The following is a 115,343-nucleotide window of genomic DNA, read 5'->3' on the forward strand; positions in this document are numbered from 1 at the left end:
GCCGAGCTCGCCGACCGGGTGGCCACCATGTACGCCGGCCGGATCATCGAGACCGGCAGCGTGCGAGACATCTTCTCCAACGCACGCCATCCCTACACGGCGGGCTTGATCAACGCGGTGCCGCCGGTCACCGGGGAGCTGCCGACGCTGGCGTCGATTCCGGGTTCGCCGCCCTCGTTGGCGTCGTTGCCGGCCGGCTGCGCATTTCGAGATCGTTGCAGATTCGCCGAAGAGCAGTGCGCGAAGACCGATCCGGTGCTGGACTTGATCGAGCAGCGTCCCGAAGGAATGCAGCACAGCGCGGCGTGCCTGCGCTGGCAAGAGGTTCACAGCAAGCGAGAGGTGGTGGGGGCCGATGTCTGAGGCCGAGGCGAGCCAGAAATCGGGCCAGCCGCTGATGCAGCTGGACAATGTCTCGCAGATCTTCCACACCCGCAAGGGGGATCGGCCCGCGGTCCGCGATGTCAACCTCACCGTGAACGCGGGCGAGGTGCTCTGCCTGGTCGGTGAGTCCGGCTGCGGCAAGACCACCAGCGCCCGGATGGCCGCGGGCCTGAACAAGCCGTCAAATGGCCGGGTTTCCTACCAGGGCAAGGACATCTGGGAGCTGGACAAGGCGGAGTTCGCCTCGTACCGGACGTCGGTCCAGTATGTCCACCAGGATCCGTACGCCTCGCTCAACCCGATCCGCAGCGTGTTCAAGACGCTGGCCGCGCCGCTGCGCCGGCACGGACTGGTGAAGAACGCTCGTGAGGCGTGGGATCGGTCGGCCGAGCTGCTGCGCCGGGTGGACCTGACGCCGCCGGAAAGTTATCTGAACAAGTTCCCGCACCAGATGTCGGGCGGCCAGCGGCAGCGGGTCGCGGTGGCCCGAGCGCTGGCTCTTGATCCGAAGTTGATCATCGCCGACGAGTCCACCTCGATGCTGGACGTGTCCATCCGGGTCGGCATGCTCAACATGTTGGGTCGGCTGCGTGATGATCTTGGTGTCGGTTTCCTGTTCATCACCCACGACCTGGCGATCGCCAAGTACTTCGGCTGGCACGGCCGGACCGCGGTGATGTATCTCGGCCGGGTGGTGGAGTACGGGCCGACGCCGGACGTGATCAACAACCCGAAACACCCGTACACCAAGGCGTTGTTGAATGCGGTGCCGGAGCCAGATCCGGACCTTGCGGCCAAGAAGCTGCCGGGCGGGGGACTGCGAAGTGCGGACATCCCGAGTCTGGCCGCCTTGCCTAACGGCTGCACCTTCCATCCGCGCTGTCCGCTGTTCGAGGAAGGCCTGTGCGATGTCACCGGTCCGGAACTGACCTTGATCGAACCGCGACGCGAGGTCGCCTGCCATGTGGTGGCTCGGGACGCGCTGGAGCGTGATCTTGGTTCGGGCGGGATCGTCAGGGCCGACCCGCCGAAGCCGACCGCGTCGCTTAGCGGAGCGGAGTAGTAGTGATTCAGATCGTGACACGCGTGGCGCTCAGCGTGGGAGCCTTCCTGATGCTGGCGTCATGCCTGTTGCTGCTCGCCGTCAAGCCGGGGACGAGCGAGTTCGTCATCACCATCATCAACTTGATCATGGGAGCGACCATGATCGCCATTGGGGTGTTTGCGGCGCGGCTGGTAACACGTCGGGCATCCTCTGAGGAGGAGCAGTGAGCGAACCACGGGGATTGTCCCGCCGAAATCTCTTGCAGGTGGTCGGTATGTCCACCCTCGGAGTGGCGGGCGTGACGGCTGCGGCAGGCTGTTCGCCGGCCAAGCCGACGTCGTCGACCTCACCGGGAGCATCGGGGGGCGGGGGAAAGAAGGGCGGGGACTTCCACGGCGGTTGGCCCTATCTGCCTTCACCGCAGGGCAACTACAACCTGGTCGGTTCGCCGTACGTGCCGGTGCCGAACGCGATCCTGTTCGGCGGCCCGTACGGCGACCTGATCGCACCGCCGAGTGCCTACTACCACTGGAAGGAGCAGACCTGGGAGTTCTTCCTGGCCGACTCCTACGACCTGGACAAGTCCACCAACACGTACACGGTCAAGATCAAGTCCGGGCTGAAGTGGAGCGACGGCTCGGCCCTGTCCAGCAAGGACTACCTGACCACGTTCTGGTGCCAGTGGGCGATGAACTCGCCGCTGTGGTCCTACATCGACAAGATCGACGCGCCGGACGACACCACCTTCACCATGCGGATGAACTCGCCGGCGATGGTGGTCGAGCGGTACCTGCTGCGCAGTAACATCCTGCCGACCTCGGTGTACGGCGACTTCGCCGATCGGGCCAAGACGATCCAGGGCAGCGGGAAGGACCAGTCCTCGACCGAAGGCGCCAAGCTGAACAGCGACGTGGTCAAGTTCACCCCGAAGGAGTACGTGGCCAGCGGCCCGTACAACATCGACTACAAGACGATCAACAACACCCAGCTGACGATGGTCAAGAACCCGACCGGGTTCAACGCCAACACGGTCAACTTCGACACCCTGTTGATCTACAACGGCGAGACTCCTGTCGTCACTCCGCTGGTGCTGAGCAAGGACGTCGACTACGCCACCCACGGCTTCCCGGTCGCCTCGGAGAAGCAGTTCCAGTCCATCGGGTACGACATCCTGCGGCCGCCGACCTACTCGGGCCCGGCGCTCTACATGAACTTCGACAAGGTACCGGAGTTCCTGAAGGACGAGAAGGTCCGGCAGGCGCTGAACTATGCCTTCGACCACAAGCAGAACGGCACTGTGGCGCTGGGCGAGTCGGGTGTCGCGCCGACACTGTTCACCGGCTTCTCCGACAACCTGGCCGACGCCTGGCTGGATCCCGCCTACAAGAGCAAGTTGATCCAGTACAGCTTCAATCAGGACAAGGCCGCCACGCTGCTGGAGCAGGCCGGCTGGAAACGCAGCGGCGGTGCCTGGAAGCTGCCGGACGGCAAGGCCGCGAGCTATCAGTTGTTGTATCCGTCCGACTTCGCCGACTGGAGTGCGGCGGCCAAGGACCTGCAGCAGCAGCTGACGAAGTTCGGCATCAAGATCAGCCTGCACGGCGTGGTGTCCACTCAGCAGCCGATCGACGTGGACAAGGGCAACTTCCAACTCGCCATCCAGGGTTGGGGCAACTCGACTCAGCCGTATCCGTACTTCTCTTACGTACAAGCGTTCCTGACGCACAACTACCCGATCGCGAAGAACAACGGCGGCAAGGGGATCGACTTCCCGTTGCAGACCACCGCTCCGGGCTTCGGCAAGATCGACATCCAGAAGATGATCAACGCCTCCGGCAGCGGCATCGACGAAGCGGCCCTGAAGGCCAACATCGGCAAGCTGGCCCAGGTCTTCAACTCGCTGTTGCCGATCATCCCGCTCTTCGAGCGGCACGGAAACTCGCCGGCCCTGAACGGCAAGCGGGTCAAGCAATTCCCGACCAACAGCGATCCGATCACTCAGAACTCCTTGTACGCGGACAACGAGGTCGTTCTGTGGATCCTGAACGGCAAGCTCCAGCCGGTGTGATCGTCGGTTAGGGGGACAGCGGGAGGCGGTGCTCTCCGGCTTCGGTCGGAGGGCACCGCTGTGTCGGGCCCTGTCCGGGGCCGGACGAGAAGTCACCGGACCGACGCTAGTTGCGAAAGCCAGCACCAACAGCGTCATCCTGTGTCAAGATCAACTTGTGCCGGAGAAGACCGGCGTACGGAAAGAATCCGCAAGCTCGATTCAGCACTTTCAACTTAGATCATGGTGGGACGGGCGCTCTCCAGATTCCGGGGAGGCCGGCCATGGCCGGCAGCGTCGTCGTCCACCGGGGAAATCCAGGAGGATCAGTGAGTGAACCCCAAGGCTTGTCTCGCCGCGGATTGCTGCAACTGGTGGGCATGTCGACGCTGGGCGTCGCGGGCGTAACAGCAGCAGCCGGTTGCGCACCGGCCAAGGTCGACCAGTCGTCGGACAACAAGTCCGGCGCACCCGCAGGCAAGGGCGGCGAGTACCACGGCGTCTACCCCTATCTGCCGCCGCCACAGGGCAACTTCAACGCCGTCGGCAAGCCGTACGTCGGGGCGCCGAACACGATCATGATCGGCAACCCGTACGGCGATCTGCTGCTGCCGCCCAGTGGCTACTACCACTGGAAGGAGCAGACCTGGGAGCTGTTCCTGGCCGAGTCGTACCAGTTGGACAAGGCCACCAACACGTACACGGTCAAGATCAAGCCGAATCTCAAGTGGAGCGACGGAAAGCCGCTGACCAGCAAGGATTACGTGACCACCTTCTGGTGTCAGTACGCGATCAACTCGCCGCTGTGGTCCTACATCGACGAGATCGATGCGCCGGACGACAGCACCTTCACGATGAAGATGAACCAGCCCGCCATGGTGGTCGAGCGCTACCTGTTGCGCAGCAACATCATCTCCACGGCCGTCTACGGCGACTTCGCCGACCGGGCCAAGCAGGCACACGACAACGGCGGCACCGAGTCGGCCGAGTTCACCAAGCTCAACGACGAGTTGATCAAGTTCTCGCCGGACAAGTTCGTGGTCAGCGGCCCGTACGACATCGACTACAAGACCATCAACAACACCCAGTTGACGTTCGTCAAGAACCCGAGCGGCTTCAACGCCAACACGGTCAACTTCGACACCTTGCTGATCTACAACGGCGAGACGCCGACCGCGACCCCGCTGGTGCTCAGCAAGGACGTCGACTACGCCACTCACGGCTTCCCGGTGGCATCGGAGAAGCAGTTCGAGAGCATCGGCTACAAGATCCTGCGGCCGCCGACGTACGGCGGTCCGGCCCTGTTCATGTCGTACGACAAGGTGCCGGAGTTCAAGGACTACAAGGTCCGGCAGGCTCTCATCCAGGCCTTCGATCATTCCCAGAACGGCACCGTGGCGCTGGGCGAGTCGGGTGTCGCGCCGGAGCTCTACGCAGGCTTCTCCGACAACCTGGCCGACGCGTGGATGGAGGACGACGCCAAGAGCAAGCTGACCAAGTACACCTTCGACCAGGACAAGGCAGCGTCCGGGCTGGAAGGAGCCGGCTGGAAGCGCAGCGGCAATGCCTGGAAACTGCCGAATGGGAAGGCAGCGAACTACCAGCTGCTCTACCCGTCGGACTACGCGGACTGGAGCGCAGCGGCGAAGGACATCGCTCAGCAGCTGACGAAGTTCGGGATCAAGATCACCTTGCATGGCGTGGTCTCGACCCAACAGCCGATCGACGTCGACAAGGGCAACTTCCAGCTGGCCTTGCAGGGTTGGGGAAACTCGAGCCACCCGTATCCGTACTTCTCCTTCGTGGCGGCGTTCCTGACGCACAACTACCCGATTGCGAAGAACAACGGCGGCAAGGGCATGGACTTCCCGCTGAAGACCACGGTCCCGGGGATGGGCACCGTCGACATCCAGAAGTTGATCGACGCATCCGGTGCCGGGATCGACGAAGCCGCGCTGAAGAAGAACATCGGCCAACTGGCGCAGGTGTTCAACACCCTGTTGCCGATCATCCCGATGTACGAACGGCACGGCAACACGCCCACCCTGAACGGCAAGCGGGTCAAGCAGTTCCCGACCGAGGACGACCCGATCACCCAGAACTCGCCCTACGGCGACAACGAGGTGTCGTTGTGGATCATGAACGGCAAGCTGCAGCCGGTGTGATCGATCAGCCGCAACCAGCACCACGACATGCCCCGCGACCAAGATCGCGGGGCATCGTCGTGCGCGGCAGACCAGGAGCCTGCGCACCCATAGACGCGTCCGGGTGGACCGAACCTCCTGCGATCCGAGCTGCCGGTGGTTCAGGGCCCTTCGTCGCGCCCACGGCCCCTGCGGGCCCGCATTCCCAAGACAGCTGAGTGGGTACCAGTTGTCCGGACTCCAGGAGCTTGCGCACCCATAGATGCGTCCGGGTGGACCGAACCTCCTGAAATCCCGAGGACTGAGGGCGGTCGGCGCCCCTCCGAAACCTGACGATCCCTAGCGCCACCCTCGACCCGACCGTGATCATCGAACCGGCCAGCCAGAGCAAGGATGCGGGATGAGGGTCCCGGGCTTGTCGAAGGACCGAAACGCGACCCCCAGGGTCCTGAGCCTGTCGAAGGACCCGGAATCGCCCCGTTCGGTAGCTGCTGGTGCCGTTGGACGGTCCCTCCCGAGGTGGCCGTGGAGAAATCTGCCGGCCGGATGGACCTACGCCGGGAAGCGGCGGGTCGCCGCGGCAACGATCGGTTGAGCGGCAGGGGTGCCGGAGCCGTCGCGGCGGCCGGTGGCTTCTGGCAGGTCGATCGGGGCGCCGCTGTCGGCGGCGGCGATTGCGGGGGTCGGTCCGGCCCAGGCGAACAGCAGAGTGCTCTCGCCCTTCAGGAACCGGTGGCACCGCACGCCGCCGGTCGCCCGGCCCTTGCCCGGGTATTCGGCGTACGGGGTGACCTTGATCGTGCCCGCGTCGGTTCCCGGTAGCGCGTCGCCACTGCCGGCCACGGTGACCACGATCGCCTCGCCATGCGGAACGACACCGAAGAACGCGACGCTCTGGCCGGCACCGAGCTTGATGCCGGCGATGCCGCCGCCGGACCTGCCCTGCGGACGTACCGCTGAAGCAGGGAAGTGCAGCAGTTGGGCATCGTCGGAGATGAACGTCAGCTCGACGTTCTCATCGGTCAACTCCACCGCCCCGACCACCTCGTCGCCGTCGTCCAGCCGGATGATCTCCCAGACGTCCTTGTTCAGCAACTCCGGATTCGCGCGCTTGACGATGCCGCGCCTGGTACCCAGAGCGATCGTGCCGGCATCCTCGCCGAGGCGACTCAGCGCGAGGATCCGTTCACCAGGCTCGGCCGCCGAGATCAACTCGGTGACGTGCGCTCCACCCTGCAGGTTGGGCGCGTTGGCGGTGACCGGGACGGTGGGCAGATCGAGCGCGTTGCCGCGGATCAGCCTACCGGCGTTGGTGATCAGGCCGTAGTCGCCGCGGGCGGTGGTGCGGATCGCCGAGATGATCACGTCGTGGTTGCTACGACCGCCGTCGGTGGGCAGCGGATCGGCGTTCTCGGTGCGGGCCAGCAGGCCGGCGGAGGAGAGCAGCACCCAACACGGATCGTCCGGAACCTCAAGCGGGGTAGCAGTTGCGGTCGCGGTGACACCACTGGACGACAGCAGAATGGTCCGCCGCGGGGTCCCGAACTGCTTGGCCACCTCGGCCAACTCGTTGCCGACCAGCAGCCGAAGTTGATCATCGTTCTCGATGATCTCGTTCAGCTCGGCGATGGTGTTCTGCAGCTCCTCGCGTTCGGCTTCCAATTCGATCTTGGAATACTTGGTCAACCGGCGCAGCTGCATGTCCAGGATGTAGTTGGCTTGCGTCTCGGTCAGCTCGAACACCTCGATCAACCGGGTCCGCGCAGCCGCCGCGTCGTCCGATCCGCGGATGATCGCGATCACGTCGTCGATGTCCACGATCGCGATCAACAGACCCTCGACCAGATGCAGCCGCTCGACCGCCTTGTCCCGGTCATAGGTCGTACGACGCAGCACGACGTCCAGCCGATGCCGCAGGTAGACCTCCAGCATTTCCTTCAGCGGAAGGGTTCTGGGCTGTTCGTCGACCAGGGCGACCGCGTTGATCGCGAACGAGTCCTCCAGCTTGGTCTGCCGGTAGAGCTGCTCCAGCAGGGCGTCCGGGTTGAAGCCGTTCTTCACCTCGATCACCAGCCGGGTGCCGTTGGCCAGGTCGGTGAGGTCCTTCAGGTCGGCGATACCCTGCAGTTTCTTCGAGCCGACCAGGGCCTTCACCTGCTCGATGATCTTCTCCGGGCCGACGTTGTACGGCAGTTCGGTGATCACGATGCCCTTGCGGCGTGGGCTGACCTGCTCGATCCGCGCGGTCGCCCGGATCTTGAACGAACCCTTACCCGTCTCGTACGCGTCCCGGATGCCGTCCAGCCCGATGATCTTTCCGCCGGTGGGCAGATCCGGCCCGGGGATGAAGCGCATCAGCGTGTCCAGGGTGGCGTCGGGATGCTTCAGCAGATGGCGCAGCGCCTGCACCACCTCGACCAGGTTGTGCGGCGCGCAGTTGGTCGCCATCCCGACCGCGATCCCGTTGGTGCCGTTGACCAGCAGGTTGGGATAGGCAGCGGGCAGGACGATCGGCTCGGTCTCCTTGCCGTCGTAGTTGGCCTTGAAGTCGACGGTGTCCTTGTCCAGCCCGTCGGTCATCGCCAACGCTGCCGGGGCCATCCGGCACTCGGTGTAACGCATCGCGGCCGGGCCGGCGTCCAGCGAACCGAAGTTGCCGTGGCCGTCGACCATCGGCAGCCGCATCGTCCACGGCTGAGCCATCCGCACCAGTGCGTCGTAGATCGCCCCGTCGCCGTGCGGGTGCAGCACACCCATCACCTGGCCGACCACCCGGGCACACTTCACGTGCGGCCGATTCGGCAGCACCCCCATGTCCCGCATGGAGTAGAGAATCCGCCGCTGCACCGGCTTCAGCCCGTCCCGGGCGTCGGGCAGCGCCCGGGCATAGATCACCGAGTACGCGTACTCCAGGAAGCTCGTCTCCATCTCCGACGAGACGTCCATGTCGACGATCCGCTCGACGAAATCGTCCGCCGGCGGCGTCTTGGTCCTGCGTGCAGCCATCTGTTGCCAACTCCCTCAGCTCAGTGCGAGGCGATTGTCCCTCACCAAGGTACGAATGCCGAGCGGGGCTCGCCGGGCACAGCCGGCTCGGATCCTCCCGCTCAGGAGGTGGGGGCCCGTTTGGCGATCTTCTTGCGCAGGTGGCGCCGGTGCTGAAGCTCCTGGTCGTAGAGGATGCCGAAGGTGAAGCCGTTGCGGCCGGGGATGCCGCCGAGATCGCGGAGCAGGATCGAGGCCAGTCGGCTGTCCTGGTAGTCGCCGAGTTGATCTTGAAGCCGCTTGCGGCGGGCGATCGTACGATCCGCAGCCGAACCGAACACGGATGCGCTCGCCTCGACCGCGTACCGGTGTCGCTTCGCCGCCTTGCGAGCGGAGTGAATCAACGCGTCGGTCTCCGGATCGTCGGCGTTGATCGCGTCGGCGGCATGCCGCAGCCGCCGATCCAGCCGATACCCGGCTCGCTTGACGTACTTCTTGATCTTGGTCGCGGGCTTGTCGGCACGCGCGGTCCAGGCCGGCTGATCCTTCCACTTCTCCAACTGCTGCAGCAGCTCCGCGTAGCGTTCGTCATGCAGCGCATCCCGCAACGCGGCCAATGCGATCCGTCGCCGGAACAGCAACTGATCGGCCAGTTCCTGGGCTGCCTGATGCAGCACAAGATCATCTTCCATCCGGTCCACTGCAGCGGTCAACCGTTCGCCCAGCACGTCCAGGTCACGTACGGCGCCCAGCCGCAGACCGAACCAGCGCAGCTCGTCGGACAAGCTTTCTGCCTGCTCTGCAAGGAAGAAGTCGTCGAAGACGCGCAAGGTGCTGCGTAGCCGCCGGCAGCCCACCCGGGCCTGATGGATCCGTTCCGCGGGCAACTCGCGGGCCCGATCGGCGTCGAAGGCGCGCTGCAGTTCGGCGCTGATCGTCAGCACGGTGACGCACTGGTCCGCGAGATAGGGACCGAGCACGTCCGCAGCTGTCGTCGTCTGCTGGTGCTTGCTCACCGGATCGTCCTCAGTCGAAATCGCCGGCGTAGAACTCGAACTCGGCCCGGCCGACATGGGTTTCCTCCGCGTGCCGCAACTCGACTCGGCGGATCTTGCCACTGATCGTTTTCGGCAACTCGCCGAATTCGAGGATCCGGATCCGCTTGTAGGGGGCGAGATGTTCGCGGGTGTAGGCGAAGATCGACTTCGCCGTCTCCGCGTCGGGCTGATGGCCGCCGGCCAAGATCACGAACGCCTTCGGCACCGCGAGCCGGACCGGATCGGGATGCGGGATCACTGCTGCCTCGGCCACCGCCGGATGTTCGATCAACACTGACTCCAACTCGAACGGGCTGATCCGATAGTCGCTGGCCTTGAACACGTCGTCGGAGCGGCCGACGTAGGTCAGGTAGCCGTCATCGTCGATGCTGACCACATCGCCGGTGTGATAGACGTCGCCGGCGAAGGCGTGCTCGTTCTTCCGATCGTCGAACACGTCGGCCCGATCCTTGTAGCCGGTCATCAGCGCCAGCGGCCGCGGATCCAGCTCCAAGCACAACTCGCCCTCGTCCGTGCGGTTCTCGCCGGTGGCCGGATCGACCAGCCGGACCCGGTACCCCGGCAGCGGCCGGCCCATCGAACCGGGCTTCAAGCCAACCCCCGGCGGATTCCCTACCTGGGCGGAGGTCTCGGTCTGCCCGTACCCGTCCCGGATGGTCAGTCCCCACGCCTTCTTGACCTGCTCGATCACCTCCGGGTTGAGCGGCTCACCGGCCGAGAACGCTTCCCTGATTGAGGTCTTGGCCGATCCGAGGTCGGCCTGGATCAGCATCCGCCACACCGTCGGCGGGGCGCAGAAGGTGCTCACCCCGGTGCTCTCCAGCACCCGCAGCAGACCGTCGGCGGCGAACCGCTGATAGTTGTAGACCAAGATCGTCGACCCCGCCAGCCACGGAGCGAAGAAGCTGCTCCAGGCATGTTTGGCCCAGCCGGGCGAGCTGATGTTGAGGTGAACGTCGCCGGGTCGCAACCCCATCCAGTACATCGTGCTCAGATGCCCGATCGGGTACGAGGTCTGGGTGTGCTCGACCAGCTTCGGCAACGCGGTGGTGCCGGAGGTGAAGTACAGCAGCATCGGGTCGTCGGCCTTGCTGACACCGGGGAAGTGCCGGTCGGCGTCGGGATCGACTACGACCTCGGCGTAATCGTGCCAGCCGTCGGGCACCGGGCTGCCGGAACCGGAACCGTCCACCGCCACCCGGCCGTGCTCGACCTGCAACTCGGCGAATTTGGCGTGGTCGGCGACGTCGGCAATCAGCAACCTGGCCTCGCCACGGTCGACGCGGTCGGCCAGGTCCTTGGCCGCCAACTGCGGTGTGGCCGGGATGATCACCGCGCCGATCCGGATCGCGGCCAGCATGATCTCCCACAGCGGCACGCAATTTCCCAACACCAGCAGGATCCGATCGCCACGGCGTACCCCCAGACCGGCCAGCCACTGCGCGGCCGCCACCGAACGATCCCGCAACTCGGCGAAGCTGAGCTTGGCCTCCCGGCCAACGCCGCCCGCCTCGTCGGCGTCGATCACCCACAGCGCGGTCTGCTCGGGGCTCTCCTCGGCCAGCCCGTCGAACCAGTCGGCGGCGAAGTTGAACAGCTGCAGCTGGGGCCAACTGAAACCGGCGTACGCAGTCTGGTAGTCGCTGCGATGCAGCAACAGGAAGTCTCGTGCTGCGCGGACCTGCGGATGAGTCGGCATGGCCGCACGCTATCGCAACGGCACCGGCCTCGTACCGGGTCAGGAGTCGTCGATGTCGACCCAGTCCAAGGTGCGTTGAACGGCCTTCTGCCAGCCTGCGTACCCGGCACTGCGCTGTTCGTCGGAGGTCTGCGGGTTCCACCGCCTGCTCTCGTGCCAGTTCTGCCGCAACTCCTCGGGATCGCTCCAGAAACCGACCGCCAGGCCGGCCGCATAGGCGGCGCCCAGCGCCGTGGTCTCGGCGATCTGCGGCTTGCTCACCTCGACCCCGAGCACGTCGGCCTGGATCTGCATGCACAGCTCGTTGGCGGTGATCCCGCCGTCCACCTTGAGCACGTCGATCTTGCTGCCGGAGTCCTTCTCCATCGCGTCGGCCACATCCTTGCTCTGATAGCAGATCGCCTCCAGCGCGGCTCGGGCCAGATGTCCGCCGGTGTTGTAGCGCGACATCCCGACGATCACGCCGCGGGCGTCGGATCGCCAGTACGGCGCGAACAGTCCGGAGAACGCCGGTACGAAGTACAAGCCGCCGTTGTCGGTCACCGTGCGGGCCAGCACCTCGCTGTCGTCGGCGTCGGTGATGATCTTGAGCTGGTCGCGCAGCCACTGGATCGCCGAGCCGGTGACCGCGATCGAACCCTCCAACGCGAACACCGGATCCTGATCACCGAACTGGTAGCAAACCGTGGTCAGCAAGCCGTTCTCGGAGCGGACCAGCTCGGTGCCGGTGTTCATCAACAGGAAGTTTCCGGTCCCGTAGGTGTTCTTCGCCTCGCCGGCGGACAGACAGACCTGACCGACCATGGCGGCTTGTTGATCACCGAGCGTGCCGGCCAGCGACACCTCGCCCTGCAGGGGTCCGCGCTTGAGGGTCTTGCCGTACAGGTTGGGATCGGAAGAGGGTCGGATCTCGGGCAGCATCTGCCGGGGGATGTCGAAGAAGCCGAGCAGCTCGTCGTCCCAGTCCAGCGTCTCCAGATTCATCAGCATGGTGCGGCCGGCGTTGGTGACGTCGGTGATGTGTACGCCGCCGTCGGTGCCGCCGGTCAGATTCCACAGCAGCCAGCAGTCGGTGGTGCCGAAGAGCGCGTCGCCCTTCTCGGCGGCCTCCCGGACGCCGGAGACGTTCTCGAAGATCCACTGGATCTTGCCCGCGGAGAAGTAGGTCGCCGGCGGGATGCCGGCCTTGCGGCGGATCACATCACCTCGCCCGTCGCGTTCCAGCGCGGCGGCGATCTTGTCGGTCCGGGTGTCCTGCCAGACGATCGCGTTGTAGTAGGGCCGGCCGGTGCGCTTGTTCCAGATCACCGTGGTCTCGCGCTGGTTGGTGATCCCGAGCGCGGCCAGATCGCCGGCTTCCAGGTCGAGCTTGTTCATCGCGGTCTGGATCACCGAGGAGGTGCGGTCCAGGATCTCCACCGGGTTGTGCTCCACCCAGCCGGGCTTGGGCATGATCTGGGAGTGTTCCAGCTGGTGCTTGCCGATCTCCGCGCCGTCATGATCGAAAACCATGAATCGGCTGCTGGTGGTGCCCTGGTCGATCGCCGCGACGTAGTCGGCCATGCCTCGTCTCCCTTGATCAGATCCGCCGATTGGTTCGGTCTCTGTGATCGGCACGCCGATCCCCGGATGATCATGCCAGCACCGACCGGCCGGGCGATGCTGTGCGGCGGAGACAGCACAAGAATCCTGCTCCAGTGGCGTCCTGACCCGCAGATCCGGCCGGCTGGACCCGACTGGCGCAGGATCCTTGTAATCCTGGCCGCTCCGAGTCGACCACGCGGATCAACTGCGCAGGGCGAGTGCGCGGCGGATGCATTCGATCAACCAGTCGGGGTCGTCGATCAGGTGCGCCCAGGTGAAGTTCAGAACCAGGTATCCGGCGAGCTCGAGTTCGTTGCGCCGACGGCGATCGTTGTTGAACACGTCCCGATCACTGTGGAAGGCGTAACTGTCGAACTCGACAATTACTCGTTGCCTGCCGAACAGCAGGTCGGCGCGATAACGCCGGCCGGACCGGAGTCGGATCTGTCGGTTGGCCGTCCAACCCGTGATCCCGCGATTGCGCAGCAGCCGATGCAGGCGACGCTCGGCGGCCGACCACGGGTCGTCGCGCGAATCGCGAAGCACCCTCATGCGCTGCTGGTTGCCAGGTCGACCCGGGGTGGCTCGGAACGCGGCCCACAGCTCATCCAAGCTGATTCCCGCCCGGAGGGCAGCGTCGATCGCGTCCGCATCCTCGGCGGCCAGGTCGACGGCTGTCATGGCCGGCGAAGTGACCGCCACGGTCGCGATCCGCATGGCGAGTTCCGGCGGGATCTCACGGCGTTCGGTCCGGTATCGACCGCGACACGCCGCGGGACGACGTGGGGCTGCGAAGGTCAGCCGGGACACCGGCGCCTTCGGCCAGAAGGTAAGTGCCGCCGCGGCCCAGCCGGTGAGCACAGCGTCCGGTCCCAGCCACAGGGACCCGGCCAGGACGGCAAGCTCCAGGTCGTCCTCGGCGCTGGGGACCGTCAGGATTCCCGGCAGCGGCGAAGCGAGGTGCCCGCGCCGGCGGAGGTAGTCGAGCCGATAGCGCAGCTCTGGATGATCGGCTCGGCGAATCGCGCCGCCGGCAGCTTTCAGAAGTTGGTCAATGTCTTGTGTCCACACAGAGAGTTTGTGACTTTTGGTGCCGAGGTGATCAGGGGCTGTGGATACGGGCTGCGAGGTGGGTCGCCAGGGTTGTGGACAACCGATCGGCACCGCCGGTGTGGGACGAGGATGACAAGAGTGCTGCACCAGTGATGCTGTCCTGCTCGGTTCCGGGCAGCTGAGCGGCACTGGTGCAGGATTCTTGTCATCGCCAGGTCCGGTGAAACGACGGCACGCATATACCGTGTGGGCGTGGACCAAGATCTGCATGTTGAGCACGCATCCTGCTGCGCTCCCAGCGGGCGAGGCATGGCCATCAGTGCCGCGCGTCCGGCCGACGGCGCCGCGGCGCCTTCTTCAGCGGCGACATCGGACGCGTACTCGAGATCCCTCGAGCCGGACCTGGGGGAGCGGATCTCCTTGCCCGGCGGGGATTTCCTGATGGGGACCGAGGACGCCGAGGGGTTTCCCGACGACGCCGAGGGGCCGATCCGCCGGGTCCACGTGGACGGCTTCCGCATCGGCGCGACTGCGGTAACCAACGATCAGTTCGCTCGGTTCATCGCGGCCACCGGTCACCGGACCGAGGCGCAGAGCTTCGGCTGGAGCTTCGTGTTCGCCGGTTTCCTGTCGGCGGCGGTCCGCAAGATCAGCCCGCGACCGGAGGTGACGCCGTGGTGGTGCGCGGTCGAGGGCGCCAGCTGGGATCATCCCGAAGGCCCCGGCTCCGACCTCGCCGGCCGCGGCGACCATCCCGTTGTCCATGTCTCCTGGAACGACGCGGTCGCCTACTGCACCTGGGCCGGCGGCCGGCTGCCCACCGAGGCCGAGTGGGAGTACGCCGCCCGCGGCGGCCTGGAGCAGGCGCGCTACCCGTGGGGCGACGACCTCACCCCGGACGGGCGGCATCTGTGCAACATCTGGCAGGGACGCTTCCCGATCCACAACAACGCCGACGACGGCTATCGCGGCACCGCATCGGTCCGCAGCTTCCCGGCCAACGGCTACGGCCTGTACGAGGTGGTCGGCAACGTCTGGGAGTGGACCGCCGACCACTGGGGCACCGACCATGATCAAGAACCGGCCCCGGACCGGCCGATCGTGAACCCGACCGGTCCCGATCACGGACCACAGCGGGTGATGCGCGGCGGTTCGTACCTCTGCCACAAGTCCTACTGCAACCGCTACCGGGTCGCCGCCCGCAGCCGCAACGAGCCCAACAGCGGCGGCGGCAACAACGGCTTCCGCTGCGTCTGGCCGTCCTGATCACCCGACCTCACCGACTTGTCAGCAGGAGAGGGCGCCATAGCGCGTCCTGCCGCTGACAACTCGGCATGGGCGGCGAAGATCACAGCGGACGCACGGACGCGGCCGAGGGTGCGCCGTAACCGGCTGCGTACGATGTGCGCGTGCCCGTCGAGCGCAGTGCGAACCCACCCGGCTACCCGGCCGAATGGGAGGCGGATGTCGTTCTCAGCGACGGCGGTCTGGCCCGGCTGCGGCCGATCAGACCCGACGACGCGGACCTGCTGGTCGACTTCTACGCCCGGGTCTCCGACGAGTCCAAATACCTCCGCTTCTTCGCCCCGTACCCCCGGCTGAGCGACCGCGACGTCGAACGTTTCACCACCGTCGACTACGTCGACCGGGTCGCCTTCATCCTGACCGTCGGGGAGAAGATGATCGCCGTCGGCCGCTACGAGCGGCTGGAGGACGATCGGGCCGAGGTCGCCTTCTTGGTTGAGGATTCCCAGCAGGGCAGGGGAATCGGCCAGCTGCTGCTGGAGCATCTGGCCGAGGCCGCCCGAGAGCGCGGCATCACCGGCTTCGTCGCCGACGTGCTGCCGGAGAACGAGCGGATGGCCCAGGTGTTCGCCGAGGCCGGCTATCAGGTCTCCCGCGCGTACGAGGACGGCGTGCTCAGCGTCGAATTCCCGATCCTGCCCTCCGACACCTCGGTGGGGGTGATGGAACGCCGCGAGCACCGGGCCGAGGGCGCCTCGATCCGGCGGATGCTGAACCCCGAACGGGTGGTGGTGCTCGGTGCCGGCGCCAAGGTGCAGACCATCGTGACGGCCATGTTGTCCGGCGGTTTTCGGGGCGAGCTGGTCGCGGTCAGCACCGACCACACTGCGGTCGCCGGCGTCCCGACCAGCCCGACCCTGGCCACCGTCGACGGGCGCATCGACCTGGTCCTCGCCTCGATCCCGCGCGACGATCTGGGCGCCGCGGTGATCGACGCGGCGCACAAGGGCGCGCACGCGATGGTGGTGCTGACCGGTGCCGACATCGGCATCAACGACAGTCATCGGGTGGTCAGTCTGGCCAGGGCGTACGGGATCCGGGCGCTCGGGCCGGACGCGCTCGGTCTGATCAACACCGCCACCGACGTGGCGTTGACCGCGATCCCCGGCCCGGTGCCGCGCCCCGGATCGGTCGGCCTGTTCTGCCAGTCGGCGGCGACCGGGGTGGCGATGCTGGCACCGGCGATCCGGCGGCACCTGGGCATCTCCTCCTTCATCTCCACCGGCGAATACGCCGACGTCAGCGGCAACGACGTGATGCAGTACTGGGAGGACGACGACGACACCCGGGTCTGCCTGATGTCCCTGGACACCCTGGGCAACCCGCGCAAGTTCACCCGGGTCATCCGCCGGTTGGCCCGCCGCAAGCCGGTGGTGGTCTACTCTCCCGGTCGGGCCCGGCGGACCTCGTACGCCTCCGGTGAGAGCACGCCGGCCGGTCAGAAGAGCCTCGCCCACGCACCCGAGGCGGCAGTGGACGCGTTGTTCCGGCAGTCCGGGGTGATCGTGGTCGGCCGGCGCGACGAGATGATCGGCATCGCCCAGGTCGCCGGCCGGCAGCCGCTGCCGGCGGGGCCGCGGACCCGGCTGATCACCAACTCCGAGACGCTGGCCCACCAGCTCGCCCAGACGGTCATCTCCAGCGGTCTGCTGCTGGCCGGCGAACCGTGGGTGCTGCCGCCGAGTCAGCAGCCGGAGGCGATCGCCGAACTCGCCCGGAACGCGCTCGCCGACGACTCCTGCGACGCCGTACTGTGCGCGGTGGTCGGGGTGTTCGGCGCGGACCCGCAGGAGGCGCGCTGGCGGCTGGAGGAGCTGGCCGCGACCTCGACCAAGCCACTGCTGGCCGGATTCCTCGACTTCACCGACGTGGAGGACGCCGACGAGGCGGAGGAACCCGACATCGGCCAGTCGCTGCCGATCTTCGACGCGCCGGTGGATGCGATCCGGGCGCTGGCCGCGGTCAGCGCCTACGCCCATTGGCGCGAACGCGATCCGGGCGCAGTGCCGATGCTGCAGGGGATCGACCCGGCCGCCGCCAAGCGGGTGATCAACAAGGCGCTTGCCGACGCTCCGGACGGCCGGCGGCTGACCGACGACGAGGCAGCCGACCTGCTGGCCGCGTACGGGATCGGACTGGTGCGGCAGCGCCGGGTCAACACCCTGAGCGAGGCGATGGAGGCCGGCGCCGGGTACGGCTGGAACGTGGTGTTGAAGGCCACCGCCGAGAAGGTACGAGGCCGGCCCGACCTGGCCAGCGTGTTCCGCAACCTGGACGGTCCGGATGCGATGAAACGGGCCTGGTCCGACCTCACCGAGCTGGTCGCCGAACTGGGCCCGGAGCCGCAAGCGCCCGGAATGGAAACCGCCGGCACGGATGAGCTGGCCGCGGCGGCGCCGGTGGTGCAGCCGATGGTGGCACCGGGGGTCCCGCTGCGGGTGACCAGCCGGGAGGATGCGGCGTTCGGCCCGATCGTCGAACTCGGGCTGGCCGGCATCGCCAGTGACCTGCTCGGCGACACAGCCTTCCGGGTGCCGCCGTTGACCACGGTCGACGCCGCGGCGATGGTGCGGGATCTGCGCGCCGCGCCGACCCTGTTCGGCCGCGGCGGCAGCCCGGGTGTGGACACCTCGAAGGTGGAGGAGTTGCTGCACCGGGTGTCGCAGCTCGCCGACGAGTTGCCCCAGCTGGCGTACCTGCTGCTGACTCCGTGCATCGCCACCCGGGCCGGCTTGTCGGTGCTGGGCGCCAGGATCGAGATCGCGCCGATCGGGGAGCATCGCGACCCGCTGGCCCGGGTGCTGTAATCGGGCCTGTGGATGGGGCGGCCGACCGTACTCACCCGGCGTGCAAGGATGTGCCCATGCAGGCATCGACCACCATCCGGCAGGAGCTGCGCGCCGACATCGTGTCGTGCGGTTACTATCCCGACCTGGTCGAGGACGGGGTGCTGCTGGCCGCCGGTGACGAGCCGATCCTCAACTTCGCGGTGCACCACGAACCCACCTTCGACCGGGACGAGATCCACCGCCATCTGACCGTGTTGCTGCTGACCGGGAGCCGGCTGATCGTCGGGCACACGGATGATCATCTGGCCGAGGGCGGCGGCAACCAGACCTACGCGTCCTCGTCGACCGAATCGGTGTCGATCGGCAAGCTCTCCAGCGTGGTTCTGACCCGGGTGGTCGCCGACCCTGAGCGCTACCAGTCGCAGACCTCGCCGGTGTACGAGACCTGGCTGTCGATCGGCTGGGGGGCGATGCGGCGGGTCGACCTGGAGCCGGCCAGCTGTGGCGACCCGAACTGCGAAGCCGATCACGGCTACACCGGAAACCTGGTCGCCGACGATCTGACCATCCGGATGAGCAGCGCCGCCGACGGCGCGGAGCGGGTGGGCCGGCTGATCCGGTTCGCCACCGATCTGCAGCGGGCGGCCGGGCTGTGACCGTCACCCGTGACAGCGCGCCTCCGGGAGCGTACGGCGGATCGGTGCGGCGGCTGCCGGAGATGATCCGGCCCTCGTACCAGCGGTCAACCCTGGCCGACCTGCTGCCCAGCATCGGCGCCCAGCTGGGCGTACGGGGGTGCGACGACATCCTGCAGCTGCCGCCGGCCGACCGTTACGTGGTGGTGCTGGTCGACGGGCTCGGCTGGCATCTGCTGCGTCGCGCGGTCCGCAACGCGGAGTACCTGACCAGCCTGCTCGGCGACGCCCGGCCGATCACTTCCGGGGTGCCGAGCACCACGGTGACCAGCCTGACCAGTCTGGGCACCGGGCTGACGCCTGGCGAGCACGGGATGGCCGGTTACACCTCCCGGGTGCCTGAGCTGGACAAGGTGCTCAACGCCCTCTACTGGGACGTGCCGATCAGCCCCGAGCGGTATCAGCCGCGGCCGACCCTGTTCGACCGGGCCGCCGAAGCCGGAGTCCGAGTGAGCTCGGTGTCACCGGCCCATTTCGCCGGCAGTGGGCTGACCCGGGCCGCCCAGCGCGGCGCTGAATTCGTCGGCTACCCGCCGGCAGCCGATGATCATGAACGCGCCGAACTGGTCACCCGGGCCGCGATGCAGGGTGAGCGCAGCCTGGTCTACGCGTACGAACGTGATCTTGATCATTGCGGCCACTCGCGTGGTTGCGAATCGCCGGACTGGTTGGACGTGCTGACCCAGATCGACCGCAGGCTTGGGATGTTGCGTGATCAACTTCCCGATGAGGTGCGGATGATCATCACCGGTGATCATGGAATGATCGACATCCCGCGGGACCTGAGGATCATCGCCGAGGACGAGTCGGAACTGCTCGTCGGGGTGGACGCCATCGCCGGCGAGGCGCGGTTCCGGCAGCTTTACGTCGACCGGGACAACCCGCACTTGGTGGCCGCTCGATGGGCGGACCTGCTGGGCGACCGGGCCTGGGTCCGCACCCGCGGCGACGCCATCGACGACGGTTGGTTCGGCCCCGTCGACGACCGGGTGATCGAACGCTTCGGCCACGTCCTGGTGGCGATGCGCGACGACTGGGCGGTGATGACCCGGACCCAGCCGCGCGAATCGTCGCTGATCGGGATGCACGGGTCGCTCACCCCCGCCGAGATGACCGTCCCGCTGCTCGTCGACTGACCCGCGTCCCCCTGCTCCCGCACCCGTTATCGCCGGGCACCCCATCAGCCGCGCGCAAGAACTGCTCCCGCACCCGTTATTTCGGATGCGGCGGTCGATCTTGCGCGCGGCTGTGCCTGGTGGCCCGGGAGAGTGGGGCGGTCAGACGTGCGGGCGGAACGGGTTGTCGGCCCAGGGGCCGTCGATCACAGGGCGGTCGCCCTTGAAGCGCATGCGGGACAGCCAGACCAACCGGCCGCCGGGCTCACCACTCGGCTGCCAGGCGTGGTAGACGTACCACCAGTGCGCACCGACCTTGATCGGCATCCCGTGGCCGGGACCCTTGGCGACGTCGTTGGTGACCAACAGCGGCTCGTCGGACGGCTTCGTCCACGGCCCGGTGAGCCGCCGCGCGGTCGCCCAGCAGACCCGGTAGGTCTCGTTCCAGTACTCGCCGGTGGAGTAGAGGCAGTAATACCGTCCCTTGTTGATGAAGACCGACGGGCCCTCGATCGTGTAGGTCTCGTACGGCTGATCCATGCCGATGATTCGCTGCGGCTCACCGACCAACTCCAGGCCGTCGTCGCTGAGCCGTTGCAGATAGATGTACGAGGTCTGGTTGATCGCGTTGCCGTCGTTCTTCCACAGCAGCCACAAGTCACCGTTGTGATCACGGAACGGTGAGCAGTCGATGCTGCCGCCCTCGTCACTCTGACCCACCAGCGGCGTGGTCCGATTGTCGACGAACGGTCCGACCGGGCTGTCGGACACGGCCACCGACACCGCCTGCTGCGCCAGGTCGGCCCGGCGGGCGGTGTAGTAGCAGTGGTAGCGGTTGCCGATCTTGATCACTTCCGGCGCCCAGTGCCGGCCGGACACGCACCATGGCGCGATCGCCGGCATGCCGTCGCCGACCAGCGTCCAGTTGATCAAGTCCGGTGAGGTCAGCACCGGCAGCCGCTGCGCTCCGTTGGTCGAATACAGGTAGAACGTGCCGTCGTCGGCCAACACCGCCGGGTCGGGATGGCTCGTCGGTTCGACCGGGTTGTGATAGCCCGCTTGCCCAGTGGCCTCGGCGGAGGCGCTGCCGATCGCCGTCAACGCGGCAGCACCTCCGGTCGCAGCCAGCAGGCGACGACGGCTGATCGAACCGACGGATCGGTTCTGCGGATTCTCGGGCATGCTTCTCCTTTGAAGATCATTTGGCCTTCGATCCCTGTGTGCACAGGAAATCAGCGCGACGCCTTGTACGCCGCGTACAGCTCCTCGGCGATCTTGTCGCCGCCGGACTTCTTCCACTTCTGCACGGCCGGCGCCCAGGCCGAGACCGGCTTGCGACCCTGGATGATGTCGCTCTCGACGTCGCTGAGATCGCCGCCGATCTGGCCGCCCTTGCGGTTGTCGGTCTCGGAGTACATCCCCGCCACCGGATTCTCCATCGCGTTCGGGCAGATCTCCTTCATCGCATTGAAGCAGGTCTCGGCGCTGCCCGGCCGTTCCGGCAGGAAGATCGTCCACGGGCCGTCCGCGGTGTACTGCAGCCCGAGTTGGACTTCACTGAAGCCCTTTGACGTCAATACCGGGTTGCCGTCGGTCTTCTTGTAGTCGACGCCGTCGATGCCGTACTTGCGGAACAGGTACTCCTCGGTGCCGAACGGGGTAGCGAGCCAGTTCAGGTAGGACAGCAGGGTCTCGACCCGATCCTCGGCCGCCTTGTTGATCGCGGTGACCGAGATCGTCGGCGCACCCAGGAAGGTGTGACCGACACCCGAACCGTCGTGCGCCGGCGGGGCGATGATCGCGATCTCGGCCTGCTTGTCCATCGTCTGCAGGTAGGTCGGCCAGCCGCTGAAGGTGTCGAAGACCAGCGGACTGGTGCCGTTGCCGAAGCGGGTCTTCAGGTCCTGGTTCTGGCCGGTGAACGCGTCCGGGTGGATGTAGCCCGATTTCCATAGCTGGTTCAGCAGCTTGAGCGCATCCTCGCGGGCGGGATCCTCGTTGGAGCTGACCAGCTTGTCGCCCTCGATGCTCCAGCCGTTCGGGATGCCCCACATGTTCTGCACGTACTGGGTCGGGACGCTGGCCAGCGCGAAGCGGTTCTTGCGCTTGTCGGTCAGCGCCTTGCAGAGCTCGGTGAACTCGTCGGCGCTCTTCACCTCGACCGGCAGACCCTGGCCTTCGAGAATGTCCTTGCGGGCATAGAGAGCCTGCGAGCTGATCGCGCCGCGGGGGATCGGAACGCCGAAGATCTTGCCGTCGAAGATCGCCGAATTCCAGGCGGTTTCCGGCAGGTTCGCCAGGAACGGATACTTCTTGATCTTGTCGCCGGACAGGTGCGGCGTCAGGTCGACCGCGGTCGCCTCCAGCATCTGCGGTTTCTGGGGTACGCCGCCGATCATGAACACGTCGCCGAGCTTCTTGCCCGCGACCGCGGTGGCGAACTTCTGGCCGTAGTCGACCGACGGGGTCAGGTTGACCTGGACCGGCGAGCCGACTCGTTTGTTGTAGGCCTGCCAGAACTCGTTCGACGACAGCTTCGGCGGGATCGGCGTGTTGGTGAAGGTCATCACCTTGATCGGCTTGCCGTCACCGGGTGCATCGGCGATCGCCTGCACCGGATTCGCCGGGTACTTGTTGAACGCGTCCGGGATCTTGTACTTTGCGCCGGCCATGTCCGGGGTGACGCCCTGATAGCGGACGTAGGCCGGCCGGACCTTGGACTTGGCGGCGGCGTCGTTGGCGTCCGGGCCGGCACTTCCGCCCCGGCCGGCGTTGGAGCAGCCGGCCAGCGCGCCGGTGATGCCGATGGCGGCCCCGCCGGCCAGCAGCGTACGGCGGGTGATGGATCGGGAGTCGAATTTCGTCATGATCAAACCTCTCGGAGGGGGTGATTCAGCCCTTGACGGCGCCGGTCAGGACGCCCTTGGCGAAGTGACGCTGGATGAACGGGTAGACACAGAGGATCGGGACGACGGAGATCACCAAGATCGCCATCTGGATGGTGGTCTGCGGCGGGAGTGCCTCGCCGCCGACGCCGAGGTCCTGACCGCCGAGCTCGACGCCGTTGACGACGTAGGTTCGCAGCACCAGCTGCAGCGGCCATTTGCTGGCGTCGTTGATGTAGAGCAGCGCGTTGAAGAAGCTGTTCCAGTAGCCAACGCCGTAGAACAGGCCGATCACCGCGATCACCGCCTTGGACAGCGGGAGTCCGATGTAGCGAAACATCTTCCACTCCGAGGCGCCGTCGATCCGTGCCGACTCCAGCACCTCGCCCGGCAGCCCAGTGAAGAAGGAACGGACCACGATCACGTTGAACGCGCTGACGCAGGTGGGGACGATCAACGCCCAGATGCTGTCCAGCAGACCGAACTGCTGGACCACCAGATAGGTGGGAATCAAACCAGGGTTGAAAAGCAGGCTGACCAGCACCAGCATCAGGAGCGTCTTGTTGCCGACCGTGCCGCGGCGGCTGAGCGCCCAGCCGAGGCTGCAGGTGAGGGCCAGCGAGATGGCGGTGCCGACCACGGTGATGAAGCCGCTGATGAGCAGGGCCTGGGTGACGGTGCCGCCGGCGAAGATCGACTTGTACGCGGTCAGGTCGACGCCCTTGGTCGGGAACATCACGAACCCGCCGGCGTGATTCACCTCGGCCGGGGTGGCCAGGCTGGTGGAGATCACGCCGATGAACGGCAGCACCACCAGGGCGCAGATCACCGTGAGGAAGATGCCCTTGATCACGCGTTCGGGCAGCTTCGGCCGCGGCATCCCGTCGACCACGGCCTGCGGTCGGCGTTTGCCCTTGCTGGGCAGGGTTTTGCGGTCGGTTGTGGTGAGCGTGGTCATCCTCGGTAGATCCCTTCCTCGCCGAGGCGATGGGCGAGCTTGTTGGCGCCGAGGACCAGGCCGAGTCCGATGACTCCCTTGACCAGGCCGACCGCGGCCGAGACACCCCAGGCGCCGCCGAGGATGCCGTTGTTGTAGACGTAGGTGTCGAGCACCTCACTGGCATCTCGGCCGACGGCCGGCTGCTGCAGGATGATCTGTTCGAAGCCGACCGACAGCGAGTCGCCGAGCCGCAAGATCAACAACAGGATGATGATCTGCTTCAGGCCCGGCAGGGTGACGTGCACGATCTGTTTCCACCGGCTGGCGCCGTCGACCGCCGAGGCCTCGTACAGCGAACGGTCGATCTGGGAAAGCACCGCCAGGAAGAGGATGGTCGCCCAGCCGGTGTCCTTCCAGATCACCTCGGAGGTGAGCAGCCCACGGAAGGCGTGCGCGTTGCCGATGACGTGGATCGGGTCCAGGCCGTGGCTGCGCAGCCAGTTGTTGATCATGCCGGTGCCGCCCAGCACCTGCTGGAAGACCGCCACCACGATCACCCAGCTCATGAAGTGCGGCAGGTAGAGGATCGACTGCACCAGCTGCCGCATCCGGTTCGACATCAACGTGTGCAGGGTGATCGCGACGATGATGGGCGCCGGGAAGACGATCACGGTCTGGATCAGGGTCAGGATCAACGTGTTCTTGACCGCGTTCAGGAACTCCGGATCACCGTTCACGATGACTGCGAAATTCTCCACCCCGTTCCACAGGCTCTTGCTGATGCCCAAGTACGGCTGGAAGTCCTGGAACGCGATGATGTTGCCGTAGAGCGGGTAGTACTGGAACGCCAGGATGATCAACATCCCCGGCACCGCCAACAACAGCACCGGATAGTCGGTGAGCAGGCGGCGGCGCAGCGGGATCCTGCGGCGCTTCGGCGTGCCGGCCGACGTGTCCAATTCGGCGACATCAACCGCGGGTGGCTGGGTCGAGACCTCCTGAGTCACCATGCCGGCAGCTCCGGCAGGCGTGGGCATCGGACGCCCATGGGGAGCTTATGTAGCCGGCGACGTTGGGACGTTGGTCGTACAACGCTAAAAGGTTGCGGCGTATGCGGACTGAGACCCATCGCAGCTCCATCGGTGCAATCGCTGTAGATACAGGATTTGGCTGATATGTCGTGTGCGTTCGTGCGAGGGCCATCATGTCGTACAACGCTGTAAGAGTGTCAACCGTTTGCCACCACATTTCCGCACCGGCGGCGCAAGAAGCTGTTGTGATACCGGTTGCTGAGGCGTTACCGGGTTACGATCCAGGCGTTCCGCCCCGGATGGCGACGCGTCGTGGCGTACGTGTTCGGGCGAAGGGATCAGCTGTCGCGAGATCTTGGGGGAGCCGGGTGATGAGTCCGGCCGCGTTTCAGTGAGGACCGCTATGCCTACCGTTCGTCTCGTTGATGTCGCCGAACGGGCCGGCGTCTCGATCAAGACCGTGTCCAACGTCGTTCATGATCATCCGTACGTGCGGGCCGAGCTGCGCGCCCGGGTGCAGGCCGCGATCGACGAGCTGGGCTACCGGCCGAACGTGACCGCCAGGCGGTTGGCGACCGGCCGAACCGGCACCATCTCGATCGCGGTGCCGTCGATCGACGTGCCCTACTTCGGGGAGATCTGCCAGGCGTTGGATCGAAGGCTTCGGGCGCACGAGTTGCGCAGTGCGATCGAGCAGACGCTGGCCGATCGCGACGCCGAGTCCGCCGTCCTGGAACAGCGGGAGCAGGGGCTGGTGGACGGGGTGATCTTCCATCCCGTGGCCCTGACGCCGGAAGATCTCGCCGATCGGCAGGCCGGCTTCCCGATGGTGCTGATCGGTGAGGGGCCCGCGCCGGCCAGTATCGACCACGTGATGATCGACAACGTGGTGGCGGCGCAGCAGGCGACCGCAAGCCTGCTGTCGGCCGGGCGTCGTCGGATCGCGTTCCTCGGCTACAACCGGCCCAAGCCGTCGGAAACCACCGGGCAGCGGCTGCGGGGCTACCAACAGGCGATCCACGCCGCCGGGCTGAAACTGGACCGCAAGCTCTACCTGCGGGTCGACAACTACGCGCCCGAGTCCGGGCGGCTGGCGGTGCACGAGGCGACCGAGCGGGGCATCGACTTCGACGGGATCGTCTGCCGCGACGATCTGCTCGCCCTCGGTGCGTTGCACGGCCTGGCCGAGCTCGGCCGGCGAGTCCCCGATGACGTGGCCGTGATCGGCTGGGACGACCTGGCCATCGCCGCGCACCTGACGCCGCCGTTGACCAGCATCGCCCCGGACAAGGAAGCCATCGCCCGGCGCGCCACCCAGCTGCTGCTGGAACGCATGAACGGCTACCACGGCCCCGGCCGGCACGAGATCGTCGGCCATCGCCTGATCGTCCGCGGCAGTTCCGGTGCCGATCGCCCCTGATCGAGACGCGCACCCGGCCCGTCACGGCGCGAGCCTGTCGAGAGGCCGTGAGCCCGACCTGGTCGGACTACCTCAGGACTTGCCCCAGACCGCGAGCTGATTGCCTGCTGGATCGGCGAAGTGGAATCGCCGGCCGCCAGGAAAGTCGTACGGCTCTGCGATGATCTCTCCGCCGGCACCCCGTACCGACTGGAGGGTGGCATCGAGATCATCGGAATAGATGATCACCAGAGGCAGCCCCGGACCCGCGGTCCCGTCAGGATTGAGCCCGCCGACCTCGCCCTCACCGTCGGCGTCCCGGATCCCGGCGTAGGCGCCGCCGTAGTCGTTGAACTCCCACCCGAACGCGCGCCGGTAGAACTCCTGCGAGGCCCGCAGATCGGGCGCCGCCAGCTCGACGTAGTCGATCGCGTGATGTGTGTTGGTCATGCTGCGGAGCCTAAAGAGCCCCACCGACACTCGGGCAAGCTCAGAAGGTCGGATGGTTATACTCATCAAGTATGACTGTCCGGGTAGGCGCCAAGGGCCAAATCGTCATCCCGAAGCCGATGCGTGACCAGCTGGGTCTGCACCCCGGTGACGAGGTTGACTTCGAACTGCGTGGCGACCAGATCGTCGTGAGAGCATCACGCCATCCGCGCTCGTTGGGTGGGCGGTTCGCGAAGAGCGGTATGGCCGGCCGGCTGCTGGACGACCGCAAGCGTGAACCCCGATGAATGTGTGCCTGGACTCGTGGGCGGTACTGGCATGGCTGGATGGCGAAGAGCCCGCAACGTCTCGGGTGAACGAGTGGATCGAGCAGCGACCGGTCATCAGCTGGGTCAACCTCGTGGAGGTCTATTACCGCGTTGAGCGCGATCACGGCCGAACATCGGCCGACGAGACACTGACCGACCTCCGCGCTGTCCTCGCGCCGGATCTGCCGGGCACTGCGCGGATGATCGACGCTGCGCGACTCAAAGCGCGGGCAGCGATTGCGCTGGGGGACTGCTTTGCCGCAGTCACGGCAGCCGCTCACGAGTCGGTGTTGTTGACCGGTGACCCGGAGCTCATCGACCTCGCGGATGCTCCCTGCGCCATCGAAGATCTTCGTCCTGGAAGGGCCGGTGGCGAGGCCTGAAAGCGCGGTCGTAGCCGCCCGCGGAAGGCAACTCTGCCGCGCCCGGACCGCGGCAGCGGCAGGATCCCAACAAAGGCGCCGACACCCCTGACGTAACCTACGCATGCCCGTCGAGCGCGCCAAGCGCGAGACCGGTGCCGAAGCGAAGCGGAGGCGCCGCGGCGAGGGAACCGTGGAGGCGCCCACGCCGGGGGCCCGGGGGTCGACCCCGGAACGCAACCTGGCCGCACCCAGACCGCGGCAGCCGCAGGAAAGGGACGCCAAGAGAGCATGTCCGAGTTGGTGTTCTTCACCGGTCCGATGGACTGCGGCAAGTCGACCCTGGCGTTGCAACTCGATTACACCCACGGCGGTACGGGCCGGCTGGGGCGGTTGTTCACCAGCCGCGATCGTGCCGGCGAGGCGATCATCTCGTCGCGGTTGGGGCTGCGTCGCCCTGCCATCGAGGTATCGGCGGAGCTCGACTTCTGGGCCTACGTCGTGGGTCAGTTGACCAGCGGCAAACGGGTCGACTACCTGATCTGCGACGAGGCGCAGTTCTATCAACCGGAGCAGATCGATCAACTCGCTCGGATCGCCGACGAACTGCAGATCGACGTCTTCACCTTCGGCATCCTGACCGACTTCCAGACCAAGATCTTTCCCGGCTCGCAACGCCTGGTGGAGTTGTGCGACCGGATCGAAACCCTGCAGGTGCGCGCGCTCTGCTGGTGTGGCGAACGCGCCACCCACAACGCGCGAACGCTGAACGGCGAGATGATCACCGAAGGCGATCAGGTCGTGGTCGGCGACACCGAGGAGCCCGAGCCGGGGGAGCGTCCGCAAGAAGTCTCGTACGAGGTGCTGTGCCGCCGTCATCACCGCCGCCACGTGACCCGCGCGGTCGCCAAGGCGACGTTGTCCGATCCGTTGCCGTTCGGCACCGACGAAGATCAACTCTGGTCGGGTCAACCCTGATCGTACGCACCGATCATGATCATGATCACTGCGCCGTGAATTCCCTCACGCCGTCGCGATAGCTGGGATGGTTCGGTGTCCAGCCGAGTTCGTCGCGAGCCTTCGCATTGCTGACCCGCAGCCCGCCGGTCATGATCACCGTCGCGTACGGCAACGCACCCAGCACGCAGGTCGGAATCGTCATCGGGCGCGGAGCACCGACCGCTGCGGCGATGGCGACCATCAGGTCCGACATGCTCACCGGTTCGTCGTCGGCGATGTTGTACGCACCGGATCCACGTTCCAGGGCGGCCACGGTCGCGTCGGCTGCGTCGTCGATGTAGATCCACGGCAGTACGCCGCCGTGTCGAACGACCGGCAGCCGCCGGCGTCGCAGGCTCTGCACGAGCGAGTCGCCGGCCGGACCGGGACCGTAGAACAGTCCGTACCGCAAGGCGATTCCTTGCACCTGGTTGATCCGAGCACCCGCGCCTCGGCTGATCGCATCGCGGCAAGATGATCTTCGAACCGGCCGTGGCCTGGCGGTCCGAACTGATCATCCTCGGTCAGCACCCGCCCGCCGAAGTCGCCGTACCCGTAGCCGAAGACCATCGACTGACTGACGAATCGGGTGGCACCGGTCTGTGCGGCGGCGGCAAGCAGATTGGCGGTGCCGTCGATCCGCAATCGGTTCGTCATCGCCATGTCGGAGTGCCGGGTCGGTGCCTTCTTCAATGCGGTCAGTTCGCTGATCACGACGTCGTACCGGTGGTGGTCGAGGCCGGCCAGCAAGGCGGATCGGTCGAGGACATCGACCTGGATCGGTTCGGCCCCGGACTCGCGGAGTCGCTGGGCACCGGCCGGGTTGTGGTGGATCGCAGCGACCTGATGGCCGGCGGCAATCAATCGTTGCAGGACGGGAAGGCCGATGGCGCCGATGCGGGCCATGGACCGCGTTCCTGCTACTCCCGCACCCGAAATCTGCCCGCGCTCCCGAAATACTGGCTGCGGGAGAAGTTTGTGCGCGCGGCTGTTGTTGGGCGGGGTCAGCGGGGCAGGTCGATGGGGCGGGTGGCCAGCAGGTGCGGGGAGGGCGGCGCCAGCGGGGTGGTGTACCAGCCGATCTCCACCGCGCCGTCGGTGTTGCGGTGGATGCGGAGCCGGTGCGGCGCCTGGAGGAAGCTGATCTCGGCGTCGAGGGCGCCGTCGACGGAGCCGGAAACACTGCCTGCGTAGGGAAGTTCGGCACCGTCGACGTCGATCACGCCGTCCGTCCAGTGGCCGATCCCGCAGCGGAAGGTCAGCGGCACGCCGACCCCGGCGCCGGGATCGACCCGGGGAGAGTCGGACGAGCCGTCCGACTGCTGGTCCCCTTGCACGGTGATCAGGAACTCGTCGTTGCCGACCGATTCGATCTTGGTCAGCTCCAACGGTTGGTCGGCCGTCCACTCCTGTACGGCCGGTGGTCGCCAATCCGCGGCGCCGACCGTCGGCAGGGCGAGTTGATCAAGGCGCTGACGCAGTACGGCAACTGCCGTCGGGTCGGCGGGCAGCGGGGCATCGGCGAAGCCGGGCAGCAACTCGTCCCAGACTGCGTCGAGCACCGCTTGCAGATCGTTGCTGGCCGAGGTGATGGCCACGACTGCGTCCAGCTCCGGCAGCATGACGCAGAACTGGCCGTACGCACCGTCGCCGCGGAAACCGTGCCGTGCGATCCAGAACTGGTAGCCGTACCCCTGCTGCCAATCCGGGCCGCCCTCGCGGTTGCTGTTGTCGGTCTGCTTGCTGGTCGCCAGCGCCAGCCACTCGGCCGGCAGCAGTTGTTGATCTTCGAAGCGGCCGCCCTGGATGATCAACTGTCCGAAGCGGGCGATCGATTCGGTGGTCAGATGCAGCCCGGAGAAGCCGAGATTGCGACCCTGGGTGTCGGTCTGCCAATAGGCGCGCTCGATGCCCAGCGGCCGGAACAACCGCGGTGTCAGGAAGCTGACGAGGTCCTCGCCGGACGCTTTCTGTACCGCAGCTCCGACCACGAAGGTGGCTGCGTTGTTGTAGCTGAAGATGCTGCCGGGCTCCTCGTCCAACGGCACCGACAGGAACCCCCGGACAAGATCATCCGGCGCCGCCCGGTGTGCACGTTCCAGGGCGTCCTCCCGATGCCCGGTCGCCATCCGTACGCACTGCCGCAGCGTCAGCTCGCGCATCCGGTCGTCGGTGACCACATCGGCATGCTCGGCGAAGACGTCGACGACCCGATCATCGAGCGAGATCAGCCCTTCGGCCTCGGCGATGCCGGCGGCGGCCGAGGTGAAGCTCTTGCTCAACGAGTAGAGCAGATGAAGTTGATCATGGCGGTAGGGATGCCACCAGCCCTCGGCCAGCACGTTGCCGTGCCGCAGGATCATCAGGCTGTGCAGGTCGAGGTCGTTGCGGGCGTCGATGGCGTCCAGGAAGGCGTGAATGGCGGCGGAGTTCAGGCCCTGGCTTTCCGGCGTGGTCCGCGGCAGTGGGGATTTCGGCACCCGCCCACGGTAGTTCGCACCGCGCCGGCACGCATGCCGGGGTCGGCAAGCCTCGCGAACACGATCGCCCGCTGATTGCGCCAGCAGGGCGAAAACGCCCGATCTGAGCCCAACCGCGGGTGATTGTGTTCGCGACCGTTCGCCGACCGGGCCCAGCGGGGCGGTGTCCGGCTGCCGATGCCCGCCGAACGGGAGCCGGGCCAAGGTGACAGGATGCGGGAACACGATCTTCAGAGGAGTGCGGGATGGGTGTGTTGGTCGAGGTCGACGAGTTGGCGCGGCTGCTGGCGGAGGATCGACCGCCGGTGTTGATCGACGTCCGCTGGACCCTCGGCGGCCCGTCCCGGCTGCCGGACTTCCTGAACGGGCACATCCCGGGCGCGCACTGGGTCGATCTGGAGACCGAGTTGTCCGATCATCAACGACCGGGTGGCCGGCATCCGCTGCCGGAGCGGGCCGCCTTCGAGGCGTCGATGCGGCGGGTCGGGGTCCGCAACGACTCGACGGTGATCATCTACGACGCCGACAACGCGCTCGCGGCATCGCGGTTGTGGTGGATGCTGCGGGACGCCGGTCGGGCCGACGTTCGGGTGCTGAACGGCGGTTTCGCCGCCTGGCTGGCCGATCTCCGGCCGACCGAGAGCGGACCCGGCCAGCAGGCGGTGCCCGGGGACTTCACCGCGGATCCTGACTCCCTGCCGAAGATCGACGGGCCGGACCTGGCGGACCGGATCGCCGCCGGCAATCCGCCGGTGATCATCGACGTCCGTGGACCGGAACGCTACGCGGGCGAGTCCGAACCGATCGATCCGGTGGCCGGCCACATCCCCGGTGCGATCAACGTGCCGTCCATGATCAACATCGGCGCGGACGGCCGATTCCGCGACCCGGCCGAGATCGCCGCGAACTTCCCGGCGGGCGACGAGGCACCCGTGGTCTACTGCGGTTCCGGGATCACCGCGGCCCACACCGCACTGGCCCGCCAGGTCGCCGGACTGTCGATGCCGACCGTCTATCCCGGCTCGTGGAGCGACTGGATCAGCGATCCCGAACGTCCGGTCGCCACCGGTGCTCAACCGTGAGCCCGAGGGACCAGGGCTGACCTCGGTTCGAGGTCGAGATGAGCGGCGTGATGACGCGCAAGTGGGGACCGGCCGGCCGCGGCAACGGTCCGCTGCCCGAGGTTTCCCTGCTGCCCGAGTCGCCCGGCGTCTACCGCTTCCGAGATGATCATGGCCGGATCCTGTACGTCGGCCGGGCACGCCGGCTGCGTCGCCGGGTCCGTTCCTACTGGAGCGACCTCAGCGATCGGCCGCGGTTGTCGCGGATGGTGCCCCAGATCGTACGGATCGAGGCTCTGGTCTGCGCCAGTGATCATGAAGCGTGCTGGCTGGAACGCAACCTGCTGGAGCATTCGCGGCCACGGTGGAACCGGGCGCTCGGTGGGGCAGAGGTGCCGCGCTATCTGGTGATCGAGGCGGACCGCCGGACGGCCAGGATCCGGCTGGTGCACCACCCGAAGGAGGCGCCGGGCCAGCTGATCTTCGGACCCTATCTGGGCGGGACCAAGGTCAGGCTGCTGGCAGCCGCGCTGCATCGCGTGCACCCGATCGCGTACGCGGTCGACGGGCTGACCGGAGCGGAACGCGACCTGGGCCGGATCCGCGGCGTCGAGGTCGCTGATCGCGACCAGCTCAGCCGGCGGCTGCGAGCGATTCTCGACGGCCGTCCGGCCGCGGTCGCGACGTTCCTGGATCAACTTGCCCGGCGGCGCGACGAACTGGCCGCGCAGCAGTCGTACGAACTGGCCGGTCAGGTACAGGAAGAACTGACCGCCGCCGCGTGGCTGCTGGGCGACCAGCGGATGGCGACCTTGAACGGCGGCGACGCCGAGCTGTACGGCTGGCACGACGGGGTCCTGCTTCAGCTGAGCACGATCAACGGCTTCGTGCGCCGCTGGCAGCAGCGTCCGTGCGGGCAGCGCCGGGCAGCCGAGTTGATCATCGGCACACCCGAGCCGTGGCAGGACTTCCTGCAGAGCAACGCCGAACTGGCGGCAGCGCTGAGCTGACCGGACGAGCTACTTCGCCTTCGGGCTGCCGAACATGATCTCGTCCCAACTGGGCACCGAGGCGCGTTTGCGCTTCTTCGACTTCGGTGCCGGCGCGGGGGTCTCGTCGGCTCCCGGCAGCGTGTCCTGGGTTGCGCCGTCCGCGGTCTGGGAGGCGGCCGGCTCCGGCACGGGCTCAGGTGGGACCGGCTCGGACGCGTCGGGCTCCGGCTGCTCGGATTCGGCGGCCTCCGGCTGCTCGGATTCGGCGGCCTCCGCGACCTCGGTCTCGACCTCAGCTTCAGCCTCGACCTCAGGTTCCGGTTCCGCCGGGAAGTCCTGATCCTCGTCGGCCACCCAGGCGTTGTCGGCGACGTCGGGCACGGCAACCGCGTCGGTCAGACCCTCGTACACGTGGGTCGACTCCTCGGAGTAGCCGTCGCGGCCGAGCAGGTCGTAGAGCAGATCCATCGGGGACGGTTCGTCCGGCTTCTGCTGTGACTCGTCGCCGGAATCGGCGGCTGCGCCCACGATCTCGGTCTCCTCGACGACCGTGACGATCGCGATCTCCTCGTCGACCTCGGCCTCGGCCTGCTCTTCGGCGGCCGAGGAGTGTTCGGCGACGTGTTCGTCCCCGCCATCGTCCGGTGCCGCGGACGCCACGTCATCCGCGGAAGCCACATCGTCCGCGGACGCCACATCGTCCGCGGATTCGGGGGCCTCTTCCGAACCCGAACCGTCCTCGGTCTCCACCGCCCGCAGGAGGGCGAGTTCGTCGGCCGGGCCGGACAACTTGAGCGTCGGTTCGGTGTCGATGTCCTCGTGCAGCGAGGTGGCCGGGGCCTGCGGGGCGGCGAGCTGATCGCCGATCGCCCACCGGCCCTCGTCGTTGCCGGCGACCGAGAACCGTCCGCGCTGATCGAAGTAGAAGACCGCCTCGCGGTCGGCCTGTTCGATCCGGTATCCGGCACTGACCGACCAACGGCCGTCGTCCATCTTGAACGCGTCCCACAGCACCGACTCCGGGTCGACCCCGCGTTCGCGCAGCCGGTCGGCGACCGCGAGCCGCAGCGTACGGTGTCCGGTCGGCTCGCCGCGACGGCGTACCGAACCGGTCTGGGCCAGGCCGGCGATGTGATTGCGTTCGGCGATCACCGGCGCGGCGAAGGCCTCGACCCGATTGATCGGCATCCCGCTGGCGTCGGCGATCTCCTCGACCGACGCACCGGCACGGATCCGCATCTGGATCTCGCGCGGCGTCATGGGTGTTTCCATCTCGATCTCCAGCTGGGGTCGGGGCCGAACACTTCGCAGCAACTGCCGCAGCTGCGAGTCCGCCAGGATAGCGATCCGCTCACCGTCGTCGGTCTCCACGATCACGGACAGGCCGTCCTCGCTCAGTCCCACCGGACGTGCGGTGTGCATCGATCGGTCGATCCTCGCTCTCTACTCCTCGGCGGTTTTGGGCGCGTCTGGCAATGTCTCGTCCACTGCGCGATACGCGGCACGCACCCTGGCGGCGTTGCCGCCGCTCGCGATACACCCGGTATCCCTTCGCAGCCGCGCCTTGCCAGGGCACGCGCCGCGCATCTGCTCGCTACGACGATCCATTGCCAGACGCGCCCTGGAGGACAACCTACTCGCAACGCCCCCGACCGCAGCACAGGCTCGCGGATCCTGTTCACCCGCGAGGCTCGGGACAGCAAGGTTGCGCAGAGCCCGATGCGGGCACCTTGCGCAGACGGACTAGCGTGGCAGAAGTCTCTGCACGTCTCGACGCTGCACCGCTGCCCGACCTGATCACCGGTCCGGCCGGGAGCGGGTGATCATCAGGAGCTCGATCAGATGAGTCAGACCATTCACACCCCCTCGGCCGAACGGCCTCGTACCCTCGGCGAGTTGAAGTCCGCCGGTCACCGGACCCGACCGGTGAAGGAGGAGATCCGGGCGAACCTGCTGGAACGGCTGAGATCAGGTACGCCGGCGTTCCCCGGCATCGTCGGCTTCGACGACTCGGTGCTGCCGGAGTTGGAGGCGGCGCTGCTGGCCGGCCACGACTTCGTCCTGCTCGGCGAACGCGGCCAGGGCAAGACCCGGCTGATGCGTACGGTGGCGGGCCTGTTGGACGAGTGGGTCCCGGTGGTCGAGGGGTGCGAGATCAACGACGACCCCTACCAGCCGATCTGCGTACGCTGCCGGTCGCTGGCCGCCGAGGTCGGCGACGCGCTGCCGATCGGTTGGCTGCATCGCGACGACCGCTACACCGAGAAGCTGGCCACTCCGGACACGTCGGTCGGTGACCTGATCGGTGACGTCGATCCGGTGAAGGTGGCCGAGGGACGGACGCTGGGCGATCCGGAGACCATTCACTTCGGGCTGGTGCCACGGACCAATCGCGGCTTGTTCGGGCTGAACGAGTTGCCCGATCTGGCCGAGCGGATCCAGGTCGCGTTGTTCAACGTGCTGGAGGAACGCGACATCCAGGTCCGTGGCTATTCGATCCGGATGCCCCTGGACGTGATGTTGATCGCCACCGCGAATCCGGAGGACTACACCAATCGCGGCCGGATCATCACCCCGCTGAAGGACCGGTTCGGCGGCGAGATCCGCACCCACTACCTGTCCGACCTCGCCGACGAGGTCGCTCTGCTGCGGCAGGAGTCCCGGCTGGTTGCCGAAGTCGGTGATCATCTTCTCGAGGTGATCGCCCGGCTGACCCAGGGACTGCGGGAGTCGTCGTCGGTTGATCAACGCTCCGGTGTCTCGGCCCGGTTCTCGATCGCTGCCGCAGAAGGGGTTTCGGCCTCGGCGCTGCGGCGGACCGCGCGCACCGGCGACCCGGAACCGGTGGCCCGAGTGTGTGATCTTCCGCAGGTGTTGCCGACGCTGTTGGGCAAGATCGAATTCGAGATGGGCGAGGAGGGCCGGGAGGCGGCCGTCCTTGATCATCTGCTCAAGCTGGCGGTGGCCGAGACCTTCCGGGAACGGCTCGGCGGTCTGGATCTTTCCGGCTTCACTGCGATCTTCGCCGAGGGTGCGGTGGTGGAGACCGGCGACCTGGTCACCGCCGACGAGCTGCTCGGCCAATTCGGTACGGTGCCTGGCTTGGCCCGAGTGCTGGAACGACTCGGCTATTCCGGAGCCAATCGGGGCGAGGTCGCCGCGGCCGTCGAGTTCGTCCTCGAGGGGCTGTATCTGACCCGCCGGATCGAGAAGGACATCGTCGACGGCCGCACCGTCTACGGCGCCTGATGGACACCGACTTGTCAGCGTCAGGACGCGCTATAGCGCCTTCTCGCGCTGACAAGTCGGAGGAGGTGAGGGGTGATGGGTGAGCAGCAGGGGCCGGGGTTTCATCGTGATCGCCACGGCCGGATTCGGTACGGGCGCTGGCGCGGCGGGCCCGATCCGCTGAAGGCGCCGTTCGACGTACGAGCGGCGGTCGATCGGCTCGGCCGCGACGTCCTCAACTCCGGCAACATCGGCGACGCGTTACGTGATCTGTTGCGTCGCGGCACCGACGGTCGCAGCGGGCTGGACAGCCTGGCGGACAAGATCAGAAAGCTCCGTGAACAGGCCCGCCGGCGCGGCAACCTGGGCGGCACTCTTGATCAAGTACGGGCCGCTCTCGACCAGGCGCTGGCCGCCGAACACGAAACCCTGGCCGGACAGGACGGGATGGACGCCCGGATGGCCGAGATGGAGCTGGACACCATCCCCGACGACGTCGCCGGCGCGGTGCGTTCGCTGGAGAACTACAACTGGCAGTCCGCCGAGGCGCGGCAGACCTACGAGTCGATCAAGGACATGCTGCGACAGCAGGTGCTGGACTCGCAGTTCAACGGACTGAAGCAGGCGTTGACCAATCCCGACCCGGAAGCGATGCAACGGGTCAAGGACATGATGGCCGACCTGAATCAGCTGCTGGCCGCGCATGCCCGCAACGAGGACACACCCGAGCAGTTCGCCGATTTCATGAACAAGCACGGCGAATTCTTCCCCGACGATCCGCAGAACGTGGAGGAACTGATCGACTCGCTGGCCCGGCAGCAGGCGGCGGCGGAGCGGATGATGAATTCGCTCAGTGCCGAGCAGCGGCGGCAGTTGTCGGAGTTGATCAACGACGCCCTGTCCGATGCTGATCTTGCGTCGGAGTTGGCCCAGCTGCAGGACAATCTGCGGGCACTGCGGCCCGGGTTGGATCGGCGATCGCCGACCGGGATGCCCAACCAGGGTGAGGACGGTCTCGGCTACGGCGAGGCGGTGTCGGCGGTTGCCGATCTTGCTGATCTTGAAGCGTTGGAGGCCCAGCTGTCGCAGAACCATCCGGGCGCGACGCTGGACGACGTCGATGTCGATGCCCTGGAACGCCACCTCGGTGACGAGGCGGTCCGTGACTTCGCTCAGCTTCGTGATCTTGAACGCGAGTTGGAGCAGCAGGGTTACCTGCGCCGTGGTGACGACGGTCTGCGGTTGACCCCCAAGGCGGTACGCCGGTTGGGCGAGACCGCGCTGAAGCGGGTGTTCGCCGAACTCGAAGCCCGTGGCGCCGGTGATCATGCCGACCGGCGTACGGGGTCGGCCGACGAACCGACCGGTCTCACCCGGCAGTGGACCTTCGGCGACGAGCTGCCCATCGACGTACCCCGTACCGTCGGCAACGCCCTGCGCCGCCGTGCCACCGAAGGAAGATCACTGAGGTCAGGAGCCCGGGACGGTGGCCCAGGGCGCCTGCTCGAGGTGGACGACTTCGAGGTGACCGAGACCGAGCGGCGGACGAGTGCTGCGGTCGCGTTGTGTGTTGATCTGTCCTTCTCGATGTTCGCCGACGGGCGTTGGGGGCCGATGAAGCAGACCGCGCTGGCGCTGTCGCATCTGGTGGAGACGAGATTTCGGCAGGACGCGCTGGAGATCATCGGTTTCAACCTGCTCGGCCGGCGGATGTCGGCGGTCGAACTGGCCGAGGCCGAACCGGAGTGGGTGCAGGGCACCAACCTGCAGCACGCGCTGATGCTGGCGTCGCGGCATCTGCGTCGCCATCCCGACGCCGAACCCGTCGTCCTGGTGGTGACCGACGGCGAGCCGACCGCGCATCTGTCCGAGACCGGCGAACCGATCTTCCACTGGCCCACCACGCCGGAAGCGGTCCGAGCGACCATCGCCCAGGTCGATTCGCTGGCCCGCTACGGCGCGACGCTGAACACGTTCATGCTCGGCGAGGATCAGGGCCTGGCCCGCTTCGTCGACGCGATCGCCCGCCGCTGCGGCGGCCGGGTCTTCACCCCGGACATCGGCAGGCTCGGTGAGTACGTGGTGGCGGACTACCTGCGCACCCGCAACCGCGGCAGGTGATCGGTGGTGACTGATCTTGATCTTGATGAGCTCGTCGACGGGGTAGCCCGGATCGCCGCAGAATCCTTCGCTGATCTGGGATTCCTCGAATCCTGCGGTGAGCTCGACCTCCGGAGCAGCGTGCCCGGGGCTACGGCCATCCGCTTCGAACTCCCACGGATCGAGTATCTGCATCTGGCCTCGGTGATCATCGACGCGGACGGGCTGGACGATCCGGTCCGGCAGACGACTCGAACCATGAGCAGCGTCTGGAAGGACTACGACCGGGTGCTGGAGAGCGGCGTGATCTTCGACGCCGCGAATCGGGAGAAGGGCTTCCACACCAAGAAGGAAAGCTATCCCTGGTTGGAGATCGGCTTCGACCGACCGCGTGAGCTGTCCGGAGTCAAGGTCCGCAACGTCGAGGGTGTGAACAGTGTGCGGGCGCGCGGACTGCAGGTTCAGGTCCGTACCGCGGACGGCCGCCTGATCACCGCGTACGACGGCATCGAGCGCGAGCGTCAGTTCGTCCGTGCCGCCGAGCACTTCGCCAACGGGTCTGCCGCCCCGGTCACGGACGGTCAACCGGTCGACGGCCTGCAAGCCCGCGTGCTGCACGCAGGCAAGAGCTTCCTGACCAAGGCCGCCAAGTCAGCGTCCCGGGCCAACCGCTCCGCCGCCCAGGCCCCTGAGCTTGTCGAAGCGCCGGATTCGCAACCCAAGAAGGGATCCCGACCACCGATTCGCCCGGCCCAACCCGATGTCGTCAAGATCCTGACTCGGCTGGAATTGCGCGACTACGCCCCTGGCCGCAACGCGCTGGACCACCTCAAGCTCACTGCCGAACAGGTGTCGCACTTCCGGGCCCTGGTCAATCGCCGCTACCTGTTCGGACAGGAACTGGAGTGGACCAGCCACGGCGTCCGGCGTTCGTTCCGGTTCTGGACCGAGCAACAGCGGCAGGACTACCTGAGGTTCGCTCTCGAGGTGATCTCGGCCCTGCAGGACCTGACTCGGGACGTCTGCTTCGGGTTCGGATCGGTGCTGGCGATCGTTCGGGATCAGAACCTCATCCCGCACGATGATGATCTTGACGTGCTGATCGGCTTCGAACCCGAACAGGCCGGCACCCTGTTCGAGGGCCGGCAGCTGGTCCGTGCCTGCCTGCAGGCCAAGGGCTTTCAGGTCACCGGCGGGATGTCGGCCTACCAATGGGTGCAGCGAGCCGGCGGCGGCCTGCGGCTGGACGTCTTCATCGGCGTGTTCGAGGCCGACAAGATCTCCTGGTATCCGGGCAAGCGCGGCGGGTTGACGAGGGCCCAGCTGTTCCCTGCGATCGAACGCGATTTCCTCGGCCGCCCGTGTCCGGTGCCGCACCGGCCGGAGGAATATCTGGAACAGATCTACGGCCCGGGCTGGCGCGATCCCGACCCGAACTTCCAGCACAGTTGGAATCCCGCCGCGTACGCCGACATCTCCGGCACCTGACGTCGTCACGGTCGGTCGCGCGCACTCGTACGGCACGAAATCTGCGGCGTGGACAACACCGCAGCGTGGATCGGCTGTCGGTAGGATGCACGAAGTCTCGGCGCGATCGCACGGGCCGCACGCGAGCAGGAGAAGGATGAGGTAACCGATGGCGTCGTCCAAGAGCGACTACTGGAATCAGTACTACGCGCGCCCGGCAACCAATGCCCGGCCGGTGCCGTCGCAGTTCGCGGTGTTCGTCGCCGGGGAGCTCGGCGGTCCGCACCGGGTGATCGAATTCGGTTGTGGCACCGGGCGCGACTCGCTCTTCTTCGCCTCGTACGGGCATCAGGTGACGGCGATCGACAGCTCGACCACGGCGATCGAGCACGGGCAGGCGCTGGCCAGCGAGCTGGGCGAGAAGGTCGACTTCATCCAGGCCGACGTGAACACGCCCGATCTGCCGTCCTTGATCACCGAGGCGGGGGACCGGACCGCGATCTACGCCCGGTTCTTCGTCCACGCGATCACCGAGGAGGAGCAGGGCACGTTCCTGGACAGTGCGGCGGCACTGACCAAGTCCGGTGACGTGATGGCGGTGGAGTATCGGACCATCCGTGACCAGAGCGGCACCAAGGAGACCGACAGTCACTACCGCCGGTTCGTCAACCCGGCCGATTTTGATCATGCCGCCGCGCAACGCGGCTTCCGAGTGCAGTACGCGGTCGAGGGCTTCGGTTTCGCCAAGTACAAGCACGACGATGCCTACGTCGCGCGACGGTTGCTGGTGCGAGACTGAAGGCGGGTTTGATGACCGACGAGAGCCCGCTGCCGCTCGCGGAGATCATCGACGAGTTCACCCGAGTGACGCACAAGTTCGAAGATCTCGACTTCTTGAATGCCGGTGGCGTTCTGGAAGTGCGTGCAGCTGTCCCCGCCGTCACCGCGGTGTGGATCGAAGTTCCCGGGCTGACTTCGCTCGAGCTCGCATCGGTGGTCATCGAGGCGGACGGGTTGGAAGATCCTGTTGCGCAGAGCACGCTGAGGACCAGCAAGGCCGCCGGTCCTGAATTCGCCGAAGTGGCGCGGACCAAGCGTTTGTTGGATCCGGCTCGACTTGCCGAATCCGAGCCGGAGTTGGGCGTCTGCACCCAGCAGCAACAACGACCGTCCTTGAACATCGTGTTCGACGAACCCGTCGATCTGCGCAAGATCATCATCCGCAACCGTCGTGATCAAGATGCGGAACGCGCCCGTGGCATCCAGGTGCTCGTCCGCACTGCCGACGGTTGGTGGACGACTCTGTACGACGGGATCCGCCGCGAACGAGAACTGGTTCAGGCCGTCGAGCAGCATTTCGCCGGCCGTCTGGTGACCCGCCGGCTGACCGAGGCCGCTCGGCGGCGGTTCGGTCGCCCGAAGGCGGCTGAGCCGACACCCCTGCTGGCCGATCTGGTCCGGCTGCTGACCGCGATCCAACTGCGCGAAGTGCCCAAGCTGATCTTCCGGGAGCTCGATCGGCTGAGCCTGACGTCGGAACAGGCGTCGGAGTTTCGTCACCTGGTCAGCGAGAAGATCGTCGCTCGCCGGCAGCAGGAGTGGAACATCCACGGCATCAAGCGGTCCTTCCGATTCTGGTCGGAGCAGGAGAAGAAGGACTATCTCGACTTCGCGATCGACGTGATCAACTGCCTGCAGGAGTTGAACGAGAACGTCTGCCTCGGCTTCGGCTCGGTCCTGTCGGTGGTTCGTGATCATGATCTGATCCCGCACGATGATGATCTTGACGTGATCATCGCGTTCGAACCCGAGCAGGCGACGACGTTGGCCGAGGGCAAGGCGCTGATCAGGAAATGCCTTGAGGACAAGGGATTCGTGGTCACCGGCGACTTCACCTCGTACCACTGGGTCTTCCCAGCGAACGGGCGAGGGCAGAAGCTGGACGCGTTCGCCGGCATCTGGGAGGGCGACCACATCGCTTGGTATCCGGGCAAGCGCGGTGTGCTCACCCGGGACATGTTGTTCCCGGTGCAGCACCGGCCGCTGCTCGGCCGCGACTGCGCCATCCCGCACGACCCGGAGACGTACTTGGAACGCGTGTACGGGCCGGACTGGCAGACGCCCAACCCGCACTTCCGTCACACCTGGCGCCGCAAGGAGTACGCGGACCTGCTGAAATGACGGTCCGACGTCCGAGCCCCGTTGCCCGACTGACCACCAGCGAATTGCAGGAGGGTGCGCACCCATACGAACGCTGGGGACGACCGCAACCTCCTGGCATCCACCGGGGGTCCCGGCGGAGCGTCCTTCCAGCTCAGTGCTCACGCACCTGACTGCCGCGAGGGCGCAGCACCCGACGCGCTACCACCTGCCTCGGTTCGGCGGGGGAGACAGAGACCGGGGCGGTTAGCCGGCGACGACCGGGGCCGCGGGTGTGTCGACCTGGCCGGCGATCGGATCTTCGCGGGCGGCGATGTCGGCGATGCCCGCCAACAGGTCGGCGCGGTTGCGGGCGAGCAACAGGTCGGCGAGCTCGGTGTTGCCGGGGGACAGGGCCTCGCGGATGTCGTCGGTGAGGTGTTTGTCCAGGAATCCTTGGTGGGCAGCGATCCAGCGGTCCTGCAGGGCCGCCGGATAGCGCGGGAACCGGCCCGGGACGTAGATCTTGAAGATCTTGCGACGCATCACCTCGGCGAGCAGCGCGCGGGTCATCTTCGGACCGCGGCTGAGCTCGTACACGTTCTGCGCAATCCGTTCCAGGGAAGCGACATACGGCTCCGGCTCGATCCGCTGGGAGGAGATGTTGCCGCCGTCGTCCCGACCCCGCAGGAAGTAGAGATCTCGGTCGGCCAACGCGGACATCCGATCGGCGAGCAGGTAGCAGCGGCTGAAGAAGATGCCGTCCTCCAACCGCACCTTGCCTTCCGGGAAGCGGAGCTGGTGCTGCTCGATCAGGTCCCGACGAACCAGCTTGTGCGGGGTGAAGTTCCGGTACGCCTGCTTCTTGGTCACCGACTCCAGGGTCGTGGTGAACGGACGGCCGCCCGACCTGGTTCCGCAGCGACAAACGCGTGGGAAGACGACCTGCGCGTCCTGCAGGTCACCGAAATCGGCAAGATCACGCAGCGCGTTCGGGGCCAGATAGTCGTCGGCATCGGCGAAGAACACCCACCGGCCGACCGCGTGCCCGAGCGCCCGGTTCCGCGGCTGCCCGGGCCAGCCGGAGTTGGCCTGATGGATGACGATCGCGGACGGATGAGTGCTTGCAAAGGCATCCAACGCCTCGGCCGATCCGTCGGTGGAACCGTCATCGACGATGACCGGCTGAAGTTGATCTTGGGCGAGACCTTGATCATCCAGCGACGTCAGCAGCTGCCGCAGATACGGCATCGCGTTGAAGACCGGAATGATCACCGACACCCGTACGCCGCGACGCGCGGCCGCAAGCCGCCGACGCTGCTGGAAGTCGTGATTGGCTTCCTCAATCCGGGCACGCATCCGCCCGATGTCCACCGACCCCGCCTTTGGTGCCACGGCAACCCCCGTTCACAATTCGCGGACAGCCTAATGCGCCGCAGCCATCGCCGGTCGTCGCCGCGCTCGAGCGCTCGCGTGTTCGAGCATTCCGGCGCCACCGGCCGCGCCCATTGTCACCGCTGCCTGCGGTTACGCTGCGATCGGCCGCACAGCTCGGGCACAGCGTCAGCAATCCGGTCGTCGGGCGATCGAGTATCAGCCGGCGACGGCGGCGATGGCGGAGATGACGCGGTCCAGGTTCCCCGGATTGATGGCGGCCACGCACAACCGGCCCGAATCCAGCCCGTACACCGCGTGATCATCGCGCAACGTGATCATCTGGTCCTTGCTGAGCCCGGAGTAGCTGAACATGCCGTTCTGCCGGGTGATGTGATCCTGCCCGGTGACACCCGCGGCGGCCAACCCGTCGACCAGGGCGCTCCGCATCTGCTTGATCCGATCCCGCATGCCCGCGAGCTCGGACTCCCATTGCGTACGCAGGGCCGGATCGGTCAGCACCGAGGCGACGATCGCCGCCCCGTGCGTCGGCGGATTCGAGTACGTGGTCCGGACGATGATCTTGAGTTGGCTGAGCACCCGACCGGCCTCGTCGGCGTCGGCGCAGACCACGCCGAGGGCTCCGATCCGTTCGCCGTAAAGGCTGAACGTCTTGGAGAACGAGGTGGTGACCAGGGTGACCAGACCGGCGTCGACGAACCGGCGTACGGCGGCACCGTCCTCGGTCAGCGACTGCGCGAAGCCCTGATACGCCATGTCCAGCAGCGGCACCAAGCCACGTTCGGCGACCGCGTCGACCACCCGCTGCCAGTCGTCCGCGGTCAGGTCGTAGCCGGTCGGATTGTGACAACATGCGTGCAACACCACGACGCTGCCCGGCGCCGCCGCACGCAGCGTGTTGATCATGGAATCGACGTCGACCCGGCGATGCTCGGCGTCGTAGTAGGGATACTCGGCGACGGTGAGACCGGCCCGAGCGAAGATCGCGCGGTGGTTCTCCCAGCTCGGCGCCGAGATCAACACCGTCGCATCCGGCGTTGTCTGCTTGAGAAAATCGGCCGCGACCTTCAGCGCGCCGGTGCCGCCGAGGGACTGGACGACAGCAATTCGATCATGATCGGCCGCGCCGAACACCAACTCCTTGACGGCCGCGTCGTAGGCCGGCAGCCCGTCGATCGGCAGATAGCCGTACGGCTTGCCGCCGGCCGCCAGCTGCGCGTCGACGGTCCGTACGCAGTCCAGGATCGGCACCTTGCCGTTGGCGTCCTGGTAGACGCCGACGCCGAGGTTGACCTTCTCCGTTCGGGGGTCGGCGACGAACTGCTCGGTCAGGCCGAGGATCGGATCGCGCGGGGCCCGCGGGGTTTCAGCAAACACACTCACGATGCATCATCGTTGCACCCCGACGGCAAATTGCCGATTCCGTCTCGACGCGGCACGGACAGGAAGCCGGCAGATTGTGGTTAGCTGACCGAACTGTCGCATCTCAGAACTTGGGGGAGGACTCCGGTGAGGCGGTTACCGCGCAAGCTGGTGATGTTCGGTGCCGGCATCGTGGTCGGTCTGTTGATCCTGGTGATCGCCCTGGTCGGCCGCGGCAACCCCGACCCGACAACCGCAGGGCCGGAGTCGAGTCCGAGGGCAACGACACCGGCGTCGCCGACCCCGGCCCGCCCGGCATCCACACCGAGCCAGTCGGCCTCACCGCACCTCTCGCCAAGATCAACGAGTCCGAGCGAGACCGCTACGTCGAGGAAGCCGAAACCCGCACCGACCAAGATCACGACAAAGGCCGCACCGAAGCCGTCGGCCAGCGCGAAGCAGGGCACCGCGTTGGCGGCCGTCGCCACCCTGCCGGTGAAGGGACGCGCACCGAAGACGGGCTACGACCGGGACGAATTCGGTCCGGCCTGGGCGGACACCGACGACAACGGCTGCGACACCCGCGACGACGTCCTCAACCGTGATCTGAGCAGGAAGAAGTTCGACGGCTGCGTGGTGTTGCGCGGTGTGCTCGACGACCCGTACACCGGCGAGACGATCCACTTCCGGCGCGGCATCACGACCTCGGCGAAGGTCCAGATCGATCATCTGGTGGCCGAGTCGGACGCCTGGCAGAAGGGCGCGCAGCAGTGGACTGCGAGCAAGCGGGAGAAGTTCGCCAACGACACCCTCAATCTGCTCGCGGTCGACGGCCCGGAGAACGCGTCCAAGGGAGACGGCGACGCGGCCACCTGGCTGCCGCCGCAGAAGTCCTTCCGGTGCGACTACGTGGCCCATCAGGTCGCGGTGAAGCGGCTGTACGGACTGTGGGTCACGGCGGCCGAGAAGGTCGCGATGCAGCGTGTGCTGCGCAGCTGCCCGACCATGAAACTCCCAACCAGGCAAGCGATTCCGCCGCATCCGGCCACCACGTCGCACCCGAAGCACAGCACGCGTCCGAAGACCGGCTCCGGCTCGGACGGCAGCGGTTCGTCATCCCGTACGGGAAGCGGTGACAGCAACCCGGGTTCCGGCAGCGGAAGTGATCAAGGAGTGGTGCATCCCGGTGCGTTCTGCGCGCCGGCCGGCGCTACCGGTCACACGGCCAAGGGCACGCCGATGGAGTGCAAGACCAAGCCAGGCGATCCCCGCAACCGCTGGCGCAGCGCATCATGATCAACCCAGCATGATCAACTCGGCGGATTTCCGAGGGCCACGATCACCCGAGTGTGCCCGCCGACCGGATCGCACTGCTGATCGCCGACCCGATGCTGTTCTTGAACGACGGCTGACCGTTGGCGTACAGGGCGATCACGTGCCGCAGGATCGGGAACGAGACACTGCCGCTGGAACGGGTGTAGACCGGCTCGACGTACAGCATCCGGCCGGCCACCGGGATCGCTTCCAGGTCACCGAGAACCACTCGGGAGTTGCCGCCCCGCTGCAGCGTCAGCGCCTCGGTGATCTTGGTGTCCGACTCGATGTCGTTCTGCACCTGGGACGGCGACTCACCACCCGAGCTCGACGGGAAGTCCAGCACGGTGAACTTCCCGTACGACGGCCCCGGCTGGGCGTCGACCGACACGAACGCCGCCAGGTCGCGGCCGTTCAGGGTGGCCATCGGGCTGGACAACGCGTAGCGCTCGTTGCCGTACCCGTCGGCGGACTGCGACATGTACTTCGACGGCAACGGGGCGCTGATCGTCCCGGCCGATTTCGCGTTCAGCCTGCTGGTCCCACCGATCGTCGGATCGGTCGGCACCGACCAGAAGTCGTTGCCGCTGTAGAAATCCGCCGGATCGGTCACGTGATACTGCGCCAGCACGGTGCGTTGCACGTTGAACAGATCGGTCGGATAGCGCAGCTGCGACAGCAACGCGGGGGAGATACTCGACTGCGGTTGGACCAGGCCGGGAAACACCGACTCCCACGCCTTCAACAGCGGGTCCGGATGCGACGCCTGATTCCACTCATAAAGCGTGACCGCGCCGGTGTAGGCGTCCACCACGGCCTTGACCGAATTCTGCATGTAGTTGATCTGCGTGCTCGGCTGGGCGACCGAGGCCCCGTCGGCCACCAGCGTCGTCGACGTGGCGGAGCGGAGATTGATCAGTTGCGAGTCCGGATAGTTCGAGGTGGTGGTGTAGCCGTCGACGATCCACTTGATCCTCCCGTTCACCACCGCGGGATAGACATCGCCGTCGAGGGTGAGCCAGGGCGCGATCGCGGCGACCCGGGCGGCGGGGTTGCGCACCTGGAGCAGCTGCGAGGCGTGGTTCACCTCCGAGCTGAAGAAGACGTTCGTCGAGTTCAGCCGGATGGCGAACAGCAGCCGGCGCAACGCCGATCCGATCGGGATGCCGCCGTCTCCTCGGTACGTGGTGAAGGCCGACGTCGCGGAGCCGTCCGGGCCGGGGTGATCGAACTCCAGTTCGCGGCTACTGCCGGCCGGCTCGCCGACGATCGCATAAGACGACGAGCCGAAGCCCTGCCCGAAGTAGATCTGCTCCCGGCTGACCGGGATCTGCTGCGCCGGCGGCATTCCCTGATCCAGGAAGACCGGACTGGCGGTCGCGGGATCGATGGCGGTCGTCGGCGCGGCGACCACGCCGTAGCCGTGCGTGTAGACGACGTGCTGATTCACCCAGCTGTTCGACGGCAGCGCGCCGGGGTTCAGCTCCCGCACTGCCAGCACGACGTCCCGCGACCTCCCGCCGAGGTCGTAGTGACTGGTGTCGAGGGTCGACTTGAACGCGTAGTACGACTGCACCTGCTGCTTGACGTTGAAGGTCGGCGACAGTTGATTCGGGTCGATCACCGACTCCTGGGCAGTGCTGGAGGCCAGCCGCACGAGCCTGGCGGAGTCGGTCGAGTTCGAGCTGCTGTACGGGACTGTGGTGAGGTCGCCGTCGAGGCCGAACGCTGCCCGGGTGGCCGCGATGTTGTTGCGGATCTCGCTGAGGTCGAGCGTCGCGGCGCCCGGCGCCTCCCGGTAGCGATACACCAGGCCGGGCAGCGCAGATCCGACCAGGTAGGCCGCGACCACGGCCACCGCGACGGTACCGACCAGCCATCGGAGGCGGCCGACCCGGCCGGCGTTCACGGCCAATGCGACGGCACAGCCGAGCGCGATGACGGTCAACCCATAAGCCGCCGGCAGGGACGCATGGATGTCGGTGTAACCGGCGCCGGTCACCGGCCCGCGCGCGGAGGTGGTCAGGCCGTAGCGCGACAGCCAGTAGCCGTACGCCTTCAGCAGCAGAAACGCGCCCAGCAGCACCGACAGCAACTGGATCATCGCGCGGGTGACCTTCCGCCGGCCGCGGCGGATCCGCCAGGCCGCGTACCAGTAGCCGGCGATCACGGCGATCCAGATTGCGTACGTGACCGCCTGCTTGAGCAGGCTGACGACCAGCTGGTGGAAGGGCGCGATCTCCACATAGAACGAGGCGTCGCGGTGGAACAGCGGGTCGGTCCGACCGAACGGTGTGGCGTGCAGCCAGAGCAGATAGGTCTGCCAACCGCCGGCCGCGCTGATGCCGACCAGGATCAGCGGGACCAGCGCCGCGGCCAGGATCAGCAGCGGCCGGAACCGCGGCTCGTACTTGCGAAAGGTCCACCGGAACGTGTCGTAGTCGGGAGACAGCGCGAGCCCGTCGATCCGGGTCACGGCCAGCATCGTCAGGCCGCCGATGAGCGCGGCGATGATCCCGAACACACCGAACAGGAGGACTCGGGCCTCGAGCATCGTCACATACGCCGAGCCGGCCCGGACCGAGTCGAACCACAGGTCGGTGGTAGCGATGCCGACGACCACCCGAAGTAGTCGCCACAGCCCGTACAGCACGATCAGCGCGATCAGCAGTCGGGGGAGCCAGCGCTTGAGGTGGCTCTTTCCCAACGTACGTTGAAAAAGCGGCGTGCCGGACACCCGGCTGACAAAAGCGCTGGCCGCGGCCAGTTGCGCGAATCCCGCCGGGACGGCCGGCCGGGCCGGCGATCGGTTGAGTGCCGACGCCTTGTTCAGCCCAGACGCCTTGTTCAGCCCAGACGCCTTGTTCAGCCCGGACGCCTTGTTCAGCCCGGACGCCTTGTTCAACTCGGAGAGCTTCGGCACCTCATCCACCCCCGTAGGTTGTCGTCCCCGGCCGCCGACCTGACGCCCCCGGACCGGGCGGCGCCAGCCGTGCCGGCGCATGCCGTTCCTGGTAGGCGTCGACCACGGCGTCGGGATCGCCGTCCAGCACGAGCTTGCCGTTCTCGATCCAGATCGCCCGGGTGCAGGTCTCCCGGATGGTGCCCAGACCGTGACTGACCAGGAACACCGTGGCCGCGTTCTCGCGCAGCTCGCGGATGCGTTGCGCACTACGGCGCTGGAACTCGGCGTCGCCGGTGGTCAGCGCCTCGTCGATCAACAGGATGTCGGGGACCCGGGCCGCGGCGATCGCGAAGCGCAGCCGGGCCCCCATCCCGGAGGAGTACGTGTTCATCGGCATGTGCACGAAGTCGCCGATGCCGGCGAAGTCGCAGATCGCGTCGTACTCGTCGATGATCTCGTCCGGCGTCATGCCGATGGCCAGGCAGCCGAGCAGGATGTTCTGGTCGCCCGACATCCCGCCCATCATCGCCGCGGCCACCCCCAGCAGGGACGCCTGCCCGCGGGTCCACACGACGCCGCGCGAGGGTGCCATCAGTCCGGCGATGGCGCGCAGCAGGGTCGACTTGCCGGCCCCGTTCGGCCCGATCACGCCGATCGCCTCGCCCCGGTACGCGGTGAAGCTGACGCCGCGGACCGCGTGGATGGAGCGCTGTCCGGGCACCGGCTCGCGCAGCAGCGTCCGCCGAAGCGCCGCTGCGGCACCGCCTTGTTGTCGTTTGCCGACGATCCGGTAGTTCAGGTGGACGCGATCCACGATCACGGTCGGTTCGGCCGGCTGCGGGGTCGGCCGCCGGTCGATCGCGGACGGTCGGCCGTCGGGAGTGTCAGACATTGCCGTACTTCTCCTCACCGCGCCAGAAGTACGGGTAGGCGAGCGCGAGCACGCCGACGGCCCAGGCTGCGGCGGACAGCCAGGTGGAGGCAGTGACCGGATTTCCGCCGAGCAGGGCGTGCCGGGCGAGCAGCAGGTAGACGTACCCGGGGTTGTTGGTCAGCAGGAAGGACACCCAGCCGTGGTGCGCGGCGGTGAAGTACCTGACGCTGTACATCACGCCGGAGGTGTACATCCACACCCGCGCCACGAACGGCAGCAACTGGCTCGCGTCCGGCACCCGGGCGCCGATCCGGGCGACCGTGAACGCCAGGCCCAGACAGAACAGCGATTGCAACGCGACCGCCGGCACGAACTCCAGCCAACGCAGGCTGGGCATCACCCCGGTCAGCAGCAGGATCGGGATCAGCACGATCATCGAGTAGAGCAGGTGCTGCAGGGCGATCAGTGTGGTCGAGATCGGCAGTACGGCCCGGGGGAACTGCAGCGCCCGGACCAGCCCGAGATTTCCGGCGATCGCTCGCGAGCCCGAGACCAGAACGGTCTGGCAGAAGGAGAACACGAACACGCCGACGGCGAGGAACGGGATGTAGTTGGGAACGCCGCGGTTGATGTTCAGCAGCAGGCCGAAGATCAGGTAGTAGACGACGATCCGCAGCGTCGGTGTCAGCAGCTGCCAGGCCTGCCCGAGAAAGCTGCGTTCATAGCCGACGCTGCTGGACGCGGTGGCGTACGCGACCACGAACCAGCGTCGCTGCCACAGCCGCCGGGTGTATTCGCCGATCGGCAACCGGGCGCCGGCGCGCTGCAACCCGGGCGCCGGCGGCTCCAGGTCGTCGGTCGCGGCGATCCGGTCGGCCGGCGCAGCCGCCAGCGCGGAGCGTTGCCCGATCGGATCCCGCGCGGAGCGCCGCCCGAGCGCATTGGATGCGGCTCCATCGTCCACGCTGTAAAGGAAACACCTTGCCGGCGATCAAACCTGAGGACAATGCCAGGCAGGCCGGAGCACGCGTCCTGACACGATCCGCTACTTGATCAACTTCCGATAGGTACGCCGAGCCCGTTTCCGAAGCGAGGTGGGCAGCAGTCGCCCGGCAGGCTTGAACACCGGCAGCACCCGCTGAGCAAGTTTCGGTGAGTTTTCCGTTGCAGGATAGGGCTTTGCGGTCGTACGGGGAGGCGTCGCATTCTTGGCCGGTGCTGCGTTCTTGGCCGGTGCAGCCTTCCTAGCCGGTGCTGCCTTCTTGGCGGCCGGCTTGGGCTCAGAAACCGTCTCCACCGAGAAGTCGCCGGCGCCGCCGATCCGTAGTTGAAGCCCGAGCTGCTGATGCTTGGCCGGTGGGAATCGGCCGCTCAGTTTGCTCACTCCGGCCAGGCCGCTGAGATAACACTCGATCCGCGCGCCACGGTCGTCGGCCTGCAGCGTCGCCGGCAGTGCGAACTTGTCCTGATAGAGCGTCCCGCGCAGCGTCGCTTCGCCGCGTACGGCCACATCGGGCAACCGCAGCGTGAGCAAGCTACCGGCGGCCGACTCGTCGATGTTCGCATCGGAGGGCCTGGCGGTGCCGAAGATCCCGTGCTTTGCCGCGCCGACATCGAGCGCGAACTGCTTCTCGTCGTCGAACGGCGTGACCGGCACGCCGTCGATGATCGCGCCTCCGGTCGGCACGTACGGCACAGCCGCCGTGGTCGGCGCATCGGAACCGCCGCCGGCCAGTCGCACCCAGAACCGCCAGACGCCACGGGACAGCGGCGAGCCGCCGGCCGCGGTGGCAACGTCGATCTCGGTCGCCAGTTCGAACGTCCGGGCTTCACCGGAGCCGTCGCGTACCGACACCTCGGCGGGCAGCTCGTAGGGGGCGGCGGTCGCCGGATTGCGCACCACCAACACGGGCACCAGGTCGGCGAATCCGTCCGGCGTGCCTGCGGCTCCGGCGGAGACCTCGACCCTGAGCCGAAGGGTCAGATTTCCGTCCCGCCAGCTGGACGACATGACCGTCGAGTTGATCTTGATCTGGGCCCAGTCGCGATGGGCAGCCAGAGCCGCGGCAAGGCCGCTGTCGGCGTCAGCGGCATCGAGCAACGCGCTCAGGGCGCCGCGATGCGCCGGCGCCACGGCCGACATGTCGGCGCCCTTGGCATGCCGGCGTACGACCTCGGTGATCGACTGGGCCGGGGTCGTGTCGCGATCGCGTCGGATCGCGGCGGCGGCGTGAGCGGCGACGAACCTGACCCGCTGGTTGCCGTCGAGCTCCTGCGCGGCTGCATCGGCGTCCCGCCAGACCTCCTCGGCAGTCTCATCGGTGCCCGCGCCGGCCCCCTGGCCGACCGGGCGGTCGACCAGCGTGCCGATGGCCTGGGCGGCCGCGAGCAGCTTGAGCCGCGCGGTCCGCCAGCCGGTGTCGGCTGAGTTCATCGACTCCCGCAGCAGGTCGGTGCGGATGAGCGCGACCGGTGCCAGCATCGCGATCGCCGCGTCGGGGTCGTCCGCCCGCCACGGCTGGGCGAGGGTCTCCGGTACGAAGCCGACCGGGCCGAGGCCCGCGGTGCGTCCGAGCACGACTTCCAGGCCGCCCTCGTCCGCCCGCTGCAGCAGCGCCGACAACGCCCACGGCTGCAGCCGATCCTTTGCATCGAGAATTACGACGAAGTCGGCGTCGGCCTCATCCACCGCGGTGCGGACCGCCGCGGAATCGGCGGCGGTCCGCACCGCGACGTTGGGCCGGTGCGTGCTCAAGTCGGCCAGCCGTTCCGCCGTGCCGTCGGTCGAGCCCAAGTCGACGAAGATCACCCGATACTGCTCGTACGGCAGATCCTGCGTGTCCAGACTCCGGACGAGCGCGCGAAGCTGCGTGCCCACGTTGAGCACCGGTACGACGACGGTGACGGTCGGTTTCGGCATTGATCCTCCGTGGCGATTGCTGGCTCGGGGGAGTCCGTGGTGATCCCGGTGCCGACCGACATCGATCCGGACCCAACTTGCAGCCCGAATGTACGGCATCGCCCCGCTGCGCGCCTCCGTTGCTAAGGAGCGAGTCGGCTGAGAGCGCGGTGGAAGCAGAGCAGCCCCCCGTTGGGATGGGAATATCACGCATGAGCAAGACACGGGGCGCAAACCGCGCTGTCGTCATCGCGGCTTAGCTACGCTGCAACGAAGCTGAAGGGACGCGGAACCCGGGAACACCTCGTGGCTCAGGTCGAAGATATCGCCGGGCAGAGTCTCTCGACCTGCCGGAAATGAATACCTTCACCTCGGTCAGGTCTTGATAGACGTAGCCAGATCGAGTGGGGCAGATCACGTATTCCCGGCGTCGCGCTCTGCGATCCACCGTTCGTTCTGATATCCGACGCCCGGCTCCCACGGCTTGGGCTGGTGGGCAAAATGCACGAGTCCAGCGTCAGCCGGCAGCTGCGTGGCGGCTGCTGTTTGAGCCCAGCGATCGGGGAGCGGGGCGTGGTTTGCGCCAATCAGCAGTAGCAACTGCTGTCGATTGCTCAATTTGAGATGCCGGGCGTACCTCCGTGCGAGTTCCCCGAGTCGCTCGGCGCGGAGCCGTGCAGCGTCAAGTACCACGACGTCTGTTCGAAGGGAGGGCAAATCACGGGGTTGGCGAATAAGTGCCTCGCGCCTGAGTTCGGCCGCGAGTTCGCGATCCCTCAATCGGGCGGCGGCACTGCGTAGCTCCTCCATGCCCGAACCGAACACATTGTCAGCTGAGCGCGCCATGGCGGCTGGCCGGCCCTCCAAATCGACCTCCGCCAACTCGGCCACGTCTGCTAGGCAGAGAGATTCCGCTGACAGTTGCACAACGCGGTCTGACTCTACGAGGTCTGGGAGACTGAGCGTCAGCGCGACCTTTGGCACCTGCTTCGCGTCAACATTCCGCAAAGACAGGTTGTCGACTCGTCTGGCGAGGGCGCCGAGCGGGGAGCGTGCGGAAAAGGCGGACTGAGAAACGTCGGTTGTGACGACCAGCCACTCGATCGGCCGCGTGCTCCTCGACATGACCGACTTGACCAGCACCTGGAAGGGAAGGATCTGCGCTCGGTTGATGGAGGTGACGATGGTCACCGCGGATTGTGGGTGGGCTCTGCTTTCCGTCACCGTGCGGATCGCGGCTTTGGCCTTCGCCATTCGCGCGGAATCATCCATTGCAGCAGGGAGTTCCGCGACTGGCGCGGCGAACCGACGACGGGCGGCGGCAACTCGATCGGCCGTCGCGTCTCGCCACAGCTGACGAATCGTCGACTCCTCCTCGCCGCCGAGAATTGCTGTCATGATTGGCTCAAGAAGGTCATTGATCCCGTTTCGGATGGATGTGAACTCATCATCTGTGATGCCAGCTAGACCAGGATAGCGGGGGTCGGCTGGGTTGTTTGGAAGGAATTTCACATCCATACCGAGGGACCGCGTCGGCATGTAGCAATGAAGGCGCTTTGTGTGCACCTCAGCGAAGTGGCGGTACCCGTCGAGCATCGTGTGCACTCGGCGAAGTTGCTGGGCCGGGGATTGATCCCGCATCCCGTCGTCCATCTGGCTCGCGGTTGTTGCACCGAGTGGTGCGTCCGGGGCCTCAACATAGATTGTTTCGTCGCGATCGATCGTCCGATGGCGGTCGAAGACAGTCGAAACCGTAGACGTGATGCAGCCGCTGAAAAAGGCCGGAACACCCGCTTTGAGAAGCAGATCGACAGTTGTCCAGTCGCGGCAGCCCACCGGACCATACCGCTTCAGATAGTTGACCGCGTCGTCGGTGAGGAAGGATGGATGACGACAATAGAACGAGAGAATGATGGGCTTGATGTTCTCGTTGAGGGGGATTTGGTAGTCGAGGCCGAAGATCGGATACATCCACCAGCCAATAACCAGCATCCAGGTGTTGGGAGGGATGTCGTTAAAGCGCGTGGCATCCCGGTCGACGATCATGACGTCGACGTCCGCCCTTGTCGGTCGACGAAGGTCTTCGGGCACCTGAGATTGGAAGTACTCGAGGGCGTCCACCAATTCGGGATCGCCATGCAACTTGACTTGATGGCGCACCAAATGACCGAGCGAAGCAAGCGATTGAACTGGGTCGCCGAGATTCCATGAGGAACTCTTCCGCTCAGGGCTTCCGAACGAGAGAACACCGAAGCGTACATGTCCATCGGAGAGGCGCGGCGCAGGGTGCGGTCCGTGGTCTGTAATCCACGGCGCGAGCCAGTCCCGCTGAACCGCCGCTGGGCGCCATTGATCCGGGAACGAGTCAACTGCCTCTGCAAAGCGCCGATACAACGCTCTCGCGAGTTCTGAGTTCGAGCGCCCGAGCGCCGTGCCAGTTAGGTGATACCAGCTCTGCACCGGCAGATCATCAGGGGAAAGGTTGGCGAGGTTGCGAAGTATTCTCGCAGCTTCACTGGGGTCGACACGCATCGCGGCTTTGGACGCTTCCGCCGGCGCGTGTGCTGCCCACAGCCGCGAGTCGACCCCGGAGAAATGAGCCCAGGCGGCGTCTGCATCTCCCCGCCTGAACGCGATGAGACCGTGCAAGAGTGCGGCAACATCTTTTTGCCCCCCGAGCGCGCCGATCGCATTTGCAAGCGAGATTGCGTCGGCCGGCGAAGACTTCAGGCGGTCGCGCACATAGAGGACCGTGCCAGCTACTGATGGACTCTCGGCGCTGACGGTCCGGCTTGGATCAGCCGAACGGGTCCGGTCTCGCAAGACGCGGTCGAGGCCGCGCTCGAGACGCTGGCGGACATCGACGACGGATCGAGACAGGCGGAGGTCAGCGATGGCGGAGGGGATCATGGGCCTCGTGTGTTCGGGGTCAGTAGCTGTGCGGTGTATGACATGTACCGACGCGGCTGATGGTGCGGGTAACGTCCCAGCGCGACGACTACTTGAGCCGATCCGCACGGAACAAGTGCTGAGCGTACGCCATCGAATGCGTGTCGCGACAAATGACGGCGCGGTGCCAGAGGCGCACGACATCCGTTGATACGGTACCCGCCGTGGATGAGACGAGAAGAGAAGTCGACGCGGGCAAAATCCATCGCCACTCGGAACAGGCCTTGCCATGGTGACGGCAACCGTCCAGGGGCTTGCCTCGCGAGCCCAGGGCCGCCTTCGCGGACTAGACGGGCTGCGGTTCATCGCAGCAGCGGGCGTCGTCGCATACCACTACACAGGCAAGGCGATCGGCTACTGGGGTCATGTGGCGCCCGCCGCGAAGTTTCCGTCGCTTAACGAGCTGACACGGTACGGGTTTATCGGCGTTGAGTTCTTCTTCATGATCTCTGGCTTCGTAATCTTGATGACCGCCTATGGGCGCGGAGTCGAAGATTTCGTTGCTTCCAGATTCTCTCGACTCTTTCCTGCATACTGGGCGGCGGTCGTAATCACCGTCGTCCTGCAGCTGTTCTGGCATTCGGGGCGCGGCTTGAAGCCAGTAGAGGTCTTCGTCAACTTCACTATGATGCAAGAGGGCTTCAATATCGTCAACGCGCAAGGCGCATTCTGGACATTGTGGGTAGAATTGAAATTCTACTTGTTGATCGGAATCTTCGTGCTCGCGGGAATAACTCGGAAACGGGTTATCGCATTTGCACTTATCTGGCCAGTCTTCGGACAACTTGCGGCGGCGACGCACGAGTCACTGCTCGTTTCACTGCTCGTTCCTACGTATGCTCCGTACTTTGCAATAGGCATGCTTCTCTATCTGATCTATCGGGACGGGGGTGACATCGTTGTTTGGCTCGGAGTTGCTTTGAACCTTGTGTGGTGCGTGCATCATATTTCAAATTACGCGCCAAAGGTCAGTAAGCTGGTGGGCGCGCCCGTATCCCCCATGGTGCTGTCAATCATCGTCGTCATCATGGTAGCAGCGATCTGGTCAGTCAGTGCCGGCCCGCTGGCGATAATCGATTGGCGGTGGCTCACCGTTGCGGGGGCGCTGACGTATCCCTTGTATTTGATTCACGGGCAGTTCGGCTTTTTTGTAATCGACCAGCTCCATAATGTTCTGCATCCTTACATCGCATTGCTTGTCGCGTTTCTCGTTTCTCTCGGCTTGGCTGCCGCGTTGCACTACGGGGTCGAGAATACACTCCACTATCGCTTGCGAAGCACCGTTCGGGCTGCCCTAAACAAGGTTGGTCGCACGGCCGAGGTGAAGCCGAAGCGTGGGAATCCGGCACCCCATCCGGAAGTCGCGCCGGGTGTCTCGGCGGAGTAGTTCGGCAGGCGCGTACCCATGACAGACTCCGGGTTGCGGTGCGGCAGGAGAGCTACTCGATCGCTGTTGGGACGGGTCAGGGACTCGATCGCAACCTACCTGGATCGGAACTTCCGTAATGCCGTACCAATCAAAGAATTTGGTTTCCTAGAGTGCATTTGATCGGCGGGCAGTAAAACGTAAATGTCCATCCGGGGAAGCATCGGCGTCCCAGTGCACCGGTGCGACTAATGTCACGGGAGCGGAAAACGGCACTTGCCGCACTGCTCCAACCACCTCTACACGGGCCAGCGTGTTGCGTGTGCCATCAGCTTCGGATAATGCGACGCCAGGGTCCAGGCTCAGGGAGCCAGAAACACCGGATTCGATCAGGTCGTGAAGTTCGAATTGCCGAGTTAGCGCGGGACCCGATGTTTCCGGGACGATCCTCAGGCGGGCATCGATGTCGCTCTTGTCTATCTGCCGGCCCGCGACGCACGACCAGCGTAAGTCCAGAGCAACTTCGATATGCTGATTGACGTCCTTGTGCGCCGTTGCATTGCATTGGACGGAGGCGACGGGCGGGGCGATTTCCCGCTCTTGCCAGAGTCGTCGGACTAGATCTGCCCACGCCTGAGTGACGGATTCAGATGAACAGGCCTGCGCCCGCCTGCGACCCGCCTCCCCCATGCGCTGCGCCATGTCCTTGTCGGTGCAGATCTGCACGATGCGGTTGGCCATCGCGTCAATGTCGTTGACCGGAACGGTGAAGCCAGCTGCATCTTTGCCAATCAAGTCCGGCGGGCCATACCGCAGGTCGAAGGAGATGAGCGGGCAGCCTCTGGACAGGCTTTCGAGAGCAGCCAACGGAAACCCCTCGTACCTGCTCGTCATCAGTGAGAAGCCAGCAGTCGCGAACTCGCGAGCTGCACCCGTGACGTGGCCGTGTAGATGTACCGCACCTTGTAGGTTCTTGCTCACGATCAGCTCTTCAAGCTCTTCCCGCTGTTCACCCTCGCCGTAGATGTCCAGGACCAGGTCAGGAACAGACTCACGTGCTAGCCGCACCGCCTCGATCGCAGCCGCCAGGTTCTTGCTCTTGGCGAGCCGGCCAATAATCACACCTCGAGCCGGATTACGCTGTGCTGCTGCCGAGTCGTCTTCCGGAATCTTGACGGGATTGGGGATGACGGCAAGGTTGGACGCAGACCCGTAACGAGCTGTGTATTCTCGGTGCTGTGTATCGGTCAGAAATACCAGCGAGTCCCATCTCCAGGACTCCTTGAATATCTTCTCGCGGTTTGGATCGAGCTCGCCGCGCTCGTGATCTCCGGCAGACTTGATATGGTTGCTGTGGATTGGCGTCACCATTAGCACATTCGGGCGATGATACCGACGCAGGATCGTTGCGGCAGACTTGTCGTCGAATATAAACGTACTGCGTTCATTTCCAGTCAATTCGTCAAGCCAGGCATAGTAGAACTGGCTCGCTCCTGCGTAGGTGCCGACTGGTTCGCCATCTTTATTGATAAGCCAAACCTGTCGCTTCGTCCGCTTGTCATTGTTGTCGAGCTCGCTGTGGTCCACGAAGAACACGGATCCATCGGCGCGAAAGCACTCGCGGTACACAATCGCGTTCTCGTCATCTCGGAAGACGTTTGCAATTATGAGGCCGTCCTGATCGAGCAATTGCTCATGGCGGAAATCACTGCGATCTGGGCGCCGGCTCCGCCAGTCTGGAGCCTGGACTGGTTCCTGTTCACCCAGGTTGCGTTCGCGGTAGTATTCGAATACGTTGAGGACCTTATTCTCGGGAAGTAGGTAGCCGCGCTTAATGAGGGACTGCTCTAGTGCCTTGTAGCGACCTGTGAGCGAAAAGCTGAGGACCGGCGCATTGACGCCCGCATAAGTTAAGAAGTTCCGGGCTCTGGCCATGCACATCGATGTCATGCCGCCAAACTGCTGGGCAATATTCCACATCACCATGAAGTACTTGCCCGGGGGTAGCTCGATCATTCGTCACTCTCGTTTCGGTCTGCGGTCGGGGCCGGCCGAGCTTGCGGTCCGTGCGTCGGGACCGAGGTAATGAGCAGACGGTAGCGTGATTTGGGCGGCCCAGTCGTCCAACACTCGGAATGGCTTGCGGTGTGCGCGGCGAAGAACGGTTATCGCCTTGCGTCGCGACGAGGACTCTGCCAGGAAACCAGCGGGCCAGTCGCTTGAACTGACGCCATGGCGGAGGCTCCTCACGATTCGGGCCGCCAGCGGACACATTGGGCGAACGTGAGGTGTCGTCGTTAGTATGTCGCGAGCCGCGCAGGCGTGGCCTCTGCGTGAGGTCGATGGCGAGTTGTCTAGTCTGCCCTGTCGGCCAGGCTTGAGCCCTTGAGAGAAGCACCAAGCCCTGTTCGTGGAGATCGGAGGACGGATATCGTGGCGCTGGGGTCGCTGAGCTTGCGTGGGTCCCGGGTGAGCGGGGTCGCGCGACGTCTGCCGACCCCCCTGAAGCGCCGCGCTCGTGCGATTGCGGTTGCAGTGGCGCGACCGCCTGCACAAGAGCGGCCCAGCCGACTCAAGTTCAGCATCGAAGGCGACTACGCGGTCCTGAAGTTCGATGTGCGGCGCGGCCGGAAGCGTCCGACTGGTGTTTGCCTGTGGATGCGTGACGGCCGGCACTGGTTCTACAAGGTGTCGCAGCCCGATGCGAAGGGGATGCAGAAGGCCCGGATCAACCTTCGGAAGTTGATCGAGCGACAGCAGCTCTCGGGGCAGAGCGCCGACTTGTACCTGGATTGGCGTGACACCAAGGTGCAGCCTCCGATGTTGGAGCGGCTCGGGAAGTTCGACGAGACGACGCGCGCGCGCTGCTTCGACCAGGTCGAAATCGACGGTGTCGAGGTGGTGCTTGAGCCCACTGGGTTGGGCAACCTGTCGGTGCGGTTCAATCACTCGAACGTCTACAAGCCCAAGGTGGAGTACCGCCGTATCGACTGGCACCGGTCGAGTGTGACGCTCGTATGTCGTGTCCGGACGTACAACCGACCAATCCGCGACGCGGCCCTAGTTGTGACTGGGCGTGAGACCCAGAATCGAGCCGAGTTCTCGGTGACATACACCCTCGATAAGTCGGCAGCCCGAAAGGATTTTGGGCTGCTGAGCTACGAGATGAAGATCGAGCTTGACTTCGAGGCGATAGCGAAAGCGCTTCACGACGACGACGCGACCTTGGACTTTGCGGTTGAGATGGCGACTCTGGGCGCAGATGCGCCACGACGTATAGGCCTCGTCCTGCCACCCGGAAAGTCCGAGCGCGATTTGCAGTCAATCCCAATAGCGTCCGGCAGGCGCGTAGCTTTTTTTGTCCCCTATCTGACGTTTCGCAACCGGCGACTGACCTTCCGCGTGGAGCGGTTCACTGAGGACAACTTCAAGCTGATGCGCAGGCTGCAGCGTGTCGGTTGGCTTGTCCCGCTGGTGAAGCCGCTGACAAAAGTCTGGTTGATTGGAGAGGTGCCGTATAAGGCGCAAGACAACGGATACCGGTTTTTCGAGTACGTACGGCGTAACCATCCGACGAAGCGTGCGTTTTACGTGCTCGATCACGACTCGCCCGATCGTGAGAAGGTAGCCAAGCTTGGCAATTTGGTCGAGCGCTTTTCTCGCGAGCACGTACTCTACTCGTTCTTGGCCTCGAGGATCGTCGGCTCGCATCACGCTGAGTATCTCTATGTCACCCGAGATCGAGCGATATCCCGGCATATACGTGGCGTTCGTATATTTCTGCAGCATGGTGTGACGGCGACCAAAAATGTTGTGCCGAACTATGCGCGTCAGGGAACAGTGGAGAAGCCTACCGAGCGGTTTGTCGTCGTCTCCGAGCTCGAGCAGAAGATCGTCACCGAGGACTACGGCTACGCGCAACGGCAGGCGCCGGTTGCAGGCTTTGCGCGATTTGACTCCTTGTTTGGTGATCCGGTCACACCGGATCGCACAATTCTCGTCATGCCCACGTGGCGAGACACGCTCGTTCGACTCGAGAAATTCCTGGAGAGCGACTACTACGCAAACTGGCACGGTCTGCTTGGCGATCCGCAACTACAGCGACTGGTCGAGGACCACGGCTACACCGTGACCTTTGTGGTTCACCCCAACATGCGGATGTTCGCTGACCACTTCGATCTCCCGGGTGTGAGCCTGGTTCGGCAGGATGAGGTTGACGTTCAGGAACTACTTCGTCGCAGCTCCGTCCTTATCACCGACTACTCAAGCGTTGCCTGGGACTTCAGTTTCCAGGGTCGTCCAGTGCTCTACTTCTTGTTCGACCTGCACAACCTGGCGAACGAGCGCGCACCGCATATCGACTTCCACACGGAGTTGCCCGGTCCGGTCCTGTCGTCGCCGACAGACGTCATCGAGGAGCTTGCGGAGACGCTTCAGCGCGGCGCCGGCATGAAGCCCGAGTACCGTCGTCGCGCGGAGCTGTTCATAGACAACCGCGACACCGACAATTGTGCTCGGATCTACGACGTGGTGGAGAACGCCTGGACACCACTCACCGCATGGGATCGCGTACGCAACTCGGACTGGGCCCAAGCGCAATGGTGGTCCTTCCGGAAGAGCGGTGAGACCTACTTTAAATGGGTGCGTCGCCTCTATGCCTTCGGTCAGCGGCTGCCGCGCAAGCAGACCGTCATGTTTGAATGCGACCGGGGCGCCCACTTCGGTGATGCCCCTCGTTATATCTACGAGCGTCTTATCGAGCGTGACCACGGTTTGAAGATCTTCTGGTCCAATAACACGACGCAGCGGTTCCCGGATCCCAATACGACCAAGATCAAGCGACACTCGCCTCGGTACTACTGGGAGCTCTCACGAGCTCGCTACTGGGTTAACAACCAGAACTTCCCTGGCGATCTGAGCAAACCGAGGCGGACTCGTTTTCTTCAGACATGGCACGGCACGCCCTTGAAGCGCATGCAGCACGACGTTCCACACATGTTGAGTCGCGATCCCGGATACCAGGAGCGGGCCGCGCGGCTGACAAGCTACTGGGATGTCCTGCTGTCGTCCGGTCCGTACGCCACCGAGTGCTTTCGAAGTGCGTTCCGATACGAAGGGCCGATCCTCGAAGTGGGATACCCGCGGAACGACCCGTTCTTCTGGGGTGACGCCGCGACACGTGCCCAAGAAGTGCGGTCCCGGCTAGGGCTCGGATCAGACAGCCGAAAGATCCTGCTGTACGCCCCGACCTTCCGTGACGATGAGCGCAAAGGCGTTCACTGGAAGCACAAGATCGAGCTGGACCTGGACCGGCTCGTGCGTGAGTTCGGCGACGAGTACGTGGTCGTGGTGCGCTTCCACCAGCTGGTCAGGCAGTCGATGACGAAGCTCAAGCTGAGCCGCGACGATGTTCTGATTGACGGCTCTACCTATCCAGACATTCAAGAGCTTCTACTTGCGACTGATGTGCTCATTACGGACTATTCGTCAATCTTCTTTGACTTTGCCCTTCTCCGCCGTCCAATCCTGTTCTTTGCCTACGACATCGAGAAATACGAGAAGGATCTCCGCGGTTTCTATCTCGATCTCGCCGAGAGCGCGCCGGGTCCAGTGCTTCGCACGAACGATGAATTGTTCTCGGCCCTCAGTGATCTGGAAGGCCTCACCGCCGAATATGCCGATCGGTTGGCCGACTTCGCTAGACGGTACGGTCCCGCAAGTGACGGGGGTGCCAGCGATCGGGTGATCGACGCGTTCTTCGGCAACATTCCAGTCCTGAGTCAGGACGGGCCCCGCAATCGTGTGGACCCGGCCCCCGTCGACGTCAGGTTTGAGGCATCGTGAGCGTGGCGGCGTTCCGTGCGGTCACCGCTTCATCGGTCCTCGCGACCCATCAATCGGCGAGAGAGGCTGGACGACTCGCCCAGGCTCGTGGATACTCTCTGTCGGGCCGCATGCCTACGGTAAAGGCCTGCCCAAGATGGTGGAGCGACAGTGGAGAGTTGGAAATCCGTTCAGAGCGCCCGCCCAGCGCACAGAGTAACGGGGGGTGATGAATAGGTGGTCGATTCAGCGACGACTATCCCATCCCGCTTGGGGCCGCACTCAGTGCGGCGCGCCCAGCGGTGGTGGCGTCGTCACCGCGACCACCAGCGGCTGCAGCGGGTGCCCGCCTATCACCGGCATCGCAACCGTCAGTTCGACGTGCTGTTGCACTTCCCGGATCAGCCGGTCAACCTGTATCAGGTCCGGCAGTGGTATGGCCCGCTGGAGCAGCTGTCGCGACAGCGGTCGACGGCGATCCTGTGTTACGAACCGGAGACCGCCGAGATCATCCGGACCGAGACTTCGCTACCGGTGTTGCTGATTCGCGGATCGGCCGACTTCGGCCACGTACGGGACGTGCACCGGCCCAAGGTGATCTTGTATCCGAATCAGAACTACACCAACTTCGGCATTCTCGGCCTGAACACCTGTCAGCACGCTTTCATTTGTCACGGCGAGTCCGACAAGATCTACATGGCGTCCAACTGGATGAAGGTGTTCAACTACGACCTGGTCGCCGGGCAGGCAGCCAAGGACCGGCTGAGCCGGCGGCTGTTCGGTTACGACGTGGAGGCCCGGACGATCGAGATCGGCCGACCGCAGATCGACGTCGAATACAGTTCGCCGTTCTTCCTGGACAAGTCCCGGACCACCATCCTCTACGCCCCGACCTGGGAGGGCGGCCGGACCTCCATGCGGTACGGGTCGGTGGCCAGCCACGGTGTCGCGCTGACCGAGGCGATCCTGGCCGACCGTAACTACCGCCTGATCTATCGGCCGCATCCGCGCACCGGCATCGTGCTCAGCGAGCAACGGGTCGCCGACGAACGCATCCGAGGTCTGATCTCCGCCGCCAACGCCACCGACGCGTCCGCCGGCCACCTGGTCGACGACAGCCCGTTCGGCTGGCAGTTGAGCGTCGCCGATCTGATGATCACCGACATCTCCGCCGTCGCCTACGACTGGCTGACCACCGCCAAGCCGCTGATCGTGACCCAGCCGGAGGAGACCTCGGCGGTCGTCGATCCGACGAGCTTCATTGCTGATCTTGAGTTGGTGCCGTCCGGTGACGCCGGCCGGATCGTCTCGATCGTGCAGCGGGCGTTGACCGATCCCGCCCAACTCGAGCAGATGCAGCGCTGGTGCAGCTACTACTACGGCGACACCAGTCCGGGCGCATCGATGGCGCGGTTCATCGATGCGGTCGAGCGCATGATCGCCGAACGAGACACCTGGGTCGGAGTTGATCATCCGGTTGCCGATGATCTTGATCGGGTCGGGCAGGTGGTTGGCTGATGGTGGCTGAACGCTCCGAGATCATGATCACGCGTCGGCAGGCGAGCCGCGAACCGGTCCGGGTACGCGGCAAACGGGTAATGACCTATTTGCGGCGTTACCGCCGGCTGCAGCTCAACCTGCGCCACCAACATCGCGTACTGCCGACCAGCCGGTCCCGCGCCGCAGACCCGGCCAACCGTACTCATTTCTTGATCAACTTCCCCGGATCGCCGAACAGCATCGACGGGCTGACCGACTGGCTGCCGGTGCTGCATCGGCTGAATCAGCACGCGCCGGTGGCGATCCTGGTCGGCGACGTCGCCGCCTACCAGGCGGTCTGCGCAGCGACACAGCTGCCGTGTTACTTCGGCCGGGCCGCCACCGAGGCCGAGTACGTCGCGCAGCAGATGCAGACCAAGGTGATGTTGTACGTCAACCAGTCGAAGCTGAACCTGCGCGAAGGCGGCTTCCACGACATGTTCCACGTCTTCCTCGGCGCGCCCGGTGCGGCCCGCTCACGGTGGCTGAACAACCGGGTCCGGCTGTACGACTACGTGCTCGCCCCGGACGACGAATCCAAAGTCTGGTTGGGATCGCGGCTGATGGGCTTCGACGCCGAGTCCCGGGTCCGGGTGGTCGGCCGGCCTCGTACGAGTGATGGGCCGCTGGATCAGATCGGCTCCGCGCTGCGCGGCAGCGACGTGGTTTCCGGCGGAGTTGATCACGAAGCCGTGGTCGCCGAGCTGCTGCGGATCCGGGACGAGCGTGATCGCGTTGTCGCCGACCGCGACCGTCGCCTCGCCGAGCAGGGCATCGTCCTGCTCAAGGGCGGCCAGGCCTGAGCTCCGCACGGAGCGTGTCGCTAGCCACGAACGATTCAACGCCTCGTCAGAGGAACCAATGGGTTCCTGCTATGTCTGGACCCGACTCGGACCACTCGGTGAGGGCAGCCGTCAGCGCACCGATCAGTCCGCGATTCTCCGGGAATCTGCGGTTTGCGATGCACAGTATTCCTGAGTGCCCCCGGCCCGCCGCAGCCCATTCGGTGTCGAGTTGCACGAAGTCTCCGATGTTGCGCGTCACCAGGATTCGCTTCTCAGCTGCAGCCGCCTGGAGGATCTCCGGGTCCGGGAGTGTCCGCAGGTCGGGCCTGGAGGACACTGCGACAGCGTCGATCGATCGCGCGGCCAGTTGCTCGGCAATCACGGGCGGAAGGTGCTCGTCCAGCATGAAGCGGGCGGTCACGAGAGGAGTGCCCGACGGCGTTCCCACGCGTCCAGTGCAGCTTCTTCTGCCGCGTCGGCATCGCGAACCAGCTGGTCGATCTCGTCCGGATAGGCGAGGTAGTAGTCGATGGCGGATCGGATCTGACCTGCCGTCATGCCGGAATTCGTTGCCACCAGCTCGATCCTGGCATTGTCGGTCAGCTCAGGCTCGTGGCGCTTTGCATCGCGCAGAGAGCGAACAATCTCCCACACATCCGATCCCGCCATCAGGCCGGCGCGTCGACCGGTCGGCCCGTCGCGGAAAACGATCGCCGGATGTTCCCGCATTCGCAGTCCCTCGTCAACGAAGGAAGAAATCACCGCGGAGACTGACGTTCCCGGATGGCGGGCGGCGAACGCCCGGACCCGGTCCGGCACAGATGGATCGGTCCAGCGGACTGACGAAGGGTTTGACCGTGGCATGGCTACATCGTAGTCACGAGTAGCCAAGTCGGTCAGCGGGCGTAGCGCTTCTCGTTGATCAGCAGGGTCACCAGCAGGCCGACGACGGGGCCGATGGCCAGCACGATGAACGCGCTGTAGACCGAACTGGTGGCGGCGTAGACCAGGCCGACGACGGTGGGCACCACGACGCTGCCGAGCTGCCAGACCGCGTTCACCGAGCCGGCGGCCGAACCGGCGGTGCCCGGGGCGGCGAGGTCCTGGATCATCGCGTTCTGCAGCGGGCTGTAGCAGTAGCCGGCGAAGCCGAGGAAGGGCGCGGCGATCAGGAACGCGGTGAAGCTGTGCAGTTGGCCGAAGATCAACAGCATGATCGCGAACATGGCCAGGATGCCGACGATGATCAACTTCTTCCGGCCGCCGGCCCGGTAGGACACGAAACCGACCACGGGCTTGAAGATCACCGCGGTGATCGCGAACAGTGCGACCACCAGCCCGGCGTCGACCGGATCGATGCCGGAGCCCTTGATCATCAACGTGTTGGACCAGGTGACGAAACCGTACGTGCCCCACAGCGAGCCGAAGCCGGCGATCGCCAGGAAAATCAGATCGCGATCTGCCAGCGACTTCAGACTGGGCAGCCGCCGAGTGCCGGAGGGCGCGACCTCCAGCGGTCCGGTCCGCAGCACCAGCGCGATCACGACCGCCAGCACGATGCAGATGCTGCCGAACAGGAAGTACGAGGGCCGCCAGCCCGCATTCTCGATCAGGTGCGGCACGGCCAGGTTGGCGATCACGGTGCCGAGCGAGGTCGCGGTGATGTAGAAGCCGAACGCCAGATTGCGTTCCTTCGGCGCGAACCAGCTGGTGATCGTCTTCGCCCCCGCACTGTAGTCTGCGCCGGCGAAGAAGCCGAGGATTCCCTGCAGAGCAAGGCCGAACGCGAAACTCTGCACCGTACCGAACAAGATCATGCAGATGCCGGCGACGCCGATCGAGGCGGTCAGCACGACCCGCGGCCCGACCCAGTCGCTGGCCACTCCGCCGAGGAAGTTCGTCACCACGTAGCCGATGTAGTACGTGGTGGCGAAGATGCCGAGGGCGGCGATCGGGACCCCGAGCGCCGATCCGACCGACGGCGCGGCCGGTCCCCACACGGATCGGTCGACCGAAGTCAGGATGAACGCCAGCCAGCAGACCGTGAGCACGAGCCAGCGGTAGCCGGGTCGCTGACCGAGCGCGGAGCCGGAAACGGACTGCAGTTGTGCCGAGGACATGGCGTCTTTCTTAGCCGACGTATGCGTCCTGGCGCCAATCCAGGTGCGGATCCGCCCTTCGGCAAGCTCAGGGGCCCTCCGACAAGCTCACGGATCTTCGTGCTCAGCTTTGGGCTTGGAAGCTGACTTGCTGTTGCTGCGTGGTGCCGCCGACGTCGTTGGTGACCACGCGGGCGATCTGGCTGGCCAGATCATTTCCGGCGGTCTGCGGGCTCATGCCACGGGCCTGCGGTTGGGCAGAGCGCTGGAGCAGCTGTTCGGCATTGGCCTTCAGGTCGTCGAGCTCGGCTCGGGTCTGCGCGGACGGCGTCCGGCGGGCTCCGACGATGACCACCTGGATCGCCATCGCGGCACTGTTGCAGCCGGTGCAGTTCACCGTGCTGGCACTGGCGTGGTTGTTCACCACGACGGTCTTGGCGCGGCGCGCCAGCACCACCTGGATGGACAACGCGCTCGCGTTGGCATCTGCGCCGGTGGCCTGCGACTCGGCGACGTTGTCGCTCTGCACCGTACGACTCCAGTCGACCGTGATCAGGTGCACGGTCTCGGCGGCGGCGTTACAGCCATCGCAACCGGACGTACCGACCGCCGCCGTGTTGATGGTGGTCGGGCGTAGGCCCCAACTGCGGGCCCGCGCGTTCGTCACCGAGTCGGTGACGTTCGGCTCCGCGGAACTGGGCAGCGCGACCGACAGCAACTCCAGGCGATCGGGAGTTTGCGAACCGCCGGCTCCCCGGGACACAGGTCCAGGGGAAACCGGCGGCCGCTCGGGGGAGACCGGATGGCGCGAGGGGAACGTGAGTGACGCACCGGTGACCCCCAGCACGAGGCTGGTCGCAACGGCGATCAGGAGACGACCGATCTGGATGGGCGTGTTGTGCATGATTCCTCCGGCTTATCGCGATGACGATTTCGGTCAGAGACTGTCCGTCCCGGCGCTGTGGCGTGGCACGCTGCCGGTCGGTTGTCGATCTTGGTTCGTAGGATCTTGACGGCCCCTCGGCAGGCTCAGGGACCTTTGATCGGGTTGGGCTGCAGTCACGGAGCTTTGATCGGGTTGGGCTGCACTGTGATCTTGGTCGGCGGTGGAGCTGCCGAGTGCCCAGCGGACCAGCGATCGGCCGAGCCGCCAGAAGAGCACCGCGATGCCGAGCAGCGGCAGCATCAGCAACAGCACCGAGACCACGGACAAGATCAACAAGCTGATCTCGTGGCGTTGCATCCCGACCTGGAACTGGTCCAGCTGCACACCGACCGACTGCATGGTCGTCCTGATGATCACCGGCAGATTCCACAGCAGCCAACCGAAACTGAACACCAGCACCGGTACCACGATCAGCACCCAGATGGTGACGAACCTGCGCGCACCGGGTTTGAGATCCGAGGCCGGTCGGTCAGCGCGACGTCCCGGCCGCAGTCCCATCAACACCGGCCGGATCCGGGAGAACAGATTCGGCACGCCGGTCAGATCGGCGAGGATGTAATACCCGTCGAACCGCACCAGCGGCAGCAGCTGCTGCACCATCTCCACCTGGAGCAAGATCAACACCAGCAGGAAGAACCCGTGCCCGGTGACCAGATAGGCGATCGCCATCCCGATCACCGTGAGCGCGTTGAAGTAGAGACCGCCGAGATCGGTACGCAGCCGGCCGTTGCGGCTGAGCCGGTACGCATCGGTCACGTCGGTGTAGAAGGCCAGGAAGACGAGGTAGATGCCGAAGCCGATCCGGCCCGGCCGTCCGCCGCTGTAACGGCAGGCCGTGGCATGACCGAGTTCGTGCACCAGCGAGGTCAGCGTCATCGTGACGTACAGCGCCAGCAGCAGCCACGGCGTACTCAACACCTCGGTCAGCGCACTGGCCAGACCGGCTCGACCGGCGCTGATCAAGGTCCACACGTCCAGTCCGACGAGTGCGACCAGCGCGACCCAGACGACCGGCGGCCAGTAGGCCGGACGAAGCACCGACGCCAGCCGGCGGGTGACGGACGGGGGCACCAGAGTGCCGCGGAAACTCAACGAGAGAATGGGAGTTGCCCGCGGCAACGTGGTCGGCGCTTGACCCGGACCCGCCGCTGCCGACGGTCCGGCGGTCACCTGCACATCCGTCACCTCGCCGGCTGGACTCACCAACCCCAGCCGAGATAACGCGTTCGTCAGCAGATGCAGCAGGCCGTCCGGCGTCAGCACCCGGTCGTAATCCCGGCTGACCGCTTCGGCGACCTGCGGCAACGTACGGTCGGGGGAGAGTTCCTGCAGCACGAGCTCGATCAGAGCCGACACCTGCACGACCTGGCCGTCGGAGCGCCGTACCAGGTAGGTGGCCGACTGCAGGCCCGAGTCCTGCACGGGGCCCAACAACTCCAAACCGGGCGCGGTGCGCCAGCGGTCCACGTCGTTCGACGACTCCATCGTTCCCCCGAGAATGTCCTTGTTCGAACAGATTGTGTCTACGCCGGTTCCGGTCGGTCCGCTGGGTGTGTGGCCAAACCGTGATCAACTTCGCGGGACCGGCGGTGTGGCAGGCGGTGCCGACAGGGCTTTCGCCGGCCGGGGCACCGCCTGCAAACTCTTGTGATGTTGGCGTTCGTGCGAACGCCCGGTTGCTTGTGAAGCCCGCAGAAATGGCGACGGGCGGTGGTCGACACCGTTATCGACCTCCGCCCGTCACAGACCGACAGGTCACCGCTGCCAGGCGCCGATTTGCTGCCACGCGTACGCGGTGGCGATCGAGTTGATCGTTGCCGCGTTGACTGCGATGGCCAGATTCACTCCAACCACCGTTGCGATGTTGACGCACCCGATCGTGCACATCGTCTCCCGCGCAGGCAGCAGGCTTGCTGTCTGGGAGTCGAGCTCTGCAGTTCCCAAGGCTGGTTGCTTTTGCATTCAGATTCACCTCCCCCCAAGCCAACTGGCGACGTGCGCTGTCGCCGGCATCACCGCCTGGCAGCGGATCCCAGGTCAGCCCTGGCTTACGACAACTGCCTGATTGGCAGAGGCTTGCGCGTTGGCGAGCAGGCTGCCCGCGTTGAGCGCGATGGACGAGTTCGAGGCGTAGACGTTTGCCCAGTTGAAGTTGAAGAACAGGGTCTCCCGCTCCGGCAGCAGTTCCACGTACTCGGTGTCCAACTCGATGGTGCTGATTTCCTTGCGCATCTTGATCACCCCCTAACCGCTGCGCTGAGGTCTGCGACTACTCTGACCGCCGTCCGTCACGCCAGCGTTACTGGAAATCAATGTCGTCTAAAGCCCCAGATGTGACCTTCAACGGGTTTAGAATCCGCTGCAAGGATGCCCGTGTCCGGGGTCCACAGCGCCGAATTTGATCATGCTCAGAACATGATCACCGAGAGTTTTCGCGAGGGGATGAGCAACATCGTTGTCGCGAACGATCAACCAGCCGAGACACCGCCGGCCAGCGGTGTGATGGTGATCAACGTCCGGCACCGCGGGGGTGAGGACGGCGGTCTGTTGATCAGGCTGACCAGCGCCCTGGGCGACGCCGAGCCGGACGTCACGGTGGTGACCGCCGACGACGACGTGCTGACGGCGGTGGCGTCGTTCCTGAGGCGGTTCGAGGGACCAAAGTCCTGACCTGGTGAGATTTCTCCCGGGACCCACCTCGGCTGCACCCCTACGGGTGATCATGGGCGCAGGGGAACATGGTGCTTGGACAACGGGGGACCCACGTCGCAGGCAACTCAGCAACGCTGACGCTGCTGGGCCGGTGGCGGCTGCGGGTCGGCGATCAGGAAATCATCTTGGGGCGGCGCGAACGCCGGCTGTTGGCCTGCCTGGCGATCAACGGCGGTCGCAGCCGGGACTGGCTGGCCGCGACTCTCTGGCCGGACGCCACCGAAGAGCGCGCGACGGCCAGCTTGCGAACGACCCTGTGGAGCCTGCGGCGTACGGTTCCGGGCCTGACCTGCATCACCGGAAGATTGCTCAGCCTGGGAGTCGGTGTGGAGAGCGATCTCGACCGGCTCCGGCACGACATTTCCAAGATCACCTCGCGGACGTCCGCCGAGCAGACCGACCTCGACGAGGCCGGCGTGCTGCAGGTCTCGGTGGCCCCGGAGTTGCTCCCGGGGTGGTACGAGGACTGGGTGCTGTTCGAGCGGGAACGGCTCCGCAATCGACAGCTGGAGGCGCTGAAGTCGCTGGCGGACCGGGCCTTGCGTGCCGGACAGACTCGGCCGGCGATCACCTACGCCAACGCGGCGATCGCGATCGAACCGCACGACGACCAGAGCGTGATCATGTTGATCAGCGCCCAACTCGAGCTCGGACATGTCGCCGACGCACTGCGCAGCTTCCATCAGTACCGGACCAGGTTGCGTGCCGAGCTCAACGCACAGCCGTCGCTGCAGGTGCGACGGGTGATCGAACAAGCCCTGCCGGCTCCGCTGCGAAGCCGCTCGGCAACACCGGTGGCAGCACCGGTGGCCCGGGTCGTACGGCTCCGAGCGGGTCGTGTGGCCGGGCCCGGGAAATGATCAACTTCGCGGAACGGGGGGACCGCATGAGATCGGCTGAATCAGGTCCGGGAAGCCGGGCTCCGGTACGAACTGGCGTTTCGGTTCGCCCGGTGCGCCACCGTGATCACACGCCTTCGGGCACACGATTTCCTTGTCCAGCGCCGAATTGTGTTCTCGGGGCGTGCCGTGACGGAACCCCTGAGTGACCCGGCCCTGCGTGATCCAGCCCTGCGTGATCCAGCCCTGCGTGATCCAGCCCTGCGTGATTCAACTCTGCGTGATCCGGCGTCACACGACCCGGACCTGCAGGATCGATTGATGCGGGCCGGCCGACCGGGGGTTCGGCTGGAGGTGCTCGGCCATTGGCAGTTGACGGCGGCCGGACGCTCGGTCGCGTTGGGTCAGCGCGAACAGCGGCTGCTGGGGCTGCTCGCGGTACGCCGCAACGGCTCACGCAGCCTGATCGCCGGCACGTTGTGGCCGGACTCCTCGGAGTCGCTGGCGTTGGCGAATCTGCGCTCGGCGCTCTGGCAGGTCCAGCACCGGGTCCCGGCGATGATCGAGGCGCAGCGTTCCGAGCTGACCTTGGCCGGGTTCGTGCAGAGCGACGTCGGTGACTTGTTGACCATGGTCAACCTCTGCGAATCCGAACCGGACAAGGCAACTACCGACGACATCGCGATCCTGGCGACTCGGCGACTGCTCCCCGGATGGACCGACGAATGGGTGCTGTTGGAACGTGAACGGATCTGCAACCGGCAACTCGCCGTGCTGCAGGCGGTTGCCCGAGATCGAGCGACCGCCGGCTGTCATCGGCCGGCGATCCTGGCGGCAGAAGCAGCGACCCGGCTGGAACCGCTGAGTGAGGACACCGTCGAGTTGTTGATCACTTCTCGGCTCGCGGTGGGCGACCGAAGCGGTGCCCTGCAGGCCTACCGGCAGTGGGAGCATCGGCTGCGTCGTGATCTTCGGCTGGAACCGACACTGCAGATGCGTCGGCTGGTGCCGCGACTGATCGGGGATGCGACCGTCGATCAGCGCGACACCGGCGGCTGATGATCTACAGCCGCCAGGCGGTGCCGGCGGTCAGCCGAATCCTCTCCTCGTCCCGGCCGGGCATCCGCAGCCAGACCTGCTGATCATCGGCGGAGTTGATCGTCAGCTCGGTGATCCTGCCGTCGGACCAGGCGAAGTCGATGGTCAGCCCGCCCCGGGCCCGTACGCCCCGCACCGTGCCCTCCGGCCACTCGGCCGGCAGGCAGGGCAGCAGGTCGAGGATGATCTCGCCGTCCCGGCGGCCGTGTGACTGCACCAGCATCTCGATCACGCCCGCGGTGGCGCCGAAGTTGCCGTCGATCTGGAACGGAGGATGCGCGCAGAACAGGTTTCGGTAGACCCCGCCGGCGTGCCGGCCGCTCTGCTGCTCGGGCACCGGACTGAGGAACAGCCGCAGACTCTGCAGGGCATGATCAACATCGTGCAGCCGTGCGTGCAGACAGATCCGCCAGGCCAGCGACCAGCCGGTGGAATGCGGACCACGCAGGCGCAACGATTCGGCCATCGCGGCAATCCGGTGCGCCTGCTCCGGGGCGTAGACGTTGACCGCGTCGCCGGGGAAGAGGTCGTAGAGATGCGACTGATGCCGGTGCTCGGGTTCGGCCTCCCGCAGATCGTCACGCCACTCCGGATAGCTGCCGCGTGCGGTCGGCTCGGGAAGGGGCAACCGCTGGTACGCCTCCGCCACGGCTCGGCGCCGGTCCCGGTCGATGCTGTCGCCCTGGGCGCCGACGATCTCGGCCGTCTCCAGCCAGGTCCGGAAGGCGTCCCGCAACAGCGCGATGTCCATGGTGGCTGAGATGGTGACCGCCGCGGTGTCGCCGTCCTCGGTGCGGAAGCTGTTCTCCGGCGAGGTCGACGGCACCACGCCCAGTGACCCGTCCGGCAGGATGATCAAGGTCGCCAGAGCGAACTCGACCGCGCCGTCCAGGAGTGGCCACAGCCGCTCGGTCAGGAACTGCCGGTCCCCGGTGAATTCGTAGTGCTCCCAGAAGTGGCGCAGCAGCCAGAAGCCCGCCATCGGCCAGGTTGCCCAACAGGGCTTGGCGGTTCCGTTGCCGACGGGCAGAGTGAAGCCCCACACGTCGGCGTTGTGATGAGCCGCCCAGCCGGGACGATCGAAGACGCGGCGGGCGGTGTCCACGCCGGTCTCGGCCATGGTTTCGACCTGCTGGTAGAGCGGTTCGGCGCATTCGGCCAGATTGGCCGGCAGGACCGGCCAGTAGTTCATCTCGGTGTTGATGTTGACCGTGTAGTCGCTGCCCCAGGGTGGCTGCAGGTGATGATTCCAGATCCCCTGGAGATTGATCGCCCGGCTGCCCGGGCGGCTGGAGCTGATCATCAGATAGCGGCCGAACTGGACCATCAGCGCGACCAGTTCCGGGTCGAGTTCACCGGCTGCTGAACCCTGCAGCAACAGGTCGGTGCTCGTCCGGCCCGACTCGGCTGTCTCGTGCGCCTCACCGGTTCGTGCCGTCTCACCCGTGTCGGCGCGGCCGAGTCGAAGATCGAATCGGTCGAACCAGGACGCGTACTCGGCTTCATGATCATCGCGGAGCGCGTCGAACTCGGCGTCGGCCGCCGCCAGGGCCCGAGCCGATGCAGCGGCGATCAACTGGTCATGATCACCGTGGGGCAGGGTGCGGGGATCGACGAAGTCGGTCTCGGTGGCGACCGCCAGTTGCAGCCAGGTCGCGTCCCGTACGGTGATCGTCTGCGCTTCGGTGTTGATCGTGCCGTCGGTGCGGACCGCGACCACCACGGCCGCGGTGACGGCGTGTCCTGGCGCGTCGTCGAAGCGGACCGGCTCGTCCGGCCGATCCCGATCCGGTGCCACATCCGACGGCATCCGCGTGGTCAAGATCAACAGCCGATCGTCGGTGGTGAGGGTCGACCGCCCGTACTGCTGATGCGCGGCCTGCAGCGCGATGGTGATCGTCTGCGGCGTCCGATACCGGTAGTTGCCGATGATGGCGCCGGCCGGTGCACTGGCGAAGATCTCCGCCGAGGCCGCATCGGACTGCCAGCCCGTGATCGCAGTGTTCAGATCGAGGGTCCGCCGCTGCAGGGCGCCGACCTCGCCGGCGACCTCCAGCCGCAGGTCGGCCAGCGGCTGGTAGGTCTGGGCGTGGCCGTACTGGACCTTGTGGATCTCGCGTTCGGCGGTGGCCACATCGCCGTCCAGCAAGGCATTGCGGACGCGTTCGATGACCTGTGGCGACGGCTCCTGGCTGGCCGGCTCACCGACGACGTTGCCGGGCCAGCCGGACCAGCAGGTGTCGTCGTTGAGCTGCCAATGATCATGCTGCGGATCGCCGAAGATCATCGCGCCGAGCCGACCGTTGCCGATCGGCAAGGCGTCGGTCCACTCACCGGCCGCGGACTCGTACTGCAGTCGGTGATTTCCGTGTGCCTTGGTCATGTCAGGCGTTGGTCTCCACCAGTCGTTCGAAGAAGAACTCGTACGGCAGGTAGGCCACGTCGTACTCGTGGCCGGGCTGATGGGCCTGCAACTGGGAGGCCTGGATCAGCCGCCAGCCGTCGATCAGCGCGTCCACACCGGTGGCGTACGGCGGTTCGTCGCTGTCGCCCATGGTGGGCTTGGACCGTCCGGTGCCATCGTAGCGACTCCAGCCGATCACGTTGGAATCCAGCGCGGAGGTGCCGAGGTAGAGGACCAGGACCTGCTGGCGCAGATGCGGGTCGATCGGCCGGGCGGTGAAAGACTCTTCAACGGTGATGCTCATGTTCATCCCTTCCAGGTGGAGTTGATCAAGGCTCGTCAGCGCTGCTGACCCTGCGCCTGCTGGGTCGAACCGAGACGCAGGTCGGTCGCGCCGGGCGCGATGAACTGCGGTCGCAACTGTTCGCGAGTCAGGTAGTTGTCGATGTCGAAGAATTGATCACCGGTCAGCGTGCGCCACAGCTTGGCCCGGTTGACGAGCTCCAGCCGGCCCTCGTTGGCGGCGGTCCAGCCGAAACTCGCGGTGAGCTCCTTCAGCACGGCCGGATCGTCGATGTCGTCGGTGTTCCACAACCGCAGTTGGCGCACGGTCGGGTTGAACCTGATCTTGAACATGTAGCGCCGGTGATCGGAGTCGTTGCGACGGCCGCCGTGCCAGATGCCGTGATGGAGGAAGACGACGGTGCCGGCCGGGCAGGTCAGCCGGGTCTGGCCGGCGAGGTTCTGGTAGCGACCGATCCCGGTCTGATTGATCTTGCGCAGGTGGGTGCCGGGGACGCTGAGGGTGCCGCCCTGCTCGAGGGTGACCTCGCGCGGGTAGTACATCAACTGCATGTCGAACGCGTCGGTGCGGGTGTCCAAGATCGCGTCGCCGTGCATGTTCTGGGCCTCGCCACCGTGCGGCGGGCGGACGTGCACGGCATGATGATCAATGACCGGGTTCGGTCCGACCAGGCTCTGCACGGCTCCGGCGATCGCCGGCAGGTCCAACAGTTCGCGGACGAACGTGCCGGCCGGGAAGGCCTCGTCCAGCGGCGTTCCGAAGGGGTAGCCGGGAATGCCGGCATCGAAGACGTCGATTGCACGCTGGTTCATCGAGTCCGGCACGACGGCCTCCAGGGCAAAACTGCCGTGAGAGACGAAGTGGGCCATTTCTACCGAACTCATCAGGTGCTTCCGATCGACCAGGGCGGTCATGGAGCGATCCTTCCATCGGGGTGTCTGGTGCGTCCGCCGCCACGCCTGGGCTCAGGTTCGGCGGCGACTCGACCATTGACGCTAGGGGAGTGAGCATCGGATGTCGTGGCGCTGATCCGGCAACCAGTGGTTGAATTCCGGCATGGACCTTCCGGGGCGGGACGACACCGACGTTCCCCGGGTGTGGTTGGACCTGAGCGAGCCGCCGGTGGTGGTGAACCAGGGACGCGGCAGCCACGGGGTACGAAGCCTGGTCGACGAATTCCAGTTGCCGCAGTTGTGGTCGCTGCATCTGTACGGCTACCACGCGACTCTGGAGGTGGCCGCGCACTCGTACCAGATCGCGCCGGGCACGGTGTCGCTGGTGCCGCCCGTCGAGCGGATCCGCTACGTGTATCGGGGTCCGTCCAAGCATCTCTACGCACACTTCCGGCCGGCGGTCGGTCGCGACACTTCCCTTGACCACAAGGAAGAACTCGCGTTGATCATGTCGCCGGGTGCCGAGTTGCCGATGATCACCGACCTGATGGAGTCTGCAGTGGCAGCGGCCCCGGTCTCGCCGGCACGGACCCGCGCCGACATCTGGAGCGTGCTGCTGCGGCTGGCCGACCGCTCGTTGCTGCCGCGGGCGTCGCGCCCCAGCCGTGATCATCTTCGGGTCGCTCTGTCCCACATCGAGTCGCGACTGCCGGAGCCGGTGTCGGTCCCCGAGGTCGCTGCGGCCGCCGGCATCTCACCCGGCCACCTGGCCCGAGTTTTCGCCGCCGAGATGAACGAGACCGTGGTCGGCTACATCCGCCGTCGCCGGATCGAACACGCCCGCCGCCTGCTCGCCAGCAGCACCATGTCGATCGGCGCCATCGCCGTCAGCGTCGGTTACCCCGACCTCCAAGCCTTCAACAAGGCCTGCCGCCGCGTCACCGGCCGGTCACCCCGGCAGCTCCGCGACGGCTGATTGGAGCAGCTGCCGACCTCGCACTAACCGTCCGTTTTCCGTCCAGTGTTCGGTTCGGTCGGGGTGCTGGGTGCTGGCGGCGTTCGTTTTCCATCCGGGGGTGCGTTCGGTCGGGGTGGTGGGTGCTGTTGGTGTTCGTTTTCCATCCGGGGGTGGGTTCGGTCGGGGTGGTGGGTGCTGTTGGTGTTCGTTTTCCATCCGTGGAGACGGGGCGCGAGGGCGTCAGTCGTTCATCGGTGGCGAATCGGCCGGCCGGGACGTGGCGATTCCCTGGTAATGCTCGAGGAACGCTTCGGCGGCCTTGATCATCTGCACGGTGATCGAACCGTCCGGAGCGAACACCAAGATCATCTCGACGCTGCCGAGATAGTTGCCGTGGATGCGGAAGCTGAGCCTGAGCCGATCGGCACTGTCCCACCAACCGATCGCCAGCGCGGGGTAGCCGTACTCGCCGAAGGTGATCGACTGCCAACGACCGAGGCCGAAACAGAAGTCGAGGTCGCCGCGGTCGGTGATCAACTTCAGCCGGCCCGCGTCCGGACCGGAGGCGATGTCGAGTGCGCGCAGTCCGAGGGTGTTCGGCTCGAACTCGACCGACCGATCGACCTGCTCGACCCACCGGAGCCGATCTGAATCCGTGTCGTCGTAGGGAAGCACCGCCGGCAGCTGACCGAAGAACCGGCCGGTTTCATGATCATCGGCCGCCGAGTCCGGGTCGGTGAGTTTCGGCAGCAATTCGTCCCAGACGGCTCGGGAGAGAGTGTCGTTGGCGTCGCCGGTCAGTTGATCATCGGCCGTCGTGACTACCACGAGATCATCATCGGGATGCACCAGCGCCAGTTGACCACCCATGCCCTGGCAGGCGAACCCGTAGTACGGCGTACGCCAGAACTGATAGCCGTAACCGGGATCATCGTACGGATCGGCTCCGAGTCGTGGCCCGGTGCCGACGCGTCGCGAGGTGGCGGCCCGAACATATTCGGCCGACAACAGTTGCCGACCGTCCACCCTGCCGCCGGCGAGGCAGAACAACGCAAACCGAGCAAGATCACGAGGAGTGCACAGAATGCCCGAGCCGGCATGATCAACTCCGGCAGGATTGTCCTCAACCTCTCGCCACCACGGACTGCTGCCGGCATGATCACGAGGGAGGCCGGTCGGGGTCTTCATCGCTCGCAGGGGATGTTCGCAGCCGAGTGGCGTCCACAGCTGCTCCTGCAGGAATGCGGTCATCGACCTCCCGGTAACCCGTTCGATCAGCGCACTGAGCACCACCGATGCCGAGGTGTCGTAGGCGAACAGCCGTCCCGGCGGCCTGGTCGGCGGCACCGTGAAGTAGGTCCGGACCAGATCGGTGTCCTCGGTCTGTTTGTAGGTGCTGAAGCCGTGCGCGGTGGACATGGTGAGGAGGTGTTCGACGGTCATCGCCGCGGTCCACGGATGGACATCGTCGGGCACCAGCTCACCGAAGTAGCTGATGATCTTGTCGTCCAGCCGGATCATCCCGGCATCGACGCAGAATCCGATCGCGACCCCGGCGAAGCTCTTGCTGACTGAGTACATCCGATGCAGGGTGTCGGGGCCGTACGGCTGCCAATACAGCTCGGCCACCAGCCGGCCGTGCCGGATGATCAACAGGCTGTGCAGGTTGAGGTGCCGCGATCGGACTCGACCCAGCAGCGCATCCAGACTTCGCACCGGCACGCCGACCGCTTCGGGTGCGACGCGCTCCAGGGGCATCCCGACGGTCTGCGTCACCGCATCTGCCTTCCCGCCGGCCCAGCCCGGCTCAATCGTGATCATGGAACGTGGCCGCTGTGATCAGGGGACGGCGACCGTGATTCCGGGACTTGCGCTCGGATCGGCCATCGCGGCGAGGGCACGACCGGCGCCGGCGAGATCGGTGATGGTCGTGATCATCCGTTCCGGGTGCACCTTGCCGGACGTCACCAAGTCCAGCAAACCGCGGTAGTCGGCGGCGGCGATGCCGTGCGATCCGTGGATCGACAACTCCCAGGAGATCACCCGGTCCATCGGGATCGGCGGCGTTGCGGCATCGTCGAACAGCAGGCCGACCTGGACGTGATGGCCGCGGCGCCGCAGACTGCGTACCGATTGAACTGCCGTGGTCGCGGTCCCGGCGCAGTCCAGGCTGAGCGGTACGCCGCCGGTCAGCTCGGTGATCGCCGCGACGGGATCGTTCTGATCGGCTCGAACCACACGGTGAGCACCGACCGAGGAGGCCAGCCGCAACGCCGGCTCGGACACGTCGACCGCGATCACCCGTAGCCCGAGCGCGGCGCCGATCATGATCGCCGACAGACCCGCGCCACCGGCCCCGTACACCGCCATCGGTTCGCCGGAGTTGATCTTGGCGTGGCCGGTGACCGCGCGGTAGGCGGTGGCGAAGCGGCAGCCGAGCGCCGCGGCGGTGGTGAAGTCAAGATCATCGGGGAGCCGGACCAGATTGAAGTCGGCCGCGTGGATGATCACCTGCTGGGCAAAGGATCCCCATCCGGTGAATCCTGGTTGGGTTTGCTGCGGGCACACCTGCGGATCACCGGCCCGGCAGAAGTCGCAGCGTCCGCAGCCACAGACGAACGGGGTGGTGACGCGATCTCCGATGTGCCACCGGGACACGTCGCGTCCGATCTTGATGATCACCCCGGCCAGTTCGTGCCCGCCGACGTGCGGAAACTCAACCGGATCGTGGCCGACCCAGGCGTGATAGTCCGAACGGCACACCCCGGTGGCCCGGACCTCGATGATCACGCCGTCGTCCGGACAGGCCGGCGCTGCGACCTCGACCACCCGCGGCAGTTGGCCGACCCGGTCGTACGTCAACGCTCTCATGGCGACATCCTGCCCTGATCAGTCGGTCCAGGTCTCGATCGCGATCGTCGTGATCGGCGCGCCACGGTACTTCTTGTCACCGGTGAACAGCGGAGCCTTGACCAGTTCCGCGAGTGCGACGTAGAAGCCGTCATAAGCGGTGAAGTGGTTGCGCAGTTCCAGCACACGTCGCTGCAGTGGCTGCATCGGATACCGCTGCAGTGGGAGGTCGGCGTAATCCGCAATCATTTCGTCGGCGCGCTCAGCACTGATGCTCTGCCCAGAGGACGTGAGTAGCAGGCCACGAATGGCGGAGGCGACCTCTGCGTCGATCAGGCCGGGCGCCTCCAGCGCCGTGAGCTTGGCGAATCGGTCGCGCAAGTCTTGGTCGCGACGTCGATTGAGCAGCAACCGGACCACGATCGAGGCGTCGACGACTGTCATCGACGGCCATCGTCGATCGAAGCACGGATCTCATCGCCGTGTACCTCAACACGGTCGCGGGAGGAGATGCGCCCGATGACCTCGGTCATCGACGGTCGTGACACCTGGTCGTGGATAAGTTCGCGGAGGTATTGGGAGAGCGAGACCCCGCGCTCTGCCGCACGCTGCCGCAAAACAGCGACCTCAGTTGCTGGCACCTCGCGGACCTGGATGATTTCCGTTTTCACACTCCGTAGCGTAGTCCGACTGCATGAACGTTGCATGCACCCGATTTCGAGTCCCGGTCCGTGTGCGTTGTCGACCTTCGATTGGTAGAGAGGGTTGGGCCATGATCGACATCCCTGCCGCGTACCCGATGCACAAGCACGCCTCCCAGGAGGCGCGGACGATCGGCGAGGGCCCCAGCGGCTGGATCCGGTTCGAGCAGTACGAACGGCACAGCGCCTGGGATCGCGGCGGCCTGCGAGAACGCTCCGAGGCCGGTGACCTGGACACCCTGATCTACGGGGCGCGGAAGTGGGCCCGGCTCGCGCTGGAAGGTAACCCGACCGTGTTGCTGCCGCTGTTCGCACCGGACGACGCGGTGGTGTTGTCGACGCCAGCCGGTGATTCCCTGCGTGGCAACGGATGGCGCTTGGCCAGCAAGCAGTCGGTGCAGTGCTTCCTCGGCTACTTGCGTAGCCAACGCGAGGCGATGACGGGGAGCGGTCCAAGCGCACCAACCGGCCCGAGTTGATCGCGATCCACGGCTACGACACGAAGTTCGCGATGCACGCGCTCCGGCTCGGCTTCCAGGGCGTGGAGTTCGCCACCACCGGCCGGATCAGTCTGCCGATTCCCGAACCGGTACGAGGCCGGTTGCGCGCCGTCCGCCGGGGCGAGATCGACCTGGCCGCGGTGCTGGCCGAGATCGCCGCGTACGAGCAGCAACTGACCGTCCTGTTGGACGATCCGCAGCTGCCCGACTGCGGCGACCTGGCTTGGCTGAACGACTGGCTGATCGAAGGCTACGAAACCTTCTGGACTCGACGTTAGGCCTTCACACCGGAGAAGCGCAGCGAGACGATCTGGAACGGACGGACCGCGACCTCGGCGGACTCGGCACCGGCCTCGACCAGCGCCGGCTTCACGTCGACCTGCTCGATCGGACGCTCCAGAAGATCAACTTCGCTGACCGAGCCGTAGCCGAAGCCCGGGGTGATCTTGGCCCGGCCGCGGCCGCCGAACGGCTCGTACAGCCGGACGATCACGTCGCCGGATTGATCTTCGGCGAGCTTGATCGACTCGATGATCACCGGCCCGTCGACACGGGCGATCGCCGGCACCTGCGCTGCACCCGACTGGCGCCGTTCCGGCAGGTTGAGTTGGTAGCCGGCGTTGATCGCTTGCGCGACGTCGGCGCCCACCTCGAACCGAGCCTTGACCAGATGGCGGTCCTGATCGGTCCGCGGATCGGGGTAGCGCGGCCCCCGCAGCAACGACAACCGGACCACCGAGTAGCTGCCACCGTCGGGATGCGGATGCCGGGAAACGTCATGCCCATAGGTGGAATCGTTGGCCACCGCGGCACCGAAGCCGGTCTCGCCGACCTGCACCCAGCGATGCGCGCACACCTCGAAGCGTGCGGTGTCCCAGGAGGTGTTCTCGTGGGTCGGCCGCTGCAGATGCCCGAACTGGATCTCGTAGGAGGCGCTGTCGGCATGCACGTCGATCGGGAACGCCAGCTTGAGCAGCTTCTCCTGCTCGTGCCAGTCGATGTCGTTGCTGATCTCCACGCCGGACTCGTCGGGCCGCACGGTCAGCACCTGATCAACACTGGAGTTGTTGAACGTACGGCGCAGCCGCACCTCCACCGAACCGTCCGGCAACTGCTCCGCTTTGAGTCCCTCGATCTCGGTCAGATCGGTGACCGTGTGCTTGTAGAACTCGTCGATGTCCCAAGCGTCCCAGGCGTTCGGGAAGTCGGCGTGCAGCTGCAACAGGTTGGCGGTCTTACCCGCCGGCAGGGTCTCCCGGCCGGTCGCCTTGTCCACCGCGGAGGTGATCAGACCATGATCATCGATGGTGATGCTGACCTTGCTGTTGCTGATCAGGTAGCCGCCGTCGGACTCGGCCAGGCTGACTGGATCGGAGATCACCCGGCTGTCGGCAGGAGCTGCCGACAGTGCGACCAGACCGGCCCGGCTGACCGGCGCGCCGTTGAAGATCGTTTCGCCTTCGCCGGTGCCGAACTTGCCGACCAACGCCTGCTGGGCGGCGTCGATGATCTTGGTCAGATCGGCGAAGATCTGCTGGTAGTTCTCGCGAGCTTCGCGATGCACCCAGGCGATCGCCGAGCCGGGCAGGATGTCGTGGAACTGCTGCAGCAGCACCAGCTTCCAGATCCGCGCCAACTCCTCGTACGGGTAGGCAAGACCGGCGTGGATCGCGGCCATCGTCGACCACTGCTCGGCCTCGCGGAGCAGGTGTTCACTGCGCCGGTTGCCCTGCTTGGTCTTGGCCTGCGAGGTGTACGTGCCGCGGTGGATCTCCAGGTAGAGCTCGCCCTTCCACACCGCCGGGCTGTGATACTCGGCGGCCGCGTCGTCGAAGAACTCCTTCGGCGAGCGGATGGTGACCTTCGCCGAGCCCTCCAGGTCCTTGGTCCGGCGGGCGCGTTGCAGCATCTCGCGGGTGGGGCCGCCACCGCCGTCGCCCCAGCCGAACGGGGCCAGCGAGTGCGACGATGCTCCCTTGTCGCGGAAGTTGGTGACCGCATGATCAAGTTCGCGACCCGACAAGTCGGCGTTGTAGGTGTCGACCGGCGGGAAGTGGGTGAAGACGCGAGTGCCGTCGATCCCTTCCCACATGAAGGTGTGGTGCGGGAACTTGTTGACGGTGTTCCAGCTGATCTTCTGGGTCAGGAAGTACTGCGCGCCGGCCAGCTTGACGATCTGCGGCAGCGCACCGGAGTAGCCGAACGAGTCCGGCAGCCAGACCTCGTCGCAGAGCACACCGAACTCGGACTGGAAGAAGTTCTGACCGAAGATCAACTGCCGGGCCATCGCCTCGGAGCCGACCATGTTGGTGTCGGACTCGACCCACATGCCGCCGACCGGGATGAACCGGCCCTCGGCGACCGCGGCCTGGACCTTCTCGTAGACCTCGGGCCGGCGTTCCTTGATCCACTCGTACTGCTGAGCCGAGCTCATCGCGTACACGTGATCGGGGTAGGTCTCCAGCAGGTTGACCTGGTTGGCGGTGGTCCGAGCCACCTTCCGCACGGTTTCGCGAACCGGCCACAGCCAGGCCGAGTCGATGTGCGCGTGACCGGTGGCGGTCAACTGATGCGCGCTGGCATTGGCGGGCTTGGCGAAGACCGGCTTCAACGACTCGCGTGCGGCCTGGGCGCTGCCCGGGATGTCAGCAAGATCAACGAGGTCCAGAGCATGATCAAGGGCGAGCAGGATCTCCCACTTGCGCGGCTCGCCGACCGGCAATCCCTTGGCCAGTTGGGCCAGGACGTCGATGTCGGCGACCAGCTCCCACACGTTCTCGTGGAAGACGTTGATGTCCGCACGGATCAGCTTGTAGATCGGCTCGGTCGGCGCGGTCAGCTTGTCGCCGAGCTCGGTGGCCTTCCAATCGGCGACATGCGGATTGGCCGCGGCCTCGATGTAGAAGTCGATCTCCCGGCTCTCCAGCTTGAGCCACTCGTTGAACGGGTTGATGCCCTTGATCACCGAACCGTCCGGCCGGTAGACCAGCCCCTCGGCCTGGAAGCCGGCGCCGCCGTACTGCCAGCCCAGGTTGACGACGATCTCGGCGTCTTCCGGCTGCACGTCCTCGGGCAGCGTCCCGGTCACGTGCAGCCAGCTGGTGCCCCATGGCGGACCCCACGGATCGCCCACCCCGAAGGGCTCGTAGGCGGGCTTGCTGTTGCCCTGCAAGCCCAGCGCGATCGGCGGGTCGACCGGCTCGCCGCCGCCGCCCTCGACATGCCACGCCTCGATGGTGAGGCCGGCGACCGGCGTGTGGACGGCCGGCGTCAGCCGCTCCCGCAGCACCCGCCTGACACGGTTCTCGATTTCGGACTGGCGGTCGTGCATCGGTACAGCTCCTCGGGTGGGACATGACTGCAGATGAGGGTCGGCATCACACCGGAAACATTTCGTCACCCAGCTTGATTAATGCCGTGGAAACACTAGCCGATACGGCGCCCGGGCGGGAGAGAGCCCAACAACAGCTCAGCGGCCGACCAGGTCTCGAGCGGCGGAGGTGATGCCGACGGCGTCGATACCGGCCCCGTGCAGCAGCTGCTCGGGAGTGCCGGAGCCCGGCATCGTGCGGACCGCCAGCTTGTGCACCGGCGGATGGTCCGCCTCGGCCAGCGCCTCCAGTACGGCATCGCCGAGCCCGCCTTCGGGCCAATGGTCCTCGACGGTGACGATCGCGCGGCAGTCCCGGGCGGCCGACAGGACCGCGGCCGCGTCGATCGGCTTGATCGAGTAGGCGTCGATCACCCGTGCGTGGATGGAGTCGCCGACCAGCTGCTCGGCCGCCGCCACCGCCTCGTCCACGGTGATCCCGCAGGCGATGATCGCGACGTCGTCGCCGTCGGTCAGCTGCCGCGACCCGCCGATGGTGATCTTCTCGTCCGGCGACGTGTGCACGGTGGTCTTGCCCCGCAACGTACGGAGGAACGAGATGCCCTTGCGGTCGGCCATTGCGGACACCAGCTGCGCAGTCTGGTTCGCGTCGGACGGATGCAGAACGGTCGAGCCGTGGATCGCGCGGAAGGCAGCAATGTCCTCCAACGCCATCTGCGACGGTCCGTCCTCACCGATCGACACCCCGGCATGCGACCCGCACAGCCGCAGGTCGGCCCGGGAGATCGCGGCCATCCGGATGAAGTCGTACGCCCGGGACAGGAAGGCCGCAAAGGTCGATCCGAACGGCACCCAGCCCCGTACCTGCATCCCCACCGCTGCCGCGACCAGCTGCTGCTCGGCGATGAACATCTCGAAGTAGCGGTCCTCGTGCGCCTGCCGGAACAACTCCGCATGGGTCGAGTTGGAAACCTCGCCGTCGAGCGCGACCACGTCGCCGCGCAGGTTGCCGAGCGCCGCCAGCGCCTCGCCGTACGCCTGCCGTGTGGCGACCTGTTCGCCCACCTTCCAACTCGGCAGCTCGCCGCCGGCGGTGGGGAAGACGTGCTGCGTGCCCGGCTCGGGCTCGGCCACCCGGACGTGCAGGTCTCGTTCGCCGCCCAACTCCTGGATCGCCGCCGCCGCATCCTCCAACGGCTTGCCGTGCTTGCCCGGTTGGTCCTCGACCGCCGCGACGCCCTTGCCCTTCTTGGTCTTCGCGATGATCACCGTCGGCCGGCCGGTGGTCTGCACCGCCTCGTCGTAGGCCGCGGCGATCGCCTCCACGTCGTGGCCGTCGATCTCGATCGCGTGCCAGCCGAACGCCTCGGCCCGGGCCCGGTAGCGGTCCAGATCCCAACCCACCATGGTTTCCCGGGTCTGGCCGAGTCGGTTCACGTCGATGATCGCGGTCAGGTTGTCCAATTGATTGAAGGCGGCGTGCTCGAACGCCTCCCAGATCGATCCCTCGGCCATCTCCGAGTCACCGCACAGACACCAGACCCGGTAGGGCAACCGGTCCAGTCGCCGGCCGGCCAACGCGATCCCGACCGCGATCGGCAAACCCTGACCGAGCGAGCCGGTGGCCACGTCGGTCGGTGGGATCCGCGGCGTCGGGTGTCCCTCCAGCCGGCTGCCGAACTTGCGGAACGTGAGCAGTTCGGGGTCGTCGATCACGCCGGTGGCCTTCAGCACCGAGTAGTACAGCGGGGAGGCGTGGCCCTTGGAGAAGATCAGGTGGTCGTTCGCCGGGTTGCGCAGGTCGTCGCTGTCCCAGTGGAGGTAACCGCCGTCGATCAGCACCGCCATCAGGTCGGCCGCCGACATCGATGACGTCGGATGGCCGGACCCGGCCGCGTCGGAGGATCGTACGGAATCCACCCGCAGCTGTTGGCCCAGCTCGCGGAATCGATCGGTGTTGCTCATCGCAGAACCTCACTTGGATAGGGACTCGCCGTGACCGGAATCCGTACCCCGCCCGGTGCTGGTCACACGGTGCGACCGACCGGTCACTGGGGCGAGCGCACAAGATCGCTGCCTCAGTCGGACCCTACTGCCCGGAATCGGGCAGGTGGGTGCCACTGGCGCAGCATTCTTGTCATCCCGCCGCTCTACGACAGGCCGTAGGAGGTGGATTCCGGCCGCCCGAGCCGGTGTGTGAAGATCTGTCGGTGACCACAACAGCACAGCTCGACCCGTACGACGCGGTCATCCTGGTGTCGTTCGGCGGCCCGGAAAAGCCGGAGGACGTGGTCCCGTTCCTCCGCAACGTGACCCGGGGCCGGGGGATCCCGGACGAACGCCTCGAGGTGGTCGGTGAGCACTACTACCGCTTCGGTGGCCGCAGCCCGATCAACGACCAGTGCCGAGAACTGATCGCCGCGTTGCGGACCGAGTTCGACGCCCGTGGCATCGCCACCCCGATCTATTGGGGGAACCGCAACTGGGACCCGTACCTGGCCGACACGTTGCACCGGATCGGGGCCGACGGGCACCGTCGGGTGCTCGCGATCACCACCAGCGCCTACCCGTCGTACTCGTCGTGCCGGCAGTATCGGGAGAACCTGTTTGACGCCACCCGGGGCACCGCTCTCCAGGTCGATCGGATCCGGCAGTACGCCGATCATCCCGGCTTCGTCGCCGCATCGGTGGACGCGGTGTCCACCGGGCTCGATCGGCTCGCCACCGACGGTGTCGATACCGAGCGCACCCGGCTGGTGTACGTCACGCACTCGATCCCGGCCGCGATGTCGGAGGCGTCCCAGCGGGCGACCCGAGGTTACGTGTCCTGGCATCGTACGGTGATGGCGGAGGTCACCCGGCAGGTGTCCGCACGGCTCGGCACCGACTATCAAGCCGACCTCGTCTACTGCTCGCGTTCCGGAGCGCCGGGACAGCCGTGGCTGGAGCCGGACGTCAACGATCACCTGAAATCCCTTGCAGGGCAGGGAATCGGGTCGGCCCTGCTGGTGCCGATCGGCTTCATTTCCGATCACATGGAAGTGATCTACGACCTCGACACCGAGGCCGCCGAGACCGCCGAGGAGCTCGGCCTCGACTTCGTTCGGGCCGACACCGCCGGCGTCCACCCCGCCTTCATCCGCGGTCTTGTTGATCTTGCTCTGGAACGTGCCGGTGCCGCCCGCGGTCAGCGGCCGGACCAGTCGGTGATCGCCGGCGGCGAGATCGGAGCGTACGAGTGCCCGGCCGACTGCTGCCTCAACCTGCGCGACCCCGACCGCCCCGCCCTCTGCCAGCGCTGACCGCCGCCCGCCGGCGTCAGCCGCCCGCTGTCGTCCGCCGCCCGCTGTCGTCAGCCACCCGCTGTCATCAGCCGCGCGCAAGAGTTGCCGGCGCGCGCGAAATATCGGGTGCGGCGGCGAGTCTTGCGCGCGGCTGTGTGTGCCGGGGCCGGGACAGTGCGTGGAGAGCAGGCTGGGCTGTGCTGTACGGCGTTGGCTGGGTCGGTGCCGCGGAGTAACGTCATGGGGGACACTCACCGGGGAGTGTCCGATTCCAGAGTTGGTGTGCTGATGCAGGCCTGGATGATCTGGCTGGCTGTCGCCGCGGGGCTCGGATTCATCGAGCTGGCAGCGATGACGCTGGACTTCGCCCTGCTCGCGGTGGCCGCTCTCGCCGCAGCCGGCGTCGCTGCCCTCGGATTGCCGATCGGGCTGCAGTTCGTGGCCTTCTTCGTGGTCGCGATCCTGATGGTGCTGCTGGTGCGCCCGGTCGCGCGCCGCCACCTCACTCGTACTCCGGCGATTCCGTCCGGCACCGCCGCCCTGGTCGGAAAGTCCGCGGTCACCCTCACCGAGGTCGGCCGCGACACCGGCCGGGTCAAGATCGGCGGCGAGGAGTGGTCGGCGCGGGCCTATGACGCCGACCTGGTCATCCCGCAGGGCACCACCGTCGACGTGTTCGCGATCGAGGGCGCCACTGCCCTCGTCTATCCGCAGGAGGCACCGTGGCTGCATTGATCGTCGGCCTGATCGCCGCATTTGTCGCCGTACTGATCGTCTTCCGTACGGTCCGGATCGTGCCCCAGGCACGGGTCGGCAACGTGGAGCGACTCGGCCGCTACACCCGTACCTTGCAACCGGGCATGAACATCGTGATCCCGTTCGTGGATCGGGTCCGGCCGTTGATCGACATCCGCGAGCAGGTGGTGTCGTTCGAGCCGCGGGCGGTGATCACCGAGGACAACCTGAGCGTGCACATCGACACCGTGCTCTACTTCCAGGTCACCAACCCGCGAGATGCCGCCTACGAGATCGCCAACTACATCCAGGCCATCGAGCAGCTGACCGTGACGACGTTACGGAACGTGATCGGCAGTCTTGATCTGGAGAAGGTGCTGACCTCCCGCGAACACATCAACTCCACCCTGCGCGGGGTGCTGGACGAGGCCTCCGGCAAGTGGGGCATCCGGGTCAATCGGGTCGAGATCAAGGGCATCGAGCCCCCGGCCACCATCCGGGAGGCGATGGAGAAGCAGATGCGCGCCGAGCGGGAGAAGCGGGCCGCGATCCTCAATGCCGAAGGCGTACGGCAGTCCCGGATCCTCACCGCGGAGGGCGAACGGCAGGCCGCGATCCTGACCGCCGAAGGCCACCGGCAGGCTCAGATCCTGAACGCGGAAGGCGAAGCCAAGGCGATCGACACCGTCTTCCAGGCCGTACATCGCAACGATCCCGACCCGAAGCTGCTGGCCTATCAATACCTGCAGGTGCTGCCCGAACTGGCCAAGGGTCAGGGCAACACCTTCTGGGTGATTCCCAGCGAGGTCACCAGCGCGCTCACGCACGTCGCGCACGCCTTCGATCCCGCCGCGCTGACAGACGGTAGTGACGCGATCGCCGAACTACCTTCTGACAAGGCCCAGCCTTCGGGCACGGCGCGTCCTGCTGACAAGGCGAGCGACCTCGGCCATGTGCCGGTGTTGCGGCACGCGCAGGACCGGTTCACCATGCGGCGCCGGGCCGAGCTGAACAAGAAGACCGCTGCCCAGCGGCGCAGTCTGTCGGCTGCTCAGAACGGCAACGCCCCGACGAATGGTGCTGCCCAGTAACAGAATCTCGTACGAGAACAGTCCCGTGAGTGCGACCACGGGACTGCTCTCATACGACAGGGGACTGCTCAGTACGAGAGTGGTGCTGCTCAGTACGAGAGTCGTGCTGCTCAGTACGACAGCGGCGCCGGGCCGAGCTCGTCGAGGAGCTGCTGCATCTTCACGTACGCCTTGTTCCGGTACGCGACCAGTTCCGGCGTGGCATCGGCCGGGACGTTGAGGAAACCGGCGCCGGACTTCGTGCCGAGCTTGCCCGCATCCACCAGCTTCTCCAGGATCTCCGGGGTGGCGAAGCGCTCCGGGAACCCGCTCTGCAGCGACTCGTAGCAGAACTTGTACACGTCCAGCCCGGCCATGTCGGCGATCGCGAACGGGCCGAAGAAGGGCAGCCGGAAACCGAACGTGGTCCGCACGATGGTGTCGATGTCCTCGACCGTGGCGGTGCCCTCGTCGACCAGCTGAGTCGCTTCGTGGAAGAGCGCGTACTGCAGACGGTTCAGCACGAAGCCGACCGCGTCGTTGACCCGGGCGGTCTCCTTGCCGGTGGAGCGGACGACCTCCTCGGCATGGGAGATCGTCTCCTCCGACGTGTTGTCGTGCGGGATGATCTCGACGCCGGGGATGAACGGGGACGGGTTGGAGAAGTGCACACCGAGGAAGCGCGCGTTGTTGTCGACCGCGTCGGCCATCGAGTTGATCGAGATGGTGGAGGTGTTGCTCGCGATGATCGCGTCCGGCCGGGCGGCGGCGCTGATCCGGCCGAGAATCTCCTTCTTCAGTTCGAGTTTCTCCGGCACCGCCTCCTCGATCACGTCGGCGTCGGCGACGGCGTCCTCGATCGAGGTCGCCGCGGTCAGGTGCTCGTCGATGATCTTGGTCGAACCGGGCTGGAAGAGTTCGTCGGCGACGAACGCGTCGGACTCGGTCAGCAGCCGTTGCCGGTTCTTCTCCGCCACCTCGGCCGACACGTCGGCCAGCACGACCTGATGTCCGGCCAGCGCCAGCACCTGGGCGATGCCGCCGCCCATGTAGCCGGACCCGACGATCGCGATCTTGAGGGGGTTGTCTGTCTGGGTAATGGCCATGGTGGGCGCGATCCTTTCGACCGAAAAATATAGGATTTCGCTGCTGATTCTTGCACCGATCAGAGCAGGGTGGCTGCGCGGGCTCCCGCTTCGGACAGCCAGCGTTCGGGTTCGGCGATCGCGGCCTCGGCAGTGCCGGCCAATTCGGTCAACCCGATCGCCGGTACGCCCTCCAGTTGCAGTGCGACCTGACCGGCCACCACCAGCGCCGTCACCTCGGCTGCCGCCGCCTGCTGGAGTACGTGGCCGACCACCTTGCCGGTCAGCGAGGTCCGGTCGAATCGGCCCTCGCCGGTGATCACCAGATCGGCCTGGGGGAGCGAAGCGTGCAGCCCCGCCAGTTCGGCCAGGTACGGCGCGCCGGGTCGGATCTCGGCGCCCAGGCCGGCCACCAACCCGTAGCCGAGTCCGCCGGCGGCACCCATCCCCGGCCGGTCGGTCGGGCCGCCAAGCAGCCCGGCGAACCGGGCCAGGGCGGCGTCCAGCAGCGCGACCTGACCGTCGTCGGCGCCCTTCTGCGGACCGAAGACGACGGCGGCGCCGTGCACGCCGAGCAGCGGTGCCTCGACGTCGCTGAGCATGATCAGGTGCTCCGGCCGGCGGGCCTCGCCGCGGATCTCGGCCAGCACGGCCAGCCCACCACCGCCCGGCGGCACCGGTTTGCCGTCGGCGTCCAACAGTTCGAGTCCGAGCGCGGACAGCGCGCCGGCGCCGCCGTCGGTGCTGGCCGATCCGCCCGCGCCGACGATCACCGTGCGCATGCCGGCGTCCAATGCTGCCCCGATCAACTGGCCGAGCCCGTAGGTGCCGGCACCGAGCGGATCCAGATATTCCATCAGCGGCAGCCCGGAGACCGAGGCCATCTCGATCACCGCGGTGTCGCCGCCGAGCTGCAGCCAGTGGCCGATGACCGATCGGCCGTCCGGTCCGAGCAGCTCGCCGACCTCGTGCAGCACGCCGTCGGTACGGGCCGCGGCCACTGCCGCGACCGTGCCTTCGCCGCCGTCGGCGAGTGGACGATTGAGAATTTGATCATGAGGCCGGATCCGCCGCCAGCCGGCCGCGATCGCGGCGGCCGCATCCTGGGCGGAAACGCTGCCCTTGAAGGAATCCGGGGCGATCACCACCGTACGCGGATCGGTCGCGGCAGGGGTCGGCTCGCGGCTCTGTTGATCATGGTCGAACTGGGCGTGAGAATCTTGGCTAACCGGGTCGAAATCCTGCGAAGGCATGGCATAGTCTTGCGCGGCCGGGATGGACCGCTGACACGAGGTGGCTGATGACGACTCCGGAGTCCGTTGATACAAAACAAAGCGACGAGCAGGACCCCGACGAGGTGCCGCTGGGCTCGCCCTGGGCAGATCTTCGGGCCTACATCGCCACGCCCCGACTGGGGTCGCTGGTGCTGTCGGCCGACGGATCGACGCTGCTGGTATCGGTCAACGAACTTGATCATGAGCAGACCGGCTACCGCAGCAGCTGGTGGAAGCTCGACCCGTCCGGGGCCGCCCCGGCCCGTCGGCTGACCCGATCGGTCGAGGGCGAGAGCCTGGCCGCGTTCCTGCCCGGCGGCGATCTGATCTTCAGCTCCGGCCGGCCGGCGCCGCCGGTGACCAAGGAGTACGGGCCGAACCCGGAGATCGAGCCGAGCGACCAGGACGGGGTGCTGTGGTGCCTGCCGGTCGGCGGCGGCGAGGCGTATCCGATCGCACGCCGTTTCGGCGGCTGGGAAGGGGTTCTGCCGGCTCGTCGCAGCAACAGTGTCTTGTTCAGCGCGGCCGGATTCCCCGGCACGGCGGACGAGAAGCAAGATCAAAAACTGCGCAAGCTGCGCAAGAGCAAGAAGATCAGCGCGTTGCTGCACGACAGCTATCCGGTCCGCTACTGGGACCACGACCTTGGTGGCTCCGAGACCCGGCTGTACGCCACCGAGCTGGCCGGATCCGAAGTTGATCATGGTGATCTGCGGGTGGACCTGGACAAGATCACCCGGCTGATGCCCGACGCGGGTCGGCGTCTCGACGACGTCCAGGCGATCGCCGAGGACGGCAGCTTCGCCGTGGTGGGCCGGAAGACTCCGAAGCCGCGGGGCAAGACGCAGGTGTCGCTGGTCGAAGTTGATCTTGTGTCCGGTGAGACGATCGTGCGGGCCGAGGCCGAGGGTGCCGAGTTCGGCAACGCGGTGATCAGCCCGGACGGTACCTTGATCGTGGCGATCCGGGAGACCGAGCCGACCGCGACCGAGCCGCCCACGGTTCGGCTGTGGCTGATCGACCGGGCCACCGGCGAGGGCCGGGTGCTGGCCGAGGACTGGGATCGCTGGCCGTCTCCAGTCGCGTTCTCGCCGGATTCGCGGACGCTCTACGTGACCGCCGACGAGGACGGTGACTCGCCGATCTTCGCGATCGACCTGTCTGGTCAGGGTGCGGAGCCGAAGCGGCTGACCGGTGACGGGGCGTTCTCCTCCGTACTGCTGGCACCGGCCGGGGATCGGCTGTACGCCGTGCGGACCTCGTACGCGGATCCGGGCAGCATCGTCGCCGTCGACACCGTGTCCGGGGAGTTGACCGACCTGCCGTCCCCGGTGACCTATCCCGAGCCGCCCGGGCAGTTGCTGGACGTGGAGACGCGCGCCGCCGACGGCGTACGGATTCGGAGCTATCTCGCGCTGCCGTCCGGAGCGTCGGCGGAGCATCCTGCGCCCTTGGCGCTGTGGATCCACGGCGGGCCGCTGAGCTCGTGGAACGCCTGGAGTTGGCGGTGGAATCCGTGGCTGCTGGTCTCCCAGGGCTATGCCGTGCTGTTGCCCGACCCGGCGCTGTCCACCGGTTACGGCCAGGACTTCATCCGCCGCGGTTGGGGGCGCTGGGGTGCCGAGCCGTTCACCGACCTGATGGCGGCGACCGACGCCGTACTGGAACGTGACGAAATCTCCTCCGACAAGCCGGTCGCGATGGGCGGATCCTTCGGCGGGTACATGGCCAACTGGGTGGCGGGGCACACGGACCGGTTCGCCGGCATCGTCAGCCACGCGAGCCTGTGGAACCTGGACGCGTTCCGCTACACGACCGATTTCGGCGTCTACTGGCTGCCGGAGCTGAACGACCGGATGGTGGCCGACTACTCGCCGCATCGGGCCGCCGACGACATCCGTACGCCGATGCTGGTGATCCACGGTGACAAGGACTATCGGGTGCCGATCTCGGAGGGGCTCGGGCTGTGGGCCGAGTTGGTCTCGCGGCACGAGGGAGACCCGGAGGAACTGCCGCACAAGTTCCTCTACTTCCCCGACGAGAACCACTGGGTGCTCAGTCCGCAGCACGCAATCGTCTGGTACGAGACCGTCTGGTCCTTCCTGAAATCGGTACGCGGAGACGGGAATTTTGAGCGATCGCGCGTGTTGTAGCAGCACGATCCGGTGGGGCTTGACCGGATGTGGTATGCATTGCGCTCTCGGATCTCAGTGGTCGGGGCGTAGCGCGGACATCGTCCGGCGAGCCGAACCGGTCAGGACCGAGTAGCAACGCTCGTACGGCAGAACAGAAGTTTGTGGTAACCCGGGCGACCTTCGCGACGGAGCTGTCGAACCGACGGCCGGGATGGATGGTGGATACGAGCTCGGGCCTCGGGTCCGGGAGGGAAAGAGAATGGCGACTGATTACGACGCCCCACGCAAGACCGACGAGGACGTCAGCGAAGACAGCATCGAGGAACTGAAGAATCGGCGCAACGACAAGAACTCGGGCAAGGTCGACGAGGACGAGGCGGAGGCCGCCGAGTCGTTCGAGTTGCCCGGCGCCGACCTCTCGCACGAGGAACTGACCGTACGAGTCCTGCCGCGGCAGGCCGACGAGTTCACCTGTGCGAGCTGCTTCCTGGTGCGCCACCGCAGTCAGCTGGCCGAAGAACGCAACGGCCAGATGTACTGCGTCGACTGCGCCGGCTGACGCCCAACTCACGCACCGGGGCCGCATCCCACGCGTGGACGCGGCCCCGTTCGCATGCCCAGCCCCGCCCGCCGCCGAGTTCGCGCCCGGTCACAGTCGCGCGCGAAATCTTCTGCCGCGCGCCGTATTTCGGGTGCGCGGGTAGTTCTTGGGTGCGGCTGATGGCCGCGACCGGTCCGGGGGATGATCATCCCGATCACCTAGACCCAGAGGCCGGCTCGAGCAAAGGCCCGCTCGATGCGAGCGATCAGGATCTGGGGGTGCCAGAGGTCGTCCCAGATCCAGCGGACAACGATGTAGCCGAGGTCACGGAGGCGATCTTCGCGGATCTTCTCCCGGATGACCGCATCCGCAGGAGTTTCGCCGGGGCGCAGCAGTCGGCCGTACTTGATCTTGCCGTCGAATTCGCCGATGACTTTGTACTCGCGCCACAGGAAGTCCACTCGCGCATCCTCATCAAGCTCGGCACCGAGGATCTCGACCTGTAACTCAGGACGCGGGACCTGATTCTGGTGCAAGACGACCCGACTGATCGACTCTCCGGCGCTCTCGCTGTCTGCGTCGAGCAGCGCCGCGGCGTGCCGGGCACGGCTTACTCCTCGACGCGCCTTGGCCATCTCCAGCTGTTCCACCATCTCGGCCAGATCCATGCCGAGCCGCAAGGCCATGTCGCCGGCGGCGACCGACTGTGCGATCGAAACCGTACGGGCATGGTCGACAAACGTCCGCGCGAGCGAGGTCACCGGTATGCCGTCGACCTCTGCGACGTCGGCGGCCCCGAGTGGAGCAACGTGCAGATGAACGTTCGGCCGAATCCTGCCGCCGGCGACTCGATTTCGGGTCAGATGGACCTTCCGAACCGCGTTGGACCAGATCGGCAGATCGTGCATCACGGCGGCCGAACCGAAGCTCGCGACCGACTCTCCGCTCGAGAGTTCCATCGTGGCTTCGACCCGCAGGCGGTGCTCGGCCTCGAGATCGCGTTCCATCGGTGCTACGTAGACACCGTGCCGAAGGCGTTCAAGCTCGCCGTTTCGTTGCAGCCGTTGCAGTTCCTTCTGCGAGACCCCGGCCGCCGTGAGGTCCCTGGATAGTTGATAGTCCTTCACGTCCTATACATTCCGCCGTCAGACCGGAAGTGGCCGGGGCTGTGGACAGCGCTTCGAAGCAGCTTGCCCGTCTGTGGACAACTGCCTGGAAGCCCGCAGCGCGCTCGGTCGAAACCCCCGTTGTGCAGCCGCGCGCGAAATCGTCTCCCGCACCCGATATCGCCGGGCCGACGCCACAGCCGCGCGCAAGATCTTCCGCCGCACCCGGTATTTCGGTCGCGCGGGTGGTTTTTGGGTGCGGCTGATGATGGGGACCGGGGAGGCGGACAGCCGCACCCGAAATCACCGGGGATCACTACAGCCGCGCGCGAACTGTGCTCCCGCACCCGGTATTTGGCGCGCGGGGGTCACTCTTGCGCGCGGCTGTGGTGGGACGCGGGTACGGGACGCCCCGCGGCGGAACCGGGCTAGACCTTGAGCTTGATCTGGGGGATGCCGGGCGCCTTGGTGCCCATGTCCTTGGCCCAGCGGGTGGCGGCGAATCGGGTGACGACGAACTGGGTCAGGCCGATGCCGATGCCGCTGGCCAAAGCCCAACCGGCGGCTTCGGCGAGTGGGGTGTCCGGATCGGTGGGCGACGGCGGCTTCTTACCGGTGATCGACTTCCAGGCGATGCTGATCCCTTTCTGGGCGGCGATCGTGGTGGCGGTCCCGAGCACGCCCACGTAGACCTTCCAGACCAGCTTGGACGAGGTGCCCATCTGTCACTCCTTTGCCAGGGAACTGCCGCTGTCCTTACCCGGCCGCCGAGCGATCGACGCACAAGGACCAGGTTTCGCGTCGAGCCTATCGGCCCTGCAGCCGGATCGATCCGAGCGAGCTGCTCGGGACAATGAGCAATAGACAATGAGCAGTAGACGACTACCGCGGCGACGGCGACGAGAATCACGCTGTACGCGGCGCCGTACGATGCGCCGGTTGGACGCCAAGTCCCGTACGGTTGGGGCGTGTCCGAGCCCGTGCCGAACGCCTCACCGGGAGTGTCGAGTCCAGCCGTGTCGAATCGCCGTCAACCGGGTGGCACCTTGCCGTCCCATCGCGAGCTGCTGTGGGTGCCGGTCGGCTGGTGGATCCTGGCCGGATTGTTCGCACTGTCGATGTTCGTCGCGGTGCTGTTCTACCTCGGCCCCTGGATCGCGATCGGCACCTTCGTGGTGCTGATGGCGATCATTACAGCCGTGTTCGTCCCGTACGGTCGACTGACGATCCGGACCGACGAGGACCGTCTGTGGGTCGGACGGGCCAACATCGAGTGGCGCTACATCATCCAGGTCCGCGCGCTGGACGAGCAGCAGACCCGGCAGCGGCGCGGTCCGCGGGCCGACGCCCGGGCGTTTCTGACGCTCCGCCCCTACCTGTCGCGGGCCGTCGAGCTGACCATCAGCGACGCGGAGGACCCGACTCCGTACTGGCTGGTCAGCTCGCGCAGAGCAGATCAGTTCGCGAACGCCGTACGCGCCCGGATCAGTCCGGAATCCGGCGACACCCGCGATAGTGTGGAGCGATGAGCCGGATGAGGGCTCATCGCGTGGGGCCGGCCCGGCCCCTCGCGGACGACAGCCGCGAGCCAGGCGATCACATGCGGGATCAGCTTGATGTCTTGATCATGCAGTTCAGTGCGGTACGAGGCTGGACCGGCAGTGCTCCGGCCGCCGGCCGTCAGCCGACCCGCTCCGACAGGGCGAGTCGTGCACATTCCCAAGCGGTGTCACAATTGCCCGGGCCCATTCGCCGAACCGGTGGTCCCGACGAACACACGGGCGCTGTCAGCGCCGAACCGCAGGAGCAGCTTCCATGATCTTTCGCTCGCGCCGGCAGCGAAACGAATCCGCCGACACGGCAACCCTGAACGGCGAACGCGATGAGCAGCCGGACGTCGACCCGGAGGATGGTCAGCAGCTCGTTGATCATGATCAGGTCGCCGACGAGTCGACCGGACCGGAATCGCCCGAGGCTCCGGCCGGTCAGGCCGATCAGGTAGCTTCGGTCGACCCGACGGGTGCGGCCGAAGCGATCGATCCGATCGACCTGGCCGACCTGGACAACCAGGAGTGGCGCGACCTCGGTCCGTACGACATCGCCGAGGTCGACGCCGAAGCGTTGGAGGAACCGGACGCCGAGCAACCGCGGATCGACCTGGGCAGCATGGTGCTGGCCGCATCCGACGGGATGGAGCTACGGCTGCAGGTGGACGAGAACAGCCAGCAGATCGTCTCGGCGATGATGATCCGCGACGACTCCGCCCTGGAGGTCGGCGCGTTCGCCGCCCCGCGTAGTGGGGGACTGTGGGCCGAGATCCGCGACGAGCTGATCGAATCGGCTGAGAGCGCCGGCGGATCGGCCAACCTGGTGCCCGGTCCGTTCGGGGTGGAGCTGCGGCGGCTGCTGCCGGTGCGTACGCCAGATGGCCAGGAGGGCTACCAGCCGTCGCGGATGTGGGTCGCCGAGGGCCCGCGTTGGATGTTGCGCGGCATTATTTATGGGCAGGCCGCCCTTGAGGACGGCCTGGAGACCCCCGTCGCGGAGATCCTGGAGTCGTTCCGCCAGATCGTCGTACGACGGGGCGACGAAGCCATGGCACCGGGAGATCTGCTCCCGTTGTCGCTACCGGAGAACATGAGTCAGGGTGAACCGGTCGAAGAACAGGGCGAACCGGTCGACGAGTCGGCTGATCCGCAAACCCAGTCGGGAGAAGAGCAATGAGCCCGCACGTGCAGGCCCGAGTCGCCGAGGGTGACGCGGGACGCCCCGGTGGCCTGTTCCGCCGCGCCCTGCGGCGGCTGGCTTCCTCCAACGAGGAGTTGGAGGACGAAGAACTGCAGCGCACCGTACGCGAGAACGGGGCGACACCGATCAGTTCGTGTGCCGATCGGCAACTGGTCGACCTCTGCGGCGACGTCCGTACCGTCACGATCAACCCGCGCGGTGGCAAGCCCGCGGTCGAGGCCGAACTGAAGGACGGTTCGGGATCGGTGACACTGGTCTGGCTCGGCCGCCGGCGGATCCCCGGCATCGAACCGGGTCGGGCGATCCGGGTGTCCGGCCGGATCAGCTGTGCCGGCACCGGCCAGCGGGTGATGTTCAACCCCCGCTACGAACTGCTCTGACTTGACCGGCGAGACCTCATCCTCCGGCGAGGTGCCGGCCGACCGCGAGGACCTGCACCAACGGCTGCAGCAGTACGACTACGTCGAGCAGTACGTGCGCGCCGAGTTGTCCCGTACGCTCGGCGGCGCCCGCGGCATGATCGAGGGCGCGCTGCCCTTCGTCGGCTTCACCGTCGCCTGGATGATCACTTCCCGGCTGAGTTGGAGTCTCGGCGTCGCGGTAGCGGTCGCGCTGGTGCTGGCGGCGATCCGGCTGATCCAGAAGCAGTCCCTGCGCTACGTCGCCCAGGCGGTGGTGCCGACCGCGATCGCGGCCGTCATCGCGGCCCGTACCGGCCGGGCCCAGGACGCGTTCCTGCCGGGGATTCTCTACAACGGTCTGCTGGCGGTGATCTCGATCATCACCATCGCGATCGGCAAACCGTTGGTGGGCTTCATCCTCGGCGCGGCGATGGGCGACCCGACCGGCTGGTCGAAGGACCGCGGCCTGGTGAAGATGATGACCAAACTGACCGCGGTGCTGGCCGTGCCCTACCTGCTGCGTTTCGTGATCCAGTTGCCGATCTACCTGACCGACCACGTGGTGCTGCTCGGTGTGGCGAAGCTGGTGTTGGGCTGGCCGCTGCTCGCCCTCGCCCTGGTGATCATGGGCGTGATGCTGTCCAGAGGTCGTACGCCGATCGACCGCCTGTCCTGACTTACTCAATGACGTCCGCTATCTGCCGCCGCTGTCCCCGTTCCCGCGCATCTGCGGCGCTCCCGCGTATGCACGAACTTGCGCGGGAGCGCCGCAGGTGCGCGGGAGGGATTGGTGGTGTACGAAGGGTGCGCAGGAGTTCCGGAGGTACGCGGGAGCGCTACGGCTGATCGGACAGGCCGCGGGGGGAGAGCATGGCGGCCAGCTCCTTCTCGTAGTCCTCGGTGGCCACGAAGAGCAACTCGTCGCCGGCTTCCAGGGAGCCGTCCGGATCGGGGGCCTGGGCGTGGCCGTCGCGGATGATCGCGACTAGGACGACGTCGCCGGGCCAGATCAGATCGCCGACGCGTTCGCCGACCCGCGGGCTCTGCGGCGGCAGGGTCAGCTCGACCAGGCTGGCCTCGCCCTCCCGGAAGGTGAGCAGCCGGACCAGGTCACCGACCGAGACCGCCTCCTCCACCAGCGCCGACATCAGCCGCGGCGTCGAGACCGCGTGATCGACTCCCCAGTCGGAGGTGAACAGCCACTCGTTCTTCGGATGATTGACCCGGGCCACCGTACGAGGAACGCTGAACTCCGTCTTGGCCAGCAACGAGGTGACCAGATTGACCTTGTCGTCGCCGGTGGCGGCGATCGCCACGTCGCAGGTGTCGATGCCGACCTCCTCCAGCGTGGACAGCTCGCAGGCGTCGGCCAGCAGCCACTCCGCCTCGGGCAGCGAATCCACCTTGATCGCCCGCGGGTCCTTCTCGATCAGCAGCACCTCGTGACCGTTCTCGATCAACTCGGCGGCGATCGATCGGCCGACGTTGCCGGCACCGGCAATGGAGACTCGCATCTGGCTTCCGTTCTCGGTGGTCGTTCTGGGTGATCGTGATCTTGAAAGGGTCGGGTCGGAAGGTAGCTAACCGCGCGGGGGTGGTCCGCTGAGGATCGCCTCCACGGCCGCCAACCGCTCCTTGTCGACGCCGACGTAGAGCAGATCGCCGTCCTGGAAGACGGTGCTGTCCCGGGGCACGATGCCGGTGCCCATCCGGAACAGGAACGGCACCCGGGCGTCGGCGGCCTCCTCGATCTCACCGATCCGCATGCCGACCCAGTCGGAGTGCACGTGCACCTCGACCAGCAACACCGAACCGGACGGGTCGCGCCACTGCGGCTCGGAACCGGTCGGCAACAGCCGGCGCATCACCTGATCGGCGGTCCAGCGGACGGTGGCCACGGTCGGGATGCCGAGCCGCTCGTACACCTCGGCCCGGCCCGGGTCGTAGATCCGGGCGACCACGTTGTGCACTTCGAAGGTCTCCCGGACCACCCGGGCGGCCAGGATGTTGGAGTTGTCGCCACTGGAGACCGCGGCGAACGCGTCGGCCTCCCGGATCCCCGCCTCCAGCAGCACCTCGCGATCGAAGCCGACGCCCTTGACCGTACGGCCGCCGAAGTCCGGCCCGAGCCGGCGGAACGCGTCGGTGTTGACGTCGACCACGGCCACGCTGTGGCCGCGTTTCTCCAGGATGCGGGCCAGGGTCGAGCCGACCCGGCCGCAACCCATGATGACGATGTGCACTGCTTGGTCTCCTCAGTCCGCGCGGCTCCCCGCACCTGTTGACCCAGTCGTACGACACCGGCCGTGCGCTCACCGCGAGGCGATCGACATCCGGACGTCTTCTGCTGTTGAGGATTCATCCTGTTCCAAGCCGCCGGTAACGGCAAACTCCCGGCGCGTGTCGGCGATGTCCGCTCCGGCGGATTGTGGGCATAGAGTTTCCGGACGTGAACATCGCGGATGTCGGCAAGCGGCTTCTGATCGGCCGCAAGTTGCGCAGTACGCAGCTGGGCGAGACCCTGTTGCCGAAGCGCATCGCCCTTCCGGTCTTCGCCTCCGACGCCCTGAGCTCGGTCGCGTACGCCCCGGACGAGATCTTGATCACCCTGTCACTGGCCGGTGTCGCCGGGTTCGCGTACTCCTGGAAGATCGCGATCTTCGTGGCCATGGTGATGATCATCGTGGTGCTGAGCTACCGGCAGAACGTTCGCGCCTATCCATCCGGCGGCGGTGACTACGAGGTCGCGACCACCAACCTCGGTCGCAACGCCGGCCTGACGGTCGCGTCGGCGCTGTTGGTCGACTACGTGCTGACGGTGGCGGTGTCAGTGTCCTCCGGCATCCAGAACGCCGAGGCGGTGTTCCCGTTCCTGGCCGGACACGAGGCGTTCGTGGCGGTCCTGGTCGTGTTGCTGATGACCGCATTGAATCTTCGCGGCGTACGCGAGTCCGGGACGCTGTTCGCGATCCCGACCTACTGCTTCATGTTCGGCGTGCTCGCGATGGTCGTCACCGGACTGATCAGGATCCTGGTGCTCGGCAATGATCTTCAGGTCGAGACCGCCAAGTACGGGGTGCAGGGCGACTCGCAATACACCGGTCTGACCGGGATCGCGTTCGTGATCCTGATGGCGCGCGCGTTCTCGTCGGGCTCGGCGGCGCTGACCGGTGTCGAGGCGATCTCCAACGGGGTGCCGTCCTTCCGCAAGCCCAAGAGCAAGAACGCCGCGACCACGCTGGCACTGCTCGCCACGGTCGCGGTCAGCATGATGATCGGCGTGATCGTGCTGGCCAACCTGACCCATCTGCGGCTGGTGGACGAGCCGTTCAGCCACTTCACGCTGAACGGCAAGGTCGTGCACTTCGATGCCGACACCGCGATCGGCCAGCTGGCCAAGGTGGTCTTCGACTTCTTCCCGCCGGCCTTCTACTTCGTCCTGGCCGCGACCATGTTGATCTTGTTCCTGGCCGCGAACACGGCCTTCAACGGGTTCCCGGTGCTGGGATCGATCCTCGGCCGGGACGGTTACCTGCCGCGGCAGCTGCACACCCGCGGTGACCGGCTGGCGTTCAGCAACGGCATCCTGTTGCTGGCCGTCGGCGCGATCGTGTTGATCTTGGCCTTCGACGCCAGCGTGACCGCGCTGATCCAGCTGTACGTGGTGGGCGTGTTCGTCTCCTTCACCACCAGTCAGAGCGGCATGATCATCCACTGGACCCGGCTGCTGAAGACGGTCACCGATCCGGCCCGGCGGCGGCGGATGTATCGGGCTCGGGTGATCAACAGCGTCGGCGCGGTCTGCACCGGTGCGGTGCTGGTGATCGTGTTGATCTCCAAGTTCACCCACGGCGCCTACATCGCGATCATCGCCATGGCGTTGCTGTTCGTGATGATGAAGGGCATCCGCCGGCACTACGACCGGGTGGCCGAGGAGACCGCGATCGATCCGGACGAGGATCGGATGCTGCCGAGCCGGGTGCGCGCGGTGGTGCTGGTGTCCAAGCTGCACAAGCCGACCCTGCGGGCGTTGGCGTTCGCGAAGGCGTCGCGGCCGAGCGTGCTGGAGGCGATCACCGTCGACGTCGATCCCGAGGACACCGAGAAGCTGGTGCAGCAGTGGGAGGACGCCGGCATCCAGGTGCCGCTGAAGGTGATCGCCTCGCCCTACCGGGAGATCACCACCCCTGCGCTGGAATTCGTCAAGAACATCCGCCGGGAGAGTCCGCGCGACGTGGTCACCGTCTACATCCCCGAGTACGTGGTGGGGCATTGGTGGGAGCAGATCCTGCACAACCAGAGCGCGATGCGGCTGAAGGTGCGGCTGCTCTTCATGCCCGGTGTGATGGTCACCTCGGTGCCCTACCTGCTGCAATCCTCCGGCGCAGCCAGGCAGCGCCTGGAACGTTCCGCCGCCCGCCAGCGAACCTCCGTACGCTGATGCCGCCGGCGCAGGAACCGTCGGAATCCCAACCTCAACAGGGAGAACCGGTCGGCCCGGTCACGGTGGGACCGATCGCGCACGGCGGACATTGCGTGGCTCGCCATGACGGCCGCGTGATCTTCGTTCGCCACGCGCTTCCCGGTGAGCGGGTGATGATCAAGATCACCGACGACAGCAAAGAACGCTTCTGGCGTGGCGATGCGACCGAGATCCTGCAGCCGAGCCCGGATCGGGTGCCCGCTCCCTGCCCGATCAGCGGTCCGGGCGGCTGCGGCGGCTGTGACTTCCAGCATGTTGATCTTGCTGCCCAACGCCGGCTGAAGGCTGCGGTGCTGGCAGAGCAGCTGGAGCGGCTGGCCGGGCTGGAACTGGACGTCGCGGTGGAGGAGGTGCCGCTGCCGAGTGAGGTCAGCGAGCAGGGTGCGGCCATCGGTCCTTCGACAAGCTCAGGACTCGCGAACGGGTTGGGGTGGCGGACTCGGATGCGTTACCTGGTTGACGATCGGGGGCGGGCCGGGTTACGGCAGCATCGGTCGCATCGGGTGATCGCGTTGCCCGAGGAGGGGTGCCGGATCGCGGCTCCGGGAATTGCGCGGCCGGCCGATGGACTCCGAGGAATTGGCTCGGAACCGGCGCAGGACGGGACCACTTCCTCGGAGAGTGCGGGTTTGGTGGGCGAGTTGATCGGTGTCGCCGCGGCCGACGGTACGCACTGGATCGGCGACGAGTCCGGAGGGATCGGAGACGAGTCGGGGCCGATCGTCGAGCACGCGGCGGGACGCGATTGGCGGGTGGCCGGGGACGGCTTCTGGCAGGTGCATCCGGCGGCTGCCGACACCCTGGTCGATGCCGTACTGGAAGGACTGGCGCCGAGTGCAGGGGAGTCCGCGTTCGATCTCTACTGCGGGGTCGGATTGTTCACCGGCGCGTTGATCGACGCCGGCTGCCGGGTGATCGGCGTCGAGGCGAGCCGGCGCGCGATCACCGACGCCCGCCACAACCTGGCCGATGCCGGGTCGCGGGCACGATTCCTGGCCGCGCGGGTCGACCGAGCGCTGCGTCAGCCGAGGGGCAAGGGATCGCTGCCGCAGTCGACCGATCTCGTCGTCCTGGACCCGCCGCGTACCGGTGCGGGCCGCGCGGTGGTCGAACAGGTGGTGGCACGCGGACCACGCGCCATCGCCTATGTGGCTTGCGATCCCGCTGCCCTGGCCCGTGATCTGGCTTACTTCATGCGGCAGGGCTACCAGCTGGCGAACCTTCGCGCCTTCGACCTCTTTCCGATGACCCATCACCTGGAGTGCGTCGCCACCATCGTCCCGCGGTGATCCGCGAAGCGTCGACGATCGATCACCGGCACGGTCATCGACTGGTGGCGTGCCCGGGTGGCTACGGCCGCCAGCGGATCGACTCGATGTAGCGCTCGGAATCGCTGCCCTGGCTGGCGTAGTAGACGATCAGGATGCTGCCGTCTGCCATGGCCAGGGCTCGTGGATAGCCCAGGTCGGGATCGCCGAGATCATCGATCAGGACCTGCGGGGCCGACCAGCTCCGACCATGATCATCACTGATCACCGCCCGGATCCCGTACGGCATGGCCCGATGACCGTAGATCAACACCAGTCGGCCGGCGGCCGGCTTCACCAACGCCGGCGGGTTGCCGCCGCGGCCGGTGTCGGGCACCGGCGTGCTCCGAGGAACCCAACGCGACCCGTGATCATGACTGGCGAAGACGTCGATCCAGTGCGACCAGCGTCCCTCATGATCGGGGCCGGCGCAGCGGCGGGCCGTGATGATCACCCCGTCGTCGAGCAACACCGAGGACGGCATGATCGCAAAACCCTCCGGTTCGTCACCGACCCAGCTCCGACGATGCAGCGTGCGGCCGCCGTCGCCGGTCCAGGCACACAGCACGCGGCCCTCGCTGCCGTCGGCCTTTCCGCAGGTCAGCTGGAAGAGCGCCTCGTGCCGGCCGAGCGGGATGATGTCGGTCCGTGCGGACATCGCCGTCGTGCCCAGCATCGGGATCCGGTAGGGACCCTGCCAGGACCTGGCCCGGTCGGTGCTGGTGTAGAACCAGGACCGGGCTCCGGCCTCGATCCCGGTACGAGCGCAGAGCGTGATCAACTCCGGGTCGGTGAAGTCGATCGGATCGATCGGGCCAGCGAGATGATCATGGTCCAGTCGCGGTCCGATCTGCAGCCGTGGCTCGACATGTTCGTCCCCGGACAGCGTTGCGGCGCCGGTCGGGATCGCACCGGTGAACGGCTCATGATTCCAGCTGAGCCCGCCGTCGAGGCTGCGGGCCAGCACCGGTGCAAACGGCCGCGACTTGTCCCGAGGATGCAAGCCGCTGTCGATGCCCAACCAGCCGACGGCGAACATCGCGACCACTTCGTCGTCCCACCGCCAGAGTCCGTAGTTGGCCGGCCAGCCGGCGAGGCGGCCCGGCTCCCGGTAGACGGTTGTCCTGCTCAGCAACATGAGTGTCCGTTCGGGTCCGGGCCGGTGGTCACCTTCGGGTGATCACGTCGTGATGATCAAACAGCATGATCAACCGGGTTCGATCATCGGGCCACCGTGCTGCTGGCCGCGACCGGGGGCAAGACCGGCGACGTGTTCCCGCACCTGGCGGAAGGCGACCGAAGCCGAGCGGCCGTACTGAGTCAGATCTCCGCGCTTCGTAGGCTTTTCGAGGCCGCTCTCAATCAGCCGGCGGTCCAGTCCGGGTCGCGACCGGCCAGGCCGAGGACTCGATGCAGTTGCGGCGCGTCGTCGGCCACCGGAACCCGCGGCCCGAACAATCCGCTCCGATCGGGATCGTCGGGCACCTGGGCACAGAACTGCTCGACCGCATTCAGGGCCTCCGGCTCCACCTCGTACGACTGACCGGTCGCTGCGGCGAGGTCCCAACCGTGCAGCGTCACCTCGTCCAGGGCGACCAGGCCGGTGACCTCGCCGGGCATCTGCTGCCCGCCGGCCTTGCTCATGCCTTGCCACGCACTCGGGTCCTGCCAGGCTGCGGCGAGCTCGGCCAGACCGGCCCGGATGCTGTCGCGCCAGTCCTCGGGGAGCGGGGTGGTCGTCGGGTCCGGGGCGCCGGAGGTGGTCGGTCCGTCGATCTTGCGGGCAGCGTCCCGGAACGCGATCGACAGCCCGTGCAGATGATTGAGCAACACCCGTACCGACATCTGAGGGCAGGGCGTGGGCGCGTCCAGTTGATCATCGCGGACTTCGGCGACCAGCTGGGACACCCGGTCGGTGGTCGGTGTCAGGTCGATCATGGTCGGACTCCTTCGTCGTTCACGGCTCGGCGCCGCTGATGGCGGTCACGTTAGCGACCCGCCCCGACAAAGTGGTGATATCTTGACGTCGAGAGAGTTTCCACGACGACGGAGTGACTATGAACAGCGAAGCCCCTGTTGGTCCCAGCGTGAACAGCTTCGACGCCCAGGACACCCTGCAGGTGGGGGATAAGTCGTACCAGATCTTCCGGCTGGACAAGGTGCCGGGTGCCGAGCAGCTCCCGTACAGCCTGAAGGTGCTGCTGGAGAATCTGCTGCGGACCGAGGACGGCGCCAACATCACCGCCGACGACATCCGCGCGCTGGCCGACTGGGACCCGAATGCCCAACCCAGCAAGGAAATTCAGTTCACTCCGGCCCGGGTGATCATGCAGGACTTTACCGGCGTGCCGGCCATTGTTGATCTTGCCACCATGCGGGAGGCGTTCGCCGATCTGGGCGGCGATCCGAACAAGATCAACCCGCTGTCGCCGGCCGAGCTGGTGATCGACCACTCGGTGATCGCCGACGTCTTCGGCACCGCCGACGCGTTCACCCGCAACGTGGAGATCGAGTACGGCCGCAACCGCGAGCGCTACCAGTTCCTGCGCTGGGGACAGGGCGCCTTCGACGACTTCAAGGTCGTCCCGCCGGGCACCGGCATCGTGCATCAGGTCAACATCGAGCACCTGGCTCGGGTCGTCTTCCCGCGCGACATCGACGGCCAGACCTACGCCTACCCGGACACCCTGGTCGGCACCGACAGCCACACCACCATGGTCAACGGACTCGGCGTGGTCGGCTGGGGTGTCGGCGGCATCGAGGCCGAGGCCGCGATGCTGGGCCAGCCGGTGTCGATGCTGGTGCCGCGGGTGGTCGGCTTCAAACTCAACGGCAAGCTGCCCGAGGGTGCCACCGCGACCGACCTGGTGCTGACCATCACCGAGATGCTGCGTCAGCACGGCGTGGTCGGCAAGTTCGTCGAGTTCTACGGGCCGGGTGTGGCCGAGGTGCCGCTGGCGAACCGGGCGACCATCGGCAACATGAGCCCCGAGTACGGCTCCACCATCGCGGTCTTCCCGGTCGACGAGAAGACCATCGACTATCTCAAGCTGACCGGCCGCAGTGACGAGCAGGTCGCGCTGGTCGAGGCGTACGCCAAGGAGCAGGGGCTGTGGCACGAGCACGAGCGGGAGCCGAAGTACTCCGAATACCTCGAACTTGATCTTGGTACGGTCGTCCCCAGCATCGCCGGACCGAAGCGGCCACAGGACCGGGTGTCGCTCAGCCACGCCAAGCAGGGCTTCCGCGAAGCCCTGAAGGACTACGTGTCCGAACCCGAGCAGGGCTACGACGAGTCTGTCGCAGAATCCTTCCCTGCTTCGGATGTGCCGACTCACGACGGCGCCAACGGTGCTGCGGCGCCGAGCGATGTTGATCATCACCCGGACGGCGGACTCGGTCGTCCGAGCAACCCTGCGAAGGTCACCCTGGCCGACGGCACCGAATTCGATCTTGATCATGGTGCGGTGTCGATCGCGGCGATCACCTCCTGCACCAACACCTCCAACCCGAGTGTGATGGTCGGCGCTGCGCTGGTGGCCAAGAAGGCGGTGGAGAAGGGGCTGAACCGCAAGCCGTGGGTGAAGACGACACTCGCCCCCGGGTCGAAGGTGGTGATGGACTACTACGACCGGGCCGGCCTGACCCCGTACCTGGACAAGCTCGGGTTCAACCTGGTCGGTTACGGCTGCACCACCTGCATCGGCAACTCCGGCCCGCTGATCCCCGAGGTCAGCGAGGCGGTCAACGCGAATGATCTTGCCGTGGTCTCGGTGCTCTCCGGCAACCGCAACTTCGAGGGCCGGATCAATCCGGACGTGAAGATGAACTACCTGGCCAGCCCTCCGCTGGTGGTCGCCTACGCGCTGGCCGGCAGCATGGATCTGGATCTGACCCGTGACCCGCTGGGCACCGATCAGGACGGGAATCCCGTTTATTTGAAGGACATCTGGCCGACCGAGGCGGAGATCGACGAGATCGTGGCATCCTCGATCGGGGCCGAGATGTTCGCCCAGGGCTACCAGGACGTGTTCGCCGGTGATCAGCAGTGGCAGTCGCTGCCGACGCCCGAGGGCGAGACGTTCGCCTGGGACGACGACTCCACCTACGTCCGCAAGCCGCCCTACTTCGACGGCATGCCGACCGAGCCGGAGCCGGTCACCGACATCGACGGCGCGCGGGTGCTGCTGAAGCTCGGCGACTCGGTCACCACCGACCACATCAGCCCGGCCGGTGCGATCAAGGCCGACAGCCCGGCCGGCAAGTACCTGACCGAACACGGCATCGAGCGGCGGGACTTCAACTCGTACGGGTCACGGCGGGGCAATCACGAGGTGATGATCCGCGGCACCTTTGCCAACATCCGGCTGCGCAATCAGATCGCACCCGGCACCGAGGGCGGATTCACCCGTGACTTCACTCAGGACGACGCTCCGGTCACCACGGTGTACGAGGCGTCCGAGTCCTACGCCGCCGAGGGCACCCCGTTGGTGATCCTGGCCGGCAAGGAGTACGGCTCCGGCTCGTCCCGGGACTGGGCAGCCAAGGGCACCGCGCTGCTCGGGGTGCGCGCGGTGATCGCGGAGTCGTACGAGCGGATCCACCGGTCCAACCTGATCGGTATGGGTGTGCTGCCGCTGCAGTTCGGTGAGGGTGAGAACGCCGAGAGCCTCGGTCTGACCGGCGAGGAGACGTTCAAGATCACCGGCATCATCGGCCTCAATGACGGCGGCACCCCCGAGACGGTCAAGGTCACTGCGGGGGACAAGGAGTTCGATGCGGTCGTCCGGATCGACACTCCCGGTGAGGCCGACTACTACCGCCACGGCGGCATCATGCAGTACGTACTGCGCCAACTTGCCGGCAGGTGAGTGATCAGCCCAGCTGGTCGACGGGGCGCAGCAGAACCTCGTGGATGGCGAGGTGCCGCGGCCGGGCCAGGACGAAGGCGATGATCTCGGCGACCTCCTCGGGCTTGACGGTGGCCTGGTCGTAGCCCTTCTGCACCTGCGCTCGGGTGGCCTCGTGGGTGATGTGCTGGGGCAGCTCGGTGTCGACGACGCCGGGCTCGATGAGGGTGACGCGGACGCCGGGGAGTAGTTCCTGACGCAGGGACTCCGACCAGCCGTTCATGCCCCACTTGGTGGCGGCGTAGACGCCGTTTCCGGCACGGGCGGTGCGGCCGGCGACGGAGGAGATGTTGACCAGGTCTCCGGCTCCGCCGTTCTTGAGCTGATCGAGGAAGACCTCGGTGGCGGTGATCGCGCCGAGCAGGTTCGCCTCGATCATGGTCCGGTAGTCGTGGTGCTGTTCGGAGGAGAAGGGGCCCAGCAGCATGATGCCGGCGTTGTTGACCAGAACGCCGGCTCCGCCGAGCTCGTCCTGCACCCGGGACGCTGCGGCGAGCAGGGAGTCGCGGTCGGTGACGTCGGCCTGGATCGCGACGGAGCCGTTGCCGAGTTCCTGGGCGAGGGCCTCGATGCGGTCCAGGCGGCGGGCCAGCAGCGCGACCTGGTAACCGTCCGCCGCGAGGGCGCGGGCTGTCGCTGCGCCGATTCCGGAGGATGCTCCGGTGATGACCGCGACGCGGCCGACGCTCGGGTTCTCGTTCATCGGTTGACTCCTTCTTCTCGTTCATCGCATTGCTGCTCGTTCATCGCATTGCTGCGGCGCGGCGCGGCGGCGTCCTGCCGTCGTGCCTTGTCTCCATCTCACCGATGGCACAGCGGGCGAGGAAGGGACTGCCAGTTCCACCTTCCCGGCGGCGCTACAGCAGGTCGTTGGCGCGGAGCCAGTCCGCGACGGGAGCGGCTGCGCCGTCGACGTCTTCTCCGCGGACGGCGAGGCCGTCGGCGACGTCGCTGTCCGGCAGCGCGTCGCGGTAGTCCTGGTCAACGTCGCTCATGCCGGACACGGCGTAGGTGACGAACGGCAGGATCCGCTTGCCGGCGACGTCGACCGCCTCGACGAAGGTGGACATGATCATCGAGGTGCGCATGTTCCAGATTGGGCTGCCGATCAGCACGCTGCCGTACTCGCTCATGTCCGGAAGGTCCCCGGCGATCCGCGGGCGGGCGTCCTCGTTCTGCTCCCGCTCGTTGCGTTCGACCGTCGGGTCGTAGGCCTCCGGATAGGGGTCCGCGGCGAGGATCTCGAACTCGTCGCAGACGATCCGCTCGGCGATTATCTGCGCGAGCCGTTTGGTGTTGCCGACCTCGAGGTCGCGGCGGCCGCCCTCCCAGTAGTTCTCTCCGGGGCGGGAGAAGTACACGAGCAGGGCGCTCGTCCCCGGCGAGGTCTGGGCGCTGGGCGTCATCTCAGGGGTCGTCCGCTCGGGCTGCCGGGTCCGGCTGGTGGAATCGTCCTGCGGAGCGCAGCCGGCCAGAGCCGCGAGTGCGGCGAGCCCGGTTGCGCCCGCGAGGGACCTTCGGCTGATCTCGATCACGCATCCAGAACACCATCGGTCAGGGATGCGAAGAAGGAATCGGCTATCGGTGCACTGACAGTTCCTCCCTTGCCGGATTCGTCGCGCCTAGCGTGTGGGCCAGTCGAGAGAAGAAGGTAGGTCAACGCACGGAGAAGCGACGTCTCGGTCCCCTGGAGGTCTCCGCGATCGGGCTGGGCTGCATGGGGCTGAGCGCCAACTACGGCGAGTCGGTCGACACCGCCCACGGGGTCGGGCTGATCCGCGGGGCCCACGAGCAGGGGGTGACGTTCTTCGACACCGCGGAGGCGTACGGACCGTTCGCGAAAGAGGCCCTGGTCGGGGAGGCGCTGGAGCCGATCCGCGACCAGGTCGTGATCGCCACGAAGTTCGGCTTCGGCTACCACGGTATCGCCCGCACCGGCCTGGACAGCCGGCCGGAGAACATCCGCCGCGCGGTCGAGGGGTCGTTGCAGCGGCTGCGCACGGACCGGATAGACCTGTACTACCAGCACCGGGCCGACCCGCAGGTGCCGACCGAGGACGTCGCCGGGACGGTCAAGGAGCTGGTGGGCGAGGGCAAGGTCGTCCACTTCGGGCTGTCGGAGGCCGAGGCGGCCACGATCCGCCGCGCGCATGCGGTCCAGCCGGTCGTCGCGGTGCAGAACGAGTACTCGATCTGGGCCCGCGACGTCGAGGCCGAGGTGCTGCCCGCCTGCGTCGAGCTGGGCATCGGGCTGGTGCCATGGTCGCCGCTGGGGCAGGGGTTCCTGACCGGCACCGTGGGCCGCGGCGAGACCTTCGCCGCGAACGACATCCGCTCGCGGTTCCCGCGGTTCACCCCGGAGGCGCTGGCGGCGAATCAACCGGTGGCCGACTCGGTGGTCGAGGTCGCCGCCCGCAAGCAGGTCACGCCCGGGCAGGTCGCCCTGGCCTGGCTGCTGGCCAAGGGCGCGGCCATCGTGCCGATACCCGGCAGCCGCCGACCTGAGCGGGTGGCGGAGAACAACGCCGCCGCCGACGTCGCCCTCACGCGCGAGGAGATCGCCGAGATCGACGAGCGCTCGGCCCACCTCGCGGTGACCGGCGCGCGCGGCAGCGGGCACGAGACCTACGCCTGAATCGGCGGCACGATGAACCGCTGACGGGGGGCAAGGGGTGGACTGGCAGTTCCTCCCACGTCCCGCCGTCCTCGCTTAGGTTTGACGGATGGACCATCAGGACGAGGTGACCGATTTCCTGCGCACCCGCAGGGACCGGATCACGCCCGACCAGGCCGGCATCATCGGCGGCGGCCGCCGCCGGGTCCCGGGCCTGCGCCGCGAAGAGGTCGCGATGCTCACCGGGGTGAGCGTCGAGTACTACGCGCGGATGGAGCGCGGCGACCTGCGCGGTGTCTCGCTGGAGGTCCTGGACGCGCTGGCGCGGACCCTGAGGCTGAACGAGGCCGAGACCGACCACCTGGCCGACCTCGCGAAGGCCGCCGGTCCGACGCCGCCGCGGATGCGGCGCAGCAAGGCCAGGGAGCAGGCGGTGTCGGCCGAGCTGCAACGGTTCCTGGACGCCGTGACCGGCGCGCCGATGTACGTGCGCGACCGCCGGCTCGACTTCGTCGCCGCGAACGCGCTGGGCCGAGCGCTGTACGCACCGATGCTCGATGACCCGGCGAACCAGGGCAACACCGCCCGGTTCACCTTCCTCAGTCCCGCCTCACGGGTGTTCTTCCCCGACTGGGAGGTGAACGCCGACGACCTGGTCGCCACCCTGCGCACCTACGCAGGGCAGAACCCGCTGGACAAGCCGCTCACCGACCTGATCGGTGAGCTCGTGTGCCGCTCCGACGCGTTCCGGTTGCGGTGGGCCCGGCACGACGTGCGCCACCACCGCACCGGCCTGAAGCGGATGCGCCACCCGGCGGTCGGCGACCTCGAGCTGTCCTATCAGGCGATGGAGTTCCCGGCGAACCCTGACTGGTTCATGTTCGCCTTCACCGCCGAGCCCGGTTCGCCGAGCGACGAGCGGATCAAGTTGCTCGGCAGCCTCGCCGCGACCCCGGAGCTCGTCCAGGAGGCGGGCCGGCGCGACCGCCGGGAACGCCAGGGGTGAACTGACAGTTCCTTCCTGACCGCGCCGGGCCCTCCTAGCGTTGGTGCCATGAGCGAGAACATCACCCTGAACAACGGCGTCGAGATGCCCGCCCTGGGCTTCGGCGTCTTCCAGACCCCGCCCGAGGAGACCGAGGCTGCCGTGGCCGAGGCGCTCACGGTCGGCTACCGCCTCATCGACACCGCCGCCGCCTACGGCAACGAGCGCGGCGTCGGCGCCGCGATCCGCGCGTCCGGTCTGGACCGGTCCGAGGTGTTCATCGAGACCAAGCTGTGGATCTCCGACTACGGCTACGACGAAGCCCTGCACGCCTTCGACAAGTCAGCCGGCAAGCTCGGCGTCGACCAGATCGACCTGCTGCTCCTGCACCAGCCGCTCACGAGCGACTTCGACAGGACGATCGGCGCGTACACGGCGCTGGAGAAGCTCCTCGCCGACGGGAAGGTCCGCGCGATCGGGGTCTCCAACTTCATGCCCGAGGTGCTCGCCCGGCTGTCCGAGACCGGCGTGGTGCCAGCCGTCAACCAGGTCGAGGTGCACCCGTACTTCTCCCAGCCCGCCGTGCAGAAGGCTGACGCCGAGCACGGCATCCTCACCCAGGCCTGGTCACCGATCGGCGGCATCACCTTCTATCGGGACGGGCAGAAGAGCACGCTGGAGAACGAGGTCATCGGCGAGATCGCCAACCGGCACAGCAAGACGCCGGCGCAGGTGATGCTGCGCTGGCACCTGCAGCAGGGCCGCTCGGCGATCCCGAAGTCGGTCAAGCCCGAGCGGATCGCGGAGAACTTCGACGTCTTCGACCCTTCGACAAGCTCGGGACAGCGCTTCGAGCTGACCGCCGACGAGCTTGCTGCCATCGACGCACTGGACACGGGCGTGCGCAGCGGCCCCGAGCCCGACTCGATCACCCTCGAGAGCTACGGCCGAGACATTCCCGAGGCCTGAGCCTCGCCACCGCGAAAGGAGACAGCAGATGGACAAGCGCACGCTCGGAACCGGCCTCGAGGTGTCAGCGATCGGCTTCGGGTGCATGGGCCTGAACCACGGCTACGGGCACAGGTTGAGCGAGAACGAAGCCGCCGCGGTGCTCCGCCGGGCGGTCGACGTCGGAGTGACCTTCTTCGACACCGCCCAGGTCTACGGGCCGCTGACCAACGAGGTACTCGTCGGCAAGGCGCTCGCTCCGGTGCGCGACCAGGTTGCGATCGCGACGAAGTTCGGCTTCGACCTCGACGGGACCCGGGAGTCGGGGCTCAACAGCGAGCCCGCCTACATCAAGCAGACCGTGGACGCCTCCCTGCAGCGCCTCGGCGTGGAGAGGATCGACCTGCTCTACCAGCACCGCGTCGACCCCGCCGTGCCGATCGAGGACGTCGCCGGGGCCGTGAAGGAACTGATCGAGGCCGGGAAGGTGGCCCACTTCGGCCTGTCCGAGGCCGGCGCGTCGACCATCCGCCGGGCGCACGCTGTGCAGCGGGTGGCTGCGCTGCAGAGCGAGTACTCGCTGTGGTGGCGCGAGCCGGAGGCCGAGATCCTGCCGACGCTGGAGGAGCTGGGCATCGGCCTGGTGCCGTTCAGCCCGCTCGGCAAGGGGCTCCTCACCGGAACCGTCGACGGCTCGAGCTCCTTCGCCGAGGGCGACGTCCGCGCCACCCTGCCGCGCTACGGCGAGCAGAGCCGCGCTGGCGGCGAGCAGCTCGTCGACCTGGTCACCGACATCGCCCGGAGCAAGGACGCCACGCCTGCCCAGGTCGCCCTGGCGTGGCTGCTCGCCCAGCAGCCCTGGATCGTCCCGATCCCCGGCACGACGAAGATCCACCGCCTCGAAGAGAACACCGCCGCGGCTGCCGTGTCGCTGACCGACGACGAGCTGGCGCAGCTGGCCGAGCTGTCGGCGCAGATCGACACCACGGGCCCGCGCTACCCGGAGAAGATGCAGAGTTGGATCGACCGCTGACGTCGCAGCTCCACCGACGACGAGGCCCCGCAGATCGCTCCGCGGGGCCTTCGCGATGGTCGACGTGAGGAGTGAGACACCGCCGTCCTGCTGC

At 66.5% G+C, this 115,343-nt stretch carries 94 protein-coding genes and 1 pseudogene (1 of these 95 running past the window's edge); 47 read left to right on the top strand and 48 right to left on the bottom strand.

Features of this window, described 5'->3' with window-relative positions; all coding sequences use genetic code 11:
• From FOE78_RS11955 to FOE78_RS11975, 5 genes are all read left to right on the top strand, one after another.
• Positions 1-363, top strand: partial view of an ABC transporter ATP-binding protein gene (locus FOE78_RS11955; RefSeq protein WP_143986485.1) — the 3' end only. The gene continues 690 nt to the left of window position 1, outside the view; only the last 363 of its 1,053 coding nucleotides appear in the window; its start codon lies off the left edge, out of view; it ends in the stop codon at positions 361-363.
• Positions 356-1,447: an ABC transporter ATP-binding protein gene (locus FOE78_RS11960; protein ID WP_143986486.1), complete on the top strand. Its 1,092-nt coding sequence runs from the start codon at positions 356-358 to the stop codon at positions 1,445-1,447. The genes FOE78_RS11955 and FOE78_RS11960 overlap by 8 nt, the downstream gene beginning before the upstream one ends.
• A 2-nt stretch (positions 1,448-1,449) precedes the next feature.
• Positions 1,450-1,656 carry a hypothetical protein gene (locus FOE78_RS11965; RefSeq protein WP_143986487.1) on the top strand — a complete coding sequence of 69 codons (207 nt, stop codon included), beginning with the start codon at positions 1,450-1,452 and terminating at the stop codon, positions 1,654-1,656.
• A complete protein-coding gene (locus FOE78_RS11970; RefSeq protein WP_228265806.1) occupies positions 1,653-3,497 on the top strand; it encodes an ABC transporter substrate-binding protein in 1,845 nt (614 codons plus the stop codon). Before FOE78_RS11965 ends, FOE78_RS11970 begins: the two co-directional genes overlap by 4 nt.
• Before the next feature lie 308 nt (positions 3,498-3,805).
• Complete coding sequence (locus FOE78_RS11975; protein ID WP_228265807.1) at positions 3,806-5,641, top strand: ABC transporter substrate-binding protein; 1,836 nt, start codon at positions 3,806-3,808, stop codon at positions 5,639-5,641.
• 531 nt (positions 5,642-6,172) lie between these two features.
• Here FOE78_RS11975 and FOE78_RS11980 read toward each other — a convergent pair.
• The 5 genes from FOE78_RS11980 to FOE78_RS12000 form a co-directional block, all read right to left on the bottom strand.
• Positions 6,173-8,626, bottom strand: a complete 2,454-nt coding sequence (locus tag FOE78_RS11980) for a DNA gyrase/topoisomerase IV subunit A (protein WP_143986488.1) — start codon at positions 8,624-8,626, stop codon at positions 6,173-6,175.
• A 101-nt stretch (positions 8,627-8,727) separates the two neighbouring features.
• Positions 8,728-9,621, bottom strand: a complete 894-nt coding sequence (locus FOE78_RS11985; protein WP_168207491.1) for a CHAD domain-containing protein — start codon at positions 9,619-9,621, stop codon at positions 8,728-8,730.
• 10 nt (positions 9,622-9,631) lie between these two features.
• Positions 9,632-11,362, bottom strand: coding sequence for an AMP-binding protein (locus FOE78_RS11990; protein WP_143986490.1), 1,731 nt, complete (start codon positions 11,360-11,362; stop codon positions 9,632-9,634).
• 39 nt (positions 11,363-11,401) lie between these two features.
• Positions 11,402-12,925 (bottom strand): glycerol kinase GlpK, encoded by a 1,524-nt coding sequence (glpK, locus tag FOE78_RS11995; RefSeq protein ID WP_143986491.1) that lies wholly within the window; start codon positions 12,923-12,925, stop codon positions 11,402-11,404.
• Positions 12,926-13,147: 222 nt separating this feature from the next.
• Complete coding sequence (locus FOE78_RS12000) at positions 13,148-14,017, bottom strand: endonuclease domain-containing protein (RefSeq protein WP_168207492.1); 870 nt, start codon at positions 14,015-14,017, stop codon at positions 13,148-13,150.
• Between the two features lie 291 nt (positions 14,018-14,308).
• On the opposite strand from FOE78_RS12000, the gene FOE78_RS12005 reads away from it, so the two are divergent.
• The 4 genes from FOE78_RS12005 (at position 14,309) to FOE78_RS12020 (ending at position 19,924) form a co-directional block, all read left to right on the top strand.
• Positions 14,309-15,265, top strand: coding sequence for a formylglycine-generating enzyme family protein (locus tag FOE78_RS12005; RefSeq protein ID WP_143986493.1), 957 nt, complete (start codon positions 14,309-14,311; stop codon positions 15,263-15,265).
• A 143-nt stretch (positions 15,266-15,408) separates the two neighbouring features.
• Positions 15,409-18,111 (top strand): bifunctional acetate--CoA ligase family protein/GNAT family N-acetyltransferase, encoded by a 2,703-nt coding sequence (locus FOE78_RS12010; RefSeq protein WP_168207493.1) that lies wholly within the window; start codon positions 15,409-15,411, stop codon positions 18,109-18,111.
• Between the two features lie 56 nt (positions 18,112-18,167).
• A complete protein-coding gene (locus tag FOE78_RS12015) occupies positions 18,168-18,749 on the top strand; it encodes a DUF5998 family protein (protein WP_143986495.1) in 582 nt (193 codons plus the stop codon).
• A 62-nt stretch (positions 18,750-18,811) separates the two neighbouring features.
• Positions 18,812-19,924, top strand: coding sequence for an alkaline phosphatase family protein (locus tag FOE78_RS12020; protein ID WP_143986496.1), 1,113 nt, complete (start codon positions 18,812-18,814; stop codon positions 19,922-19,924).
• A 141-nt stretch (positions 19,925-20,065) separates the two neighbouring features.
• Here the strand turns inward: FOE78_RS12020 and FOE78_RS12025 are convergent, their stop codons facing one another.
• From FOE78_RS12025 to FOE78_RS12040, 4 genes are read right to left on the bottom strand one after another with little or no spacing between them, the layout of a single operon-like run.
• Positions 20,066-21,085 carry a glycoside hydrolase family 43 protein gene (locus tag FOE78_RS12025; RefSeq protein ID WP_143986497.1) on the bottom strand — a complete coding sequence of 340 codons (1,020 nt, stop codon included), beginning with the start codon at positions 21,083-21,085 and terminating at the stop codon, positions 20,066-20,068.
• A gap of 50 nt (positions 21,086-21,135) precedes the next feature.
• Positions 21,136-22,770: an extracellular solute-binding protein gene (locus tag FOE78_RS12030; RefSeq protein WP_143986498.1), complete on the bottom strand. Its 1,635-nt coding sequence runs from the start codon at positions 22,768-22,770 to the stop codon at positions 21,136-21,138.
• A 25-nt stretch (positions 22,771-22,795) separates the two neighbouring features.
• Complete coding sequence (locus tag FOE78_RS12035) at positions 22,796-23,746, bottom strand: carbohydrate ABC transporter permease (protein WP_143986499.1); 951 nt, start codon at positions 23,744-23,746, stop codon at positions 22,796-22,798.
• Complete coding sequence (locus tag FOE78_RS12040; RefSeq protein WP_228265808.1) at positions 23,743-24,765, bottom strand: ABC transporter permease; 1,023 nt, start codon at positions 24,763-24,765, stop codon at positions 23,743-23,745. The genes FOE78_RS12035 and FOE78_RS12040 overlap by 4 nt, the downstream gene beginning before the upstream one ends.
• A gap of 397 nt (positions 24,766-25,162) precedes the next feature.
• Here FOE78_RS12040 and FOE78_RS12045 point away from each other — a divergent pair, with 397 nt between their 5' ends.
• Positions 25,163-26,179 (top strand): LacI family DNA-binding transcriptional regulator, encoded by a 1,017-nt coding sequence (locus FOE78_RS12045; protein ID WP_143986500.1) that lies wholly within the window; start codon positions 25,163-25,165, stop codon positions 26,177-26,179.
• 72 nt (positions 26,180-26,251) lie between these two features.
• On the opposite strand, the gene FOE78_RS12050 is transcribed toward FOE78_RS12045, so the two are convergent.
• Positions 26,252-26,608 (bottom strand): VOC family protein, encoded by a 357-nt coding sequence (locus FOE78_RS12050; RefSeq protein ID WP_143986501.1) that lies wholly within the window; start codon positions 26,606-26,608, stop codon positions 26,252-26,254.
• Between the two features lie 71 nt (positions 26,609-26,679).
• Here FOE78_RS12050 and FOE78_RS12055 point away from each other — a divergent pair, with 71 nt between their 5' ends.
• The 3 genes from FOE78_RS12055 to FOE78_RS12065 all read left to right on the top strand — a co-directional run bounded on the left by FOE78_RS12055 (position 26,680) and on the right by FOE78_RS12065 (position 28,256).
• Positions 26,680-26,895: an AbrB/MazE/SpoVT family DNA-binding domain-containing protein gene (locus FOE78_RS12055; RefSeq protein ID WP_143986502.1), complete on the top strand. Its 216-nt coding sequence runs from the start codon at positions 26,680-26,682 to the stop codon at positions 26,893-26,895.
• The gene (locus tag FOE78_RS12060; protein ID WP_143986503.1) at positions 26,892-27,299 is read left to right on the top strand and encodes a PIN domain-containing protein; all 408 of its coding nucleotides are present in this window, start codon (positions 26,892-26,894) and stop codon (positions 27,297-27,299) included. Before FOE78_RS12055 ends, FOE78_RS12060 begins: the two co-directional genes overlap by 4 nt.
• Before the next feature lie 270 nt (positions 27,300-27,569).
• Entirely contained in the window at positions 27,570-28,256 is a 687-nt protein-coding gene (locus FOE78_RS12065) for a thymidine kinase (protein WP_143986504.1), read from the top strand.
• A gap of 25 nt (positions 28,257-28,281) precedes the next feature.
• On the opposite strand, the gene FOE78_RS12070 is transcribed toward FOE78_RS12065, so the two are convergent.
• The 3 genes from FOE78_RS12070 to FOE78_RS12080 form a co-directional block, all read right to left on the bottom strand.
• A complete protein-coding gene (locus FOE78_RS12070) occupies positions 28,282-28,497 on the bottom strand; it encodes an NAD(P)-dependent oxidoreductase (protein WP_168207494.1) in 216 nt (71 codons plus the stop codon).
• The gene (locus FOE78_RS12075; RefSeq protein WP_143986506.1) at positions 28,494-29,183 is read right to left on the bottom strand and encodes an SDR family oxidoreductase; all 690 of its coding nucleotides are present in this window, start codon (positions 29,181-29,183) and stop codon (positions 28,494-28,496) included. Before FOE78_RS12075 ends, FOE78_RS12070 begins: the two co-directional genes overlap by 4 nt.
• Before the next feature lie 98 nt (positions 29,184-29,281).
• Positions 29,282-30,757, bottom strand: coding sequence for a serine hydrolase domain-containing protein (locus FOE78_RS12080; protein ID WP_143986507.1), 1,476 nt, complete (start codon positions 30,755-30,757; stop codon positions 29,282-29,284).
• A gap of 245 nt (positions 30,758-31,002) precedes the next feature.
• Between FOE78_RS12080 and FOE78_RS12085 the strand changes: the two genes are divergently transcribed.
• Together FOE78_RS12085 and FOE78_RS12090 are read left to right on the top strand one after the other, a co-directional pair.
• A complete protein-coding gene (locus tag FOE78_RS12085) occupies positions 31,003-31,839 on the top strand; it encodes a sulfurtransferase (RefSeq protein WP_143986508.1) in 837 nt (278 codons plus the stop codon).
• A gap of 50 nt (positions 31,840-31,889) precedes the next feature.
• Positions 31,890-32,828, top strand: a complete 939-nt coding sequence (locus FOE78_RS12090) for a GIY-YIG nuclease family protein (protein WP_168207495.1) — start codon at positions 31,890-31,892, stop codon at positions 32,826-32,828.
• 9 nt (positions 32,829-32,837) lie between these two features.
• On the opposite strand, the gene sepH is transcribed toward FOE78_RS12090, so the two are convergent.
• Positions 32,838-34,232 (bottom strand): septation protein SepH, encoded by a 1,395-nt coding sequence (sepH, locus tag FOE78_RS12095; protein ID WP_143986510.1) that lies wholly within the window; start codon positions 34,230-34,232, stop codon positions 32,838-32,840.
• A gap of 420 nt (positions 34,233-34,652) precedes the next feature.
• Here sepH and FOE78_RS12100 point away from each other — a divergent pair, with 420 nt between their 5' ends.
• The 5 genes from FOE78_RS12100 (at position 34,653) to FOE78_RS12120 (ending at position 41,786) form a co-directional block, all read left to right on the top strand.
• Complete coding sequence (locus FOE78_RS12100; protein ID WP_143986511.1) at positions 34,653-36,059, top strand: sigma 54-interacting transcriptional regulator; 1,407 nt, start codon at positions 34,653-34,655, stop codon at positions 36,057-36,059.
• Positions 36,060-36,134: 75 nt separating this feature from the next.
• Entirely contained in the window at positions 36,135-38,159 is a 2,025-nt protein-coding gene (locus FOE78_RS12105; protein ID WP_143986512.1) for a VWA domain-containing protein, read from the top strand.
• 6 nt (positions 38,160-38,165) lie between these two features.
• A complete protein-coding gene (locus FOE78_RS12110) occupies positions 38,166-39,626 on the top strand; it encodes a hypothetical protein (protein ID WP_143986513.1) in 1,461 nt (486 codons plus the stop codon).
• A gap of 148 nt (positions 39,627-39,774) precedes the next feature.
• Complete coding sequence (locus FOE78_RS12115; protein ID WP_143986514.1) at positions 39,775-40,404, top strand: class I SAM-dependent methyltransferase; 630 nt, start codon at positions 39,775-39,777, stop codon at positions 40,402-40,404.
• A gap of 11 nt (positions 40,405-40,415) precedes the next feature.
• The gene (locus FOE78_RS12120; RefSeq protein WP_143986515.1) at positions 40,416-41,786 is read left to right on the top strand and encodes a hypothetical protein; all 1,371 of its coding nucleotides are present in this window, start codon (positions 40,416-40,418) and stop codon (positions 41,784-41,786) included.
• Between the two features lie 225 nt (positions 41,787-42,011).
• Here FOE78_RS12120 and FOE78_RS12125 read toward each other — a convergent pair whose 3' ends face one another.
• Together FOE78_RS12125 and FOE78_RS12130 are read right to left on the bottom strand one after the other, a co-directional pair.
• Entirely contained in the window at positions 42,012-43,139 is a 1,128-nt protein-coding gene (locus FOE78_RS12125) for a glycosyltransferase family 2 protein (RefSeq protein WP_143986516.1), read from the bottom strand.
• A 198-nt stretch (positions 43,140-43,337) separates the two neighbouring features.
• Positions 43,338-44,522: an amino acid aminotransferase gene (locus tag FOE78_RS12130; protein ID WP_143986517.1), complete on the bottom strand. Its 1,185-nt coding sequence runs from the start codon at positions 44,520-44,522 to the stop codon at positions 43,338-43,340.
• Positions 44,523-44,648: 126 nt separating this feature from the next.
• On the opposite strand from FOE78_RS12130, the gene FOE78_RS24795 reads away from it, so the two are divergent.
• Positions 44,649-45,797, top strand: coding sequence for an HNH endonuclease family protein (locus FOE78_RS24795; RefSeq protein WP_407662577.1), 1,149 nt, complete (start codon positions 44,649-44,651; stop codon positions 45,795-45,797).
• Positions 45,798-45,840: 43 nt separating this feature from the next.
• Here FOE78_RS24795 and FOE78_RS12140 read toward each other — a convergent pair whose 3' ends face one another.
• The 5 genes from FOE78_RS12140 to FOE78_RS12160 form a co-directional block, all read right to left on the bottom strand.
• Positions 45,841-48,738 (bottom strand): UPF0182 family protein, encoded by a 2,898-nt coding sequence (locus FOE78_RS12140; protein WP_168207496.1) that lies wholly within the window; start codon positions 48,736-48,738, stop codon positions 45,841-45,843.
• Position 48,739: 1 nt separating this feature from the next.
• Positions 48,740-49,612, bottom strand: coding sequence for an ABC transporter ATP-binding protein (locus FOE78_RS12145; RefSeq protein ID WP_143986519.1), 873 nt, complete (start codon positions 49,610-49,612; stop codon positions 48,740-48,742).
• A complete protein-coding gene (locus tag FOE78_RS12150; RefSeq protein ID WP_143986520.1) occupies positions 49,605-50,558 on the bottom strand; it encodes an ABC transporter permease in 954 nt (317 codons plus the stop codon). Before FOE78_RS12150 ends, FOE78_RS12145 begins: the two co-directional genes overlap by 8 nt.
• 81 nt (positions 50,559-50,639) lie before the next feature.
• Positions 50,640-52,514, bottom strand: a complete 1,875-nt coding sequence (locus FOE78_RS12155) for a glycosyltransferase family 2 protein (protein WP_168207497.1) — start codon at positions 52,512-52,514, stop codon at positions 50,640-50,642.
• 393 nt (positions 52,515-52,907) lie between these two features.
• Positions 52,908-55,403, bottom strand: a complete 2,496-nt coding sequence (locus tag FOE78_RS12160) for a hypothetical protein (protein WP_143986522.1) — start codon at positions 55,401-55,403, stop codon at positions 52,908-52,910.
• Positions 55,404-55,671: 268 nt separating this feature from the next.
• Between FOE78_RS12160 and FOE78_RS12165 the strand changes: the two genes are divergently transcribed.
• The gene (locus FOE78_RS12165; protein ID WP_143986523.1) at positions 55,672-56,829 is read left to right on the top strand and encodes an acyltransferase family protein; all 1,158 of its coding nucleotides are present in this window, start codon (positions 55,672-55,674) and stop codon (positions 56,827-56,829) included.
• Positions 56,830-56,976: 147 nt separating this feature from the next.
• On the opposite strand, the gene FOE78_RS12170 is transcribed toward FOE78_RS12165, so the two are convergent.
• On the bottom strand, positions 56,977-58,824 hold the full coding sequence (locus FOE78_RS12170; RefSeq protein WP_143986524.1) for a glycosyltransferase: 1,848 nt from the start codon (positions 58,822-58,824) through the stop codon (positions 56,977-56,979).
• A gap of 453 nt (positions 58,825-59,277) precedes the next feature.
• Between FOE78_RS12170 and FOE78_RS12175 the strand changes: the two genes are divergently transcribed.
• The 3 genes from FOE78_RS12175 (at position 59,278) to FOE78_RS12185 (ending at position 64,973) form a co-directional block, all read left to right on the top strand.
• Positions 59,278-62,652, top strand: a complete 3,375-nt coding sequence (locus tag FOE78_RS12175) for a CDP-glycerol glycerophosphotransferase family protein (protein ID WP_143986525.1) — start codon at positions 59,278-59,280, stop codon at positions 62,650-62,652.
• A 321-nt stretch (positions 62,653-62,973) separates the two neighbouring features.
• On the top strand, positions 62,974-64,149 hold the full coding sequence (locus FOE78_RS12180) for a CDP-glycerol glycerophosphotransferase family protein (RefSeq protein ID WP_143986526.1): 1,176 nt from the start codon (positions 62,974-62,976) through the stop codon (positions 64,147-64,149).
• Positions 64,149-64,973 carry a hypothetical protein gene (locus tag FOE78_RS12185; RefSeq protein WP_143986527.1) on the top strand — a complete coding sequence of 275 codons (825 nt, stop codon included), beginning with the start codon at positions 64,149-64,151 and terminating at the stop codon, positions 64,971-64,973. Before FOE78_RS12180 ends, FOE78_RS12185 begins: the two co-directional genes overlap by 1 nt.
• A 46-nt stretch (positions 64,974-65,019) precedes the next feature.
• Here the strand turns inward: FOE78_RS12185 and FOE78_RS12190 are convergent, their stop codons facing one another.
• The 6 genes from FOE78_RS12190 to FOE78_RS12215 form a co-directional block, all read right to left on the bottom strand.
• Positions 65,020-65,376, bottom strand: a complete 357-nt coding sequence (locus tag FOE78_RS12190; RefSeq protein WP_143986528.1) for a DUF5615 family PIN-like protein — start codon at positions 65,374-65,376, stop codon at positions 65,020-65,022.
• Positions 65,373-65,684 carry a hypothetical protein gene (locus FOE78_RS12195; protein ID WP_143986529.1) on the bottom strand — a complete coding sequence of 104 codons (312 nt, stop codon included), beginning with the start codon at positions 65,682-65,684 and terminating at the stop codon, positions 65,373-65,375. Before FOE78_RS12195 ends, FOE78_RS12190 begins: the two co-directional genes overlap by 4 nt.
• Positions 65,685-65,851: 167 nt before the next feature.
• The gene (locus tag FOE78_RS12200) at positions 65,852-67,075 is read right to left on the bottom strand and encodes an MFS transporter (protein WP_143986530.1); all 1,224 of its coding nucleotides are present in this window, start codon (positions 67,073-67,075) and stop codon (positions 65,852-65,854) included.
• Positions 67,076-67,178: 103 nt separating this feature from the next.
• Positions 67,179-67,817 (bottom strand): hypothetical protein, encoded by a 639-nt coding sequence (locus FOE78_RS12205; protein ID WP_168207499.1) that lies wholly within the window; start codon positions 67,815-67,817, stop codon positions 67,179-67,181.
• A gap of 174 nt (positions 67,818-67,991) precedes the next feature.
• Positions 67,992-69,485 carry a zinc metalloprotease gene (locus tag FOE78_RS12210; RefSeq protein WP_143986532.1) on the bottom strand — a complete coding sequence of 498 codons (1,494 nt, stop codon included), beginning with the start codon at positions 69,483-69,485 and terminating at the stop codon, positions 67,992-67,994.
• Positions 69,486-70,037: 552 nt separating this feature from the next.
• Complete coding sequence (locus tag FOE78_RS12215) at positions 70,038-70,241, bottom strand: hypothetical protein (protein ID WP_210414551.1); 204 nt, start codon at positions 70,239-70,241, stop codon at positions 70,038-70,040.
• Between the two features lie 132 nt (positions 70,242-70,373).
• Between FOE78_RS12215 and FOE78_RS12220 the strand changes: the two genes are divergently transcribed.
• The 3 genes from FOE78_RS12220 (at position 70,374) to FOE78_RS12230 (ending at position 72,610) form a co-directional block, all read left to right on the top strand.
• Positions 70,374-70,670, top strand: a complete 297-nt coding sequence (locus tag FOE78_RS12220) for a hypothetical protein (RefSeq protein ID WP_143986533.1) — start codon at positions 70,374-70,376, stop codon at positions 70,668-70,670.
• Positions 70,671-70,738: 68 nt separating this feature from the next.
• Positions 70,739-71,572, top strand: a complete 834-nt coding sequence (locus FOE78_RS12225; protein ID WP_143986534.1) for an AfsR/SARP family transcriptional regulator — start codon at positions 70,739-70,741, stop codon at positions 71,570-71,572.
• A gap of 300 nt (positions 71,573-71,872) precedes the next feature.
• Complete coding sequence (locus FOE78_RS12230) at positions 71,873-72,610, top strand: AfsR/SARP family transcriptional regulator (RefSeq protein WP_143986535.1); 738 nt, start codon at positions 71,873-71,875, stop codon at positions 72,608-72,610.
• A 4-nt stretch (positions 72,611-72,614) separates the two neighbouring features.
• On the opposite strand, the gene FOE78_RS12235 is transcribed toward FOE78_RS12230, so the two are convergent.
• The 3 genes from FOE78_RS12235 to FOE78_RS12245 are packed head-to-tail and all read right to left on the bottom strand — an operon-like array spanning position 72,615 to position 76,271.
• Positions 72,615-75,032 carry a glycoside hydrolase family 95 protein gene (locus FOE78_RS12235; RefSeq protein ID WP_143986536.1) on the bottom strand — a complete coding sequence of 806 codons (2,418 nt, stop codon included), beginning with the start codon at positions 75,030-75,032 and terminating at the stop codon, positions 72,615-72,617.
• 1 nt (position 75,033) lies between these two features.
• Positions 75,034-75,357: a hypothetical protein gene (locus tag FOE78_RS12240; protein ID WP_210414553.1), complete on the bottom strand. Its 324-nt coding sequence runs from the start codon at positions 75,355-75,357 to the stop codon at positions 75,034-75,036.
• A 35-nt stretch (positions 75,358-75,392) separates the two neighbouring features.
• The gene (locus FOE78_RS12245) at positions 75,393-76,271 is read right to left on the bottom strand and encodes a phytanoyl-CoA dioxygenase family protein (protein WP_210414554.1); all 879 of its coding nucleotides are present in this window, start codon (positions 76,269-76,271) and stop codon (positions 75,393-75,395) included.
• Positions 76,272-76,413: 142 nt separating this feature from the next.
• On the opposite strand from FOE78_RS12245, the gene FOE78_RS12250 reads away from it, so the two are divergent.
• Positions 76,414-77,226 (top strand): helix-turn-helix transcriptional regulator, encoded by an 813-nt coding sequence (locus tag FOE78_RS12250; RefSeq protein ID WP_143986537.1) that lies wholly within the window; start codon positions 76,414-76,416, stop codon positions 77,224-77,226.
• A 222-nt stretch (positions 77,227-77,448) separates the two neighbouring features.
• On the opposite strand, the gene FOE78_RS12255 is transcribed toward FOE78_RS12250, so the two are convergent.
• Genes FOE78_RS12255 through FOE78_RS12270 form a run of 4 tightly spaced genes read right to left on the bottom strand, consistent with a single transcriptional unit; the run spans position 77,449 to position 80,729 of the window.
• Entirely contained in the window at positions 77,449-79,029 is a 1,581-nt protein-coding gene (locus FOE78_RS12255) for a serine hydrolase domain-containing protein (RefSeq protein ID WP_143986538.1), read from the bottom strand.
• 18 nt (positions 79,030-79,047) lie between these two features.
• Complete coding sequence (locus FOE78_RS12260) at positions 79,048-80,079, bottom strand: alcohol dehydrogenase catalytic domain-containing protein (RefSeq protein WP_143986539.1); 1,032 nt, start codon at positions 80,077-80,079, stop codon at positions 79,048-79,050.
• An 18-nt stretch (positions 80,080-80,097) separates the two neighbouring features.
• Positions 80,098-80,502, bottom strand: coding sequence for a type II toxin-antitoxin system VapC family toxin (locus FOE78_RS12265; RefSeq protein ID WP_143986540.1), 405 nt, complete (start codon positions 80,500-80,502; stop codon positions 80,098-80,100).
• Positions 80,499-80,729 carry a hypothetical protein gene (locus FOE78_RS12270; protein WP_143986541.1) on the bottom strand — a complete coding sequence of 77 codons (231 nt, stop codon included), beginning with the start codon at positions 80,727-80,729 and terminating at the stop codon, positions 80,499-80,501. Before FOE78_RS12270 ends, FOE78_RS12265 begins: the two co-directional genes overlap by 4 nt.
• A gap of 101 nt (positions 80,730-80,830) precedes the next feature.
• Here FOE78_RS12270 and FOE78_RS12275 point away from each other — a divergent pair, with 101 nt between their 5' ends.
• Positions 80,831-81,238, top strand: coding sequence for a DNA polymerase beta superfamily protein (locus FOE78_RS12275; protein ID WP_168207500.1), 408 nt, complete (start codon positions 80,831-80,833; stop codon positions 81,236-81,238).
• Positions 81,235-81,537 carry a hypothetical protein gene (locus FOE78_RS12280; RefSeq protein ID WP_143986543.1) on the top strand — a complete coding sequence of 101 codons (303 nt, stop codon included), beginning with the start codon at positions 81,235-81,237 and terminating at the stop codon, positions 81,535-81,537. The genes FOE78_RS12275 and FOE78_RS12280 overlap by 4 nt, the downstream gene beginning before the upstream one ends.
• Here FOE78_RS12280 and FOE78_RS12285 read toward each other — a convergent pair.
• Together FOE78_RS12285 and FOE78_RS12290 are read right to left on the bottom strand one after the other, a co-directional pair.
• The gene (locus FOE78_RS12285) at positions 81,534-84,590 is read right to left on the bottom strand and encodes an alpha-mannosidase (RefSeq protein ID WP_143986544.1); all 3,057 of its coding nucleotides are present in this window, start codon (positions 84,588-84,590) and stop codon (positions 81,534-81,536) included. The genes FOE78_RS12280 and FOE78_RS12285 overlap by 4 nt on opposite strands.
• 138 nt (positions 84,591-84,728) lie before the next feature.
• On the bottom strand, positions 84,729-86,555 hold the full coding sequence (locus FOE78_RS12290; protein ID WP_143986545.1) for a transketolase: 1,827 nt from the start codon (positions 86,553-86,555) through the stop codon (positions 84,729-84,731).
• A 245-nt stretch (positions 86,556-86,800) separates the two neighbouring features.
• On the opposite strand from FOE78_RS12290, the gene FOE78_RS12295 reads away from it, so the two are divergent.
• From FOE78_RS12295 to FOE78_RS12305, 3 genes are all read left to right on the top strand, one after another.
• The gene (locus FOE78_RS12295) at positions 86,801-87,892 is read left to right on the top strand and encodes a ferrochelatase (RefSeq protein WP_228265809.1); all 1,092 of its coding nucleotides are present in this window, start codon (positions 86,801-86,803) and stop codon (positions 87,890-87,892) included.
• Positions 87,893-88,135: 243 nt separating this feature from the next.
• Positions 88,136-88,609: an NfeD family protein gene (locus FOE78_RS12300; protein WP_228265810.1), complete on the top strand. Its 474-nt coding sequence runs from the start codon at positions 88,136-88,138 to the stop codon at positions 88,607-88,609.
• Positions 88,597-89,700 (top strand): SPFH domain-containing protein, encoded by a 1,104-nt coding sequence (locus FOE78_RS12305; RefSeq protein ID WP_143986547.1) that lies wholly within the window; start codon positions 88,597-88,599, stop codon positions 89,698-89,700. Before FOE78_RS12300 ends, FOE78_RS12305 begins: the two co-directional genes overlap by 13 nt.
• Before the next feature lie 110 nt (positions 89,701-89,810).
• Here the strand turns inward: FOE78_RS12305 and FOE78_RS12310 are convergent, their stop codons facing one another.
• Both FOE78_RS12310 and FOE78_RS12315 read right to left on the bottom strand, forming a co-directional pair.
• Positions 89,811-90,785: a 3-hydroxyacyl-CoA dehydrogenase family protein gene (locus FOE78_RS12310; protein WP_143986548.1), complete on the bottom strand. Its 975-nt coding sequence runs from the start codon at positions 90,783-90,785 to the stop codon at positions 89,811-89,813.
• 59 nt (positions 90,786-90,844) lie between these two features.
• On the bottom strand, positions 90,845-92,017 hold the full coding sequence (locus FOE78_RS12315) for a glycerate kinase family protein (protein WP_143986549.1): 1,173 nt from the start codon (positions 92,015-92,017) through the stop codon (positions 90,845-90,847).
• 47 nt (positions 92,018-92,064) lie between these two features.
• On the opposite strand from FOE78_RS12315, the gene FOE78_RS12320 reads away from it, so the two are divergent.
• Together FOE78_RS12320 and FOE78_RS12325 are read left to right on the top strand one after the other, a co-directional pair.
• Positions 92,065-94,191 carry a S9 family peptidase gene (locus FOE78_RS12320; protein ID WP_143986550.1) on the top strand — a complete coding sequence of 709 codons (2,127 nt, stop codon included), beginning with the start codon at positions 92,065-92,067 and terminating at the stop codon, positions 94,189-94,191.
• A gap of 241 nt (positions 94,192-94,432) precedes the next feature.
• Positions 94,433-94,732 carry a DUF4193 domain-containing protein gene (locus tag FOE78_RS12325; protein ID WP_143986551.1) on the top strand — a complete coding sequence of 100 codons (300 nt, stop codon included), beginning with the start codon at positions 94,433-94,435 and terminating at the stop codon, positions 94,730-94,732.
• Positions 94,733-94,932: 200 nt separating this feature from the next.
• Here the strand turns inward: FOE78_RS12325 and FOE78_RS12330 are convergent, their stop codons facing one another.
• From FOE78_RS12330 to FOE78_RS12335, 3 genes and pseudogenes are all read right to left on the bottom strand, one after another.
• Positions 94,933-95,721, bottom strand: a complete 789-nt coding sequence (locus tag FOE78_RS12330) for a hypothetical protein (protein ID WP_228265811.1) — start codon at positions 95,719-95,721, stop codon at positions 94,933-94,935.
• A gap of 48 nt (positions 95,722-95,769) precedes the next feature.
• A pseudogene (locus FOE78_RS24800) lies at positions 95,770-95,841 on the bottom strand (hypothetical protein); the annotation flags it as partial.
• Between the two features lie 407 nt (positions 95,842-96,248).
• On the bottom strand, positions 96,249-96,542 hold the full coding sequence (locus FOE78_RS12335; protein ID WP_143986553.1) for a DUF4235 domain-containing protein: 294 nt from the start codon (positions 96,540-96,542) through the stop codon (positions 96,249-96,251).
• Positions 96,543-96,788: 246 nt separating this feature from the next.
• On the opposite strand from FOE78_RS12335, the gene FOE78_RS12340 reads away from it, so the two are divergent.
• The 4 genes from FOE78_RS12340 to FOE78_RS12355 all read left to right on the top strand — a co-directional run bounded on the left by FOE78_RS12340 (position 96,789) and on the right by FOE78_RS12355 (position 99,645).
• Positions 96,789-97,349: a DUF3093 domain-containing protein gene (locus FOE78_RS12340; protein ID WP_168207501.1), complete on the top strand. Its 561-nt coding sequence runs from the start codon at positions 96,789-96,791 to the stop codon at positions 97,347-97,349.
• A 286-nt stretch (positions 97,350-97,635) separates the two neighbouring features.
• Positions 97,636-98,544: a DUF3710 domain-containing protein gene (locus FOE78_RS12345; protein WP_143986555.1), complete on the top strand. Its 909-nt coding sequence runs from the start codon at positions 97,636-97,638 to the stop codon at positions 98,542-98,544.
• On the top strand, positions 98,541-98,948 hold the full coding sequence (locus tag FOE78_RS12350) for an OB-fold nucleic acid binding domain-containing protein (protein ID WP_143986556.1): 408 nt from the start codon (positions 98,541-98,543) through the stop codon (positions 98,946-98,948). Before FOE78_RS12345 ends, FOE78_RS12350 begins: the two co-directional genes overlap by 4 nt.
• 1 nt (position 98,949) lies before the next feature.
• Positions 98,950-99,645 (top strand): DUF3159 domain-containing protein, encoded by a 696-nt coding sequence (locus FOE78_RS12355; protein WP_143986557.1) that lies wholly within the window; start codon positions 98,950-98,952, stop codon positions 99,643-99,645.
• Positions 99,646-99,805: 160 nt separating this feature from the next.
• On the opposite strand, the gene FOE78_RS12360 is transcribed toward FOE78_RS12355, so the two are convergent.
• Positions 99,806-100,483 (bottom strand): potassium channel family protein, encoded by a 678-nt coding sequence (locus FOE78_RS12360; protein WP_143986558.1) that lies wholly within the window; start codon positions 100,481-100,483, stop codon positions 99,806-99,808.
• Between the two features lie 66 nt (positions 100,484-100,549).
• Positions 100,550-101,197, bottom strand: a complete 648-nt coding sequence (locus FOE78_RS12365; protein WP_210415009.1) for a potassium channel family protein — start codon at positions 101,195-101,197, stop codon at positions 100,550-100,552.
• A gap of 221 nt (positions 101,198-101,418) precedes the next feature.
• Here FOE78_RS12365 and FOE78_RS12370 point away from each other — a divergent pair, with 221 nt between their 5' ends.
• Positions 101,419-103,410, top strand: a complete 1,992-nt coding sequence (locus tag FOE78_RS12370; RefSeq protein WP_143986560.1) for an APC family permease — start codon at positions 101,419-101,421, stop codon at positions 103,408-103,410.
• A gap of 116 nt (positions 103,411-103,526) precedes the next feature.
• The gene (locus FOE78_RS12375; protein ID WP_323125686.1) at positions 103,527-104,741 is read left to right on the top strand and encodes a class I SAM-dependent RNA methyltransferase; all 1,215 of its coding nucleotides are present in this window, start codon (positions 103,527-103,529) and stop codon (positions 104,739-104,741) included.
• A gap of 61 nt (positions 104,742-104,802) precedes the next feature.
• Here FOE78_RS12375 and FOE78_RS12380 read toward each other — a convergent pair whose 3' ends face one another.
• Positions 104,803-105,897 (bottom strand): exo-alpha-sialidase, encoded by a 1,095-nt coding sequence (locus tag FOE78_RS12380; protein WP_143986562.1) that lies wholly within the window; start codon positions 105,895-105,897, stop codon positions 104,803-104,805.
• A 224-nt stretch (positions 105,898-106,121) separates the two neighbouring features.
• Positions 106,122-106,697 (bottom strand): TIGR03086 family metal-binding protein, encoded by a 576-nt coding sequence (locus FOE78_RS12385; RefSeq protein ID WP_143986563.1) that lies wholly within the window; start codon positions 106,695-106,697, stop codon positions 106,122-106,124.
• Positions 106,698-106,816: 119 nt separating this feature from the next.
• Here FOE78_RS12385 and FOE78_RS12390 point away from each other — a divergent pair, with 119 nt between their 5' ends.
• Complete coding sequence (locus FOE78_RS12390) at positions 106,817-109,630, top strand: aconitate hydratase (RefSeq protein ID WP_143986564.1); 2,814 nt, start codon at positions 106,817-106,819, stop codon at positions 109,628-109,630.
• 4 nt (positions 109,631-109,634) lie between these two features.
• Here FOE78_RS12390 and FOE78_RS12395 read toward each other — a convergent pair whose 3' ends face one another.
• Together FOE78_RS12395 and FOE78_RS12400 are read right to left on the bottom strand one after the other, a co-directional pair.
• Positions 109,635-110,372, bottom strand: coding sequence for an SDR family oxidoreductase (locus FOE78_RS12395; protein ID WP_143986565.1), 738 nt, complete (start codon positions 110,370-110,372; stop codon positions 109,635-109,637).
• A gap of 154 nt (positions 110,373-110,526) precedes the next feature.
• On the bottom strand, positions 110,527-111,075 hold the full coding sequence (locus FOE78_RS12400; protein WP_143986566.1) for a flavodoxin: 549 nt from the start codon (positions 111,073-111,075) through the stop codon (positions 110,527-110,529).
• Positions 111,076-111,386: 311 nt separating this feature from the next.
• On the opposite strand from FOE78_RS12400, the gene FOE78_RS12405 reads away from it, so the two are divergent.
• The 4 genes from FOE78_RS12405 to FOE78_RS12420 all read left to right on the top strand — a co-directional run bounded on the left by FOE78_RS12405 (position 111,387) and on the right by FOE78_RS12420 (position 115,249).
• Positions 111,387-112,304: an aldo/keto reductase gene (locus FOE78_RS12405; protein ID WP_143986567.1), complete on the top strand. Its 918-nt coding sequence runs from the start codon at positions 111,387-111,389 to the stop codon at positions 112,302-112,304.
• Positions 112,305-112,392: 88 nt separating this feature from the next.
• Positions 112,393-113,289 carry a helix-turn-helix domain-containing protein gene (locus tag FOE78_RS12410; protein WP_143986568.1) on the top strand — a complete coding sequence of 299 codons (897 nt, stop codon included), beginning with the start codon at positions 112,393-112,395 and terminating at the stop codon, positions 113,287-113,289.
• A 48-nt stretch (positions 113,290-113,337) separates the two neighbouring features.
• Entirely contained in the window at positions 113,338-114,237 is a 900-nt protein-coding gene (locus FOE78_RS12415; protein WP_143986569.1) for an aldo/keto reductase, read from the top strand.
• Positions 114,238-114,265: 28 nt separating this feature from the next.
• Entirely contained in the window at positions 114,266-115,249 is a 984-nt protein-coding gene (locus FOE78_RS12420; protein WP_143986570.1) for an aldo/keto reductase, read from the top strand.
• The last annotated feature ends 94 nt before the right edge of the window (positions 115,250-115,343 follow it).

The sequence above is a fragment of the Microlunatus elymi genome, from assembly GCF_007362775.1.
Lineage (GTDB): Bacteria > Actinomycetota > Actinomycetes > Propionibacteriales > Propionibacteriaceae > Microlunatus > Microlunatus elymi.

What these genes read in the sequence shown, in the direction of transcription:
- FOE78_RS11960 (WP_143986486.1), top strand. Translation starts at nt 356, where the DNA reads ATGTCTGAGGCCGAGGCGAGCCAGAAATCGGGCCAGCCGCTGATGCAG.
- FOE78_RS11980 (WP_143986488.1), bottom strand. Translation starts at nt 8,626, where the DNA reads ATGGCTGCACGCAGGACCAAGACGCCGCCGGCGGACGATTTCGTCGAG.
- FOE78_RS11990 (WP_143986490.1), bottom strand. Translation starts at nt 11,362, where the DNA reads ATGCCGACTCATCCGCAGGTCCGCGCAGCACGAGACTTCCTGTTGCTG.
- glpK (WP_143986491.1), bottom strand. Translation starts at nt 12,925, where the DNA reads ATGGCCGACTACGTCGCGGCGATCGACCAGGGCACCACCAGCAGCCGA.
- FOE78_RS12005 (WP_143986493.1), top strand. Translation starts at nt 14,309, where the DNA reads ATGGCCATCAGTGCCGCGCGTCCGGCCGACGGCGCCGCGGCGCCTTCT.
- FOE78_RS12015 (WP_143986495.1), top strand. Translation starts at nt 18,168, where the DNA reads ATGCAGGCATCGACCACCATCCGGCAGGAGCTGCGCGCCGACATCGTG.
- FOE78_RS12020 (WP_143986496.1), top strand. Translation starts at nt 18,812, where the DNA reads ATGATCCGGCCCTCGTACCAGCGGTCAACCCTGGCCGACCTGCTGCCC.
- FOE78_RS12025 (WP_143986497.1), bottom strand. Translation starts at nt 21,085, where the DNA reads ATGCCCGAGAATCCGCAGAACCGATCCGTCGGTTCGATCAGCCGTCGT.
- FOE78_RS12030 (WP_143986498.1), bottom strand. Translation starts at nt 22,770, where the DNA reads ATGACGAAATTCGACTCCCGATCCATCACCCGCCGTACGCTGCTGGCC.
- FOE78_RS12035 (WP_143986499.1), bottom strand. Translation starts at nt 23,746, where the DNA reads ATGACCACGCTCACCACAACCGACCGCAAAACCCTGCCCAGCAAGGGC.
- FOE78_RS12040 (WP_228265808.1), bottom strand. Translation starts at nt 24,765, where the DNA reads ATGCCCACGCCTGCCGGAGCTGCCGGCATGGTGACTCAGGAGGTCTCG.
- FOE78_RS12045 (WP_143986500.1), top strand. Translation starts at nt 25,163, where the DNA reads ATGCCTACCGTTCGTCTCGTTGATGTCGCCGAACGGGCCGGCGTCTCG.
- FOE78_RS12050 (WP_143986501.1), bottom strand. Translation starts at nt 26,608, where the DNA reads ATGACCAACACACATCACGCGATCGACTACGTCGAGCTGGCGGCGCCC.
- FOE78_RS12055 (WP_143986502.1), top strand. Translation starts at nt 26,680, where the DNA reads ATGACTGTCCGGGTAGGCGCCAAGGGCCAAATCGTCATCCCGAAGCCG.
- FOE78_RS12060 (WP_143986503.1), top strand. Translation starts at nt 26,892, where the DNA reads ATGAATGTGTGCCTGGACTCGTGGGCGGTACTGGCATGGCTGGATGGC.
- FOE78_RS12065 (WP_143986504.1), top strand. Translation starts at nt 27,570, where the DNA reads ATGTCCGAGTTGGTGTTCTTCACCGGTCCGATGGACTGCGGCAAGTCG.
- FOE78_RS12075 (WP_143986506.1), bottom strand. Translation starts at nt 29,183, where the DNA reads ATGGCCCGCATCGGCGCCATCGGCCTTCCCGTCCTGCAACGATTGATT.
- FOE78_RS12085 (WP_143986508.1), top strand. Translation starts at nt 31,003, where the DNA reads ATGGGTGTGTTGGTCGAGGTCGACGAGTTGGCGCGGCTGCTGGCGGAG.
- FOE78_RS12090 (WP_168207495.1), top strand. Translation starts at nt 31,890, where the DNA reads ATGACGCGCAAGTGGGGACCGGCCGGCCGCGGCAACGGTCCGCTGCCC.
- sepH (WP_143986510.1), bottom strand. Translation starts at nt 34,232, where the DNA reads ATGCACACCGCACGTCCGGTGGGACTGAGCGAGGACGGCCTGTCCGTG.
- FOE78_RS12100 (WP_143986511.1), top strand. Translation starts at nt 34,653, where the DNA reads ATGAGTCAGACCATTCACACCCCCTCGGCCGAACGGCCTCGTACCCTC.
- FOE78_RS12105 (WP_143986512.1), top strand. Translation starts at nt 36,135, where the DNA reads ATGGGTGAGCAGCAGGGGCCGGGGTTTCATCGTGATCGCCACGGCCGG.
- FOE78_RS12115 (WP_143986514.1), top strand. Translation starts at nt 39,775, where the DNA reads ATGGCGTCGTCCAAGAGCGACTACTGGAATCAGTACTACGCGCGCCCG.
- FOE78_RS12120 (WP_143986515.1), top strand. Translation starts at nt 40,416, where the DNA reads ATGACCGACGAGAGCCCGCTGCCGCTCGCGGAGATCATCGACGAGTTC.
- FOE78_RS12145 (WP_143986519.1), bottom strand. Translation starts at nt 49,612, where the DNA reads ATGTCTGACACTCCCGACGGCCGACCGTCCGCGATCGACCGGCGGCCG.
- FOE78_RS12155 (WP_168207497.1), bottom strand. Translation starts at nt 52,514, where the DNA reads ATGCCGAAACCGACCGTCACCGTCGTCGTACCGGTGCTCAACGTGGGC.
- FOE78_RS12160 (WP_143986522.1), bottom strand. Translation starts at nt 55,403, where the DNA reads ATGATCCCCTCCGCCATCGCTGACCTCCGCCTGTCTCGATCCGTCGTC.
- FOE78_RS12165 (WP_143986523.1), top strand. Translation starts at nt 55,672, where the DNA reads ATGGTGACGGCAACCGTCCAGGGGCTTGCCTCGCGAGCCCAGGGCCGC.
- FOE78_RS12170 (WP_143986524.1), bottom strand. Translation starts at nt 58,824, where the DNA reads ATGATCGAGCTACCCCCGGGCAAGTACTTCATGGTGATGTGGAATATT.
- FOE78_RS12185 (WP_143986527.1), top strand. Translation starts at nt 64,149, where the DNA reads ATGGTGGCTGAACGCTCCGAGATCATGATCACGCGTCGGCAGGCGAGC.
- FOE78_RS12195 (WP_143986529.1), bottom strand. Translation starts at nt 65,684, where the DNA reads ATGCGGGAACATCCGGCGATCGTTTTCCGCGACGGGCCGACCGGTCGA.
- FOE78_RS12200 (WP_143986530.1), bottom strand. Translation starts at nt 67,075, where the DNA reads ATGTCCTCGGCACAACTGCAGTCCGTTTCCGGCTCCGCGCTCGGTCAG.
- FOE78_RS12210 (WP_143986532.1), bottom strand. Translation starts at nt 69,485, where the DNA reads ATGGAGTCGTCGAACGACGTGGACCGCTGGCGCACCGCGCCCGGTTTG.
- FOE78_RS12225 (WP_143986534.1), top strand. Translation starts at nt 70,739, where the DNA reads ATGGTGCTTGGACAACGGGGGACCCACGTCGCAGGCAACTCAGCAACG.
- FOE78_RS12230 (WP_143986535.1), top strand. Translation starts at nt 71,873, where the DNA reads ATGCGGGCCGGCCGACCGGGGGTTCGGCTGGAGGTGCTCGGCCATTGG.
- FOE78_RS12235 (WP_143986536.1), bottom strand. Translation starts at nt 75,032, where the DNA reads ATGACCAAGGCACACGGAAATCACCGACTGCAGTACGAGTCCGCGGCC.
- FOE78_RS12240 (WP_210414553.1), bottom strand. Translation starts at nt 75,357, where the DNA reads ATGAGCATCACCGTTGAAGAGTCTTTCACCGCCCGGCCGATCGACCCG.
- FOE78_RS12245 (WP_210414554.1), bottom strand. Translation starts at nt 76,271, where the DNA reads ATGACCGCCCTGGTCGATCGGAAGCACCTGATGAGTTCGGTAGAAATG.
- FOE78_RS12250 (WP_143986537.1), top strand. Translation starts at nt 76,414, where the DNA reads ATGGACCTTCCGGGGCGGGACGACACCGACGTTCCCCGGGTGTGGTTG.
- FOE78_RS12255 (WP_143986538.1), bottom strand. Translation starts at nt 79,029, where the DNA reads ATGATCACGATTGAGCCGGGCTGGGCCGGCGGGAAGGCAGATGCGGTG.
- FOE78_RS12260 (WP_143986539.1), bottom strand. Translation starts at nt 80,079, where the DNA reads ATGAGAGCGTTGACGTACGACCGGGTCGGCCAACTGCCGCGGGTGGTC.
- FOE78_RS12265 (WP_143986540.1), bottom strand. Translation starts at nt 80,502, where the DNA reads ATGACAGTCGTCGACGCCTCGATCGTGGTCCGGTTGCTGCTCAATCGA.
- FOE78_RS12275 (WP_168207500.1), top strand. Translation starts at nt 80,831, where the DNA reads ATGATCGACATCCCTGCCGCGTACCCGATGCACAAGCACGCCTCCCAG.
- FOE78_RS12285 (WP_143986544.1), bottom strand. Translation starts at nt 84,590, where the DNA reads ATGCACGACCGCCAGTCCGAAATCGAGAACCGTGTCAGGCGGGTGCTG.
- FOE78_RS12290 (WP_143986545.1), bottom strand. Translation starts at nt 86,555, where the DNA reads ATGAGCAACACCGATCGATTCCGCGAGCTGGGCCAACAGCTGCGGGTG.
- FOE78_RS12310 (WP_143986548.1), bottom strand. Translation starts at nt 90,785, where the DNA reads ATGGCCATTACCCAGACAGACAACCCCCTCAAGATCGCGATCGTCGGG.
- FOE78_RS12315 (WP_143986549.1), bottom strand. Translation starts at nt 92,017, where the DNA reads ATGCCTTCGCAGGATTTCGACCCGGTTAGCCAAGATTCTCACGCCCAG.
- FOE78_RS12320 (WP_143986550.1), top strand. Translation starts at nt 92,065, where the DNA reads ATGACGACTCCGGAGTCCGTTGATACAAAACAAAGCGACGAGCAGGAC.
- FOE78_RS12325 (WP_143986551.1), top strand. Translation starts at nt 94,433, where the DNA reads ATGGCGACTGATTACGACGCCCCACGCAAGACCGACGAGGACGTCAGC.
- FOE78_RS12330 (WP_228265811.1), bottom strand. Translation starts at nt 95,721, where the DNA reads ATGGAACGCGATCTCGAGGCCGAGCACCGCCTGCGGGTCGAAGCCACG.
- FOE78_RS12335 (WP_143986553.1), bottom strand. Translation starts at nt 96,542, where the DNA reads ATGGGCACCTCGTCCAAGCTGGTCTGGAAGGTCTACGTGGGCGTGCTC.
- FOE78_RS12345 (WP_143986555.1), top strand. Translation starts at nt 97,636, where the DNA reads ATGATCTTTCGCTCGCGCCGGCAGCGAAACGAATCCGCCGACACGGCA.
- FOE78_RS12350 (WP_143986556.1), top strand. Translation starts at nt 98,541, where the DNA reads ATGAGCCCGCACGTGCAGGCCCGAGTCGCCGAGGGTGACGCGGGACGC.
- FOE78_RS12360 (WP_143986558.1), bottom strand. Translation starts at nt 100,483, where the DNA reads ATGCGAGTCTCCATTGCCGGTGCCGGCAACGTCGGCCGATCGATCGCC.
- FOE78_RS12365 (WP_210415009.1), bottom strand. Translation starts at nt 101,197, where the DNA reads ATGGGTTGCGGCCGGGTCGGCTCGACCCTGGCCCGCATCCTGGAGAAA.
- FOE78_RS12380 (WP_143986562.1), bottom strand. Translation starts at nt 105,897, where the DNA reads ATGTTGCTGAGCAGGACAACCGTCTACCGGGAGCCGGGCCGCCTCGCC.
- FOE78_RS12385 (WP_143986563.1), bottom strand. Translation starts at nt 106,697, where the DNA reads ATGATCGACCTGACACCGACCACCGACCGGGTGTCCCAGCTGGTCGCC.
- FOE78_RS12390 (WP_143986564.1), top strand. Translation starts at nt 106,817, where the DNA reads ATGAACAGCGAAGCCCCTGTTGGTCCCAGCGTGAACAGCTTCGACGCC.
- FOE78_RS12395 (WP_143986565.1), bottom strand. Translation starts at nt 110,372, where the DNA reads ATGAACGAGAACCCGAGCGTCGGCCGCGTCGCGGTCATCACCGGAGCA.
- FOE78_RS12400 (WP_143986566.1), bottom strand. Translation starts at nt 111,075, where the DNA reads ATGACGCCCAGCGCCCAGACCTCGCCGGGGACGAGCGCCCTGCTCGTG.
- FOE78_RS12405 (WP_143986567.1), top strand. Translation starts at nt 111,387, where the DNA reads ATGGGGCTGAGCGCCAACTACGGCGAGTCGGTCGACACCGCCCACGGG.
- FOE78_RS12410 (WP_143986568.1), top strand. Translation starts at nt 112,393, where the DNA reads ATGGACCATCAGGACGAGGTGACCGATTTCCTGCGCACCCGCAGGGAC.
- FOE78_RS12415 (WP_143986569.1), top strand. Translation starts at nt 113,338, where the DNA reads ATGAGCGAGAACATCACCCTGAACAACGGCGTCGAGATGCCCGCCCTG.
- FOE78_RS12420 (WP_143986570.1), top strand. Translation starts at nt 114,266, where the DNA reads ATGGACAAGCGCACGCTCGGAACCGGCCTCGAGGTGTCAGCGATCGGC.